Source organism: Providencia sp. PROV_01 (assembly GCF_053098325.1).
The window spans coordinates 213,279-312,449 of sequence record NZ_JBRFKD010000002.1 but is presented as its reverse complement, the minus strand read 5'-3'; the positions used below and the strand labels follow the sequence as shown (position 1 = coordinate 312,449).

Sequence of the window (99,171 nt, the reverse complement as noted above, 5' to 3'; positions counted from 1 at the left end):
GGGGTGAGTAAGCCTTGGCATAAATGGGCGAACTATCCTTCTTCTCAGCCTTTTTATAAAGCATTAGCACAATCACCTTGGACAAAGGATGATTTAAAGTGTGCCACTAAATTTGCTGAAAGGAAAAAAGAGTACAAGCACTTATTAAAGCAAGGCTCTTATTTATCAGGTATTTTGTCAGGCATATATTACTTGTTTGAAAAACATACAAAAAAAAGAAAATAATATGATGATTAATAAGATTGTCTTAACAGTTTCACCTATATTTTCTATACCTCCTAAAAGTGCGGCTGCAATTGAATCGTGGATGTACAATGTCGCTAAACGATTAGACATTGAAAACCGAATCGTTTGTATACGAAATGATGGATATAGCGCTCATTCTGTTGTTAATGAGTATTGTGAAATTGAGCGTATTAAGTTTGGAAAAGTGTATACAAGACTATTTAAGAAATGGACAAGGTTAGACCCATATTCTTATGCAGATAGAATTGTCAAAATTAAACATCAATTTTCGCCAAACCCGAATAAAAGTGTTATTTTTGTTCACAATCATATTAAATCCTTCAAAAAAATAATTAAGAAAGAAGGACATAATAATGTTGTGTTACACATGCATAATTTGTACGAGCCTAAAGATGTCCCTGAAGACATAAAAATCATTGTGCCAAGCCATTTTATGAAAAATTGGTACAGAGAACGTTTACCAAATGCGCTTATTGAAGTTGTTCGTAATGGGTTTGATGGTGAAATTTATGCTCAGCCACCTGAGGTCAAGCGTGAGGATTTTGGGCTAACAGCAGAAGATAAAATAGTTTTATTCGCTGGCCGGATCGCTAGAGATAAAGGATTACTTGAATTAATGCAGGCGTGCGAGACTTTCTTTAAAGAAGACCCTCGTTATAAGCTCGTCATTGTAGGTGACCCAAATGCTGCATTAAAAGGTGAACTAGCGCAATATCAAGACGAAGTAAAAGATTATGCAAAAAATTTGGGTGAGCAGTGTATTTTCTTAGGTGGTGTTCATCCTGAAAAAATTCGGCACTATTATTCTCTTGCGGATGTGATTGCTGTACCTTCCATCGCTCCAGAGCCATTTTGTATGGTTGCATTAGAGGCGATGGCTTCGGGTCGGCCTGTGATAGCGAGCCAGCGAGGAGCAATGGTAGAGTTTATTTCCCATAATAAAACTGGGTTTATTTTCAGGGAGCCACTTTCGCCTTTGAGTATGGCGGAGGATATTACTAGCGCGTTAAATCACCCAAATAGTCAAGAAATAGCTTACCATGCTAAAAAACATGCTTATGATAATTTCACTTGGGAAATTGTCAAAGATGAGCTCATGGGGGTAATTGCGAAATGGTATCCCTAAGCGAAAAATGCGAGTTTATATATGCCAGAACTACCAGAAGTTGAGACCAGTCGTCGTGGAATAGAGCCACATTTAGTCGGTAATACAATCTCTTACGCCATTGTACGTAACGGTCGTTTACGTTGGCCAGTTAGTGAACAAATTAAAAGTTTATCAGATGAAGCGGTTTTGAGTGTTCAACGTCGCGCTAAGTATTTGCTGATTGAGTTGCAAAAAGGCTGGATTATTGTTCACTTGGGAATGTCTGGTAGTGTGCGTATTCTGACCGAAGAATTGCCTGAAGAAAAACATGACCACGTGGATTTAGTTATGCGAGATGGCAAGGTATTACGCTATACGGATCCTCGCCGGTTTGGCGCTTGGCTCTGGTGTGATGATTTAGAAAACAGTTCGGTACTTGCACACTTAGGGCCTGAGCCATTATCAGACGCCTTTAACCCGCAATATCTTTATGAATTAGCGCAAAAGAAAAAAGTGGCAATTAAGCCATGGTTAATGGATAACAAAGTCGTTGTTGGTGTAGGCAATATTTATGCTAACGAAGCATTATTTGCGACAAAAATATCACCTGAAAAAATCACAAATACCTTAACGTTAGCTGAAATTACTGAACTAGTGTTGCAGATCAAAAAGGTGTTACAGCGCTCTATTGAACAAGGCGGTACGACACTGAAAGATTTTTTACAGTCGGATGGTAAACCGGGTTACTTTGCCCAAGAATTGTTTGTCTATGGAAAAAAAGGTGAACCCTGCTCAATGTGTGGTACGCCAATAGAAAACATTAAACAGGGGCAACGTAGTACCTTCTTTTGTCCGCAATGTCAAAAATAGCGAAACCTTGCTATTTTTTATTGAGTTTCTTTAGCATTGCCTCAGCAACCACTGGGGGTAGGAAAGACGAAATATCACCATCGTGAAGTGCAACATCCTTGATTAAAGAAGAGGAAACAAAGGATAAACTCTGCGATGGTAATAAAAATACGGTTTCCAAGTCAGGAACAAAATGGCGGTTCATATTCGCTAATTGCCACTCATATTCGAAATCAGCCACAGAACGAACGCCCCGAATAAGAATATTTGCGCCATTTTTTTGCGCAAAATTAGCCATAAGCTCAGAAAACCCAACAACTTCAACATTATCAAGGTGAGAAGTTACTTCTTTAGCAAGGGCTACGCGCTCATCAAGGGAAAACATCGGGTTTTTTCGTTGGCTATTAGCAATAGCCAACAGGACATGGTCAAACATTGCTGCTGCTCGGGTAACAATATCAACATGTCCTGATGTTACTGGGTCGAACGTACCAGGGTAAATAGCCTTGTGTATCATGATGATAGTATCTCGTTGTTTGTATTATCTATTCGAAAAAATAGCATGAATAAGCGTTAACATTATCGGCTATCTAGTAGGGTTGCAACTGTAGATGAGATTTTACTGCTATTTTTAGGTGCATATTCTACACACTTTTATTTGCGCTTTATGGTAAGATAGCGCCAATTTTGGTAAGTGAATCAGATCGAATGTTATTGCTGCGTCTATATCAGGTACTTCTTTATCTTATCCAACCATTTATATGGGTTCGCTTATTGCTGCGCAGCCGTAAAGCGCCTGCCTATCGTAAACGCTGGGGTGAACGATATGGCTTTTGTGCGGGAAAAGTAAAACCTCAAGGTATTTTATTACATTCAGTTTCTGTCGGGGAAACCCTCGCAGCCGTTCCACTAGTCCGCGCACTTCGCCATCATTATCCGTCTTTACCAATTACAGTAACCACGATGACACCAACGGGTTCAGAGCGTGTTCTTTCTGCATTTGGTGATGATGTCGACCACGTTTATTTACCTTATGACCTTCCTGGCTCAATGCACCGCTTCCTGAAACAAGTCGACCCAAAACTTGTGATCATAATGGAAACTGAGCTATGGCCAAATATGATTAACCAGTTGCATAAACGTAAAATTCCATTGGTTATTGCAAATGCAAGACTTTCTGAGCGCTCTGCTGCAGGGTATCAAAAGCTAGGCAGCTTTGTGAAACGAATGCTTCGTAATGTCACCATGGTCGCAGCACAGCATCAGGAAGATGGTGAACGTTTCGTTCAATTAGGGTTGCGGCGAATGCAATTGAGTGTCACGGGGAGCCTGAAGTTTGATATCTCTGTGACGCCTGAATTAGCTGTCAGAGCAATAACTTTACGCCGCCAATGGGCGGCGCATCGCCCAGTCTGGATAGCGACCAGCACTCACGAGGGTGAAGAAGCGATTGTCTTAGAAACACATCAAAAATTATTATCTGGTTTTCCTGATTTATTGTTAATTTTAGTCCCTCGTCATCCAGAACGCTTTGCCAAAGCAGAAGAACTAACTCAAAAAGCCGGTTTAACCTTTATTCGTCGCAGTGCGAATACGATTCCTTCCGCAGATGTTCAAGTGGTGATTGGTGATACCATGGGTGAACTGATGCTGTTATATGGAATTGCAGACATTGCTTTTGTCGGGGGAAGCTTGGTAGAAACTGGAGGGCATAACCCGCTCGAAGCGGCAGCTCATGCGCTACCTGTGTTAATGGGGCCTCACACATTTAATTTCAAAGATATTTGTGGAAAACTAACTCAAGCAGATGGCTTAATTACGGTGACAGACAGTGAATCAATGGCTCAAGCCGTGACAAGTTTACTTTCTGATGAAGATTACCGGTTATATTATGGGCGCCATGCCGCTGAGGTTCTTCATGAGAACCAAGGCGCTCTTCAACGATTATTAAAACTGTTACAACCCTATTTACCCCCGAGAGAGCAATAAAGCTAAGTAATGTCTTTTTTTGAGTATTAACTTGAACATTACAGCAATGAATTGCGAATATTTTATGGCACATCCTAGTATTGCATTTAAACTATAGTAGACTGCCTCGTTTATTATAGAGTCATTCGATTTGGTTTATTACTATTAGGGTAGTATCCAAATGGAATGTTGGAACTTTTGCTTATCTTTTTAAGACTATATGCCAGCCACTAATCAATCAATTTCAAATAAATATGTTTATTTATGGGTCATAAGCTATGCCATAGTTTGGATCTTAGCGAGTTTTTATTTCGACCCAACCGTACCTTATGACACAGTAGAAGCAGTGAACTGGGGAATGAATGGGGAGTGGGGATCACCTAAAAACCCATGGTTTGTTGGCGTCATGATGTGGCCTGCAATTTACCTTGATATCTCCTACAGCTTTTATTGGTATTTTAGCCATTTTGTCGGTATTGCATTTGGTTTACTTGGGGTGTGGAAGCTAACCTTTCGTTTGACTGGGCGTCGTGATTTCGCTTGGTTTGCAATGCTAATGTTGAATTTATCTGGTGTCATTAATTTCGATATCATTCCTTATAATGATAACTATATTTTAGTGACATTATGGCCTTGGGTTATCTATTTCTTTTTACGTGCTGTTGATGATAACCCTGCATGGTGGTTACCGTTTGCCTTATTTGCGGGTCTTGCAACTATGGGTAAATACTCAACCTTGGCGCTAGTTGGGTCTTTTTTCTTATTGACCCTATTCGTAAAACAAGTTCGTCAAAGTTATCGTCATCCTGTTTTTTACCTTGCGATTGCTTTATGGTTTGCTTTGGTATTGCCAAATTTCTTTTGGTTGATGGCAACGGACTTTTCGGCGTTCAAATGGGTAGATTCACAAATCGACCCTGGGTTTAATCTTCATACCACACAAGCCGCACTTAGCGTGTTTTATCCGTTAGTGATTGCTGCGATTATTGTTTATTGCAGTGGCGGAAAGTTAGGGTGGCCTAAAGCGTTGCCTAACCGCATGGCTAACTTTATCCTTCTTTTTCCACTGGTTGTGATATACGGCTGGTTCTCTTTCCACGATGGTGGTCGAATAACTGAATGGTTGCAGCCATTTATGGCTATTAGTGCGCCTTTATTTGTTGGCTCAATAACCGTGATGCCAAGAAAACCGTTTAAGAAGTCATTGGTTGGTTTTGCCATTTTTGGTGTTTTAGTCGTGGTTGGTTATATCACGGTTCAGGCAGCGAATATCCGTGGAGCAGGGCAAAAATTTATTGGCGTAAAAACCTTGATAGCAGACGGGGAACAGCGTTGGTATCAGCGATATGGCACGCCAGTTAAATATGTTGGTGGAGAAGATAACCAATATCAATGGTTTATTATTTATGGCAAGGATAGACCGCATGTGATCCAACCCTGGTCAATGGAAAAACATATGCCGCCAAATGTGTACAACCGTGATATTACTGAAGCCGAAATTCGTCAACATGGTGCATTATTGCTGGGCAAGAAATATGATGATTGCGCCCATGAAAACTTTGCCAAGGTACGTAAGTTCTGGCCACAATTTACGATAGAAAAAGAAGATGTGATTTATCGTTCTGACCCGGATGCCGCCCCTGAAACCATGTGCTTTGGGTTTATTGCACCAGAGAAATAATTACTAGTTGAGAATAGAGCCTTTTTAAAGGCCTATTCTTACAAGTTAGACTTATTTATCGAATTAATTTTAGTGATATAGCTAAACGCATAAGACGATTGTATTTTGAACCATTATTAAATAGTTTAAATACATTCCGCCATTTCATATACCCTAAGTAATTTAATTGGAAAATATTTGGGTACTTACTTACACAGGTTAAAAATACACCTTGGTCATCATCAATAATACCTGAAGATAAAAACTTCTTTTGTGTCTCAAAGACAATTCTACAAAATTCAGGCCATTTTTCTTTACTAGCGACTAAAACACCGCCGATTATATGTGGGTCATTACTTAATATTGTTTTTAAGATTGACTGTTCATCAGTGAGGTTTGAAGTATCTTGTATAGTAAATAAGTGAATCTTATTTTCACTGAATGGGTGGTACCATTCATTAATTCCATAAATATTTTCATTATTTCGGATATAACCAAAATCAACCCAAGCAGCGAGAGCATTATCAACTAAACCTAGGTCAATGGCCTTTTTGACAAAATAAGGTTTTAGATTATTAATTAAAACATATTCAGGTGACCAATATTCAGGGAATCGTAATAATTTTGGGTCGATTAGTTGTTTAAATGTACCACTGCTTTGAATTCGTTCTATTTTTTTGATAATAAATTTGAATTTTTTATGGAGATCAATCGTAATGATATGAGTTGTTTTACCTTTTCTCATTGAAAGGATTTTTTCTTGTAAATCCGATGTTGTAAAAACAACAATCGTGTTTTCAAGCTTTGCTAATCTACTGAAATACTTATAGTAGGTATTATTTGTGCACTCTAATGAGTTAGATCGGCCATTTTTTCTATTCCAATTTCCTCTACCGATGTCAAAAAATGCCGTTATGATTGTAATTGAATTATTCATTATAATTAATGTCTGGTATTGAGTAGACGAAAAAAGATTGCCTACGTAAATGATGCGGTAAAAGACTAAAAGGCTTGAGTAGCTAAGATACCTTTCTATAGAAAATGTTTCAACTGTTCATAAGTGTAGATAGCACTTATATCCTCAATATGGTTATTCGGAGATTTAATCGTATGCTGCCCTTGCCCATATCCCCCAATCAAGCCGGGGTCGGTGGGGCCAAAGAGGGTAAAATTAGGTTTATCAAGTGCCGCTGTTAAATGGCTAAGCCCAGTATCGACAGAAACCACCGCTTTAGCGTTTGCAATTTGCTGTGCAACTTCAGCTAACGTGAGTTTAGGTAAGACCTCAACAAAATCAAAGCCTTTTGCTAATCGTTCTGCACGTTGCTGCTCATGAGGTGCTCCCCAGGGCAATTTGATTTTGATACCACTTTCAGCCATCAGTCCAATAAGTTCTCGCCAATTTTCTTCAGGCCAATGTTTGTCATCACGGGTAGTTGAATGCAAAAAAATGACATAAGGGCTTTGATGCTCTTCTTCTGACTGCAAAAAGTGTCGAGCAATCGCGTAATCGCCTTGTTGTGTTGGGCAGGTGTAACCAAGACTTTTGGCAAATAACTGGCGAATACGTTCAACGGCATGTTGCTGCTTACTGATAGCATAACGATGGTCATAAAAGAAGCTGGCTAATGGTTCGCGAATACTATGGCGGTCATAGCCATGTTTATCACCATGCGCTAAGCGGGTGACAAGAAAAGCGCTCTTTAATAACCCTTGTGCATCAATGACAGCGTCATAATGTGTTGCTTGTAATTTCTTGCGAAATTCGGCACGTTCGGCTCTGATCGGCGCAGAAAACCAATTTTTTCGCCAGCGGCGAATGGCCACAGGGATCACCTGGTTAACGGCACTGTGCCATGTTGGAATTTGCGCGAAGCCTTCCTCAACGACCCAATCGAATTGAATACCCGATATGGCTTGCTGTGCATCGGTCAGTGCAGGTAATGAGTGTAAAACATCCCCCATTGAAGATGTCTTGACTAATAATACTCGCATCATTCAATACCTATATTTAACCGAGCTAACGCATCGATAACTAATTGAGGCTGGATATCAATCAAACTTTGGTGATAACCACTTTCACCGTCACCTTTACGCACTTTGTGATACCCCGTAATTAGGCGGATCACTTCTGCTTTATCTGATAATGGTGGGGTAAAATCAGGGCTACTTGGGCCATACAAGGCGACAAGAGGTTTACCTAGCGCTGCCGCGACATGCATCAAACCAGAGTCATTACTGACAACTGCATTACAGGCATCGATTAGATTAACGGCTTGTTCTAAAGATGTTTTACCTGAAAAATTATGGCAATGTAATTTCGCATCATCGGTCAGCTCTAGACGAATGGCTTCACCTGCCTCGTGGTCTTTTTGTGAACCAAATAGCAGTACTTGATAGCCTTTTTGGCTAATCAGTGTTTGAGCAAGAGAGGCGTAGTGATAATGGGGCCAACGTTTGGCGGGGCCGAACTCTGCGCCAGGGCAAAAACCAATAATAGGGCGAGAACCATCAACCCCAAAGGTTTGCAGGGTTTCAGTAACTTCTTGCGGCACCGTCACCAGTTTAGGCGGTAAAATGGGTGTCGGAATATCGGAAGCTGATTTAATAGTTTGCTTATCATAAGCAAGAGCAACATATCTTTGCACCATTAAAGGAAAAGCTTCTTTATTTAGTGGACGAATATCATTGAGTAGGCCATAGCGCATTTCTCCACGCCACCCTGTTCTTTTGGGGATGTTTGCAAAGAAAGGCACAAATGCAGACTTTAAGGAATTTGGTAACACAATAGCTTGATCATAGCCATTTGCCCGCAAACTCTTACCTAATCGACGACGTTCCCCAATTTCCAAAGCACCATGTCCGAGAGGCATAGGAATGGCTTCGTTAACCTCGGGCATTTTGGCGAGTAAAGGACGACACCATTGTGGTGCCATCACATCAATCTGTGCATGGGGATGCAACGCCTTGATCGTACGATAAAGGCTTTGTGACATCATCATATCCCCTACCCATGAAGGGCCGATCACCAATATTTTCATAAATAATTTTTCAGAAATAAGCGTTACGCGTCTTTATTGAGCAGGTGCATATATTCGGTGACACCTTCTGCAACCGTTTTAAATGGTGCGGTATAACCGGCGGCACGTAGCTTAGTGAGGTCAGCTTGTGTGAAGCTTTGGTAGCGACCTTTTAATTTTTCAGGAAATTCAATGTATTCGATAGCCACATTTTTATCTTTGTGGAATTCAGTGACTGCATCAGCAACAGCTTGGAAAGATTCCGCACGTCCTGTTCCGCAGTTAAAAATACCTGAAACATTATTTTCCCAGAACCATAAGTTTACCGCAGCCACATCACCCACATAAATAAAGTCACGGCGGAAAGTATCGCTCCCCTCGAACAGTTTTGGACTTTGCCCTTCATTGATTTGTTTATTTAAGTGATAAGCAACGCTTGCCATGCTGCCTTTATGGTCTTCATTCGGCCCATAGACATTGAAATAGCGGAAACCACAGATTTGTGAGTTAGCTTCAGGCAGGATTTCACGCACATATTGGTCAAATTGGAATTTCGAATAACCATAGACATTTAATGGTTTTTCAAATTGGCGTTCTTCAATAAAATTATCGCTACGACCACCATAGGTTGCTGCGGAAGAAGCGTACAAGAATGGGATTTCGCGATCCAAACAATAGTGCAGTAACTCTTTCGAATACTGATAGTTATTGTCCATCATATACTTGCCATCCCACTCCGTGGTTGACGAGCAAGCACCTTCATGGAATACCGCATCGACATCGCCGAAATCATCACCCGCAATGATACTGCCAATAAAATCTTCTTTATCTGCATAATCCGCAATATCAAGGTCAACAAGGTTAGCGAATTTAGTCCCGTCTTTCAGATTATCAACGACTAGGATATCTGTACGGCCGATTGCATTTAGGGCTTTAATAATATTGCTGCCAATAAAACCAGCTCCGCCAGTGACTATGATCATTGGGTATACCTCAAATGGGTTAAGAAAATAGAATCGTAATTGGTGACTATAATAACATCTCTTGGCGCTGACGGTAGCATTGATAGAAGAGAATTGAGCTAACACTTAAATGAGAACAAGGGAAATATCGTGATCTTGGCTACAAACTTGACTTATTTATGCTGTGAATATCGCTACGTGTAGAGACTATTATTAAACTCAATTAATAGTCACTTTACAGGAAGAAATCATGTCAGAAAGATTTTATCAGCAGATTCAAGAGCAATTGGTACAAATTGAAGCCGACGGGTTATTTAAAAACGAACGCATTATTACGACTTCACAAGATGCTGACATTGAAATTGCAGGTGGCCAGCGAGTTATTAATTTCTGTGCTAACAATTATCTTGGTCTTGCAAACCACCCCGAACTCATCGAGGCCGCTAAACAAGGAATGGATAGCCATGGTTTTGGGATGGCGTCTGTGCGCTTTATTTGTGGAACGCAAGACAGCCACAAAATTTTAGAGCACAAATTGGCGGATTTTCTGGGTATGGAAGATGCGATCCTTTACTCATCCTGTTTTGATGCAAATGGTGGGCTGTTTGAAACCTTATTAGGACCGGAAGATGCCATTATTTCAGATGCATTAAATCATGCATCAATTATTGATGGGGTTAGGTTAAGTAAGGCTAAACGCTACCGTTACAGCAATAACAATATGGTGGAATTAAAAGCACGTTTAGAGGAAGCTAAAACAGCAGGGGCTCGCCATATTTTGATTGCCACAGATGGTGTGTTCTCGATGGATGGTGTTATCGCGGATTTAAAATCCATTTGTGACCTTGCCGACGAATACCAAGCATTGGTGATGGTGGATGATTCACATGCTGTTGGTTTTGTTGGGGAAAATGGCCGTGGTAGCCATGAGTATTGCGATGTAATGGGGCGTATCGATATTATCACGGGGACATTAGGTAAAGCCCTCGGTGGTGCATCCGGTGGTTATACGGCAGCGAAAAAAGAGGTCGTTGAATGGCTGCGTCAGCGTTCTCGCCCTTATTTATTTTCGAACTCACTCGCTCCTGCAATTGTAGCCGCATCTATCAAAGTGATCGATATGATGAAAGAAGGTCATTCATTACGTGAGAAGTTATGGCGTAATGCTGTGTTATTTAGGGAAAAAATGACAGCAGCGGGTTTCACCTTGGCTGGAGCAGACCATGCCATCATTCCTGTCATGTTAGGTGAAGCTAAACTTGCCCAAATTTTTGCAGAAGAGTTACTTGATGAAGGTATTTATGTCACGGGCTTTTTCTATCCTGTTGTACCGCAAGGTCTGGCACGTATTCGCACTCAGATGTCTGCAGCGCATAGTGAGGAGGATATTTTACACGCTGTTGATGCATTCACCCGCATTGGTAGAAAATTAAAAATAATCAAATAAAAGGTCTTTTATGAAAGCACTGTCCAAACTGAAAGCTGAACCAGGTATATGGATGACGGATGTTCCGAAACCGGAACTCGGGCACAATGATGTGATGATCAAAATTCGTAAAACTGCGATTTGTGGTACGGATGTACATATCTATAACTGGGATGAATGGTCACAAAAAACTATTCCTGTTCCAATGGTTGTCGGTCATGAGTATATAGGGGAAATTGTTGCAATTGGGCAGGAAGTCAAAGGCTTTAAAATTGGTGACCGAGTGTCAGGGGAAGGGCATATTACTTGTGGCCATTGTCGGAATTGTCGCGGCGGGCGTACCCATCTTTGCCGCAATACGATTGGAGTAGGGGTTAACCGAGAAGGGTGTTTTGCTGAATATTTGGTGATCCCCGCATTTAATGCTTTTAAAATTCCCGATAACATTCCTGATGAAATAGCGGCGATTTTTGACCCATTTGGTAACGCAGTTCATACGGCACTTTCCTTTGATTTAGTGGGGGAAGATGTGCTGGTTTCCGGCGCTGGGCCTATTGGCATCATGGCAGCCGCAGTGTGCCGACATGTGGGAGCACGACATGTTGTTATCACGGATGTGAATGATTATCGACTTGAACTCGCGAAAAAAATGGGGGTTTCCCGCGCCGTGAACGTCAGTCGTGAAAATTTAAAAGACGTGATGAACGAATTGGGAATGAAAGAAGGTTTTGATGTTGCATTAGAAGTTTCTGGTGCTCCAGCCGCTTTTCAGACCATGTTAGACACCATGAACCACGGTGGCAGAATCGCCCTATTAGGGATTCCTCCTGCCTCAATGGCAACGGATTGGAGCCAAGTGATCTTTAAAGGGTTATTTATTAAAGGGATCTACGGCCGAGAAATGTTCGAAACATGGTACAAAATGGCGACACTCATTCAATCTGGTTTAGATTTATCACCAATTATCACTCATCAATTCCCCATTGATGAGTTCCAAAAAGGCTTTGATATCATGCGTTCAGGCCAATCTGGTAAAGTGATTTTAAACTGGGATTAAATTTTTATCATATCCAGTCCCCTTCTTGGCTTTTGCACTAAGAAGGGGGAATACAAATGGCTTACTGCTGTTGCTTGAAAAGCGGGCGTTTTTGCGCTTTATCGCCCGAAACCAGCAGGGGTTGTAAAGCCTTATCGTTATAAATACTCTCAACAACAAACATAATAAAATCAATTCCCTGTCGCTTAGAGGTTGGTAATGTAAACTCACATATACCGAGCTCTTGCGGAATAATCACATTTTCTGGTTGGCTAACGGTCTCAGGTTGCCCAATAACAGCTTCTTCGGTTGGCGCTGTTTTTATTTCATTTTGCATCGATTGTTCGGACTGAGGCTGTGCCTTCTTCGCTTCTTCAGATAACATTCTTAATGATGTTGATTGTTTAGTTTTAGATAGAGGGCTTAGCAGAGCACTAACGGCAACTAATTCAACATCAGCAGGAAGTTGGGCAAGGTATTTTTGCAAGGCTCGAACGGTAGATGGGTGCGGATGGCCAATGGCAACCGCACTGCCGTGTTTACGCGCGTAAGCAACGGCTTTATTCAACTGAGTGCGGGTTTCTTCTTCCGATTGGTGGTTATCAATAAAAATATGGCGACGTAACGTGGGAACGCTGTACTCTTTGGCAGCATTACCTGCTTGAGTATTGCCAATAGTCACGCTATCGAGGAAAAACAAGTTTGACTTTGACAGGCTGTGCATCACATGGCGCATTCCTGCCAAGTTAGACGTCATCTCACTTCCCATATGGTTATTCATACCTTTTGCATAGGGAACCCGGCTTATTGCATTTTTAATAATACGGTCAATTTCCTCTGCACTCATCGATGGGGCCAATGTGTCTTTCTCTAATGGTTGCTTGCTCAATGGTTTCATTGGCATATGGATGAGAATATCACGTCCTTGCTGATGCGCTTTTTCTGCGACTTCACGGCCATGAGGTGAGCTTGGTAAAATGGCAATAGTCACCGCTGGGGATAAGGCTAAAATTTGGTTATCTTCCTTGACGCGATATCCGAAATCGTCAATCACAATCGCTAATTTTGCAGCACTCACCGGTAGACACATCATCAATAATGAGAAGAGAATGAGTGGCCGAAAGGGAAAGTGCTTCAACATAATGTTATCCTAATTAATTGAATTTAAAATTTATCGTCCTAACCATGGACGAGGGTTCACGGTTTTACCTTGTCTGCGAATTTCAAAATAGAGGGCAGGACGTTCTTGGCCGCCACTGCTACCCACTAAGGCGATAGGTTGGCCCGCTCTAACCTCTTGGCCAACATTCACTAAGGCACTTTGGTTATAACCATACAGGCTCATATCCCCTTTACCGTGCTCAACGACGACAACGAGCCCATAGCCTTGCAACCAGTCAGCCAGTAACACACGCCCATCAGCGATGGCTTTGACTTGCGTTCCTTCATTAGCGGCGATAACCATGCCTTTCCAACGTAGTTCGCTGGAAATGACATCACCGTAGTTATGAAGCAATGAGCCGCGAACCGGCCAAATAGCTTGCCCAGCAGGGCGCCCTAAACCGCCAGTACGGGACATCAGTGAACGTTCACTCTCTGACGGTTTATAGGTTGAGCCTTTTTGTTTGGCTTGACGCTCTTTTTCAGCGACTTGTGCGCGAATACGTGCCGCTTCTTTTGCCTCTCGCTCTGCTCTGGCCTTAGCTTCACGTTCGGCGCGAGCAATTTTGTCGCGTAATCTCGCTTCGTTTTGTTTTAGAACAGCAAGATTTTTTTGGTCTTCTTTTAATGTACTTTCAAGGGCATTTAAGGTTTTTTGCCGTGAAGCACGTGCATTATCCAACTTTCGTTTTTCTTGTTGCTGGCGAGCCAGCGTTGTTTTTTGTTCGGCTTGTTTTTTTTGTTCGAGTTGTTTTTGTTCTTGTAGCTCTTTAGTGGTTTCTTCTAATGCGGCAATGTTTTTTTCACGCGCTTGATTTAAATAGCTGTAATAGGCCAAAATACGTTCTTCTCGCTGGCCTTCTTCACCTTTGAACATGAGGGTTAACCCTTGGTGTTTACCTAACCGGAAGGCAGCGTCTAGTTGGTCAGCTAATAATTTTTCTTGTTGTTGTTTTTTGGTTTGTAGCTGCTTGATATTGCTATTTAAGGAAACAATTTCTTTATCTAATTGTTTTAGCTGATTTTGAGTTTCATGCAGGCTACGCCCTGCGGCGGAAATACTTTGCTCTTGTTGTTTAAGTTGTTCAAGCAGTGCTGAGCGCTTGGCTTGTTGTTCTTTTACGCTTTTTTCTTTTTCAGCAATACTTTTGAGTAAATCATGTAATTGCCCTTTATTTTCAGTGATCTGGTTGGCAAACACAGTTTGTGTTGGGGCGAGCGCAAGCAACCCTAACCCAAAGAGAGCGCTAATAGCCTGACGAATAAATGAAATTTTCATTCGATGATGTGTATTGGCCATCGTGATAAATCACCTCAATTAAATGCAATAACTGATTATTTCATCTGCAAGTGATGGTTTCCAGCACTGTCTAACAAATAGTATTGAAAACATTTATAAATTCGGACTTTTGCCCTGAATCAGAACTATATTAAGTCAAATAACACAGTTTTATTATCACTGATTTATTTTGTATAGCCAGTATTCAATACTTTTTTCTTATTCACTGCCTATTTGAAGCACGATTTAGACCTGTTTCGCACGTTTATGATAAAATATTTGCGTACCGCTTCGAAACAGAAAAGCGATTTTTCACTGAACGGTGTTAATTTTGCGTGCCTTAGCGCAAAAAAAATAAGCTAGTTTGCGGGAATTGGCTGTAATTAGCTCAACACAAAGGTATACTCAGAACCCTTTGATATTCGTTTTTAACTAACGGGAGTGATTGCCCCCCATGATCCAAGAAATCATGCAATTTGTAAGCCGGAACATGTTATTGAGTCTGGTTTGGATAGCGCTATTAGTTGCTGTGGTTGTTATGACCTTTAAAGGCCTTTTCTCTAAAACGAAAGTGATTGCTCGTTCACAAGCGATTACACTGATTAATAAAGAAGAGGCGGTTGTTGTCGATTTACGTTCTCGCGATGATTTCCGTAAAGGGCACATTATTGATTCTATTAACTTAACACCGTCTGAAATTAAAGAGAATAATTTAGGTGAATTAGAAAAACACAAACAGAAACCAGTGATTATCGTTTCTGCGAGTGGTATGGAATCAGGTAAACCTGCTGAACAGCTGGCACAACACGGTTTTGAAAAAGTCTTTGTCCTGAAAGAAGGGATCTCTGGCTGGGCAGGTGAAAACCTTCCGCTAGCTCGTGGTAAGAAGTAGTTATCCAGCATGTATTTGCTCCCAAGTTATATTCGCAGTATGTGACTTGGGTAGCGCAATGCAGCGAACACCCCTGTAGCTCAAAGAATGACAGGGAAAATTCATATGGAAGTTAAAGGTACATAAACTATGTCAGAACAAAACAACTCAGAAATGGTTTTTCAAATTCAACGCATTTATGCAAAAGACGTTTCATTTGAAGCACCTAATGCACCACACATCTTTCAACACGAGTGGCAGCCAGAAATTAAATTAGATTTAGATACTTCTTCAACTCAGCTGTCTGAAGGTGTTTATGAAGTTGTTTTACGCGTCACAACGACTGCAACTTTAGGTGAAGAAACCGCTTTCCTGTGTGAAGTCCAGCAAGCGGGTGTTTTCTCTATCGAAGGTATTGAAGGTACTCAAATGGCACATTGCTTAGGTGCATATTGCCCGAACATCCTGTTCCCATACGCACGTGAAGCGATCACTAGCTTAGTGGGCCGTGGTACATTCCCACAATTGAACTTAGCGCCAGTTAACTTTGATGCACTGTTCATGAACTATTTACAGCAGCAACAAGGTGAACAAGCGCAGAACTCAGAAGCTCAACAGGACGCTTAATGAATACTGCTTCAATGACAGTGATCGGTGCCGGCTCGTACGGCACCGCTTTAGCCATTACGCTTGCACGTAATGCACATCAGGTTGTGTTATGGGGCCATGACCCAAAACACATTCATCAATTAGAACAAGATCGCAGTAATCAGGCGTTTTTGCCTGGCGTTTCTTTTCCTGATAGTTTATCTCTCGAAACGGACTTAAAACGCGCCGTTGAGGCGAGCCCCAATATCTTGATTGTGGTACCGAGCCATGTTTTTGGTGATGTACTAAAACAAATCCAGCCATACTTACGCGCAGACTCCCGTATTATTTGGGCGACTAAAGGCTTAGAAAGGGATACTGGCCGTTTGTTGCAAGAAGTGGCACGTGAGGTATTAGGTAATGAAATTCCTCTGGCTGTGTTGTCCGGTCCAACGTTTGCAAAAGAGCTCGCCGCAGGTTTACCAACAGCAATTTCTGTTGCCGCAAGCGATAGCCAATTTGGTGATGACTTACAAAAGTTATTCCATTGCGGCAAGAGCTTTCGCGTCTATAAGAACCCGGATATGGTTGGGGTGCAACTGGGCGGTGCAGTGAAAAACGTGATTGCTATTGGTGCCGGTATTTCTGATGGCATGGGCTTTGGTGCGAATGCACGTACTGCATTGATTACCCGCGGTTTAGCTGAAATGAGTCGTTTAGGTGCAGCTTTGGGAGCAGACCCTGCAACTTTTATGGGTATGGCAGGCTTAGGTGACCTTGTGTTAACGTGTACAGATAACCAATCCCGTAACCGCCGCTTTGGTATGATGCTAGGTGATGGCGTTAGCGTTGAAGATGCAGAAAAAGAGATTGGCCAAGTCGTTGAAGGCTATCGTAATACCAAGGAAGTCCGCGCACTGGCTGAGCGGGCAGGTGTTGAAATGCCAATTACTGAGCAAATTTATCAAATCCTTTACCGCCATAAAAATGTGTTAGAGGCGGCGCAAGCACTACTAGGGCGTGCGACGAAAGATGAAATTGCCGATATGCCAAAGCTGCATGATTAATAAAAATAGATAGGTGAGTGATTATGTCGCGTGAAGAACTGGATAGAATTTGGGGTTTCATTAAAGATGAAGCGAAGTCTCTTGCGGACTGCGAACCACTCCTCGCCAGCTTTTTTAACGCGACATTGTTAAAGCACGACAATTTAGGCAGTGCGCTCAGCTATATGCTAGCCAATAAACTGAGCTCGCCGATTATGCCAGCGCTTGAAGTGCGTGAAATTGTTGAGGAAGCTTATCGCAATGACGAAGGCATGATTTTCTCTGCAGCAATGGACTTAGCCGCGGTTCGCCTACGTGACCCTGCCGTTGATAAATATTCCACTCCATTATTGTATTTGAAAGGTTTCCACGCCTTGCAAGCCTATCGTATCGGTAATTGGCTGTGGAAAGAAGGCCGCCAAGCGCTGGCGGTTTACCTGCAAAATCAAATTTCCGTTTCATTTGGCGTCGACATCCACCCTGCAGCCCGTATTGGTTGTGGCATCATGCTTGACCACGCAACAGGCATCGTGATTGGGGAAACTGCAATTGTGGAAAATGATGTATCAATCCTACAATCCGTCACACTCGGTGGTACCGGGAAAACCTGTGGTGACCGCCACCCGAAAGTGAGGGAAGGGGTGATGATTGGCGCAGGGGCAAAAATACTCGGTAATATTGAAATTGGCCGCGGCGCAAAAATTGGCGCAGGTTCAGTCGTGCTTCATCCTGTTCCACCGCATACCACGGTGGCAGGGGTTCCAGCACGCATTGTCGGTAAACCAACCAGCGATAAACCGTCCTTAGAAATGGATCAAAACTTTAATGGCAGTATTTGGGGTTTTGAAGATGGGGATGGAATTTGAGTTGTGAGGGTTCTAGTTCGATCGTTTTCATTTTTGATTTCCTTCATTTGTATATAAATCGACCAAAAATTTGCTTTAACCTCAATGAAGTTATACAATGTTTATACATTTGGAAACTAATATACTCAAAAATAAGTATGGGGTAAGAGAAATGAGCGTTGCTATAAAAAAATGGGGAAATAGCCAAGGCATTGTTATCCCATCAGCTATCTTAAAACAATTAGGTATTGAGGTTGGTCAACGTCTTGATATTTCTGTTAATAACGGTAATTTGGTTCTTTCTCCCAAAAAGAAGATAAGGATGTTTTCTGAAGCTTATTTGCTTGACAATATGAATGAATATAATAGTCATTCAGATGAACTTGCTCAAATTAATGATATGGAAATTGGTGAATGAGTAAAAGTTACATACCAAGGCGAAATGATATTATTTGGTTAGATTTTGACCCAACGAAAGGAAAAGAAATAGGAAAATATCGGCCTGCACTCGTTTTATCCAGTGTGGAATATAATAAAAAATCAGGCTTGGTAATTTGTTGTCCTATTAGCACAAGCATTAGAGGGCACATAACAGAAGTAGGGATAAATAATCTTGATACTCCGTGTGTTGCTGCGGCAAACCTTATTCAAACACTACCTTGGAAAGATAGAAGTATGAAGTTTGGGGTAGTTGCTGATGAGGGGGTTCTTGATAGTGTGCTCGCAAGGTTGATCCCATTAATTGGTGGAGAGCATTTTTTTATTGATTCAAACTAAAGGAACTCAAACTGAGCTCCTTTTATAATCTAGTCCTTTAGCAGCGCCCCTGTATACCCCAACTGCCTCCATGCTTCAAACACAACCACTGCCACAGAGTTGGATAAATTCATACTGCGGCTGTCTGCCAACATAGGAATACGAATTTTCTGCTCCATTGGCATGTTATCTAGCACATAAGGTGGCAACCCACGGGTTTCAGGGCCAAACATCAAATAGTCATTTTGTTGGTAGCTGACATTGCTGTGACTTGGCTTACCTTTAGTGGTTAAAGCAAACACGCGAGCCCCACTTTCAGATTGGTTATTATCCGGGTTTAGCCCTTCACTTTTTAAAAAAGCAAAATAATCATGGTGGTGCTTGATATCGGCAAATTCGCTATAGTCTAAACCCGCACGGCGTAGGCGTTTATCATCCCATGTAAACCCAAGAGGGTGAATAAGATGCAAATCAAAGCCAGTATTGGCACAAAGACGAATGATATTGCCAGTATTTGGCGGTATTTCCGGTTCGAATAAAACAATGTGTGGCATAACGTTAAGCTGATATTTTTGATAAGAAATGATGGGAAGAGTTTACGCGCAAATGGGTTTGTTTTCATGTGGAACTTTGATTTGTGCCGTAAAAATTATTTGTACCCCTGAAAACAAAAAACGAGCCATAAAGGCTCGTCTCTGAAATAACTCGTTGAGGTTAGCTGTTATAACCATTAGGGTTCATGGACTGCCAACGCCAGCTATCATTCACCATATCTTGAATTGAATACTGTGCCTTCCAGTTTAAATCTTTCAACGCTTTTTCTGGGCTAGACCAGCATTCCGCAATATCACCGGGGCGTCTTGCTACAATCTCATATTTAATTGGTTTACCTGCCGCTTTTTCAAAAGCAGTAATAATTTCCAGCACACTTGTGCCAGTTCCTGTACCAAGATTGTAAACATGTAATCCTGCTTGTTGGCTAACTTTATTCAGTGCGGCAATATGGCCATCTGCTAAATCTATCACGTGAATATAGTCACGCACACCAGTACCATCCGGTGTTGGGTAATCATTACCAAATACCATGACTTGTGGGCGGCGGCCTACAGCGACTTGTGAAACAAACGGTGCCAAATTATTTGGAATACCTTGCGGGTCTTCCCCCATGGTTCCGGATGGGTGTGCGCCAACAGGGTTAAAGTAACGCAGCAATGTCAGTGACCAATCATCTTCCGCAGTATATAAATCCGAAAGGATATGCTCAACCATATACTTACTGGTTCCATATGGGTTGGTGGTTCCACCGACTTTGGAATTTTCTGTTAATGGTACTTCTTCAGGGTCGCCATAAACGGTTGCCGATGAACTAAAAATCAGGCTTTTAACACCGGCTTTTTTCATGCTTTCCACTAATACCAGTGTGCCATTGACGTTAACATCATAGTATTCAATCGGTTTCTGCACTGACTCACCAACGGCTTTTAACCCAGCAAAGTGAATGACGGAATGAATTTGATGATTAGCAAAAATGGACGCTAAAATTTGGCTATCACGCACATCACCTTGGTAAAAGACCGGCTTAACACCTGTGATAGCTTCAATACGGTTAAGCACTTCAAGGTTAGCATTATGCAAGTTATCTAAAATAACCGGCTGCATCCCTTGCTGGATCATCTGTACACAGGTATGGCTACCAATGTAGCCAAGACCACCAGTAACGAGAACGTGTTGATTATTCATCTCAATATTCCTGAGTCTTAATATTCGTAATGGTAGTTATAATCGTCAGATCTTGCATCGATACCATTCAAGATCACACCCGTAATTTCGATATCATTTTGCTTAAAGCGTTTCAGTGATAAATCGACATCTTTCACGGTATTCACCCCGTAGAAAGCAATCAGTAATGAAGTACCGACATATTTACCAATAATCGCCGAGTCAGTAATTGCTAAGATTGGTGCGGTATCGATCACCACAATATCGTATTGGTTTTTAACTTTATCCAGTAACTGCTTAAAGCGCTCACCCATTAATAACTCAGACGAGTGAGTAACATTTTTACCACGGCAAATCACATCGAGGTTTTCAATTACGTTGGCATGAATAGTGGGTGATTCTATGTTTTGCTGTGACAGATATTCAGATAAGCCCGCTTTATTGCTTAAGCCAAAGGCTTTGTGCAAACGGCCTTTACGTAAGTCAGTGTCAATTAATAACACTTTCTTACCTGCGTTAGCCAGTACCACCGCCATATTGGAGGTAACAAAACTTTTCCCCACACCTGGCGATGCACTAGTCACCATCACCAGGTTGTTACCTTGATTCATTACCGAGAAATAAACACTGGTACGTAATGAACGGATAGCTTCAACGGCGGTATCTGCTGGGTTTTCTATCGCTAATGGGCTTTTACTGCCTGCCTCAATCAGTTTTTTCTCATGGGCTGAGAAAGGAATGGTGGCGTAGACGTTGACACCCAATGCATCGATATCTTCTGTACTCTTAATTTTATTATTAAAGAACTCGCGAGCAATCACATACGCGCAGCCGATAATAAAACCAAGGATAGTGGCAAGAGCAACAATCAGTGATTTTTTCGGTGCCACTGGTTTTGGTTGGGACTCCGCAGAATCAATAATACGCACATCGGCAGTAATACCGGAGTTCAGTACGCTGAGCTCTTGCTGTTTTGCCACTAATTGAGCGTAAATTGCTTGTTCCGCTTCTACATCACGGGTTAAACGGACGATTTCTTGTTGGGTATTCGGTAATTTTTGAATGTTTTTGCTGATTTTTTCTTTCTCACGTAACAACTGTTGGCGTTTATCTAATAGAGACTGATAAGCCGGGTGGTTACGGGTATATAACTGTTGAATCTCCACTTCTTTGAAGGTCAATTCATTAAGTTTCTCTTCGACCTGCAAAGCAGTATCTAAAGCGGCTTTGGCTTCTAAAGAGAGGTCAATCGATTCATTCTTTTTGCGAAAGGCATTGAGCTGGTTTTCGTAGTTATCTAATTTCTTTTTAATCGTAGGTAAGTAGCCATCTAAGAACACGAGTGTATTGTTGGTGACTTCTTTTTTACGTTCGGTATTTTGGTCTACATAGTTTTGGATAATACTGTTGAGAATATTAACATTCTCAACTTGATCCGCACCTTTAATGGCTAAACTGATAATACCGGTACCTTTGCCCACTTCCGCGATGGTTAGGGTATTGCGTAAGTCTTCAATGGTAGAGTAACGGGCATTTTTGATTAATGAAAACTCTTCGCCAGTTTCAGCCGCGAAACTGGAAATTAATAAGTTAATTTCACCTTGTTTGAGCACTTCACCGACTTTACCTTGCAAGACTTGGCCATCCACATTGAGGGAATAATTATTATCCCCTAAATAAGTTAGGGTCAATGGCTGGCCAATTAAGTTTTCAGGTAATTGAAATAGGGCAATATGGACGGGAGCCACTTCACCAAGTAACTTACTGACGAAGCCTTCAGGGGCTGCTTGAGTGTCTAAGTTCAAGTCTGCAACGGTTTTGCCCAATACCATGCGGGATTTGATAACTTCAATTTCAGAGTCGACTTGGTTATTGCTGTTACCAAATGGCATGACATCACTCATTTGGTCAAGTAATGAGACCTGACCTAATTTGTCATACTGTAAGGTCGCATTCGCTTGGTATATGGGGGTTGCTAATAAACTGTATGCAATGGCGATAGCCGCAAAAATAACAGTAAAAAACCCAATTTTAATGGTGTTGGATTTCAAAACTTTAAACAGAGCGAGCAGATCGATTTCATCTGAGGCAGGGGAGCTATTTTTTGTTGTGTTCATAATAGGTTAAATGTTAAGTCATCCAATAAATAAAATTAAATTTTGCCTTGCCAAGCAATCGCGGCTTTTTCCATCAACTGGTAAACATGTTCAAACATTTCATCGCTGCGTTTGTGCGGGTCAGGGATTTCAGTTTTATTGATCCATTGCCCAAATAACATCACTTTACCGCGAGTTTCAGGAAACTGCTGGTGGATTTTAGCAATATGATCGTTTTCCATCACTAGGATTAAGTCTGCTTTATGGCATATTTCGCTGGTTAATCGACGTGATTGATGGTTTTCAAGGGAAAGGCTATGTTGCTCGGCAATCCGGATGGCACTGTCATAAGCAGGCATATCATTTTTAGCGATAATACCTGCCGAATGAACCGTTTTTTTGGGAAAATACTGTTGCAATAAACGCTCCCCCGTAGGAGAGCGACAGATATTTCCCATACAAACAACGAGAATATTATTAAACATATCGATTACCAGTCGTGAATACGCTTGGTACCTTCGGTTAACTGATTATATGAAGCAATAGTTGGTAACAGTTGGGTAATCAAACGGTTCCAACGTACCACAGGCGCAGCGGTAACATACACTAAGTCATAAGGTTGTAGTTTAAATTCAGTACCCATAACAAGTGAGGTGGCATCTGATAAGTCTAACTGATACACCGCGGCCATTTTTTTCGGTAATAGCGCTTCGAGTTCTTTGTCTTCTGCTGGTTGGTTTTTAATTGGGCGGATAACAAATACACCCGTTGCATTGGCAGTATTTTGGTCTATCCCGCTCGCTTTGCTTAGGGCTTCAGTAATACTCATACCCGCACGGTCAATGGTTAAGGTCGTTGGTTGACCCACTTCACCCATCACAAACACTTTTTGGCTATCATTACGCGGCACATATAGCACATCACCCGGTAGCATCAGGTAGTTTTGGGTTAAATCGCCGTACTGAACTAAATCTTGTAATGACACTTTGATTTCTTTGCCGTTACGGGTAAGCACCACATTATCCCAATCGGCTTTTTCGGTTAAACCACCGGCATTATTAAAGGCTTCTAAGATAGTCAGTGGCACGTTGGTAATTGGCAAGGTACCTGGTTTCGCCACTTCACCCGAAACATACATTTTTTGTGAACGGAAGGCGGCAATACTCACATCCACTTGTGGGGATTCGATATAGGTGGCTAAACGGTTGCTGATCAGAGTTCGGATTTCAGTAACGGTTTTACCGATCACTTTGACTTTACCAATATACGGGTAGTAGATAGTGCCATCGGAATGTACCCAGTTACCGGAGTCTTGCGCACTACGGTATGAACCCGCAGGGATAGTCAATTCAGGGTGGTCCCAAACCGTAATGGTTAATACATCACCTGCCCCTACGCGGTATTCATAGTGAGTCAGTTGCTTTTCTAACTGTGCATTCGGTTTAGCAATGGTGGGTGCGGTGTACATATCATCCAACAATTTTGGTGAAATTGGGTAGATATCAACCAATTTGGTAATGTCACGGTCACCCGTATCAACCACATTTTTGCCTGAGGTTGATATATAGGCACCGGGGGTGATGGTGCAGCCCGTTAATGCGGTTAGCATGAGTACAGCAACAGAAAGACGCTTCATAAATACACTCTATCCCTATAGCAATATGGTTAAAGGCACTCGCCTATTTTATTTGAATTCGTATTGAACTGTATTAGCGATACCTTTTTCCAGTGTAACTGGTGGTGTAAATGAGGTATCAGCAATGTAGTTTGATTTAAATTGTGTTCTTGCACAGAATTTTTTCACTCTAATACTGCTGACAGGAAATTCTTTACCTGTCACTTTAGAAAGAATGTCGAAGCAGTAACCGCCTAATATTCCGATTGGGTAAGGAACTCGGATATTTGATTTGGGTTTATCTAATGCACCACAAATCACGGTGGTTAGTTCATTCATGGTAAAGTCAGGTTTATCAATATAATTGAAAACATGTTTTCCAGTTGTAAACGTGGTCGCAAAATAAATAAATGCGGCGACATTTTCAACATAAGCCATCGATTTTTGGTTATTCCCTGCTCCAATCATTAAGAAACGGCCTGAAGCAATTTGGCGGAATAAATTATAAACATTACCGCGGTTATTTTCACCAAAAACAACTGTTGGACGTATGGTGACTAAGATATTATCCGCTGACTTGGCTTGCCATGCATCATAGACATATTCGGCTTCAAGTTTTGATTTGCCATAGTCATTAAACGGATGGTATTCACCGTCTTCGCCAGTTTCTTTTTCAACAAAGCCATAAACAGCGACAGAAGAGGTAAATACAATATGTTTAATGCCAAGCTGTTCAGCCACATCACAGACATTTTTAGCACCATCAACATTCACTTCATAGTAAAGGCTAATTGGGTGCACATTATCTTTATGTTGAGCAGACAAATTAATAATAACATCACTGCCTTTTAATGGCTCAATAAGTGTTTCAGGTTTGGTAACATCACCAAATTCCCATTTTTCAGGATGAGCTTCGCTTTTTTGAATATCAACAATTTTGAAATCGATATTTTGGGATTTTAATTGATTAGAGAGACGGGTGCCGATAAAACCGGAACCACCGATGATAGTTAGCATATTGAACCTTTATTTTCTTAATTTTTTATAAACTTTAGATAACATGTAAGTTGGTAATAATCTAGGGAGGCTACGTATGATGAAATTTGAATAGGCTCCGATAGGAGAATCAATATTTTTTTCTATTTTCAATTTTGCAAGTTGTAATTCACTTTTTATATATACTAAGCCTTTTCGTCTTTTCACCATGGAGTCGCCACCACGAACATTAACTAATACCTCATCAATGTTTCCCACTTGGTGACCTGCCGCAATAACTCTTATCCATAAGTTGTAGTCTTCCATATAAAGATGATGTTGATAGCCACCAACAGATTCGATGACATCTTTACGAAAGGCTACGGTCATATGATTAAAAGGATTTCTTCGCTTTGTATATTGTTTGATTTCATTATGACTAGTTGGAACTTTTCTCAAACCTAGTGAATTGGACATGCTGGAGTCAAATTCTTCTGTACAAGAACCGAAAAGTGAAATGTTAGGATTTTTTTGTATATATTCGATTTGTTTCATAAATCTATTAGGAGTACACAAATCATCTGTATCCATTCTAAATACCCAGTTATTTGAGCAGTACTTTAATCCTTCATTGAGGGCATTTCCTAAACCTATATTACTTTCAAGGGGGATATCAATTATTGGTAATATTTTTTTCCATTTTAAAATTACTTTTGTTATTTCTACCGGAATAGCACCATCAATGACAATTATAATTTCCTTTGGTAGGGTTTTTTGTGTGGATAAACTGGAAAGACATTTATCAAAGTAAGTGGGTTTTTCATTTTTATATACAGACATTAAAACAGAAAATAACATAAAAGCCTACTATTAGATGTTATAATAAATAATAAACTACATCAGTTGAGTAAAACGGAAATTGATATCCAAGTTCACTAGATGTCAATCTAAAAAAATTAATAAATAGAGATAAAATAAAAAAAGTAATGAAGAAAATATTGTTTAATTTTAAAGCTAAATAAGCAGTTTGAAAGTAAATGATTATTGTAGATATTGGGTATATTATTCTAAAGAAGTGAGGTATGGATGAAAATGATATTAAAAAAAACACTTCAAATAATAAAATAAAAAAAATCGGATCAGTTCTTTCATTTCTTTGAATGTAGTAAAAAAACAGAACGGGTATAGAGTATAAAATAGTTTTGATTGAATCAGTAAAGTATGGGTAGTCGTTATCATTTATAAAAAATGAGTTACTTGGTAATCCGAAAATATTAACTATATTAACGAGTATAGAACTGCCAATAAATGGCCAAATTATCGCGACTACTAATAATATAAAGTATAAGTAATATTTTGGTTTTTTTTGTGAAAGACAAAATAAAGATATTGGGAAAACAAAGATGCTAGAAATATGAAAACCTATTGAAAGAGCAAACCATACAAGCCTTAATTTATTTTGATATGTGATAGCCAGTATTATGCAAGCAGCTGCTAAGCTTTGCCGCCAAAATAATGTTAGACTTCCTGTTTTTAGGATAAATAATGTAAATATAATAACGAATAAAATGTTTTTTATATTAAATCTAGATGAGTACTTTATTAGTGAAATAGCAACAAATAGAAGGCAAATAAAATTCATTAAAATGGAAAATTGTATTTCTGAAAGAGCACCAAATGTTACACCTATGATAATGTTCAAGATATAATATAAAGGTTCAAATCGACTATAAGTACCTACCCATGCACCACTAACTCCATACCTATTAATATTTTGTAGTATACTTTGATAAAAGTGATAATAAGTTTCAAAATCAGTGGCGCCACCATGAAAGTTCTTAGAGGAAAATAAAATTGCTAATGCTAAGCAAAGGTTAATTATAATTGGAATAATTATTAGTTTAGAATGAGATTTAGGTAATAGTATGCAATATAATACACATATAAAAACAGTTATAATAGGTGCATATGCTAATCCTAATAAACTAATTACGAATAAAAAAAGTGAAACCAGATATCTTTCAGTTTTCATATATATCACTGTAGTGTTGATGGTTGTTTTTATATTAGTTTTTTATTTTTTCTGCTATTATTATTTAGCAATAAAAACCATTTAAAAAGACAATCAAGGAACTTTGAAATCAAAAATATCAATAATACCTTATTTGTAGTTAGTGTAAAAAAATAATGAAAAAATAAAACGATAACAGATGTTATGATGAAGGTAAATGCAGAGGAGTATATTGAGGAACTAAGCATTCCCATTGGATTTAAATATAATTCAGATATTAAAAAAGAGATTATAAATAATATAGCACTAATTGATATTATTAGATATAAGTTATTAAGCTCTTCAAGTTGTCGATGGAAAAAATATAGATCAATATTATTTTTAAATAAAATTGATGATGGAATTAAAATTATAGATATTAATATGACCAAAAAAGAGCAGTATCTAAAATCTAAAGTAGATTCTTTTTTTATAAATTTAGGCAATATTCCAACTACTAATATTTGAACTGGCATTAAAATAACAAGGTAAAGTTTTATTGAGATGTCTATAATTGTAACAGAGCTATACCCAATCCACATTCCTGCTATTATGATGTATAACTTATCGGATAATACTTGAAAAAACTTTAGTCCGAAAAACTTACTTGCATCCTTAAAACAAACTCTAATATTTTTCCAGTCATATACTAGGCGAATGGTAATATTTCTGTGCTTTTTAAGCATTATGTTTTGTATAAGCACGGAAAAAAGGTAGGATAATGTTAAAACTAATGAATAAAGGTTTAGGTCGCTTGGGCTATTAATTAATGTTAATGTTAATGTTGCAAAGAAAGCTAGCCTAAAGATAGAAATTTTTACAAGATATGGAGTCATTTTTTCAACAACAAAATAATGTGAAAAATTAAAGCACTCCGCTAAAGGTAATATCAAAAATAAATAAGGATAAAAATATTTACCGTCAGTTTCGAAAGTAAATAGACAATATATTATATATCCTATTGAAGTTATAAATAATAATATTAATTTAACGCTTATTATTGTTGACAGTATTTCAGATTGACCACGCTTAATATTACTAGTTTTATAGAGTATATAATTATCAAATCCAAATATTATAACTGTTTGGATAATATATATGATAGAAAGGTAATATATCATTTCTCCATAAAATTCGATACTAAAAGTTTTTATAAGATAAGGTGTTATTACTAGTAATACTACAGCATCTAGCCCCCTATTTATTAGTAGTGATAAGGTGGTAACAATGCTATCTTTATGTTTTTTTATTAGAGCTAATGTTATTTGATACATTTAGTAAGCTCTAATATGAATTTAGGAAGTTGATCGCTACTTAGTTCATTAATGAAGCATTTGGTTGCTTGTTCGCTAACCTTATTATATTCAGGAATTAGTTCACTCTTATATGCGATAAGTGCATCTAGTATTGATTCTGGTGTATTGTCGCAAACAATTCCAGAACCATATTGCTTAATATAATTTCCCATATTAGTTTGCTTACTAATTATAACAGGCGTTCCGCATGCTAAAGCTTCAGAAATACTCAAAGGCATAGCTTCGGAGTTGGAAGTAAGAATAAATGCACCAGTTGAACAAAGTGTATTTATTTTCTCTCTATCAATGATTGGACCTAAAAACTTAACATTATTTTGTAGGTTTAGTGATTCAACATCTCTTTTTAATCTAATAATATCTTGTTCAGACGAGCAAATGTTATTTAAATCAATGTTTTTTTTATTCCCAAAACCATATAACTCTAACTTGAAATTATTGTTAGTTTTTATAAATTCAGAGAAGGCAATTAGTAATTGGGATATTCCTTTATAGTAATAATCTATTTTACCAATATAAACAATGCGAAAAAAATCTCGAGTAAGCGTTATAGGTTCTATGTTTGGTATTAAATTTGGAATGTATATTATTCTATTTGTTTTTTTTATAATTGAATTTTCATGTTCGGATTTATTTGAAAATATTAAAAATGATGACATTTTAGTCATTATTTTTATAATTAATAAATATAAAGATTTTTTTAAAAAAGACTTTTTTATGCAATGTTTACTGAGGGAACCATGAGCATGTATGCTGTAGTTAGCGCCTAATAGTTTTATCATCAGCATCATGAATATGTATTTTTTATTATAAATAGAGTGAAATACATAGTGTTTATTCCTTTTTATTCCACGCAAAAAAGAAATAAAACCATTGTATTTGATGTTTGGATATTCTATTTTATCATCTTTATAGCGAGTCTCGGAAAAATAAAGTAATAAACTACTAAGCCCTAATTGGTTTTGGGTTGAAACTATATTTTTGACCATTAAATTAAGGCCACCGGCCTTTTCTGAAGGGTCTATATTGGCTACGTTAATTATTTCTTTCATTTTTATGTTCAACTATTATTCTATTTAGTAATTTATTGCACTGAAAGGAATCTATAGAATGGAATCTATTTTTGAGCTTGTTTTTTCTATCTATATTTTCATATGGAAAAGCAATGGAATTCTTAAAATCATCATAACTAAAGACGATTTTTCCATAAGATAAGTCTTTAATTTTATAGTTGAGACCACGTACTCTTTCATATTCTACTTTATCATATGGTAATAATATTTGATAACCATCGGTTAACATGTAATCAAATATTATGCTTGAATAGTCTGAGATTAAGATGTCAAATTCTTTTAAGTAAAATGTTATTTCAGGTACTAGGTCACTACCAAAATATTCTATTCCATCCCAAGTAATATATTTCTTGTATCCTTGGTCTAAGTGGTGAGGTCTTACATATATAGTGATATCATGTTCTTTTAAGAAGGACTCAAATTCATTTTTTTCCATTTCGGGAAATGGGAAGTAAATGGTTTTTCCATTATCTCTATATGTGGGGGCATACAAAACCTTTTTTTTTCTTCCTTGCTGTAAAAGATTTTTTACAACATCATTTGATACTTTGTCTATTGATTCTCCGAACATTTCACCAGCTAAACTTCCTCCAATGTATATGTTTTTTTCATTCAATGAAAAGCTTTCCTTGAATAGCTTAGATGTTTCAGATGAAGAACAAAGGAATAAATCATAGAAAATATTAGAATAATAATATTTATAAATGATTTTTTTTATTTTATTTTGATTTTTATCTTTAAGTGCAATAGTCTTAAATGGTACTCCATGCCATACGTTTATTTTCATTCTATTGAGCAACGCTAAAGGAAATGAATATATTGGTTTGCAGGAGCTTATCCAATACTTGGAGCTTAATATTTCTATTATGCCTTTAAATGTTTTAGAGTCAATAAAGTAAGGGCCTATAGTTTGATTTAGTCTATCTCTTTCTTCTTTGTTGTTAATTACAAATTTTACAATTAAATTGTTTTTTTCTTTGTTTTTTATTAGGTACTCAAAAAAAACCCGACTATAAAAATTATATTTGTTATTTTTAAATGAATTTATAATAATTTTATTATTTTTTTTCTTTATAGGTAAAAAGATTATACTTAATAATATCATAAGTACTAGAGATAATATATTTTTCATTTTTATAATATCTTAAATTCATTTTTTCTGTAAAAAATAACAGCTCCATTAGAGTATGCATTATTTATAGCATCTAATATAGGGCTGCAACCTTCTTCAAGATTCATTACATTAGGGTTATCAATAGTTAAATTTTTCCTGATTTTTGTATCTATAGCTCCAGGGCAGAGCGTTACAACATTAAAATTGTCTAGCTCAAGAGCTTTTGATATCTTCAAAACTCCAGATTTAGATGCACAATATGAACTCCAATCGTTATATGCATTAAATGCAGCAGTTGAAGAGATATTAATTATTTTACATTTAGGATTATGAATTAATGCCATTCTACAAGTTAAATAAGTCCCAATAAGGTTTACATTTATATCTCTAATCCATAACTTTGGACATGAATCTATTATGTTACTTGAGTATAATGTGCCTGCACAATTTATAAGAATATCAACAGGGGTAGATGCGAAATAGGACTCAACACTCAATTCGCTGGTTACATCCAGCTCTTCTTTAGAAGGGCGATATACCATAAAATTTGAGTTTTCAAGTTTCATAGAGATATATGTTGCAATATCGCTATTTCCTCCAGTTATTATGATATTCATTATTTACTACTCTCTTGGAGAGGGTTGGGTATTGGGTGCTTGTCTGTTTTATCTAAAATTTCTTTATATTGCTCATATATCTGCTTTTTCAAGTTTGTTGAGCTTACTCCCTTTCCGTATGGAAAATAAAATACTTGTACTCCTAACTCTTTTAAATAGTCATATTTGGGATACCAGTCATCTCCGATAACAAAAATATCTATATTTAGTTTTTTGACTGTATCGGTATGATTTAATGTATGCTGCGGAATAACTATATCAGGTGTTTTTAAACCTTCTATTATTGCAATTCTTTCTTCAAATGGGACAGAGGGCTCTTTTTTATATGAGCAAACAAGTTCATCTGTACTAACGCCAACTATTAAAACATCTCCTAAGCCTCTCCCATAGTTTATCATTTTTAAATGATTATTATGGAATAGGTCGAAAGTACCAGAAACATATACAACAATTTTTTTATCCATATTAATTTATTACCTACATAGCTACCGCACTGGGTTGTCGGGTCCCAGAGCACCATTGAATTTGTAAATGCATACTTATCAATTGAAAACATTGCATTTTTTGCTAATTTGCTCAATTGATAAGCAAAGCTTATTGTTTTTTGACCGCCAAAGGGTATGCCTCAGCATTTATTTGGTCAAGTAAAAAGCGATTAATAATACCATTAAAGCTAGTTACTGACTATCACTGCGATAGTGTTAGAGAATAGTCCTAACACAATCACCAATAGAATAAGTTATTTTAAATTATTAGGTTATAATCCTATTCTTACGCTTTGTACGCGATTAAATATTTAAGTTAAGTTATTCCTTGTATATCATTGCTTTTAGTGTGGGTTCAATAAAGGCCAGATCCTAATATTTCTATATTTATCCGAATTCCGCGTAGGAATAGATTAATAAAATACTTAATTGATTATATTAATTAACTTGGTTGTCATGAGGGATTATATGAATGGCGTATTTTTGGCTAGAATAATAATGTTCGAGGGATAAAAAACGGATTATGCTAAAAACATAACCCGTTTTTGATAAAATATGCTTAATATCTGCTAACTACCACTTAAACGGTACGTTTACCGTAACAGCAGCGCCTAAATCATTGCGTGTTTCGTAATCAGTTTTAGATACCCAAACTTTCGCATCAGTGCTGACGTCATTGTCAAAGTTATGCCACCAACCGAAATCAACACCTTTGATGGTTTCTGATTTAGGGAACAACTTGTTGCCATCAAAGTTAGATTTATTCACTTTTGCGTACATCAAGCGAGAACTGACGCGGTTGTCATCATCGAGAGTGTATTCCACTTTGGTGGTGAGCATGCGCCCGTCGCCGCCCATCGCGTGGCCTAGTGATGCACCTTGTTGGTAATAACCATTTTTGTAGATAAAGTGTCGATACATTACGCCGTCTTTGTCCCACTCAGTATGGGTATTCGCGCCTTCAATATACCAATTTAAAGGTTGCCCCCATAGTGTGTGATAACCTTCGATACCGCCCATAAAGGCGTTTTTCGATGGGAATAGCCCAGCTTCATCTTCACCGACCATTTGACCATAGAAACTAACGGGTAGGTCGATTAATGGGTAAAGTTTCAGTTTGAAGTCTAAACCTGCCAGTTGGTTACCCGGGTCATCGTTATAGTCGCCAGTATTATCCCTACCACCCATTGCATTCCAGAAAGAGTTCCAGTTATTAGGGCGGCCATCGCCTCCCCACATGACTACGCGAGAACCACCGAGTTCGAAGAAGTCAGTTGGGTTCATGGTCATGCGTAAACCAATCAGTTTAGTGTTTGGTTGGGAAGAATATTGTTTGATTTGCCCCGCAGTGAGCTGGTATTGCCACGAACCAATCCAAGAAAGCCATGGCGTTTCAAATGGGCTTTGGTCAGCGCGTTGAATTAAAAAGCCAGTAACAGGGCGAGCCGCATCGGTACGAATTAAGCTACCATCGTGGCCCGGTCCCCACCATTGTGGGATTTCACCAAAGGATACCCATTGGTTCCAAATTTTGACACCGCCATATGAGCCATTGAGGTTGTAGTCAGAACCATTTTCAACGCGTAAAGCACGTTCACCATTTGAGGTCAGGTTTAAGTCTACGTCATCAGTGCTGTAGTTACCTGAAACAGTATAGCGAATATCACTATATTCACTCTGGGCAAAGCCTTGTGGCATAGAGTTGTGGCTAGATGCAAGGTGAGTTTCTAGTTGAACGCTGTTTTTCTTACGGTCAAGGTTCTTTTTAATGCGCTGAATAATGGCTTCTTGTTCGCTATTAGTAATATTTGCATTATTTAAAGAACGCGTGATTTCTTCTTGGGAGAGTGGCCAAGTTGATAAGCTAATTTGGATGACGTTACGTTCAGAAAGCCAAGCAAGATCACTGCGTAAGTTGTTATCGGGTAGAACTAATCCCCCCGCAACGCTTTGTGCACTTATGGCGCCGAACACAGCAAGTATGGCTAGCTTAGTGAGCTTGAATTTTTTCATTGATAAATCCATTTGAAGTTGAGTTCGCCTAATATTGAACAGGTTAATAAGGGAAAACCTGTAAATTAAATAAAGTTAAAATATGATTATTATCAGCCCACATTATAAGTATCTTAATTTGCATTGAGTTGGGCTTCTGTGCTTTCTATTAATATCAATTATCACACTTTAACTAAGTAAAACAGAATATCAGATTAATATAGTCGGTGTAGAAGTTAGTAACATATTAAGATATAAAACGATATACTTTTTGTTGGATTACCACATGGTTAATTTTAAGTATTCTTCTCTATTATTCTTTTTTTATGGGTTAAATAGTATAAAAATAGAGTTTTATATTGGTCGGGTATTTAGGAATTGTTGTTTTTAGAGGCAATATAGGACTATTCTCTATTAATAATGGTAGATGTTGATTAAAAAAATAACCCCCTTCTTTAATAAAAAGAAAGGGGGTTATTGGTAATGAATAAAGCTAATTTATCGGCCGTGTTCAGGTAGCCAGATTTGTAACCTTAAACCACCTAATGGGCTGTCATCCGCTTTCACCCAACCTTTATGTTGTGTTATGGCGGTTTCAACAATTGCAAGACCTAAACCAGTACCGCCTGTTTCTCGGTCTCGAGCTTCATCAGTGCGGTAGAATGGGCGGAAAATGTGCTCGCGGTCAGCAGGGCTAACACCGGGGCCATCATCATCGACTGTGATGAGAATACCGTTGTTTTCTTCTTTGAAATCAACGGCAATGTGTGTATGCGAATAACGTAATGCGTTACGCACAATATTTTCAAATGCACTACCGACGGCAGAAGGGTTGCAATATAACGGCCAAGGCCCTGGGTGAGAAGTGACTTCGAGCGTTTTGTTCATTTGCTCAGCTTCAAAGCTAGCATCATCTAGGATATCACCCCAAAGTTCATCGGCTTTGATATTTTCACGCAAAATTTCGTTTTTATGCTGGCTACGGGATAACACCAGTAAATCGTTAATCATGCTATCTAGGCGATGGGTCTCGGTTTCAATGCGTTCGAGCTCTTTACTTTCCCCATGGCGACGGCGCAATAAGGCGGTTGCCAGTTGCAAACGAGTCAGTGGAGTGCGTAATTCATGAGAAATATCAGAGATTAAGCGTTGCTGCGCGCTAACCATACCATCAAGGGCACTGATCATCTGGTTAAAGCTATTTCCCGCAGACAAGAACTCTTGCGGACCGGCTTCTAGTTCTGGGTGTGGGCGTAAATTTCCTTTCGCTACATCGTCCGCGGCCATTTTTAATTTACGAGCAGGGCGGGCGAGACTCCAAGATAACCATAATAATAGTGGAGCACTGATCAGCATGGTGGCAATCAGTAATAAGAAAGGCCTATCAAACAATAAATTAATAAAGTCAGATTGTGGGCTGCTTGCTGGGCGAACTAAATACAGTTGGTAGTGGTCTTCCCCATCACGAATGGAGAAAGGACCGAGGATTTCGGCTCGTCCATATTTTTTCTTTTTCGGGTGATCCGCGTTATCGGACTGCCCAATAAAGTTACGTATTACCTGCATTTCACTTGGCATTGCACCAATCACGCGGCCTTCACTGGTGACGATAATCAACCGTTGGCCGGGAGGTGCCCATTTTTTGATGGCGTTAGAAATACGCCGCCACCAAAGTAGGTCATTCATCGGAGCTTGTGCGAGTTCGGCTTCAATATGCTGCTCAAGCATCTCCCCTTGGCGTTGTTCACTTTCCATCAGGACGGTGATTTGCCGAGAGTCGAGCTTGGGCACCATCAGCACTAGCATTAATACTAGTGCGAGGGTAAACCAGAAGATCGCAAAGATCCTTGCGGTTAAGCTGTTGATCATGTGGCAGAAACCATTAAGTATCCGCGGCCACGTAGAGTTTTAAACCACGGCTGGCCATCAGTGCGTTCTGGAAGTTTGCGGCGTAAGTTTGAAATATGCATATCAATAGCACGGTCAAACGGTGTTAAGCGCTTCCCAAGTACTTCTTGGCTAAGGTGTTCACGAGAAACCACTTGGCCTAGGTGCTGTGCGAGTAGATATAACAACGTAAATTCTGTCCCTGTTAAGTCCAAAATTTCCTCATCAAAGCTGGCTTCTTGGCGACCTGGGTTAAGTTGCAGTTTATCAACTTGTAAAACAGGGGTATTGCTATTGTCGCCTTGAGTTTGCTCGCTCCAGTTAGAACGGCGTAATAAAGCACGAATACGTGCTACCAGTTCACGGTCATTGAACGGTTTAGGTAGATAGTCGTCTGCACCTAGTTCTAGGCCCAGAACCTTATCTAACTCACTACCGCGAGCCGTTAACATGATAACGGGGGTCTGATGGATTTGGCGCAGTTCTTTTAATGTCTCAATACCATTTTTTTTCGGCATCATGACATCAAGTAGTAACAGGTCAATGGATGAGTCAATTTGCTGTAATGCCTGTTCACCATCATAGGCGATGACAACATTGAAACCTTCCATTTCCAGCAGTTCTTTTAACAGCGACGTGAGTTCACGGTCGTCATCAACTAATAGGATTTTATGCATTTTTTAAGTCCTCCAACTGCCAAAATACGATAACAATCTGTACGATTCCATGACTTTACGTTCTTTTACATGCTCTGACGCTAGTTTGCAGCCACAGGTGTATATTTGTTCACATTGAATCACGAGCACAGTTCGGAGACAAGGTGTCAAATGCTGAGAACAACACATAGCAAAGTACATAATACAGTACATAAAACCGCAATGTTAGTTTTAGCTTCTGCGTTTGTGTTCGGACCAGCGGTTGCTTTTGCAGAAGAGCTACAAAGTGCTGCAAATGAAAGTTCAACACCTTTGATGTTACAGATGCAGTCCGAGCCAACAACTAAGCCAACAGGCAATGTGGTTGTGCCCTTTCAACATCATGAGTTATTTAGCAGTGAAGAACGTGCCAGTACCTTTATGTTTAATGGTATCACGTTAAATGAAAAACAGCGTCAGCAATTACGTGATTTAATGGCAACACAGCGCCATTATCATGTTGATAACTCTGCTTTAGTTAAAGAACGTGAAGCACTGCACAAATTAATTATAGCGGATAGCTTTGATGACAAAGCGGTTCGTGAAGAACTTGAAAAACGAATGCAAAAAGAACTGGAACAACGTGTTGAAATGGCTCGAATTCATCACGAATTGTACCAGTTGTTAACGCCAGAACAGAAAACAGAGCTTGAACACATTCACCAACAAGAAATGAATCAGCATAAAATGGCAGAATTTCAAGCGATGCAGTTTCAGTAAGTTTAGTTGTTAGTACCTGTAGTAATGCAAGTTAGTTAATTTTATATCCTGAGTTCCATAGTAAGTAGTGAAGTAGCAATAAGTGAAGTTTTTCCTTGCCATAGACACCATCCCTGTCTTTTATAGCCCCTTTTAGGGGCTTTTTTTTTATTTCTAAACTAGTCTTTTATTCATGTTTGTTAACTATAGTTGACAACTAAACGAAGATTGCTAAGATAAAAACATAAAGACAAGGAGCAGTCTTATGATCACGGTTCTAACAACGGAATGTTTTGATAGTTGGATTAAAAACCTTAGAGATATTCGAGCTAAAACTAAAATTCTAATGAGAATTAGGCGGTTAAAGAATGGGAATTATGGTGATGTGCAACCCATTGGTGATGGCTTTTCGGAACTGAGGGTACATGAAGGACAAGGGTATCGTGTTTATCTAAAGCAGAAAAGCAATGTTATTATAATTTTACTTTGTGGTGGAACAAAGGCAACGCAGCAGAAAGATATCCATAAAGCTAAACTCCTTTTTGGTGAAGTTGAGGGGGAACTATGAATACTAAATTAAAAGAATTTGATATCGCTGAGTATTTAAACAGTGAAGAAGAAATACAAATGTATCTAAACGAAATTCTAGAAGAAGGTGACCCTAGTCTAGTTCTCGCTGCACTTGGTGATATTGCAAAGGCAAGAAATATGAGTCAATTAGCTAAAGAAGTTGGAATGAGTCGTGAAGGTTTATATAAGGCACTATCAGGACAGGGAAATCCAACATTTATGACGATTATAAAAATCGTTAATTCTCTCGGATTAAAGTTACAGTTTAAGAGTATCTAAAAATAGCTTATCTATGATTAGGTTAGCCATTAGATAAGCTAACTATAAAAATAATGTATCCACCAAAGTAGGGTTCACCTTATGACTCAGATATTAACGACGCAAGATTATCGCAATATGCCTTGGAAAAATGGCCAAGGGTCGACACTTGAATTGGCGCGCAGCCATGGTGAAGGTTTAGATGATTTTGATTGGCGAGTGTCAATAGCAGATGTTAAAACGGCGGGCTCGTTTTCCTTTTTCCAAAATCGGCAACGTATTATTGGTGTATTGGAAGGAGAAGGACTTATTTTGCATGTAGATAAGAAACCGGCGGTGACCTTACAGCAAAAAGAATTTTTTGCTTTTAATGGGGAAAGCGAGGTTTATGCGGAACTCGTTCAAGGTGCAATTCGTGATTTTAATGTCATCTATAACCCTGAAAAATATCAAGCTCGCTTACAATGGGTGAATACTGCGTTCATTAATTCTTGGGTGAGTGGGGCTAGTGAGATCTTAATTTTTAATATTACACCTCGTTTGAGTATGAAAATTAATTCAGATTCCTTTTATTTAAAGCCATTTGACACTCTATTAATTAAAGAAAATCGAGAAGCTCTGCAATTTATTGTTGAAAAGAATACAGAAAATGATTTTTGTGTTATTGAGTTATTTATTAAGTAGTTAGAGTGATTTTTTGGCCATTGCCCTAATGGCCATTTGCATGCAATCTGTATGTGTACCTATTATTGGAATAATATTCTGTCTATTTTGCAATTTTAATAAAAACGTTATCAAATTCATATATTGGATAATTATGGCTTTATTCCTATTGTTATTTTTCGCAGAATTTATAGTCTTTAGCGTCATTAAAAAATAATACCTATATATACTAAAGGAAAAATGTTCTATGAAGATGAAAGCGCTTGTGGCAGTTGCTGTTTCTGCTGTCATTTTAACGGGTTGTAAAAATTTAGACCAAGGGATGTTGACTAACTCAGGCATGCAATTATTCCAAGCTGCGACACTGACTGACTCTGATGTTAAACAATTAAGTGACCAATCTTGTAAAGAAATGGATGCGCAAAACAAAATTGCTCCAGCGTCTAGCAAGTATGCGAAACGCTTAGACAAAATTGCAAAAGCACTGGGTAACGAAGTTGATGGTACTCCAGTAAACTATAAAGTTTATCTGACTAGCGATGTCAACGCATGGGCAATGGCAAATGGTTGTGTGCGTGTATATAGCGGCCTGATGGATGTGATGAACGATAACGAAGTTGAAGGCGTTCTGGGTCATGAAATGGGCCACGTTGCATTAGGTCATACACGTAAAGCAATGCAAGTTGCTTATGCGGCAGTTGCTGCACGTACTGCCGCAGCATCAGCGGGTGGCGTTGTAGAACAACTGAGTGCATCACAAGTTGCAGCTCTGGGTGAAAAACTGATTAACTCACAGTTCTCTCAACACCAAGAAAGCGAAGCAGATAACTTCTCTTATGACTTACTAAAAAAACGTGGTGTTAAAACTGACGGTTTAGTCACTGGTTTTGAAAAATTAGCGAAAATGGGTAGCGGCGAGACAAGCATGTTTGACTCTCACCCACCATCAAGCGAACGTGCACAAAACATCCGTGACCGTATTGCCGCTGACAAAAAATAATATTTAATTATTGACGTTAGTTGAGTGTTATTTTGGTGTAGTAATATGATGATATATTGCTACACCAATCACGTATTTCCTGCTATTTATCTCAATATTACTTTTCTTATATTGCAAATCAGAACTTATCCCGTTGTGCTCCTGTAACCGACTCTCTATCTTGTTAATTAAACGATATTCAGGTCTTTTCGTAATTTTGCAAATTTTCGTTTGATAAAACGTTAGCAAGGAAAAAAGATGGAAAAAGTGCAGAGAATTTCTCTTTTAGCTAAGGGAATGGGCATGCTGTTATCGGGAACCTGCCGTTTATTAACAGGTGTTCGCACTCGTTGGGTAGGGTGCCAACCTTCAATGACCACACGTATTTATTATGCCAATCATTCAAGCCATCTTGATGGTTTGGTTATTTGGTCTGGGTTACCGCCGTTAATGCGTCATTTTGTTCACCCGGTTGCCGCTAAAGATTATTGGGTCAAAACACCGTTTCGACGTTATTTAGTTAATAAGGTTTTTCGGGCGGTATTAGTCGATAGAAAAGGTGATAAGCCAGCTCAAAATAATACATTAGCTCCTTTAGAGTCAGTATTAGAGGCAAAGCATTCATTAATATTTTTTCCTGAAGGCACACGTGGTGATGGGGAAACTTTAAGCCAATTTAAAAGTGGGCTTTACCATCTCGCGAAAAAATACCCTGATGTTGAAGTTGTTCCCGTTTATTTGGAAAATTTAAATCGTGTGTTACCGAAGGGGTCAAAGCTTGTTGTGCCGGTGATTTGTTCAGCTATCGTTGGTAAGCCTCTGGAGCCTCTTATGGAAAATGAAAATAAAATCGCCTTTTTGCAGCGAGCAAAAGTAGCGCTTGAGGAGCTAATGCCATGAATATTGGGGACAGGGAATTAGTATTATTGTTGTCAGGTGTTTTTGGGATACTGGTATTTGCTAGTGTTATTGGTGGTATTCTTGCATACCGTTATTCAGGTGAAAAAAGCAACCCAACTATTGATAATTTGAATGCGCGTATTCGTGCATGGTGGGTCATGTGCATTATTTGTGTACTGGCTGTTGTGCTTGGCAATATAGGTGTGGTGATCTTATTTGCGCTGATATCGTTCTTTGCACTCAGAGAGTTTATTACCTTAACGCCAACACGGCGCAGTGACCATGAAGCATTATTTTGGTGCTTTTTTGTTTTTATTCCATTGCAATATGTCTTGGTTGGTATTGAATGGTATGGGTTATTTTCAATTTTTGTACCTGTTTTTGTCTTCCTTTTCTTGCCAACTCGCATTGCTTTAGCGGGAGATACCTTTCATTTTCTTGAGCGAACAGCAAAAATTCAGTGGGGAATGTTGGTGGCGGTTTTCTGTTTGAGCCATGTACCCGCGTTGTTGATGCTGAATATTCAAGGTTATGAAGGCGAAAACGTAAAATTATTACTTTTCTTGATTATTGTGACGCAAATTTCAGACGTGTTGCAGTATGTTTTTGGTAAGTTAATGGGTAAACGGCCTATTGTGCCTAAGTTGAGCCCAAACAAGACCATTGAAGGCTTTATTGGCGGCGTATTATCTTCAGTGCTTATTGGTATTTGCCTTTACTGGGTAACTCCATTTAGCTGGTGGGTTGCGGGACTGATGTCATTAGCGATTACCATTATGGGGTTTGTGGGAGGGTTATGTATGTCAGCCATTAAGCGTGATAGTGGTATTAAAGATTTTGGGGCGATTATTGAAGGACATGGGGGCATGCTGGATCGCATTGACTCATTGTGTTTTGCCGCGCCTATTTTTTTCCATTTAACGCGTTATTACTATACATAGGCCAATTTTATTTTCGTTTTTGTTCGTTAATTAAAAGAGCACCAAATGGTGCTTTTCTTTTGTTTTATAGGTACAGCATCGAAGGAATTTAAGTGTTATCATCAATACTTAATTTTTATTTCAAACTAAGATTCAACTAGGGTAATTCGCTTTAGTTGGTACTCTAGGGCTTTTTTTGCATTGAAAGATTTACCTATTGGGGTGATCGGCTAGAATTATGTAAACTGGATCACAATAAAACATAAAAGCTTGATGGAAAGCAGATGCATAATTCACTCTTTGCCGTATTATGCTGTTAGGTGAATCAATTCAGCACTAGTAAGCCAGCGTAATTAGCGTTAAAAAGATTAGCAGCGTAACGGTTTTATCGATTTGCAATTTTATGTTCATTAATCAGAGGTCATCATGGTCAAGCAGATTAAAAGAATTGGGGTTTTAACGAGTGGTGGTGACGCGCCAGGCATGAATGCAGCGATCCGCGGTGTGGTTCGCGCGGCATTAGGTGAAGGTTTAGAAGTCATGGGTATTTTTGACGGGTACCTTGGCCTATATGAAAACCGCATGAAGCAATTAGACCGGTATAGCGTGTCAGATATGATTAACCGTGGTGGTACCTTCTTAGGCTCAGCTCGTTTTCCACAATTCCGTGATGAAAAAGTGCGTGCTGTCGCATTCGATAATCTGAAGAAAAATCATATTGACGCATTAGTTGTTATTGGTGGTGACGGTTCTTATTTGGGGGCTAAAGCACTGACGGAAGCTGGGTTCCCATGTATTGGTTTACCGGGAACGATTGATAATGACGTTGCTGGCACAGACTATACCATCGGTTATTTCACTGCACTTGAAACAGTTGTTGAGGCTATTGACCGCCTTCGCGATACCTCGACGTCCCATAAACGTATTTCTATTGTTGAAGTAATGGGTCGCTACTGTGGTGATTTAACGCTATCTGCTGCGATTGCTGGGGGCTGTGAGTTCTTAGTGTTACCTGAGCAGGAAATGGCTTTTGACCGCGAAGAACTATTATCAGAAATCAAACGTGGTATTGAAAAAGGCAAACGCCATGCGATTGTTGCTATTACCGAACACGTTTGTGATGTGGGTGAATTAGCGAAATATATTGAGCAGGAAACACACCACGAAACCCGTGCAACGGTTCTTGGTCATATCCAACGTGGTGGTTCTCCGGTTGCTTATGACCGTATTTTAGCATCACGCATGGGGGCTTATTCCATTCAACTTCTGTTGGAAGGCTACGGCGGGCGCTGTGTGGGTATTCAAAATGAAAAATTAGTCCATCATGACATTATTGATGCGGTTATGAATATGAAGCGCGTCTTTAAGAAGGATTGGTTTGATACGGCGAAGAAGCTGTACTAATCCCTCTATAATTGCAAATCTCTCCTGCATAGTGATTTCCCGCTATGCAGGTTTGATCCTGTATTCCAGATAATACTCTGTTCATATATTCCTCATTCTTATAAGTTTTTCTTTTTAATTATTTCCCGTAATTGATGCTATCTGTCAGCCTCTCCTTATCGCAAATTTAATGAGGGAAGGCAAATGACACGTTCATGGCAGGTAAAAAAATCACAATTCACGACAGCATTGCTATTGCTGTTAGCGACAGGGACATGGGCGAAAAACATTCAATTATTGAATGTGTCTTATGATCCGACTCGTGAGTTTTATCAGCAATATAATCAGGAATTTAGTGATTATTGGCAAAAGAAAACGGGGGATACCGTCACTGTTCGCCAGTCTCATGGTGGCTCAGGTAAGCAAGCTATATCAGTGGTGAATGGGTTAGAAGCCGATGTTGTGACGTTAGCTTTAGCCTATGATGTTGATGCTATTGCACAAAGTGGTCGTATAGATAAAAACTGGATAGAAAAACTTCCCGATAACTCAGCTCCTTATACATCGACTATCGTCTTTCTAGTTCGTAAAGATAACCCGAAAAACATCAAAGATTGGGATGATTTAGTCCGCAAAGATGTCTCTGTGGTGACTCCCAACCCGAAAACCTCTGGTGGAGCTCGTTGGAATTATCTAGCAGCATGGGGATATGCATTAGATAAAAACCAGCAAGACTCTGAAAAAGCGAAGCAGTTTGTTAAACAGCTGTATCAAAATGTGGAAGTCCTCGATTCAGGGGCTCGTGGCGCAACCAATAGCTTTGTTGAACGTGGTATTGGCGATGTATTAATTGCTTGGGAAAATGAAGCGTTATTAGCCATCAATGAGTTAGGGGAAAGCGGGCAGTTTGAAATTGTGACGCCAAGTATTTCGATTCTCGCTGAGCCAACCGTCGCTGTTGTCGATAAAACCGTCGATAAACGTGACCGCAGGGCGGTTGCAGAAGCTTATTTAGAGCACCTCTATTCTGCGCAAGGGCAGGAAATTGCAGCTAAAAACTACTATCGCCCACGAAATAGCGAAGTGGCCAAAAAATATCAACAACAGTTTCCTGAACTAAAACTGTTGACGGTTGATGGCAGCTTTGGCGGCTGGCAAGCCGCGCAAGCAACCCATTTTGCGAATGGAGGGGTGTTCGACGAAATCATTCAACGCTAATACTCGTCATATTTCAATTTGTAGGGGTGTTGGCTGCACGCACTCGCCCTAGTCACATACTGGTGTATGCTCCTAGGGCCTCGTTTGTTTGCCGCCTACCTACAATTTGAACTATTTAGAGTATTATCTGAGAGGTATATTAGGGCTAATTTATTGCCACTGGTATTTGACACCTAACTGGCCAAGATAAAATGTTTGACGGTTATTGCCACCAGAGGTGATACCTGCATTTTTTGGGTTTTCCCAAGTACTAGGTTCAACCGCGAAGCCGCCCCATAGCGTTAGTTTTGGTGTTAAGTTATAAAAAACCTGTGTCCCGACACGGTAGCCGTCTTTAACTTTCTGAGTTGTACGTTTGTTGCTATCGTAGTTATGTTCATTTAAATAATAGCGAAAATAAGGCATTACGCTCCAATCCTGGTTTAACGTGATAGGAAAATAACCGCGAATTTGGTTTTGTTCCCATGTCTTATTAAAGTCTTTATCCCATGTCCAATCGGTGTATAGATAGACTTTGGCGGTTGCGAAATCATTGACCTTGTAAACAAGCCCGTGCTCGGATTCCCACTCATAACTGTTGGGGGCGTGGAAATTGTCGTAGTGATAAACTGCATCCCAAAAGTTAAACGCCCACTTATCATTGAAATTGTATGTCCCGCTAGGCATTAACCAAAACATCGTATTCGATGGGCGCGCTTGTGTACCTGGTGCGGAGTCATTGGATTCTTTGCGATAGGTGACATTTAAATTGAACTGGCCAATCTCGCTGGCATACATTTTCCGAGTAGCACCAATTTGTGTACGATTACGAATAAAAGAGTCTTTGGATGTTGAAAAATTATGGTTGTAGCTTCTTAATGATTCCTTATGTTCCAGAAAAAAGCTCCATTTTGATTCAGGATTCACTAAAAATAGCTGCCCAACCATCGTGGTTTTGTCGTAGACCTTACGACCGCTGGTATTATGATGCCCTTCAAATTTTTCGAGTTCCATATAGACGTTGGAAGAAACGCGCCAGTAATCATTATTGACTTGATCGGCTGCGAAAACGGATGTTGCCAATCCTGTGAGCGTAACAAAAAGTAAACCATTCAGTGAAGTTTTCATTTTAACCCTTTAATTTTTATGTGTATTTTATTTTTTTATACCTTTATTCAAGGCGTTAGTATCTGGCCTTTATACCGTGGAGGTATAAAGGCGGAATCATTGGTAATAATTAATAGGCTGTGTAATTAATTGACTGTGGAATAAGTTTCGCCATGACCATAAGGGAACAGGACTTTGTTACCTTGTGGGTTTTTGATATTAACGGGTAGCACCCCTTGAGGTGGGTTTAGCGGCTGGCCATGAGTGTTGGCAAATAATGTCCGTAACCCGCTACGAATATTGGTTTCTAACGAATTGCGGTTATTATTGGTGATATCAAATCCAGTGATACCATAGATGGCAATATTTGCGCTTACATTGTTTAGGTATGCAATGTCATAGGGGTTACGTGAAGAGATAACAACAATCGGGGTTTTAAGCTGGTTTGCAGCATCAATGATACGCTGAGCATTCGTTGGCGTATCCTTTAAATTATAGGTCGTCAGTAATACCAAATCTTGGTTTTGCACCAGTTTTTTTGCTTCATCTTGAGTTAGTGTGTTTTCATTCAATTTAACGACACTTTCGCCTGTAATAATTGCAACTCCCGTTTCTTGTGCGATATCATTTAACTGTTTTTGAATTAAAGTATTGCGTGGTTTTTCATCAGAAATAGTGAAAATTCGATTGAGCGGTTTTAATTGATAAGGCAGTACATTCTCATTCTTAATTAATGTGATAGCCTGCTCAGAAACCATATTTTCAATATCTTTATGACCTTTTGATGCGACGACTTGTTCCGCTTTCACTAAGTCTACAGGTTGTGCCGTAATTTCTTGCTGAAGCTTTTTCAGCACCACACGTTTTGCGGATTCATCAATACGTTTCTTCAGTTCTGGATTTTTTTCTGCTTGTGTTTCTAAATAGCGGTACATGTTATCTAAACGAGAAACCGCTTGGGAGTCCCACATTTTGATTGGCATAAGAATAATATCTGAGCCAGCAAGTAACGAGGTTTCTACCGCCCAATTAATATCGAAATTGTCTGCAATAGCCCCCATATCCATGGCATCTGTCACTATCAAGCCGTCATAGTTGAGCTCATCACGTAAAATATCATGCAAAATAGGTTTGGAAAGCGTCGCTGGGGTGCCAACTTGTTTACCTGCAAGTGTGGTGATTTTATGGTCATCCAGTGCTGGTACAATAATATGTGCGGTCATGACGGCATCAGCACCATGAGATAACGCGTATTTGAATGGGACGAGTTCAGTATCTCGCCATGTTTTTGCGTCAGAATTAACAACGGGTAAATCAACATGAGAGTCAGCAGAAACATTTCCGTGACCAGGGAAATGCTTAAGTGACGTCAATAAATTATATTTATGAATACCTTGAATATAGCTGGTGGCCAGAGTTCCAACTAAATTTTTATCATCTGAGTATGAACGTACCCCTATCACTGGGTTATTTTGATTGTTATTAACATCAACAACTGGGCCAAAATTGATATTAAAACCAAGACTGGATAGCTCATATCCGTGGATCATCCCTGTTAGTTCTGCAAGGGCTGGGTTACGTGTTGCGCCTAGTGCCATATTACCAGGCATTTCGGTACCTACGCGTAAGCGGGTGACATAGCCCCCTTCTTGGTCGGTGCCAATAAATAATGGAAGGTTACTGCGGGAAGATTGAAGTTTATTAATTAACTCCACAGTTTGTGGTGTATCAATCAGATTTTCTCTAAATAGGATCACCGAGCCGAGATGGTACTGATTGATAACCTTAGAAACTTCATCATTCATAACGAGAAAAGGGGCGGGTTCCCCATGGCTGTCTTTATTCCAATATCTGAAATCTAACATGAAGAGCTGACCAATTTTCTCAGCCTCGGACATATTATCCACTATTTCTTGAGCAGACTTTTGTTTGTCTTGCCATAATTCATTCAATTGGGCTTGTGTTATTGGGTTAGCCATTGAAAATGCACTGAAAATACAAGCACTAAGTAAAGTGAATTTCTTCATTTTTATTTTCTCTAGGTTATTTTTCGGAAGATAATAAGTGGCTGAATATATTTATGATGTGAGAGTGCTCACAGTTGGTAGTATTCTCTCTTTTAGAGTAAGAGGAATAGAGTGCAAATAAATGTTGAGATGGTTTTTATTTATCTAATTGATATTAAATAGTAAATTTTTGAGAATAATTAATTTTAACCTAGAATAATTTCAACTTGATATTATTTTGTTATGTGACGTAAGTATAAATTATAATTAAATGGTATTTAAATCGACAATGGAACGTAAAAAGTTAATAATTTCACTAATTATTTACTTTTCGAAATATTTTATTCTTATATTTAAATGATTTTGTAATTTAAAATATATAAGCCATATGAAATTTCATATGGCTTGTTTTTTTATGAGAAATAAGTTGATGGCAAATTAAAGGTTACCATTGGTATTTTACGCCAATTTTACCGAGGTATAGCGTTTGTTTATTATCATACCCTGACGTGATCCCATTCTTTTTTGGTGATTTCCATGTTGAAGGCTCGTAGGCGAGTTCACTCCATAAAGTCAGGGATGGTGTAGCTTTGTATTCCACACGAGAACCAATGCGGAAGCCATTTTTAATTTCCTGTGTTAGATAATTATTTTTATCATAGGTATTTTCTTGTAAGAAATAACGCACATATGGAGTAATTTTCCAGTTCGGCTTAATGGTAATGGGTAAGTAAGCACGAACTTGTGATTGTAAAAAGCGGGTACTGAAATTTTTATCCCATTGGTTGTCAATATAAACAGTGAGTTTTGCTTTTAATGCATCTGAATATTTATAGGTTACGCCATATTCGGTTTCCGCTTCATGGCTACTGTCATTGAAATAATTACTGTAATAAAAATAAGAAAGCCAAAAATTAAAAGACCAATCATCGTTGAAACGGTACTCACCGGCTGGGGTTAGGCCATATAAACGATTCGAAGAACGTGCTTTGGTGTTAGGCTCGACATCGTTTGACTCTTTTCTGTAACGAAAACCAAGTTCTAAGTCTGATTTTGAAGTGTTGAGAATTTGTTTGATAGCATCAATTTGTGTGCGGTTTCGAATGTAAGAATCCCGTGAAGTTGTGAAATTACGGCCATGATTCCTTAAGGATTCACGATGATCTAGGGTAAAACGCCAGTCAGATTTAGGGTTGTATAACTTTAATTGCCCAACTGTACTGATTTTATCGTAGACCTTATTTTTAAATGAATCACGTTGACCTTGGTATTCTTCTATTTCCAAATAGATATTGGTATTAACTCGCCAAGAGTCATTATTTAATTCAGATAAACAAATTGTAGGGAATATAATTATGATGCTATAGATTAAACCAACTATATATTTCATATTTATCCTTCAGGGTAAAAGTTATTAATGTTAATTATCTAGTTGAGCGATTAGCGAGATAAATGTGTATTAACTTTTATAGGTTGTCTACCGTTATTATTTAATAAATGATGGATAGTATATATAAAGCAAAGGGCTAATAATCCATATCTCACTGTTATTATGGTTTTTTTTATTTCTTTGAGAATAAATTTATATTTTTATTAATACTGTTTTTTGAGATTTTTAATCATTTGTTTGTTAATTGATTTTAAATTTAATTAATTGTTTATTATTTTATTAAAAATTAAATTATAATTATTCATATGATTTGGAATCATGGGAGGATAAAATTTTAGATATGAACTTTATTATTAATAGAGGCATTAATTAAAAAAATTAAAACAAAAAACCGCCAATATTTGGCGGTTAATCTCAAGGTATTAAAATAACCTTATTTAGTTTTTTTTGCTTCAGCAGCCGCTTTAACAATAACAGCAAAAGCGTCAGCTTTCAGAGAAGCTCCACCCACTAAGGCACCATCGATATCTGGTTGGGTGAATAACTCAGCTGCGTTGCTAGCATTAACAGAACCGCCGTATTGGATGATAACTTGCTCGGCAATGGCTGCGTCTTTCTTCGCAATATGAGTACGAATAAATTTATGGATTGCCTGTGCTTGTGCTGGTGTTGCTGATTTACCAGTACCGATAGCCCAGATTGGCTCATAGGCGATAACGGCACCTTGGAAAGCTTCTGCGCCTAAAGAATTTAATACGGCATCAATTTGACGAGCGCATACTTCTTCGGTTTTGCCTGCTTCGTTTTCAGCTTCAGTTTCACCAATACACAGTACTGGGATCAGGCCTTGCTCTTTTAATACAGCAAATTTCTTAGCGACAAATTCATCACTTTCGTTGTGATAAGTACGACGTTCTGAGTGGCCGATAATGATGTATTTGGCGCCAACATCTTTTAACATTTCAGCAGAGGTTTCACCTGTAAATGCACCTGATAGGTTAACGTCAACGTTTTGTGCACCTAACGCAATACGGCTACCTGCTAACGCGTGTTTAGCTTGGGTTAAGTAAATTGCAGGTGGTGCAATAGCCACATCACAGCCATCAACGCTGCTTAGTTCATTACGCAAGCCAGCGACGAGGTCATTGACCATCTGTGTGCTGCCGTTCAGTTTCCAGTTACCCATTACCAATGGATGTCGCATGTTATTTCCTCCAACCAGAGAGTTTTAATGATTAATCAATAAGTTATTCATCACACGCTTATGTTACACGCGCAACGTGACAATGTTGTCGCCATTCACCTTTCGCATTATAAGAACAATAGATAATAATAGCTTTGCTTTTCATCATGCTTGTTCTTAGAGCGTGATCACAGTCAGTTTAGGGTGTTTGTTGTTCTAGCTTAATCGGTTCAACAGCAAAAGTAAGCACATTATTGTCACTTTTTACTAAAATATATCTTAAAGTGCCTAACCGAGCTTCTTCAGCATGAGTCGCATTATTATTGGCAATAAATTTATTTAAGGCTTCCGTAAGTTCTGGAGCGTTGTCCAATGAAACTTCCGGGGCAAATATATGGATCATTGCAATAGTATAGTTTTCCATTAACTGCCGATTTTTTTGGGTTTCTTGTGGGTCATCTGATGGCAGTAATGTAATTTGTAAACTTTTAATTTTTTCACTACCACGCTCTAACACTGCCGAGGAGTATATCTGTTGGTTAATACGAGACGCTGCGCGAATATAGGGAGCAGAGATATCCTGGCTAGCAATAACTTTATATTCATGGAGATATAAATCTTTATTAGCCTGATTGAATTGATTGCGTAATTTTGGAATGGTGAGTTCAAAAGAAGGGGCATCTGGGGCTAAGTAGGCGACTTTGAAATCGGTATCAGGCAAAGTGGGTACTTTTTGAGCGATAGCCAGTTGTGGCGCACTAAGTACAAAAATGGTTATGATGGCGTATACAGAACGAAATAAAATTTGGGTCATTTTTGAACCACTCATTTTTAGTTTTCCACATTGTATCAGGATAATAGGTAATGACATTACAACAATGGGCTTTTTCCTTCAAAGGCCGTATCGGTCGCCGGCCATTTTGGGTAGGTATTGCGGTCATTTTTATTTTAATGACGGCGGTTGCCCTGTTACAAAATGTACTGCTATTCTCTGAAACGCTTGCTATATCGTTATTTATTTTACTACTTTACCCTTTGGCCGCTATCTTTGTGAAGCGTTTACATGATCGTGGTAAATCGGGAGGGTGGTTTGCGCTAATTTTATTGGCATTTGCTCTCTTTTCAATCGATGTCAGTCAATTTGAACCTGTGTGGCAATGGGGTATAGGGCGTTTCTTACCCTTATTTATTACGATGATTATGGTGATAGATTGCGGCGCTTTTCTGGGAATGGAGGGTGTTAACCGCTATGGTGAAGAAACAGAAACGGTAGATTATCTATAGCGTCGATACCATATGCGCGAATACCACATAGAGTGAATACTACCCTGAAAATGCTTCAGGGTAGTGCATTGCATTACCAATATTGCTCACTAGATATATGGCCGGGTTTACGGCGCAAATGTTTAACCATTTGATGACTATTTTTTAATGTATCGCGAGTGTCCCTCACCATTTCGGGGTTTCCGCATAACATAACATGGCAGGTCTCGGGTGAAAGCGTTAGGCCAACCGCATCTTCGAGAGTGTGGCTTTCAATTAACGCAGGAACACGGCCATGTAGTGAATTTGCACAATGTTCACGGCTGACAACGGTAACTATTTTCAATTTCCCTTGGTATTGTTGTTCTAATGTTTTCATTAAGGGTAAATAGCTTAAATCTTTCTCATAACGGACAGCGTGGAGTAAAACGATTTTCTCGAAGCGCTCCAGATCTTTACCTTCCTGTAGGATAGACAAAAAAGGCCCAATAGCGGTGCCTGTTGAAAGCATCCATAGGTTTTTACATGATGGGATTTCATCTAAAACAAAGAAACCTGTCGCTTCATCCGTAATTTGCAACGTATCATTAGGTTTAAGTTTAGCGAGTTTTGGGCTAAGTTTGCCCCCTGGCACAATGACAAAATAGAATTCGAGTCGGTCATCGCTTGGCGCATTCACATAAGAGTAAGCTCGTTGAACACGTTCCCCTTCGATCTCTAGCCCAAGTTTTGCATATTGTCCTGCAGTAAAGGGTTTAATCGGGGCCTTGATAACAAGGCTGAATAATGAGTCGGTCCAAAATTTGGCTTCAATCACTGTTCCTGTTACCCAATTAGCCATACATTCCACCTCTTTATATTTCAAATATCCACCGGCTAAAAATAACAAATACATAATTCGAATAACTCAAAGCGCGGCTCACTAGGATTTAATACTAAAACAGTTCACTATTTATGCTTATCGATAACGTGTTCTAGTGATTTATTCTTGAAATGAGTAATTTTTTGATTTCAATGTACAGTTATGTTGACAATGCTGGCGAATATTACTGCCATTGGTGAAAAATATAAAATGTCGCACTACTACGAAAAGTTGGTGGCTTTTGTTATCTTAGTCACACTCAAGCAAAACGCACTATTTGCCATTTATTTTAAATGACACAAAAGCTTATTTAAAATGACATCAAAGCGTGGAGCGATATTTTATATTGATAATTAAGCACCTAAATAATTTTGCGTTATTACACTGAGATAATGCAGCGTTATTTTGTGTCTGAAATAGGGTGTATTTGAATTATTGGATGTATCTGAGAGAAAAATGAGAAAGCTGGAACACTTTAATTTGCTATTAATGCTAATTGCATTGGCAGCGGTCGGTCAAATGACACAAACTATTTATGTTCCTGTCATTGCTGAAATTGCCACTTATTTTAATGAGCCTTCAGGTGCTGTTCAACAAGTAATGGCGGCTTATTTATTTTCTTATGGTTTTTCACAGTTAGTTTATGGGCCATTATCTGACCGAATTGGTCGCAGACTTGTTATTTTAACGGGTTTAACGATTTTCTTATTTTCAACGATTGTGGCGATTTTTGCGCCAACATTAAATATACTCACTATAGCGAGTGGGTTGCAGGGCCTCGGAACGGGTGTTGCTGGTGTGATGGCAAGAACCATGCCTCGTGATCTGTATAAAGGCACTGCGTTACGTTATGCAAATAGTTTATTAAATATGGGTATATTAGTGAGCCCATTATTAGCCCCAATGTTCGGTGGAATATTGGCGCATTTCTGGGGGTGGCATGCTTGTTATATTTTCCTGTTTATCCTAGGTGCTTCTGTATTATTAAGCATGTATCGTTGGTTACCCGAAACGCGTCCTGTTTCACCTGAAAAACATAAAATGATTGCGTCATATCGGGAATTATTATCAAGCGGTTCATTTCTATCTTATTTATCCATGTTAGTCGGCGCGTTAGCTGGGATAGCCGTATTTGAAGCCAGTAGTGGTGTATTAATGGGCGGTGTTTTAGGGCTCAATAGTATTACTGTGAGTATTTTATTTATATTGCCTATTCCTGCTGCTTTCTTTGGTGCTTGGTATGCGGGGCGAGAAGGAAAAACCTTTTATAATTTGATGTGGCACTCCGTTCTTATTTGTCTATTGGCAGGCTTTATGATGTGGATTCCAAGTTGGTTTGGGATTATGAATACCTGGACACTGTTAGTACCTGCAGCGGTATTTTTCTTTGGTGCGGGGATGTTATTTCCCTTAGCAACGACAGGTGCGATGGAGCCCTTCCCTTATTTAGCAGGGGCGGCAGGAGCATTAGTGGGTGGCTTGCAAAATATAGGTTCAGGTGTTGCCACTTGGGTTTCGGCATTATTACCGCAGAACGGGCAGTTTAGCCTTGGGTTACTGATGTTTTTAATGTCAACGCTCATATTATTGTGTTGGTTGCCTTTAGCAAAACGTATGAATCATTCAGAGCGTATGGTTTAATTGTGAGAAAGTCAGGCTGTAAAACACAGCCTGACTTTCAGATTACGCACTTAGCAGTATATCAGCTTGCTTGTGCTGTGGAATTGACATTGTCGGTGAATAAAAGGAACTAGGTTCTTCTTCTGGTATTGATGATATGAGTTCTGGCAAAACACTTCCTGAATTAAATACTACTGGTCGGTTGTAATCTAGAAACTCAATATTTTCTGCTAATTGTCCGGTTGGGTTTTGATTGTTTTGTTGAAGCCAAATCAACTTCGGTGCAACATGGTCTTGCAAGTGCTGGTCAATATGAATGAGTATTCCATCCAGTTTTAACCCAGGAGTGCTGTCTATCGTTCCTTTTATGGTTAATTGATTTTGTTGTACTGAAAAATACCAGCTCTCTACAGGTACTTTTTCTTGGATTTGTTTTTTCTCATTACTTGTCACCAGTGTCACCCAAAAAGAGTGTTGGCCATTAGATAAGTTTAAATCACTAATATCAATCTGCTGCTCAATATTTATATCTGCGATTAATGGTGTTTCTATCATTTGGTGGTGGATCGTATTTTCCGATAAATAGCCAGTTTTGTAGGTATTAAGGTGATTAAGAGCAATAAAGTTCATTGATGTATCAACTTGCCTGTCTTGCCCAAAGGGATCTGATAATGAAAAGTATTGTTGGTGTAGGCGACCATTTTCTACCCATTTGGCGCAGAGTGCGCTTTTTGATGTAATTTTGTCGATATTAATTTTACCTGTAGAGAAATCAACGACACCTTCCTCTGTTGTAGCCCAGAAGATAGGGGCACCTTGCCAATAATTATCGAGAAGTAGATGGGGGGGTAATGTGTATCCATCCCTTTTTGCTAATAGGCGATTAGCTAAAGAATTCGGGTTACTATAGCGGGAAGTCTGCTGTCCAAGCTCTTTTTTGCGGTTCAATTCATGTATGGTGAATTGTACCAATTCACCTTTATCTGCAATATTAAAACTCGTTTCGTGTGGAATTTGTAAGACTTCGGTTAATAAACCATTTGACGTGGCATAAGTTACTGTTAAAGCATAATTATGATAAATGTAAAATTGGCGGCCAGTCCCGGTTTTTAGATTGTGGTAATTCGCAGGTAAGCTCCCCACCGTACGGTCAACGGTGATCGTACTATAAGGGTGAAGGGTATTATCCGCCATTTTAGCCGACTGGAGTTGTATCCAATAAATTGGTACATCGCGTTGATGAGGAAATTGCTCAATTTGTATCCGGTTATAATATTTTGAGTAATTCTGTTGAGTTAGTATGACCCATTGTTTTCTGATTTGATCCCAGCGCTGATAAAAACCATCCCCAGCAAATCCTCCATCTTCAATATCCAGCCCTTTCGTTTTATTACTTTGCCAGCGTACTCTTTTAGTTAAAAATTGGTGAATTTTTTGGTTGTAGGCATCTGCGTGCGGTAAAAACGCATCATAGGCATCACTGCTAAAAGGAACAAAATAAGAGAGCATCGTTGGGATAGCTTGTTTTCGAAAAGTATGGGGAGAGTGATAAGTAACGTAATATTGTCTAGATTGGTTATAAGCTGGTTTTTTACCGTGGTCATAGGGGTGGTAAGGGTATGCTGGCTGATTATTATGATCTTGCGAATTGGTATGCGGCAAGCCAAGGCCATGACCAAAAGCCTCATGGAACATCACGTTAGGTTCATGAACCCCACCTCCATGATTGCGGGACGCTTGCCCTAATAGCAAGTTATTGAAGCTTGAGGAAAAAATTTCAATCGCAGTATATTGATAGTCAGAATTAGCATTGTTAGCAATTTTATATTGTTGGCTATTATTGTAAGCCCAATGAACTTGTGCGTTAGTGTGATTGCCAATTTCTTTAGGGTTATCATAATGAGGATGAATAAACGGAATGGCGTTATTATTGGTGCCAGTCATATATGGCGTTAAGCTAGGGTGACTTACTGTGGCAGGAGAGCTATACAGTGTGAACTGCCCGATCGGTAAGATTGTTGCAGCTTCTTTTCCCCAACTTAGTGGTGATGATGAATAAACACCATGCCCTTGTTGGTATAAACTGTGGCTATCAACATGAACAATTAAGTGGTTATCAAGGGTGACATTGGGTGAAAATACACCATACTGGTTAGTTTCCTCTGTGATAATAGGTTTGCCATTAACAGTGATAATGATGTTGATATCCGGTTGTATCCACTCACCTTTTAGCGGGGCGGTAAAGCGTTGCTGATGCCAATCTTGTGCGGAGACATTGGGCTGGCGGGGAAGTGCTGTCAATATTTTGGGTAAATGGTCTGGCCCTGTAAGTCTTATTCGGCCTAATATTTTTCTTTCTTTATTACTGATAATCGCCTCAATATCGGGGGATTTCGCTGCGCTTATACTTGTTATTTCTAAATTCAATAATGCCCAGCGATTAGCCGTTAAGCTCATATGCTTATCTGTCATATTCTGCAGGTGAGTTTGCGCTAGTTGAATATTATGGATTTGCATATCGCTTGGTGTGGGGTGATAACGCCGTTGAGGTTCATGATAAACTGGGTTTTGAACGGAAAATATACGTTTCCCTGGAATACGATGTTGTGGTGCATTTTCGGTCTGTAGCTGAATTGAAATAGGCTGAGATTCCTGCCCATTAGGCAGTATGGCGATAAAATCAAACTGATCTGACTGGGTTTTAAATTTTGCGTTATTGGCAATATATTGCCACTCATTGGTAATATTATTTAACGTTAATCGACCAAATTTGGGCTGCTCAAGGATTTTGTAACCCTTAATATGAGGGATATTGGGTAGTTTTCCTGTTATAGCGCCTACGACCAGCTGATTTGGCAGCTCATCCGGGTTTTCTGTTACTAAAATAGGTAGGATTTGAGGAATCTGCTTTTGCTCATTATATCGGGAGGTTACTTGTTTTGTTTGTTTCAATTGAAATTGGCGAAAAATGATATTCTCCCCAACAAGTTTTAAGGTATTCTTTTCATAGCTGATTTTAACCGCAGGAAGCTGGTGTTCTACCATCATTCTATTAACATCGGTTTCGATTGAATGGGCAATCTTTTGCCAAGATGATGTTTCTGTAATTGGGATGTCATGTGAGGATAATATATTGTTATTATTGGTGTTTTTTATGGATGCTGAAAAATATTGACTGTTTTTTCGTAATTCATCTGTTAGCTTCAATGAGCTTATTGTGTGGGGTGGTAGGGTAATAATTTGTTGGAAGTTGTGATTTTCTAAGGTATTGCTGGCTAGCTCAATGTGCTCTACTGGGCGAAGTTCATTAATTAATTGTTGAGTAGAAGCTGATATTTTTTTTTGTTTATCTTTTACTATCAATAAACTACCTCCAGTGAGCTCCAACCAATGGCGAATGAGTTCGATTTGTTTATCATTGGCACTTTCGGGCAAGACTACGATACTATAATGGCGATGCCATTCCCCACTTGGCAGCAATAAATCAGCGAGCTGGGCCTGTGCTCTAACTTCTCCGTCGATCCATTCATGGGGTGAATTAAAGCTTTCTACAAATATGCCTTGCTTGGAATGGAACTTGAAACCAGAAAATTGAGATTCTGGTAACGTGCTAGCAATGTAGCTTTTTTTAGTTTCTCCTATAATCCGCGGCTTATTTATAAGCCAGCTAAATAGCTCATGAGCGGCTTTGCCCTCTTTTGAAAACGTAGGGTCAAGGCTTAAGCTTTTTAATAATGGTGAGTTATTATCAATAACTACGACCCTACTTTTATTTGCGTATAAGCCAATTTTTAATGGTTGTTGTTTAATATTGCTATCATATTGGTTTTTAATGGATGAAATGGGTTTATTTTGTTCTTCGTATCGGTTTTCCATAACCGTGTCCTTTATTTATTTCTTAAAATATCAATAGGTAATTTTCCTCTTACTAGATAACTTTAAATAAATATTTATTGTTCTTCTAATTTATTATTAATCTGATTATTGATTTTATATTTATTAGTTAATTAGTTTTATGAAAAAGAAAGGCAGCACTTCAGTGCTGCCTTTGAGCGATTTGTTTTGAATTAAAAATTAACCGCGATCTTCCCATTCTTGAGCACGGGCAACCGCTTTTTTCCACCCTTCGTATTTGAAATTACGTTCTGTTGTTTCAATACCCGGTTTGAATACGCGCTCAATGGTGGCTTTACTTTGTAACTCATCAAGGTTACTCCAAAAACCGACCGCTAAACCTGCAAGGTAGGCAGCACCCAACGCAGTACTTTCTCGCACTTCAGGGCGCTCAACAGGGGTGCCTAAAATATCGGACTGGAATTGCATTAAGAAATTATTAGCGACAGCGCCCCCATCAACGCGCAGTGCTTTTAAGCGTTCGCCTGAGTCTGCTTGCATGGCATCCAGCACATCTCGGGTTTGATAAGCGATAGATTCTAATGTTGCGCGGATAATATGGTTGCGGTTTGCGCCACGGGTTAAGCCAAAGATTGCTCCGCGCGCATACGGGTCCCAATAAGGAGCACCTAAACCTGTAAAGGCAGGAACAACATACACACCATTACTGTCTTTTACCTTAGTGGCAAAGTACTCAGAGTCAGTCGATTCATCAATCAATTTCAATTCATCACGTAGCCATTGAATAGATGCGCCACCTACGAAAACGGCACCTTCAAGGGCATAATTGACTTCACCTTTTGGACCGCACGCGATAGTTGTCAGTAGACCATGATTTGAACGTACTGCAGTTTCGCCCGTGTTCAGAAGTAAGAAACAGCCGGTGCCATAGGTATTTTTTGCCATCCCTGATTTAACACACAGTTGGCCATAAAGTGCGGCTTGTTGGTCTCCTGCCATCCCTGAAATTGGAATACGTGTTCCGCCTTTCCCCCCAATGTTGGTTTGCCCGTAGACTTCGGAAGAAGGGCGTACCTCAGGGAGCATCGCTCGTGGAATATTCAGTGCTTTGAGGATTTTATCATCCCATTCAAGGTTGCGGATATTGAACAACATGGTTCGGGAAGCATTGGTGTAGTCGGTGACATGAACACGCCCTTGTGTCATTTTCCAAACGAGCCAAGTATCGACAGTCCCAAATAGTAATTCTCCTTTCTCGGCACGTTCACGTGCACCTTCAACATGATCTAAAATCCATTTTACTTTGGTACCGGAGAAATAGGGGTCAACAACCAGGCCGGTATTTTGGCGAATGTATTCCTCTAAATCACGGTCATTTTGTTTTAAATGCGTACAAAAATCAGCAGTGCGGCGACATTGCCACACAATCGCATTATAAACGGGCTTACCAGTGGCTTTTTCCCATACGATGGTAGTTTCACGTTGGTTAGTGATCCCAATCCCAGCGACTTCATCGGTACGAATATCTGCTTTAGCGAGAACTTCCACAAGTGTTGAGCTTTGTGATGCCCATATTTCCATTGGGTCGTGTTCTACCCAGCCTGGTTTAGGATAAATTTGGGTGAATTCACGTTGTGAAATACTGACAATATTTGCATCATGGTCGAGTACAACAGCACGTGAGCTGGTTGTGCCTTGGTCGAGTGCAACAATATACTTTTTCGCAATAGTGGTTTCAGTTGTCATAATTTAAGCCTGTTCCGAGGATTTGGTGTTTTTAACGGATAATTTTTCTGTTTTGGTCTCTTCTTCACATACCATGCAAGGTAAGTGGCGACCAATTAGTTTGCGATAGGCGAATGCGCCTAGCAGACCACCAACAATAGGTGCTGTCAATGGGACGAGAAAATAGGGAATATCGCGGCCACCGGTGAGAGCGATATCACCCCAACCAGCGAGATAAGCGACAACCTTTGGACCGAAGTCACGAGCTGGGTTGAGTGCAAATCCTGTGAGTGCGCCAAATGACCCGCCGATGACGGCAATCAAAATACCAATTAATAATGGAGCAAGTGGGCCACGAGGGACACCATTGCCATCATCGGTTAGGGCGAGTATTAAGCAAACAAGAATGGCAGCAATAATGACCTCAATAAAGAATGCATGAGGAACACTAATTTGTGGTGCAGGGTAGGTTGAGAAAACACCAGCAGTGAATAAGCTTTCTTGTGAGCCTCTAATGATATGGTGGACTTGGTCGTAATCGAAAAATACAGGGGAATACATTGAGTAAACTAAGGCGGCAGCAAAGAAGCCTCCTAGCATCTGTGCGATGATATAAGGGACGACTTTGCGTTTATCAAAACACGCAAATAGCCATAATGCGAGAGTAACGGCTGGGTTTAAGTGAGCACCGGAAGTACCCGCTGTTAGGTAAACGGCTAAAGCAACGCCGAAGCCCCAGATAATACTAATTTCCCATAAACCTAGTTGTGCGCCAGCTATTCTAACGGCAGCAACACAGCCTAGACCAAAAAATACCAGTAGCGCAGTCCCTAAAAACTCTGAGATGCACTGACCTGTGAGTGATGTAGTCGTCATTTGGCTCATATGTTTCTATCCTACGAAAATGAAAAATATTGTAATGTTTTTTTAAGTTAAGATTTTCTAATCGAAAATCATTAACTGTGAATTTATCGTTAAAGAACATAAACGAGAAATATCGAAATTGAAAAATGTGTGTTGCATCACTAAAGCGAAACAAAACAATCAAAAATAGTGATGAATTCGACCTTTATGATGTGATCTGACCAGTGTTTTTTTATGAAGGTTATTACGATTCAGAAGGAAGGAACTGGACACAGAGGATCATGCTACTTACAATCGTGTAAAAGCTGATAAGGGAGACCAGAATTATGTCATTTGAAGTATTTGAAAAACTAGAATCCAAAGTCCAACAAGCGATTGATACAATCACACTGTTACAAATGGAAATCGATGAATTAAAAGATAAAAATGGTGCACTAAGCCAAGAGTTGGAAACAGCAAAGTCAGGTACGGATTCACTGGTGCGTGAAAATGAACAATTAAAACAAGAGCAGCAAGCTTGGCAAGAGCGTTTACGGACTCTGCTAGGTAAGATGGAAGAAGTGTAATTTCTCGTCATACTTCGCGTTGTAGGGGTGTTGGCTTCGTCTCTTCGCCCTAGTCACATACTTATGTATGCTCCTAGGGTCTTATCGACTTTGCCGCCTACCTACAACACGAATTATTTAGAGAAATATATCTCACATTGTAGGGCGCGTTTGTTATGCCTCACATTGTAGGGCGCTGGCTTCGTCTCTTCGCCCGAGTCACATACTTGTGTATGCTCCTAGGGTCTTATCGACTTTGCCGCCTACCTACAACACGAATTATTTAGAGAAATCTTTGTTATATCTCACGCTGTAGGGTTTAGAGAAACTTTCGTCATACCTCGCGTAGTAGAGTATAAAAATAAGGGCTGCAAATTATTGCAGCCCTTATTTATAGAATTTTTAACGGATTATGCGTCGATATTGTCATCTTCGATAAAATCGTCGTTCTCAGACGGGATTAATGGCTCTTCAGAAAGAATAATGCCAGTATTATCGGCATAAAGGTAATCACCTGAGAAGAAAGTGACGCCGCCGAAATTAACGCGGGTATCACTTTCACCGATGCCTTCATCTGGGCAACCTGCAGGCATCGCCGCAATAGCTTGAATACCGAGGTCAAGCTCCATTAGTGCATCCACCTGACGGACGGCACCATAAACCACAATGCCTTCCCAGTGGTTATCAACGGCGAGTCTTGCAATTTCAGCATCAATGAGTGCCTTACGGACAGAGCCGCCACCGTCAACCAGTAGAATGCGCCCAGTGCCGTCTTCTTCCAGCAAATCATACAGTAGGCCATTATCTTCAAAGCACTTAACTGTAATGATTTGACCGCCAAATGAAGTACGTCCACCAAAGTTGGAGAAAAGGGGTTCTACCACATTAACGCTTTCTTGGTAAATATCGCAGAGTTCGGATGTATCATATTTCATAGGAGTTAGGTCTTTTTTGCTGCAAGAGGTAGCCAGTATATCCCTTTTCAACAGTACTTGGCAAAGTTAGCCGCCTAAAAATAGGCGGAAAAAGTCAAAAAAACGACAAATAGTGACTGTTATTTGCTCATTACAACGCCAATGGAGAATAAAACGTTGGTCACGAGTGCAGCTTTCACCATATTTTCGAGTAAAGGACGCATGCCTTCTGGGGTAGGGTCACTCAGAACGCGGCGTAAATGGTTCATTAGCATCGGTACGGCTAATAAAAATAACCAACCACTCCACCCGTGCAAGTAAATTAGGTTAAAAAATGCCAAACATAAAATTGCCGCAACAATAATAATGGTGTGATAAATCCGAGCCCCTTGGGGACCTAAACGTACCGCTAAGGTGTTTTTACCTGCTTTAATATCATTTTCGATATCACGCATATTATTGATATTCAGTACTGCGACAGAGAGCAACCCACAGGCAGTTGCGGGCAGGACAGTGATGATATTAAAACTATTAGCTTGTAAATAATAAGTCCCAATAACACTTAGCCAGCCAAAGAAAATTAAGACAGAAATATCCCCTAACCCTAGGTACCCATAGGGTTTTTTGCCAACGGTATAGGTAATTGCAGCAACGATAGCAATAAGGCCTAATGCGACGAAACCAATGGCATCCTCTGGCTTTTCACATGCGACAATAATTAATAGTAAGCCAGAAAGGCTGGCCGCTGTAATATTTAGCTTGAGCGCCTTTTTCATGTCCGCTTGCGTGATAACACCTTTTTGCATACCACGTAATGGACCAATACGTTCTGCTGTATCAGAGCCTTTGACTGCATCACCATAGTCATTCGCAAGGTTAGATAAAATCTGTAATAAACCCGCCGTGATGAGTGCTAATAAAGCGACGGGCCATTTAAAATTATTAGTTAAATAAGCGAGTGCAGAGCCTGTCACAATCGCAATCACCCCTAAAGGTAGGGTTTTAGGGCGGAGACTTTCAATCCAAGCTTGTTTACGACTTATTGTTGTGGATGTCGACTGCATGCAGTTACCTATAATTCAAACTCTTTAGAGATGTGTTCTTAATAATTTAATAGCCCATCATATAGAGAGATACCTGAGTATTTTCAATGTAATGGGCAGAATATTTAATAGAAAAAAGTGCAGCGATAAAAGCTGCACTTTAGTCGATGTATATTAAGGATACATGAAAACCAGATAATTAATAAGATTATAAAATAAATCTACTCAGGTCTTCATCCGCCACCAGCTCATCTAAGTGCTGTCTGACATAGTCTGCATCGATTTGGATAGTTTGCCCGTTACGGTCACTGGCATCGAAAGAAATATCTTCCATTAAACGCTCAAGCACGGTGTGCAAGCGACGAGCACCAATGTTTTCGGTTGACTCATTGACTTGCCATGCGGACTCCGCAATTTTACGAATACCGTCAGTCGTGAATTCAATATTCACGCCTTCTGTTGCCATCAGCGCTTTATACTGTTCAGTTAATGAGGCATTTGGTTCCGTCAAAATACGCACAAAATCTTCAGTTGTCAGCGCTTGTAATTCAACACGAATTGGCAAGCGACCTTGGAGTTCAGGGATCAAGTCTGATGGGCTCGAAACTTGGAACGCACCTGAAGCGATAAACAGAATGTGGTCAGTTTTGACCATGCCGTGCTTAGTCGAAATGGTGCAGCCTTCGATTAATGGCAGTAAATCGCGTTGAACCCCTTCTCGAGAGACATCTGGCCCCGAGCTTTGGCCACCACGTTTACAAATTTTGTCGAACTCATCGATGAAGACAATACCATTTTGTTCAACTGCTTCAATCGCTTGTTCTTTTAGCTCTTCAGGGTTGACTAATTTAGCCGCTTCTTCTTCAACTAGCAGTTTGAATGCCTCTTTGATTTTCATCTTACGTGGCTTCTGCTTTTGGCCTGCTAAGTTTTGGAACATGGATTGTAACTGGTTCGTCATCTCTTCCATGCCAGGAGGCGCCATAATTTCAACACCCATAGGGGATGCAGCGACTTCAATTTCAATTTCTTTATCGTCTAATTGGCCTTCACGTAATTTTTTACGGAATGCTTGGCGAGCAGGGGAATGCTCATCCGTTGGTTCAGACTGCCCCCAGTTATTTTTTGCTGGTGGAATAAGAACGTCTAAAATACGCTCTTCAGCCATTTCTTCGGCACGATAGCGATTCTTTTCAATAGACTGTAAACGCACCATTTTAACGGCGGAGTCAGTTAAATCGCGAATAATCGAGTCAACTTCTTTACCGACATAGCCGACTTCAGTAAATTTAGTCGCTTCGACTTTAATAAATGGCGCATTGGCTAATTTCGCAAGGCGGCGAGCAATTTCAGTTTTACCCACCCCTGTTGGTCCAATCATCAAAATATTTTTTGGGGTGACTTCGTGACGTAACACTTCATTTAACTGCATACGGCGCCAGCGGTTACGCAGAGCAATCGCAACAGAACGTTTGGCTTTATTCTGGCCAATAATATGATTGTCGAGTTCGCTGACAATTTCGCGTGGAGTCATTTCGGACATACTAGCAATCCTTATGATTTTGAAGAAATTTCTTCAAAGTTGACATTATGGTTGGTGTAAATACAGATATCACCTGCAATAGCGAGTGCTTTTTCAGCGATCTCTTTGGCGCTTAAGTCTGTATTTTCTAACAAAGCACGTGCGGCTGATTGCGCATATGGGCCACCGGAGCCAATAGCAATTAAGTCATTTTCCGGTTGAACCACATCACCATTACCCGTAATGATCAGTGAAGTGTGTTCATCGGCGACAGCTAACAAGGCTTCTAACTTGCGAAGCATGCGGTCAGTGCGCCAATCTTTAGCAAGTTCAACGGCTGCTTTCGTTAAATGGCCTTGATGAAGTTCGAGTTTGCGCTCAAACAGTTCAAATAATGTGAATGCGTCTGCGGTGCCACCGGCAAATCCGGCAATGACTTTGTCGTTGTATAAACGGCGAACTTTGCGGACATTGCCTTTCATGACGGTATTACCCATCGTCGCCTGTCCATCACCACCAATTACGACCTGGCCATTACGGCGAACACTTACGATTGTTGTCATGAGTTAGCCCCTGGTTTATTACAAAAAAATGCGGTTGTATGTGATTTTCAAAAGAATAAATTCAAGTGATAGTTGTCTAATTAACTATCACTTGAACTAGGTTGAAGCCACAAAGTACCGCTCATGAGTACATTAAAACAGTACATGGGGGGGAAGGAGGAATTTTTCAACCCCCAGAAGCACGAAGAATACAACCGGAAACACCTGCACCTGCTGCTCGGTCACGCATTTTTTCGGCAGTTGACTTGGAATAAGGCCCTAAAACGATACGGTGCCAACCTCCACCTGCGCTTACACGGCTTTCAATACCTGAGAATGCCAAAGTAGCTTGCACAGACTCGGCTTGTTCTGCTGTACGGAATGAACCACATTGAACAACCATATTTTGCAAGCTGTTTGTCGGTTTAGTGCTTGGTGCCGTTTGTGGCTGAGCTGCGGGCGCGGTTGGTTGAGCCTCAAGTTTTGGAGGGATATTGACCACCGGTTTACGTTGTACTGGCTCGATAGGTTGAGCTGGCTCATTGATGAGCACTTGGGAGCGCGGTACTGGTTTACCGTTTGCAGGGATTTCTTGCAAGTTAGTGACAGGCTGGCGTCTGTCAGAATCAATTTGTTCTAATAGCTGGCGCTGTTCAGGTGTTAAATCTGATGGGCGCACAATATTATTGCCAGTACTCGGTTGTTGAATATTTGGCATATCCACACCACGACGTTCGAGCTCTTTAATATAGCGCCAACGTTCTTCAGGCTTTGGTGGAAGCGTACTTCCCGGTGTTGTTGGTGTGACAACTTGGGGGGGCGGTGTGTCCTTTTTATTTTGAGTGATATAAAACAGGCCGCCAACAAATAGCACGACAATTGCCACAGCAACAACCAATGTTGTCATTGGTAGTCCTTGTGCTTTCTTTGATTTACCTTTGCTTTTTTTACGGGCGGATGAGCGCCCCCGAGCTACATAATCTTTTTGTGCCACGCTATTAATTCACTAGTTATCAATTGTTCGTCATCATTTGGTTTAACATGTTACTTAACCCGAGCAACTTTGACTAGCTTTTAGGCGCTTTTGTGCTCTCTCTGATGATTAAATCAGAATCTAGGAGACGTGAACCCGGGTTTACATTGTGTCCATGGATTTGCTCAAGCAGTAATTGCATCGCATGATGACCAATTTCAGCACGAGGTTGATTAATAGTTGTTAGGGCTGGCAAGGTGTATTTTGATTGCTCTAAGTTATCGAAACCAACAAAAGAAAGGTCATCAGGGAGCTTCAAGCCCATTTTTTTCGCTTGCCACATCGCACCAATCGCCATGATATCACTGTGACAAAAGATAGCAGTAGGTGGTTCGGGAAGTGACATTAATGTTTTCACGGCTTCAGCGCCACCTTCATGGGTAAAATCGCCACGAATAATATAATTTTCACGCAATTTTTCGCCTGTGCGCAACATGGCTTTTTTATAACCTTCTAAACGGTATTGACTTAAAGGCATATGATCAGGGCCTGCAATACAAGCAATCAGTTTATGGCCTTGTTTTTGCAGGTAATGTGTCGCATTAAATGCAGCCGTGAGGTTATCGATATGCACAGTAGGCAGTTTTAGCTCAGGCGCAAATTCATTTGCCATCACTATCGGAGGAAGGTTTTTCTGCTCTTCCGTTGAGATATCGAACGGAATATTGGAACCCAGTAAAACCATACCATCAATTTGTTTAGTAATAATGAGATTAATAAAAGCATTTTCTTGTTTTTCTTGGTGTTTACAGTCTCCAATCAAAACAAAATAGCCTTCTTGAGCAGCGATTTCTTCAATCCCGCAGACGACATCACTAAAGAACGGATCGCGGATATTGGGAACAAGCACAAGAATAGTTTTTGATTCATTGCGCTTATAGCTTCTAGCAAGGTTATGAGGATAATAACCAACATCCATCACCGCTTGTTCCACTTTTTGGCGTGTTTGCAAAGAAACTTTTTCCGGGTTCATGAGTGTTCTTGACACCGTCGCTGTCGAAACGCCCGCGGCACTAGCAACATCTTTCATCGTTGCCGTGTTATTGTGTTTTTTACTTTCCACAACGCCTTCCTTAGATTGATTTAATCGTTTGCTTTTTTTGAATGGCGCAAGTACGTCATTATTAGTAGCTATTCTAATTGGTTTCTCAATAATATCTGTTACCTAGTTTGCATAAAAAGTGTGACTTGCGTCATTTTTTAGAGCTGCTTCGCAAATTTTGAAAATAATTCTAAGGGTAAAAAGATAAATGAAACTCAATGTGTGTAAAAAGCGCTCAATTTAGTTGTTTAGCATTATAGGGTAAATAATTCAAAGTTATCAATATGCTGCAAAGACAATATTGGTTATAGCCTATAAAGTTAAATGGCTAGATAAAATGAATCCTTTAACATTGTTCATGGGTTAACAATCAGTTGGGTCCACATCAATATTCCATTTTACTTTGCGACTTTCTGGGTGTTGAAGAATTTCTGGTAACAGTTTCGCCATAAACTGTTGTAAATAAAGTCGCGAAGGGTGTTGCAATAGCAATTGCCAGCGGAATCGGCCGCCACGTTTAGCTTGAATCGACGGCGAGGGGCCTAAAATCCACATTTTTGCATCACTTTGTGGGTGTTGAGTTATATATTGCCGCACATTTTGCAGAAATTGACGCGAATCTTGGTTATTGTGATCTTCTGAGCGGATCAGTATATGGTTGGTGTAAGGCGGTAGCATGGCGATTCGGCGCTCTTCCATCGCTTCTTGGGTAAATGCGTTGTAACCCTCTTCAAGCAGTGTGAGCAACAGTGGGTGTTCGGGATGGTGGGTCTGTAAGAACACTTCACCTTGTTTACCGGCTCGCCCTGCTCGGCCAGAAACTTGTACGTATAATTGAGCAAACCGTTCGGCTGCACGAAAATCACTCGAGAACAAAGCTCCGTCAACATCTAATAAGGCGACTAAGGTGACATCAGGGAAATGGTGGCCCTTGGCTAACATCTGTGTGCCAATAAGAATGCGAGCTCCTCCTTCATGTACTTGATTTAAATGTTGTTCCAGTTCGCCTTTACGGCTCGTGGTATCACGGTCAATACGCGTAACGGGAGTGTCAGGGAACAGTTCACAAATACCTTCCTCAAGTTGCTCAGTTCCCATTCCAACAGGCACTAAATGCGTTGAACCACATTGTGGGCATTGATGAGGAACTGGGCGCTGGCTGTCACAATGGTGGCAGCGTAATTGATGGAAATTTTGATGCAAGGTGTAATAGTGGTCACAGCGCTGGCACTCAGCAATCCATCCGCATTCATGGCAAATTAATGCTGGGGAATAACCACGGCGATTTAAAAATAAAATCACCTGATTATTTTGTGCAAGGTGTTCTTTAATATGTTGAATTAATAAGTGAGAAAGGCCAAATTTTAGTGGCTGGCCTTTTAAGTCAATAAGATGTTGAGCCGCAGGGCGTGCATTACCGGCACGAATAGTGAGATTTAATTGCCGATATTTATGTTGCTGTACATTTAGTAAGGTTTCTAACGATGGCGTCGCAGTGCCCATCACAATAGGAATATTGTTCTTTTTAGCGCGAAAAACGGCTAAATCACGTGCATGATAACGCCAACCATCCTGTTGTTTGTATGAGCTGTCATGCTCTTCATCAATAATAATAATGCCAAGGTGGGCGAAAGGCGTGAACAGTGCCGAACGTGTACCAATAATAATGGCATTTTGACCTTGCTTGGTGCGTAGCCAAACTGCTAAACGTTCGCTATCGTTCAGCCCTGAGTGTAAAACATCAACAGGCGCATTGAAGCGCTCACGAAAGCGGCTGATAGTTTGTGGGGTCAAGCCAATTTCAGGCACCAAAACTAAAGCTTGTTTACCTTGAGCAAGAACATTTTCCAATACGCTCAGATACACTTCTGTTTTACCGGACCCCGTTATCCCTGCGAGCAGCCATGGCGAAAATTGGTTATCTTCAGCGCGTATAGCACCGACAGCGGTGGCTTGCTCACTATTAAGCCGCAACCGTTCACCGCAAACTGTAAAGTTTGGTTGCCATTTTTCGCTCGTCGGTTGAACGGGATGTAACTCAATGTAATCTTTTTTTTTCAGTGCTTGTAGAGCACTTTCACTGATTTCAAGCTCATTCACTTGATGGCGATAAACGGGTCTACGACGTAAAAGTGCGAGGGCCTGCTGTTGTTTTGGGGAGCGTTTTAGCTCATTAAGGTCAACGGCTAAGCCTTCATCTGTCACTTGCCATTGCCAAATAGGGGTAAATTCTGCAGGTTTACCTTGGCGCAATAGAGTGGGTAATGCGTGGAATAGTACTTCGCCAATTGGGTAGTGATAGTATTGGGAAGACCACAATAATAGTTGCCAAATATCATCTGGGAAGAGCGTTTGATGGTCGAGAACCAGTTCGATAGCTTTTAATTTATCTTCAGCAAACTCGCTTTTATCGCTGTGTTTTACCACAATACCTAAGGCTTGACGCTTGCCAAACGGCACCATAACACGGCTGCCAATCACTGGCAGTGGCATGTTATCAGGAAGGCGATAATCAAATGTGCGGTTTAATGGGACAGGTAAAGCCACCTGAACGACGATCATATCTGGGTTTCCGTCTATTTTTTATGCGATAATGCGAGCGATTGTTGACTAGAGTACCACAAAATTTACTCAGTTTTCATTGCGTGATAAACAGAATTTCTGTATGATCCGCCGCCTTTGGTATTTATTTTTACCAATATATTAAATTCAATCAACACGACGTGTGGTGTCCGGCGTTAGGGCTGGAATGGCGACACGGCCTTAATAGAGGTTCTCCCATGAAAAAAGGTATTCACCCTAAATACGAAGAAGTTACTGCAACTTGTTCTTGCGGTAATGTAATGAAAATTAATTCAACTGCTGGTCACTCGCTGAACCTGGACGTTTGTGGTAACTGCCACCCGTTCTATACTGGTAAACAGCGTGATGTTGCGACTGGTGGTCGTGTTGATCGCTTCAACCAACGTTTCAGCATCCCAGGTTCTAAAAAATAATCGAACTTGTGAAATGCGAAAAAAAGGGAAACTGAGTTTCCCTTTTTTAATGCCCAAAATAAGCGTTTTTATGTCTAAATGAAGAAATTAGAAGTGATAAACGACACCGAGCATGATGTCATTACTGCGTACTTTGACTTTAGACTTGAGCGTATCGCCATTATAGTTATAGCTATCTTGAATAAAACATAAGGAAAGGCACTACGTCGCAAGGTTTGCGACGTAGTTAAAACTTTGAGGCACGTAATGGCGACTAATTAGGATTAATATTCCCACGTTTCAGGGTCGATACCTAATTCGCGCATGATTTCTTTTGCAGCTTCAGGGATCTCGTCATTACGTTCTTTACGCAAGTCTTCATCATTTGGCAGTGGTTGGCCTGTGAATGCATGCAAAAATGCTTCACACAGTAATTCACTGTTAGTGGCATGACGTAAGTTGTTGATCTGACGGCGAGTACGCTCATCAGTTAAAATTTTTAGTACCTTCAAAGGAATAGATACTGTAATTTTCTTTACTTGCTCACTCTTTTTGCCATGTTCAGCATACGGACTGACATACTCACCATTCCATTCAGCCATGGGTTACCTTGGATATTTTCAGTAATAATTAAAAATAATATACATATTCTTTTTAATAGGAACTTATTCTAAGCTCTAAATCGAGAATATCTGCATATATGTTCGATGAGGATTCACTTATTTTAATACAGAATAATGTTTAAAATTAACAAGTTAAATCCACTTATGCGATTGACTATCAATTTACACATAATTATTAAGGCTGATTATTCCATTACTTGATATAAACGTAAAGAGGTTTAGACGTCTAGATATGTTGACGTCTAAACATCCGATGGGTATGATTTGGCCTATCACTGTTCAGGAGAAGCGTTTATGACTTACAAGCCGTCAACCATCGCAATTCATAATGGATTAAATGATGACCAACAATTTGGTTGTGTTGTGCCTCCCATTTATTTGTCTAGCACCTATAACTTCACTGATTTTAATGAGCCTCGCGCACATGACTACTCACGCCGTGGAAATCCAGGTCGCGATATTGTGCAAAAAACATTGGCACAGCTTGAGGGGGGGAGCGGCGCAGTAATGACCAACAGTGGGATGTCAGCGCTTCATTTACTCTGTACTGTTTTTTTACAGCCCGGTGATCTATTAGTTGCACCTCATGATTGTTATGGTGGAAGTTATCGGTTATTTAATAGCCAAAGTCAGCGTGGGGCTTACCAAGTGCAATTTGTCGATCAAAGTGATGAATCTGCATTACGAGCTGCGCTCGCTAAAAAACCTAAATTAGTCTTAATTGAAACACCCAGTAACCCATTATTAAGAATTTTTGATATACAGCATATTGCGCAATTAGCGCATGATGTTGGCGCGTTAGTGGTTGTCGACAATACATTTTTAAGCCCTATCCTCCAGCAACCACTGTCATTAGGGGCTGACTTTGTTGTGCATTCATGTACAAAATACCTTAATGGTCATTCAGATATTGTGGCTGGTGTAGTGATTGCCAAAGAGGAAAAATGGGCAATAGAATTAGCGTGGTGGGCGAATAATATTGGTGTCACTGGGGGCGCTTTTGATAGCTACTTATTATTAAGAGGCATCCGAACTCTATCCCCTCGTGTGTTACAGCAACAGCAAAACGCACAAGAGATCGTAAAATATCTTAAATCGCAGCCTTTAGTGAAAAAATTGTATTATCCTGCATTGGAAGATCATCCTGGGCACGAAATAGCGCTGAAACAACAAAAAGGTTTTGGCGCCATGTTGAGTTTTGAATTTGCAGGTGATGAGTCACAACTTCGCCATTTTCTTCGCTCACTTAGCCTGTTTACATTGGCGGAGTCATTGGGTGGGGTGGAAACATTGATTTCCCATACTGCGACAATGACGCATGCAGGTATGTCAGCAGAAGCTCGTGCGCAAGCGGGGATTACAGATAGCTTGCTAAGAATTTCAGTGGGGATTGAAGATCCTCAGGATTTAATCACAGACTTAGATCACGCATTTCAGGTTGCGGGACAACGTTAGCGGAGTTTTTGATGAGTGTACTAACAGCGGTTGAGGTGGCTCCTTGTCACCGTCAGTTACATAAGTTTGGGGGCAGTAGTTTAGCCGATGCGAAGTGCTATCAACGCGTTGCAGCAATTATGGCGAACTATAGTCAACCTGGTGATTTAATGGTGGTTTCTGCCGCGGGTAGTACAACTAATCAGTTGATCAATTGGTTAAAATTAAGCCAAAGTGATCGTATTTCGGCTCATCAAGCTCAACAGTCGTTACGCCGCTATCAACTTGATTTAATTGAATCTCTTTTACCGGAACAAAAAGCCGTAGAATTAAGCCAATTATTTATTCACGATTTAGAGCGTTTAAGTGCGTTGTTGGATAAACCGACTAATGATGCGACTTATGCAGAAGTGGTAGGGCACGGTGAAATTTGGTCTGCGCGCCTTATGGCTGAGGTGCTTGCACAGGCCGGCATGACGAGTGCTTGGTTAGATGCGCGTTTATTTTTACGCGCTGAGCGTGCGGCACAACCGCAGGTCGATGAAACACAATCGCGTTATTTATTGCAACAACAGTTAACTCAGTTACCGAACCGACGTATTGTCGTGACAGGTTTTATTTCGCGTAATCAGCAAGGTGAGACGGTACTGCTTGGGCGTAATGGGAGTGACTATTCCGCAACACAAGTCGGTGCACTGGCAGATGTGGGAAAAGTAACGATTTGGAGTGATGTCGCTGGAGTATATAGCGCTGACCCTCGTAAAGTGAAAGATGCCTGTTTATTGCCCTTATTGCGCCTAGATGAAGCCAGTGAATTGGCGCGCTTAGCGGCTCCTGTTTTACATACACGCACTTTACAACCCGTTTCCGTGAGCAATATTGATTTGCAATTAAGGTGTAGCTATCAACCGGAGCAGGGCTCAACAAAAATTGAACGGGTACTTGCGTCAGGAGCAGGGGCAAAAATCGTGACTAGCCATGATGATGTGTGCTTAATTGAATTGCGCATCGCTGCTGGCCGTGATTTTAAACAAATCTGCAAAGATGTGGATTTATTACTTAAGCGTGCTCAATTGCGTCCTTTGGCGCGTGGTATTCATCATGACCGCTCTTTGCTGCAATTATGTTATACCTCTGAAATTGTCGAAAGTGCCTTAAATACCCTTGAAGAAGCCGGGTTGCCGGGGTCATTATCATTACGTGAAGGTTTTTCTTTGGTTGCGCTAGTCGGTGCAGGTGTGTGTAAAAAGCCATTACATAGCCACCGTTTTTATGAGGAATTAAAAGGGCAGCCTGTTGAATTTATTTGGCATTCAGAGGATGCCATCAGCTTAGTCGCTGTTTTGCGTTCTAACCAAACAGAGCACTTAATTCAAGGGATGCACCAGAGCTTATTCCGTGCAGAAAAACGCATTGGTTTAGTGTTATTTGGTAAAGGGAATATTGGCGCGCGTTGGTTAGAACTTTTTGCTGCGGAGCAATACAAGATTTCGGCACGTAGCGACTTTGATTTTGTCTTAGCTGGTGTAGTAGACAGCCGCCGTAGTTTGCTGAATTACCAAGGGATTGACCCCAGCCGTGCGCTGGCTTTCTTTGATGACGAAGCTGTAGAGCATGAGGACGATAGCCTATTTTTATGGATGCGTTCCCATCCTTATGATGATTTAGTGGTATTAGATGTCACCGCAAGTGAGACACTGGCAGATAACTATGTGGATTTTGCGAGTTATGGTTTTCATGTGATCAGTGCAAATAAAATTGCAGGGGCAGCGCAAACGGCACAATATCGTCAAATACGCGATGCGTTTTCGAAAACAGGTCGTCACTGGCTATACAACGCAACAGTAGGTGCAGGGTTACCGATTAACTATACGGTACGGGACTTAAAAGAAAGTGGTGATTCGATCCTGGCTATCAGTGGTATTTTTTCTGGAACGCTATCATGGCTATTTTTACAGTTTGACGGTTCTATCCCATTTAGCGAGCTAGTAGAGCAAGCTTGGCAGCAAGGGTTAACTGAACCAGATCCACGCATTGATTTATCAGGGCAAGATGTCATGCGAAAATTAATTATTTTAGCCCGTGAAGCAGGTTATGACATCGAACCCGATGATGTGAGAGTGGAATCTTTAGTACCGAAACAGGCTCAGACGGGTTCACTCGATGAGTTCTTTGAAAATAGCGCCATTATTAATGAGCAGATGCAGCAACGTTTAGAAGCGGCGCAAGAACTAGGGTTAGTGCTACGCTATGTGGCACGGTTTGATGCAGTAAAAGGCAAAGCGAAAGTCGGTGTGGAAGCCGTGAAACCGGAACATCCGCTGGCCTCATTATTACCGGGTGACAATGTGTTTGCTATCGAGAGCCGTTGGTATCGAGACAACCCATTGGTGATCCGTGGGCCAGGAGCCGGGCGCGATGTGACCGCTGGCGCTATTCAGTCGGATCTCAACCGGCTCTCTCAACTTTTATAATCATTTTTCAGGTGTATTGGTGTTCTTGGTGGTATTGAGGGCACCGATGCATTATGAATATTTTTAATTTACCCCTTCATTTTCTGTTTTTTATTCTGATGATTTAATTCTTAAACATTATTCATGTCTTAAAAGTGCTGAATCGACGATATATTGCGCTGAAACAATACTTAAATAAGAAAAATTAATAAAAATAAGGCTGTAATTAAATTTCAGAAAAATCCCCCAAAGTCATTTTTTTCTGATATGAATATACACTGAAGGGTAAATTTAGCGGCCTGCATCACAAAACGACAACTCTAACGCAGCCGACTGAAATTTTGTTACAGGAAACTGGGTGCAGTCTGTTAACCGTGAACCGTGCGGGAATGCATTCTGCCAGAAGCACAAGGTCAGGAGTCTCATGAATCAGCAATATTCCGCAATGCGCAGTAATGTCAGTATGCTGGGTAAGCTACTCGGCGATACCATCAAGGAAGCCTTAGGTGAGGACATACTCGACAAAGTTGAGTCCATTCGTAAGCTTTCCAAATCTTCCCGTGCAGGTAATGAAGTTCAGCGCCAAAAACTGCTGATGACATTACAAAATCTTTCTAATGATGAATTGCTACCCGTTGCAAGGGCATTTAACCAATTCTTAAACCTGACAAACGTTGCTGAGCAATATCACAGCATTTCGCCTCACGGTGAAGCGGCAAGTAATCCAGTGGCATTGAAAAATCTGTTTAGCCGATTAAAAGGCAAAAACTTCACGGATGGCGATATTCAAAAAGCGGTTGAACAGCTTTCAATTGAGCTAGTTTTAACGGCTCACCCAACGGAAATTGCCCGCCGTACGTTGATCCATAAACTGGTTGAGGTAAACAACTGCTTATCACAACTCGACCATGATGATATTGCAGATTATGAACGTAATAATATCATGCGCCGCTTACGCCAATTAGTGGCACAATCATGGCATACCGATGAAATTCGTAAAATTCGCCCAACGCCCATTGATGAAGCAAAATGGGGATTTGCCGTTGTTGAAAATTCATTGTGGGAAGGGGTGCCCGCTTTCTTACGTGAATTTAATGAACAGTTGGAAGATTCAATCGGCGCGGTATTACCCGTTGAAGCGAATCCAATCCGCTTTACCTCATGGATGGGAGGCGACCGTGATGGCAACCCGAACGTGACTGCGGATGTGACTCGTCAGGTGCTATTACTGAGCCGCTGGAAAGCGGCGGACTTATTCCTCAAAGATATTCAAGTGTTGGTTTCAGAGCTTTCAATGACAGAAGCAACCCCAGAGCTGCGTGCGCTAGCAGGGGGAGATGACGTTGATGAGCCTTATCGCCAAATTGCGAAAAATTTACGTAGTCAATTATTCTCGACATTAGAGTATTTAGAGCGCCGTGTTAAAGGCGAGCAAGTTTTACCACCAGCAGACTTATTGGTAGACAACGCCCAGTTATGGGACCCGTTATATGCATGTTATCAATCATTAATTGCCTGCAATATGAAAATCATTGCGAATGGTCAGTTGTTGGATACTCTGCGCCGTATTCGTAGCTTTGGTTTGCAACTGGTACGTATTGATGTCCGCCAAGAAAGCACTCGTCACACTGAAGCCATTGCAGAGCTAACTCAGTATTTAGGGTTGGGTGATTACTCACAGTGGTCAGAAGAGGAAAAACAACAATTCTTGCTGGCAGAGCTACAATCGTTACGCCCACTGATCCCTCAAGACTGGCAACCGAGCGCAGAAACACAGGAAGTATTTGAAACTTGCCGTGTGATTGCGAAAGCCAAAAATGATTCTATCGCAGCTTATGTTATTTCAATGGCGAAAGTTCCGTCAGACGTGTTGGCGGTAAAATTGTTGCTGAAAGAGAATGGAGCATCAGTCCGTTTGCCAGTAGCGCCACTATTTGAAACACTGGAAGATTTAAACAACGCTGAAAGCGTGATGACCAAGCTTTTAAGCATTGAGTGGTATCGCGACCTTATTGATGACCGCCAAATGGTGATGATTGGTTACTCCGATTCGGCTAAAGATGCAGGGGTAATGGCGGCGTCATGGGCGCAATATCGTGCACAAGATGCACTCATTAAGCTGTGTGAGAAAGAAGGTGTCACACTGACATTATTCCATGGGCGTGGCGGTACAATTGGCCGCGGCGGTGCACCTGCACATTCAGCATTACTTTCTCAACCACCAGGTAGTTTAAAAGGTGGGCTGCGGGTAACAGAACAAGGCGAAATGATCCGTTTTAAATTCGGCTTGCCACAAGTCACGATTAGCAGCCTTGCCTTATACGCGAGTGCAATATTAGAAGCGAATCTTTTACCACCACCAGAGCCAAAAGATGAGTGGAAGTCCGTGATGGATTCACTATCTGATGTGTCTTGCGCGATGTACCGTGATTATGTGCGTGAACAACCGGATTTTGTCCCTTATTTCCGCGCTGCGACGCCTGAACTAGAGTTAGGTAAATTACCGCTTGGGTCACGTCCTGCAAAACGTAGACCAACGGGTGGCGTGGAAACGTTGCGTGCTATTCCATGGATCTTTGCATGGACGCAGAACCGTTTAATGCTTCCCGCATGGCTAGGCGCTGGTGCAGCACTGAAACATGTCATTGAGAAAGAAGGCAAACAAGCTGTTCTTGATGAAATGTGGCAGCAGTGGCCATTCTTTAATACACGTATTGCGATGTTAGAAATGGTTTATGCAAAAGCAGACTTATGGCTGGCAGAATATTATGACCACCGCTTAGTGGAAGAGCGCTTATGGCCATTAGGGCAAAAACTACGTGACCAGTTGTCTGAGGATATTAAAAGCGTATTGGCGGTTTCGAAAGACGAAGCGCTAATGGCGGATTTACCTTGGATAGCAGAATCTATCGCGTTACGTAATGTCTATACCGACCCATTAAACGTCTTACAAGCAGAGCTTTTACATCGTTCTCGCCAACAAGAGCACCCAGACCCACGTGTCGAGCAAGCCTTGATGGTAACGATTGCAGGGGTTGCTGCAGGTATGCGTAATACGGGTTAGTTTGTTGATTTTTAAAATACTTGAATAATATGAGGGCTACCAAATGGTAGCCCTCATTATTTTTACAGGGTATTACGAATTGGATGAGCCATTATCTGGTTTATCATGATGAATCAAGTGATATGTAGAGCGAGCTCGAGGGTGAATAAAGAAATGGTTAGCTGGCGCATTGTGCGTTTTGATATGCACCATCGCGACATTCGTTTTTTTACCTTGTTTGTTATGGAAAGCATAAATCACAAAGGGAAGTAAGAAAATAATCACAAAGCTAACCGTAAGTAATGTCACATAGGTATTATCACTCGCCCCCTCAGGTAAAGAGCTCGGTGGGAAGAATGAAACAATAAAGGCTAAGATAGAAATAATGAAGCCAACTAATGCGACGAGAACTTTAACGCCTTTTCCTCCGGGAATATTAAATGCACGTTTTTTCTCTGGTTGCTTGCACACTAAATGCATGTAACCGAGAAATAGCATGAAATAGCTACATAAATAGATAACTACGGTTAAGGCGAGCGCAATAAGGAATGACATATTGCCACCGCCCCCAGTATTGGTGAGGACAATAATTGCCACTGTTGTGATCAGTAATTGGGAAATCACCAGTGTTACCGGCACGCCATTTTTATTCACCTTGGCAAAGCTTTGCGGCAGAATGCCTTTCTGTGCCGCGACATACATACCGCGGGATGGCCCCACAATCCAAGAAGCAATCTCAGCCAGCACACCAAGTAATAATAATGCAGCAATAATTCTTACGGCCCATTCAAGGGAGGAATTAAAGTGTGTGACAAGCACATTGAATGTCTGTACTACACCAGCAGATAAATTAATTTCACTGTTTGGGATCACGGCTGCCACCGATAACCCACCAATTGAGCTTAAACAAATTGCCGCTATCATCAGTAAAAACATCGCTGCGGGGTAATCTCGGCCGGGGTTTTTCATCTCATTGACGTGGGTTGCGGATGCTTCAACACCCATATAACTCAAAATAAAGGCAACAAATACCACTAGTGTGCCAATTTTGGTGAAATCAGGAATAAAAGTTTCAGTACTAATTTCAATAGCTAATGGTGAGCCGCTAACTAAATAGCTGATCGCTAAAAAGACTAAAATTAGAGCTGGGAGCAAAATACCTGCGAAGAAACCGATTTTTGCAATGGTTGCCGTGTATTTGGTTCCACCAAATTGAGTGAAAGCCAATACCCAGAGAATAACAAGCGCCCCTATTGTTTTAGTGATAGGGTCTGTATTAAGTTCTGGCCAATTTAAAATATAAGACAGTGCCCCTAAGACGAAATACAGCATAGGAATAAAGCCAATTGCTATTTGTAAATAACCAAATGAAATGGCGGCAAATCCCCAGCGTTCGCCTAATGTGTTAGAAACCCATGCAAATACACCACCTTCCTCCCAACCTTCCACGGTTGCCATTTCTGCGGCACACAAGGCGACAGGAATAAACCACAATAATCCTCCCAATAGCAGGAAAAATACGAGGCTAAAGCCAGATGTCGCAAATGTTGGATATTCATAAACGGCCATCACCATCGATGCGGTAATGGCAAAAAAGCCGAGTAATGTGAGCTGTTTTGCGGCTGGAGCTGTCGTTGTTGCCATACGAGTTCTCCTCAAATCGATAAACAATCAGCCTTTGCTGGGCGGATCTCAGTAGGAGCCAAAGAACCTAAAGCTCTTTGGCTCGTTAACAACACAATCATGAATAAAAGAATTAACTATGATTAAAGCCGCCGCCTTCTTCTTCCGTTAGCGGTTGATTGACGGGGTGCTTATCGAAATATTCTAAAGTACGTTTGAAGTCATCAATCAGTAATGCCGCTAAATCTAAACTAACACCATGACGTACTAGAATACGTTGAATAACAAGGTCTTCACGGTTTGCTGGCATGGAATAGGCGGGAACTTGCCAGCCGCGACTACGCAGTTTGTCTGCGATGTCATAGAGGGAATATTTGCTGGTGGTTGTGCCTTCTTTTAGTTTCCAGGCTAATGCCGGGATACCAGTTTGGCTATCACCATCAAAAATCATTTCAAATGGCCCTAATTTTTCAATTTCACGGCTGAGATATTGTGCGGTTGCGTAGCAAGCGTTGTGGATTTTTGCATAGCCTTCGCGACCTAGTCTCAAGAAATTATAATATTGAGCAATGATTTGGCCACCAGGACGAGAGAAATTGAGTGCGAATGTTGGCATGTTGCCACCTAAATAATTCACATTAAAAATCAATTCTTCTGGGAGATCTTTGGCTTCACGCCAAATTACCCAGCCAGCGCCTAATGGGGCTAAACCAAATTTATGGCCGGATGCATTAATGGATTTTACGCGTGGTAAGCGGAAATCCCATTCTAAGTCTGGCGCACAGAATGGGGCTAAGAACCCGCCACTCGCACCATCCACATGGATAGGGATATCCAATCCAGTCTCTTTTTGCAGTTTATCGAGCGCATCATGTACGGCTTTGACGGGCTCATATTGGCAGGTAAATGTCACCCCAAGCGTTGGGACCACACCAATGGTATTTTCATCGACGCGTTTGAGCACCTCTTCCGGTGTCATGATAAGGCGGTCGCCTTCAAGTGGAATCTCTCTGAGTTCAACATCGAAATAACGGGCAAATTTGTGCCAACAGATTTGAACTGGGCCACAAATTAAGTTGGGTTTATCAGTCGGTTTCCCTTTAGCGGCTTGTTTTTTGCGCCATTGCCATTTTAACGCGAGCCCACCAAGCATTGCAGCTTCTGAGGACCCGATGGTTGAACAACCAAGGGTATTTTCTGCATCTGGTGAATTCCATAAATCTGCTAACATATGTACACAGCGGTTTTCAATTTCAGCCGTTTGTGGATATTCATCTTTGTCTATCATGTTTTTGTCGATAGACAAATCCATCAAATCACGAATTTCATCATCTACCCATGTCTGGCAGAATGTCGCTAAGTTTTGGCGTGAATTCCCATCTAACATTAATTCATCGCGTACTGCACTAAATACATTACGTGGTGCTTGTTCTTTCAATGGAAATTTGGTTTTTGGTAATGATTTGGATAATTCTAATGATGCGTAGACATCATCCATTCCATTGTGTTTTGAATTTAATGCATTATTACTCATTTCTTAATTCCTCAATAACCATGTGGTAATTAAATAGTATTAATTTTGAGCTCAATATTAAATATACGCTGACTTTTGAAAAATTCAAAAGCGTTCAAATAAAAAAGATAATTTAATGAAAAATGTCATAATTAGAAAGTAATAGTGGAGTGAATGATGGTTTGCGATTGTTTTTTTGATAGATAATTTTATCAAAGGGTGATTTGTGTTTATAAGATGATACTAAAAACTGCATAATTTAACTGAATTATTACATTTTTATGGTTTTTATTTCTATGAATTTAGCTTTTTAGCTATTTTTATTTGATTTTGCATGGGGCGATAATTGTAGGAGAAATACATGATTATTTGTGGGGATTTAATATTTCAGTAATGTTAAATTCTGTGGTTGATATTTAAGCTATAATTTTCATTATATTAAAAATTAATTTATACCATTAACCGTTAAATATATTTATTGCGGTAAGATAAACTTGAATATAGAAGATAATAACACTGGTTTTATTATGGATATGTGGGTCGGAAAACTAATCAGTTTCGATATCACGTCAATGTATTTTTGTAAAAAACAGAAACTCTTTTGTAAACAATAAATATAAATAGCCAGTTCCGGATAATTGATGATCTTTATTTTTAAGCTAACTAAAGTAGTGCTAGCTAACCAATAGCATATCACGAGCGACAAATCACATATGCTTTCTGAGCGGCTTGTAGGCACAATGAACGAAACAGATTCATGTATTGGATTTATTTCAATATAGATAGGAACCGCCATATACGGAGCCGTACATACATTGGTGTGAAAGGATGGCGGAGTGATCCCGCCTTCTGCTCGATTAGTGACTTGCTTTCTACTGATCCCATCTTTTCCATTCTTTTTTTGGCGTGATGAACTCACGAATTTTACCATTGGCTTTTAAGCTAGCAATTTTCTTATTAGTTGCCTCTTCTTGAGCTAATTGTTCTGGAGTCGGTGGAATATACTGGGTTGCATTTAAATAGAAAGCCCTAGTGCCGCCATTAAGTTTGTAACCACTGATTTTAGAAACCATAGTATCTTTGGTTCCATGTTGTTCTGCATACTTGATTAAGCCATCAGCAACTCCCTCTTTCCATGGTTGCATGTCGTAGTAAGGCACGGCGTTTTTTAAGGATAAATACTCACTAAGTGACTGATCACCGCTCATCATGCCGGAATCAGCCAAGCACATGAAATCCTCAAAAATATTTTTGGGGAGGGATTCAGTTACAACAATATTAATTTGTCGGTTTCCAGTACCTTTAAGCTCAAAAAGTTTTTCTAATTTCCCTTGTTCTGTATCTGCAAGATATAATTGTGCTTTTGAAAATAACATTGGCGAACCAAATTTCCCTGCTTCTTTTTTTGTCAGTATTTCTTGTATGGCTGAGGAAACAGTTTCTTTACCGTCAAAGTAGTGTTTTGTATGCCTAACAAATTCTTCTATATTGAAATTATCACGATAGCAATTGGCTAGCTGGCGTATCACAATAATAAAATTTGTATCTTTATTATCATGCTGTGTCTCTATAAGTTTATTAGTTATGAACAATTGTGCACTGTGCATGGGGAGCTTGGCTTGCCGGTACACAGGTTCAGCACTGAGATAGGCTAAATAGTGGTGGGTATCTTTTGCTAACGATAAATTATAACTATCCATTAAGTTGGATAACTCATATCTGAAACGGTGTTTAATATTATCTATCTGTTTCTGTTCTGTTGCTAAATAACCTATCCCATTATTTAACCCTAAGTTATAAGCGTGGATATTTTTAAACCCATTATGATATAGGTGCTTTATACATTCTCGTAGTTTACTGTCTTGAGGAAGGACATCCATTTCATCAAGGATCATTACTTTTTGTTTGTTAAAATCAAGATATTGACATAGCCGCGTGATGCAAAACTCAATTTGTTGAGATTCCAGTGTGCTAATTGGAGTAATAATAAGTAATGGATTTCTCAATTGGTCAATTGAATTAAAAGTGGGGTCATTTAACGACAAATTACGATAGTCCATTTTTGCAATATCGTCAGCATTCATTGAAATTATGGATACTCTGCAGCCATCATTTAATGCAATGTTTGCGACTTTATTACCCAGTGCTTTATCGCCACCTCCATTCATATAGGGATTAATAATCACGACATCCCGTTGTTCAAATGATCCAGTAGGGAATGCGGCTGTTTTAATCGAGGTGGATGGTGAAGTATTCACCGAAGAGATATTGGACTCAACTTTCATATTTAATACTCATTGTTGGAATTTTTCGGTTTCAATGAGTTTAACTAAGTGGAATTAGGAAACTTTCATAAAGCAATGTCGTGATGTACTTTTAAAAATATATCACGACATTGAGGGGCTAAGGCCTAACGCCTAAAGTATGGCAGATAGCATAGGTGAGCTCAGAACGGTTCAATGTGTAAAAGTGGAAATCTTTTACGCCTTCACGGCTAAGAATTTTAACCATGTCCATGGCAATGGATGCACCGACAAGATTACGGCTTTCTGGGTCATCGTCTAATCCTTCATACATTTTGCTCATCCACGCAGGAATGCGTACGTTAGTCAGTTTAGCAAAGCGCTCAAGTTGGCGAAAGTTAGAGACCGGTAAGATCCCCGGTACAATTTCCACATCAATGCCAGTTGCGACACAGCGGTCACGAAAACGTAAATAGCTTTCAACATCAAAGAAAAATTGAGTAATTGCACGGTTAGCACCCGCATCAATTTTCTTTTTTAAACTAATTAAATCGGCTTGAGCACTTTTGGCTTCTGGGTGGACTTCAGGGTAGGCAGCGACAGAAATATCAAAATCCGCCTCACCTTTTAGCAACTCAACCAAATCAACGGCATACATATCTGGTTTACGGCTGTTGTCAGGTAAATCACCACGCAGAGCAACAATATGACGAATACCATTATTCCAATAGTCACGAGCAATGGCTTTCAGTTCATCAGGGCTTGCATCAATACAAGTTAGGTGAGGGGCGGCAATTAAACCGGTTTTATCTTTAATATCTTTGATGATGCTGTGCGTTCTATCACGTTCACCGGAATTCGCACCATAAGTCACGGAGACAAATTTAGGTTTCAGGTTTTTGAGCCGATCGATGGATTTCCATAGTGTCTGCTCCATCTCTTCACTGCGAGGTGGGAAAAATTCAAATGAAACATTAATTTGGCCATCTAACTCAGCTAAATTTTGATTTAGCGCTTCGCGCTGATTTGCGTGAAAAAAGCTCATACCCTGTAACCTCGCAATTTGCAGACTAACTATTTTTTGTACGTTATTATATCCATTTGTGCGTCTATACGTTTAGACGTCTAAAAGAAATTACCAGATCGGTATCAATAGTCAATACTTAAATTAAATTATGACGCTGAGGTTTTTTCAAAGGCAACAGGAAAATAATTCATGATAAAAAAACGCGACTCTTTTCAGTGTCGCGCTTGAATCTATGATTAGTCAGATTTACTCAGTGAAACAGAAGTGCTCAATCATTTGGCTAATTAATTGGCGAGTAGGCTCAATAAAGCGCATATCGATAAATTCATCAGGTTGATGTGCTTGTTCAATAGAACCAGGGCCAAGAACCAACGTTGGACACAGTTCTTGGATAAACGGTGCTTCAGTACAGTAATTCACGGTATCTGCTTTTTGCCCTAACAATTGCTCAATCACTGCGACCATTTTGTGGTCCGTTGGGCATTCATAGCCAGGGATCGGCGGATGCATGGATTCAACCGTCAAGCGACCTGGCCAACGGGCACTAACCGGCTCAAGAGCTTCATTAAGTAGTTCATCTAAATCTTGCAAAGTTAACCCAGGTAGCGGACGAATATCCATATGTAATTCACAACAACCACAAATTCGGTTGGCTGCGTCACCACCATGAATATGACCAAAGTTCATCGTCGGGTAGGGAATGACAAATGCAGGGTTGTTAAATCGTTCTTTTAACGTATTTCGTAAGTCCATTAGGTGGGAAATAGACTCATGCATCAATTCAATTGCATTGACGCCACGTTCTGGGTCACTAGAGTGCCCCGATTGCCCAGTAATGCGGATAGCATTTGATAAATGCCCTTTGTGCGCGCGAATCGGTTGTAACGATGTTGGCTCGCCAATAATTGCAAAATCTGGTCTTAATGTTGTACTGGCTGCAAAATAACGCGCACCAGCCATCGATGTTTCTTCATCTGCTGTGGCTAATATATGCAGTGGGCGTTTGAGTTGTTTTAAATCCATATCGCGTAACGCATCAATAATAAAAGCAAAAAAGCCTTTCATATCTGCGGTTCCGAGCCCATATAACTTGCCGTCATGCTCTGTCAGCTCAAACGGGTTTTTGCTCCAACGCCCATCATCAAAGGGCACGGTATCGGTATGACCGCATAGCATCAACCCACCATTTCCTTCGCCAATGGATGCAAGCAAATTATATTTATCACGCGTTTCCGGTACAGGTTGAATGTTGACCGAAAAACCTAACGTCTCCAGCCATCCACCGAGAAGTTCCACCAGAGCTTTATTGCTCTGATCCAAATGAGAATCAGTCGCACTAATCGACGGAATGGCAATTAATTGACGATAAATCTCAATAAATGCAGGTAATTTAATATTCACTGTTGACAGCCTTTATCCATAATAGTATCAATATTCATGCACTTTATTTGAATAAAAATACACATTAAACTGTTTGGGTCACGAGTACAAGGTAGAAAGCATATGTTGAACACACTCATTATCGGGGCCAGTGGCTATACTGGAGCAGAATTAGCCGCTTATTTGCAACGCCATCCGGAAGTTAATCTTCAAGGATTGATGGTATCGAAGCAAAGTGCGGATGCAAATAAACGTTTTTCTGATTTACACCCTCAGTATAAAGGCATCATCGACCTTCCCGTTCTGCCATTAACCGATGTCGCGGAAGCAGCGAAAGGTATTGATGTTGTTTTCCTTGCCACGGCACATGAAGTGAGCCATGACATTGCACCTCAGTTTCTTGAAGCGGGCTGCGTAGTGTTCGACTTATCCGGTGCTTATCGTGTTCAAGATCCTGCGTTTTATACGCAATACTATGGCTTTGAACATACAAATACTGAATGGCTAATGCAAGCAGTTTACGGTTTAGCAGAATGGCAGGCTGATAAAATTCATCAAGCACAATTGATTGCAGTACCAGGGTGTTACCCAACGGTTTCCCAATTAGCACTTAAGCCATTGATTGAAGCAGATTTACTGGATGAAGCTATGTGGCCAGTCATTAATGCCACTAGCGGTGTTTCCGGTGCAGGCCGTAAAGCCTCAATGACCAACAGCTTTTGTGAGGTGAGTTTGCAACCTTATGGCCTCTTTACGCATCGTCACCAGCCAGAAATCGCGACTCATTTAGGGAGAGAGGTTATTTTTACACCGCATTTGGGTAATTTCTCTCGAGGCATTCTGGCAACGATTACTTGCAAAGTAAAAACGGGTGTGACGGCAGAAAAAATCACACAAACGTTTAAAGATGCCTATCAAAATAAACCATTAGTGCGGTTATATGAAAAAGGTGTTCCTGCATTGAAATCGGTAGTCGGTACGCCGTTTTGTGATATTGGCTATGTATTGAAAGGTGAACACCTGATTTTAGTGGGTACAGAAGATAACCTACTTAAAGGTGCAGCAGCACAAGCCGTTCAGTGCATGAATATTCGTTTTGGTTTTGCTGAAACTCAGTCTTTACTTTAAGAAGGATTAACCCCATGCAACCCTTAGTGATTAAATTGGGCGGAGTGTTACTTGATAGCATCGAAGCGCTTGAAAAATTATTTACAGCTATCCAAACCTATCGGCAAGCTCATCAACGCGAATTGGTGATTGTGCATGGTGGTGGTTGTTTAGTTGATGAATTGATGCAAAAACTGCAATTACCCGTGGTTAAAAAGCAAGGGTTGCGAGTCACGCCAGCAGACCAAATCGATATTATTACGGGGGCATTAGCAGGCACTGCGAATAAAACATTATTGGCATGGGCAACGAAGTATCAACTTTCGGCAGTAGGTCTTTCTCTCGGTGATGGCCAAAGTGCCACGGTGACGCAACTAAACGAAGAATTAGGCCATGTCGGTAATGCTAAACCTGGTGATGCAAAATTATTGAAATTATTGTTGGGGGCGGGTTATTTACCCATTATCAGCTCTATTGGTATCACACCAAAAGGTGAGTTGATGAACGTGAATGCGGACCAAGCCGCAACCGCTATCGCCCAAGCATTAAACGCAGATCTGGTCTTATTGTCCGATGTGAGCGGTATTTTGGATGGTAAAGGCCAAAAAATTGATGAAATGACGACGCAAAAAGCGCAAAAGTTAATTGAACAGGGAATTATTACTGACGGAATGATTGTGAAGGTCAATGCAGCATTAGACGCTGCGGCAGCCTTGCAACGTTCTGTGGATATCGCAAGCTGGCGTCATGCAGAACAACTTCCCGAACTGTTTAATGGAACAGCAATCGGAACACGGATCTTGGCATCATAAATGAGCCATGGAATAACAATATTAATTGAGCGGATAGGTATGTTATGAAAAAGGGCATTAAAAAGATTGTATTAGCATATTCAGGTGGTCTGGATACATCAGCAATTATTCCATGGCTAAAAGAAAACTATGATGATTGCGAAGTCGTGGCCTTCGTTGCGGATGTGGGGCAAGACCGTGAAGATTTAGTGGGCGTTGAGAAAAAAGCCCTGCAATCAGGTGCATCTGAATGCTACGTAGTGGATTTACGCGAAGAGTTCATCAAAGAGTATATTTACCCTGTATTAAAAACAGGTGCATTATATGAAGGTAGCTATTTATTAGGTACGTCAATGGCTCGCCCAATTATAGCTAAAGCGCAAGTCGAAATTGCCTTAAAAGTAGGGGCAGATGCTGTTGCCCATGGCGCAACAGGTAAAGGTAATGACCAAGTGCGTTTCGAAAGCACCTATACGGCATTAGCACCACAGTTACAAGTCGTTGCACCATGGCGTGAGTGGGACTTACGTTCCCGTGAAGCACTGCTCGATTACCTGAAAGAACGTAATATTCCAACAACAGCCAGCTTAGAAAAAATCTATAGTCGTGATGAAAACGCATGGCACATTTCTACTGAAGGTGGCGTATTAGAAAGCACATGGAATGCGGCAAACCAAGATTGTTGGGTATGGACTGTCGACCCGCAAGATGCACCGGATGAAGCTGAACTGGTTACCGTTGGTGTTAAACATGGCGAAGTCGTTTCGGTGAATGGGCAAGCATTGTCCCCACTTGGTTGTTTAGAAACATTAAATACTTTAGGTGCAAAACACGGAGTGGGTCGTATCGACATCGTTGAAAACCGTTTAGTCGGTATGAAATCTCGTGGTTGTTATGAAACCCCGGGAGGCACCATTATGATGGCTGCTCTACGTGGTATTGAACAACTGGTTCTTGACCGTGACAGCTACAAATGGCGTGAGCAACTCGGTTTAGAAATGTCATATGTGGTTTATGACGGGCGCTGGTTTGCACCATTACGTCATTCATTACAAGCTGCTGCGGAGTCATTAGCACAAGATGTGACAGGTGAAGTTGTTCTGAAATTATATAAAGGGCAAGTGACTGCGATTCAGAAAAAAGCAGATAAGAGCTTGTATTCAGAAGAGTTTGCCACATTCGGTGAAGATGAAGTTTATGACCACAGTCATGCAGGTGGGTTTATTCGTCTTTACTCGCTATCTTCACGTATCCGTGCGCTGAAAGAACAAAACAAAGCGAAATAAATCAAATAGTAGTCCCCCGGCAGCCAAGACCGCTGTCGGGGTTAAAAACTTATTTTATCAATCAGGTAGGGATTAGTTATGGCACTTTGGGGTGGACGTTTTAGTCAGCAAGCAGATCAACGGTTTAAACAGTTTAATGATTCACTGCGTTTCGATTATCGCTTGGCGCAACAAGATATTATCGGCTCAGTCGCATGGTCAAAATCACTGGTAACAGTTGGTGTATTGTCTGATAGCGAACAACAAACTTTAGAACAAGCACTAAATGCCTTACTTAAAGAAGTACAAGATAACCCTGAAATTATCCTGCAAAGTGACGCAGAAGATATTCATAGCTGGGTTGAGGGTCAACTGATTGATAAAGTCGGTGATTTAGGTAAAAAATTGCATACAGGCCGTAGCCGTAACGACCAAGTCGCAACAGATTTAAAACTGTGGTGTAAAGACCAAGTTGCATTGCTACTTGAAGCGGTAACAGAGCTACAAAAAGCGCTAGTGCTGACTGCGGAAAATAATCAAGATGCCGTGATGCCAGGTTATACGCATTTACAACGTGCCCAGCCTGTCACTTTTGCACATTGGTGCTTAGCTTACAGTGAAATGTTAGCGCGTGATGAAAGCCGTTTAAAAGATACACTAAAACGCTTAGATGTCAGCCCATTAGGATGCGGGGCATTAGCAGGCACGGCTTATGATATCGACCGTGAGCAGCTGGCATCATGGTTAGGTTTTGCTTCGGCAACGCGTAATAGCTTAGATACCGTTTCAGATAGAGACCACGTGCTTGAACTATTATCCAACGCAAGTATTGGTATGGTTCATTTATCCCGCTTTGCTGAAGATTTAATTTTCTTTAATAGTGGTGAAGCTGGTTTTGTCGAGTTATCAGACAAAGTGACATCAGGTTCATCATTAATGCCACAAAAGAAAAACCCAGATGCATTGGAATTAATCCGCGGAAAATGTGGGCGTGTCCAAGGGGCGCTAACAGGTATGATGATGACCCTTAAAGGATTGCCTCTTGCGTATAACAAAGATATGCAAGAAGACAAAGAAGGGTTATTCGACGCATTAGATACTTGGTTAGATTGCATGCATATGGCTGCGTTGGTGCTTGATGGTATTCAAATTCGCCGTAGTCGTTGTGAAGATGCGGCGAAGCAAGGTTATGCCAATGCAACTGAGCTTGCTGATTACCTCGTTGCTAAAGGTGTTCCATTCCGCGAAGCGCATCATATCGTGGGTGAAGCGGTTGTTGCAGCAATTGGGCAAGGTAAAGCTTTAGAAGAAATGGCTCTCAGTGATTTGCAAAAATTCAGTGACACTATTCAGTTGGATGTCTATGAAATTTTATCGCTACAATCTTGTTTAGATAAGCGGTTAGCAAAAGGTGGGGTATCTCAGAAGCAAGTGGCAAGTGCTATTGTGGAAGCAAAAAAACGATTAGAACTGTGATTAGTTGTAGAAGAAAAAATGGGGGGTAGTATGACTACCCCGATTCCCATAACGCGTTTGTTTTTAAATATATTTAATGGTTAGCATTCCGAGTTGTTTTTCTTCATTCACCCAGTTATATGAATACTCTCCTCTACCTTCATTGATTACCTTCCAACCTTGAGTATTTGCAACATCATTCAAGTTTATTTTGCTGGCAACCATATCAGATTGGTTATTTAAGCAATTCAGTGTGACATGATTGTCGGTCACTTCATTAAAGCAAGACGGAAATACGACTGCCCCAGAGAAATGAATAACCCCATTTTGTTGGTCATTACTTGCATAAGCATGAATAGATGCGGTTGTAGCGAGTAACAATACACAGAGTGAACGAAGGCCAAATTTTTGAGTTTTTGTTAATAAATTTTTCATAATAGTATCCCGTCATTGATTTTTGATTAATCAACTTGCTGTATGTTTAAATTAGATTTGTGTGCGATTAAATAAGAATAATAATAATGAACTGATATTCCTTGGTGTTTTTGATGTGGGAATTATAAATTTAAAAACACTATTTAGGTGTAAAATTAAAAAAGGAAATGTTTAAAAATATAAAGAAAACAAAATTACTCTCATTGTAATTTAAAGTTATCCATTTGTATTTTGGTGGTTAATAAGACTGTGCATTAAGAAATTTGCAGTGTTTTGTTTTATTATTTGTGTTTTCTGTTAGTTTTTATAGTTGGATTCTCTAGTGATTTTCTGTTGTTATCAATCTGTAATAGTGATTAAAATAAAATTTAACAAAATTAAGCTGCAATTTACATTTACTTTTATATAAAAACTTACAAACTTTAATAGAGAGTGAAAGGAAAGATAACAAAATGTTTCTTTTGTTTGAGATGAATATAATAAATATTTGTATGTTTTAATTAATTCAAAACTGATGAAGTGTGACTAAATACATATTAAATTCTAATAATTTGGTTATTTTAGTGATATTCACTAAATGTTAAAATAAAGTTGATTTTATCTATTATGTGAATTAATGACACAAATAGTCTATATTTTTTGAGGAGAATGTTGGGATTTTACTTGGCAACGTTAGGATGTAATTTATTGAAATTTTATTCTAAAAAAACACGGTTAATGCTTTTATTAGGAATGTTATATTGAAATGCTAATGGTAAATGAATTTAATCATTAATTAACTATTCTCTCTGTTGAAGAGTCAGGAATGAGATACATTTTATTTCTAAATATTACACTTTGTTTCATTATATTGCGTGTATCCTTCAAAAAATGAGGTTTTCCCCCTATTTTTCAATTTATCAATAGATAAAACAAAACAATATCGATATAGTGATTGGTATTATCTATCTTTGGTTTGACAGAGAATTCACGAAAGGAAAAGAAATATGAATATTCGAGATTTAGAGTACCTCGTCGCACTCGCCGAACATAAACACTTTAGACGTGCCGCGGATTCTTGTCATGTTAGCCAACCTACTCTTAGTGGCCAAATTCGTAAATTAGAAGAAGAACTTGGCGTGATGTTGCTAGAAAGAACTAGCCGTAAAGTTCTTTTTACTCAACAAGGTTTGTTATTGGTTGAGCAAGCCCGTACTATTTTGCGTGAAATTAAAGTATTACAAGAAATGGCAGCCCTCCAAGGGGAAAGCATGTCAGGGCCATTACATATTGGTTTAATTCCAACGGTTGCGCCGTATCTATTACCTCATATTATTCCGCAATTGCACCAAGCTCACCCTAAATTAGAAATCTATTTGCATGAAGCGCAAACTCAGCAATTATTAGCTCAGTTAGACAGTGGTAAATTAGATTGTGCCATTCTTGCGGAAGTAAAAGAAACAGACCCTTTCATTGTTGTACCGTTATTTGAAGAACCCATGAAATTGGCTATCTATGAGAGTCACCCATGGCATGATCGTGATACGATTGAAATGAGTGAATTGTCAGGTGAAAAACTATTAATGTTAGAAGATGGCCACTGTTTACGTGACCAAGCAATGGGCTTTTGCTTCCAAGCGGGTGCTAAAGAAGATACACACTTCAGGGCAACGAGCTTAGAAACGTTAAGAAATATGGTGGCAGCAGGAAGTGGAATTACACTTTTACCTGATTTATCGGTGCCAAATGAAGTTTGTCGTGATGGGGTATGTTATTTAAATTGCATTGAACCTGAACCGAAACGAACTATCGTATTAGTTTATCGCCCGGGTTCACCGTTACGTGGGCGCTATGAACAATTAGCGGAGACCATCTATAACTCAATGGATAACTATTATAAAAATAGGGTTTAGGGTTAAGCTACCAATATTATTTTTTAGTTGATGATGGTTGCCAGATTATTGGCAACCATTAATCACTCAATAATTAAAAGAGTCGATTTAAACCATTTAAAGCTGCAACACGGAAAGCTTCCGCCATCGTCGGGTAATTGAACGTCGTATTGACGAAATATTCGATAGTATTACCTTCACCTTTTTGTTCCATGATAGCTTGGCCGATATGGATAATTTCAGCCGCTCTCTCACCGAAACAGTGAATGCCTAATATCTGTAATGTTTCTCTATGGAATAATATTTTCAAACTACCGACATTCATACCTGCGATTTGTGCACGTGCTAAATGTTTAAACTGTGCCCGGCCAACTTCATAAGGCACTTTCATTGCGGTCAGTTCTTGTTCTGTTTTACCAACTGAACTAATTTCAGGAATGGTATAAATCCCTGTTGGAATATCTTCCACTAAATGTGCATTACCTAAACTACCCCCAATGGCTCGGGCTGCAATTCGGCCTTGGTCATAAGCTGCAGAGGCCAAACTTGGGTAGCCAATGACATCACCAACAGCATAAATATGTTCATTAGTGGTGCGATACGCTTTATTGACTTTAACTAAACCGCGGCCATCTGCTTCGATCCCGACATTAGCCAGGCCTAAGCTATCAGTGTTACCGGTTCTTCCGTTCGCATACAGTAAACAGTCCGCCTTGACTTTTTTACCTGACTTCAGGTGAACAATAACGCCGTCTTCAACCCCTTCGATTTTTTCATATTCTTCATTATGGCGAATAACAACACCACTATTCCAAAAATGATACGACAAGGCATCTGACATTTCTTGGTCAAGAAAGGCCAAGAGATGATCACGGGTGTTGATTAAGTCAACTTTAACCCCTAACCCACGAAAAATAGATGCATATTCACAGCCGATAACACCTGCACCATAAATAATCACATGGCGAGGTTCATGGGTTAGGTTGAGAATAGTATCACTGTTGTAGATTCGAGAATGGTTGAAATCAACGTCAGAAGGGCAGTATGGACGAGAGCCAGTGGCAATGACGATTTTATCTGCACTTAAAACATCACAACTTCCATCCGCGTAGCGGACACTGATATGTTGTTCATCGATAAAGGTGGCTTCACCCGAAAACATTTGGCAACCATTACGTTCGTAAAATCCTTGGCGCATGCGTGTTTGTTGGCTAATTACCGTTTCAGCATGTCGTAGAATTTCGGAGAAAGAGGAGCTTAAGCTACGGGAGTTATCACTATAAAGCGGGTTTTGGTTGAATTCGATAATACGACTAACAGCATGACGGAGGGCTTTTGAGGGAATGGTTCCCCAGTGGGTACAGCCTCCGCCGACATTATTATAACGTTCTATAACAGCAACGTTTTTTCCTTGTTTCACTAGCCCCATGGCGGCGCCTTCACCACCAGGACCGGAACCAATGACTATTGCATCAAAATGGGTAAGTTGCATGAGGTAAGACCTGCTCTAAAACAAAATGACAACAAGATGTTATCATTAGTTGGTTATTTCACCTAATTTCCTCGCTGTCTTTCAAATCGATACAACGTTGGCGACATTCGCTTACTCTAGTCACATACTTATATATACTTTCAGGAGTTCGCTTGTTTTGTCGCCTTATCTCAATTTGAAATTCTTAGGAGAAAATATTTTAGTTCAAGAGCCTCAGAAAAATACCTAAATATAATTCATGGGTTCATAAAGTAGGGGTTTGCTGAAGTATTGTTTAGTGAAAGGTTGGTAGTATATCAGCGTTAAAAAACTAATTGAAAAAAGGCTAAGTTAAATTCTGAAAATGAGTAAATTGCAGCGATAGTCGCTTTTTCTCCAAAACAGTTTAATTATTTTCAGGTATGCTAGGCGAAGAGTAATACTTATTACATTGACCTTCCATGATAAGAAATTAGGATCACCGTGAGCAACACAATTGGCATTAGAGCAAAACAAAAAGAAAAAACTCGGCGTTCACTCGTCGAAGCCGCATTTAGCCAATTAAGCGCTGAACGGAGCTTTACTAGCCTCAGTTTACGGGAAGTTGCACGTGAAGCTGGGATTGCACCGACTTCATTTTACCGTCATTTCAAGGACGTTGATGAACTTGGGCTGACGATGGTTGACGAAAGTGGCTTGATGTTACGCCAGCTAATGCGCCAAGCAAGACAGCGTATTGCAAAAGGCGGGAGTGTGATCCGTACATCAGTCTCAACTTTTATGGAGTTTATTGGTAATAACCCTAATGCCTTTAGGTTATTATTGCGGGAGCGTTCGGGAACATCTGCGGAGTTTCGTGCAGCGGTCGCTCGGGAAATTCAACATTTTATTGCGGAATTGGCCGATTACCTTGAACTTGAAAGCCGTATGCCTCGCCATTTTACTGAAATGCAAGCCGAGGCCATGGTAACGATTGTCTTTAGCGCAGGAGCGGAAGCGCTAGACATTGATGAAGAAAAACGCAGGAATCTCGAAGAACGGCTGGTATTACAGTTAAGAATGATCGCGAAAGGCGCCTATTACTGGTACCGCCGGGAACAGGAAAAACAAAATCAAACTGACCCAGACCTTACTAAATAATAAGGAGAATCAATGACGGATCAAAAAAGTTATGAAAGAAGCACATTATTGCTAGCCTTTGTGATTGGCCTTGCAACCCATGGGACGTTTTCAACGCTGTTTAACTCGTTGGTCGACTTTTCATTTTTTCCAATTTTAACCCTAATATTGGCTGCGTATTGTTTACACCAGCGCTATTTACATCAAGCCATGCCGATGGGGTTGCCAAAATTTGTTGCTGGTAGTTTTTTTATTGGCCTATTTGGTTATGCCGCGATTTTACGCGTTCAAAACCCTGAAATAGGCTCTAACTTTATCCCAGCAACCTTTATTGTCATTATCGCATTGTGGATGTACTCAAGCTGGAAAGCACGTAAGAAAGAAAAAGCGGAGCTGGCACTTGAGCAAGAAGTCGAAAACTAAGTTTAGACGACTTTTCTATTAATAAGGCGCCGCAGTAAAATGCGGCGTTTTTGCTTTTAATAACCGAGTTTTCAGCCAACTAATAGCGGCTCAGTAATACCCCACTTTCCATATGATGGGTATACGGAAATTGGTCGAATAAGGCTAATTTCTCTATTTTATGCGTTTTAGTCAGCTCAACTAAGTTATCGCATAGCGTTTCTGGGTTACATGAAATATATAGGATATGGTCATAACCCTGAACTAGCTTCACTGTTTCTGCATCTAAACCACTGCGAGGCGGGTCAACGAAAATGGTATTGCACTGGTAGTCTGCTAAAGAAATACCCTCTAGGCGCCTAAATTCACGAGCACCTTGCATGGCTTGGGTAAAATCCTCTGCAGACATACGAATAATTTGTACATTTTCAATATTATTGGCTTCGATATTATATTGAGCCGCAGCCACGGAAGGTTTTGCAATTTCAGTGGCTAATACGCGTTCGAAGTTTTGCGCTAATGCCAATGAAAAGTTTCCATTTCCGCAGTAAAGTTCTAATAAATCCCCCGTCGAATTCTGTGTTGCCCCAATTGCCCATTCCAACATTTTGATATTGACCTGTGCATTAGGCTGCGTAAAGCTATTTTCGACTTGGCGATACACCATATTTTTACCCATTACCGGTAATATTTCATCAACATAATCATTGTCTAACATGATTTTTGTTTTTGACGCTCGGCCGATTAATTGCACATCAAAGCCTTGTTCAACTAAAACGGCTTTTAAGGCTTTTGCCTCAGCAACCCACTCTTCACTGAGTTTTTTATGGTAAAGCAGCGAAACAATCAGCTTATTACTTAGCGTTGATAAATAATCAATTTGAAATAATTTATGACGCAGTAATTCATTTTGCTTAATTAACGGCAATAACGCTGCCATCATGTCATTAATTAACTGACTTGCGACAGGGAACTGGTCAACACGGACCCTTTCTTTAGTTTCCTTATCAAACATAATATGAAATAAATCGTCATTATCGTGCCAGACGCGAAATTCAGCGCGCATCCGGTAATGCGACTTTGGTGATGAAAAAATTTCAGGTTCAGGTGCGTTAAAAGGAGCCATCATCGCCTTTAAGCGATCCGTTTTTTCTACGAGCTGTTGTTCGTAGTCGTCAGTGTGCAAGGTGTTTGGCATGTTTGGCTCCATAAAACAGTAATAAATTCGTATCAGGAGCGAAATTGTAGGGAATGCGGCGAAGATGTCCAGTTTTCATTATCCATCCGTAGACACTCATAACTATTCAACTTACGATAATGGCTGTGGTTTAGGGAACTTGGTGTAAGTCCAAGACTGACGCGCAACGGTAATTAAGGTATCCCCGTCATTCTTCAAGCTACATGGGTGTTGGCATCGCTCAGCTACCCTAGTCACATACTTCAGTATGCTCCTAGGGATATCTTCGCTTGCCGCCTACATGTCACTTGAATTATTTAGGGGATATAACAGGTCGAATTTTCATTTTATATATCGTTTTTATTTCATATATAGAAACCCAACTTGTTACTTTATAAGTCCGATACCTGCCACGCTACCAATCGCTTTGTTGAATATCTGCGCGAATCTATATTCAACCTCGCGGAACATTAATTGAATTGATTTTCCGAGTGTAATCATAATGAATAATAAAAAGTCGCTGCCGTTATCGGCCGCTGCGCTGGCTGTATTGTGCGCTACTTCTTCTTTGGCAAGTGCAAATAATAAAACTGATCAAGTGGTTGTGTCCGCGAACCGCTTTGAACAACCCATCTCTTCTATATTAGCGCCAGTGACGGTGGTCACTCGTGAAGATATCGATCATTGGCAATCCAATACCGTGATAGATGTATTAAGGCGCCTGCCGGGAGTGGATATTGCGCAAAACGGGGGAATGGGTCAACAAAGCTCTCTATTTATACGAGGCACAGAATCACGTCACGTTTTAGTGCTGATTGATGGTGTTCGTTTGAATCAAGCGGGTATTTCTGGCTCTTCTGATATGAGCCAAATTCCTATCTCACTGGTACAACGTATCGAATATATTCGCGGCGCCCGCTCTGCGGTTTATGGTTCAGATGCGGTAGGTGGTGTGGTGAATATTATCACTCGCCGTGATAACGATGGCACAACATTGAATGCGGGTATTGGTTCGCATAGTTATCAAAACTATAACGGTTCGACTCAGCAAAAGATTGGTGAAAATACAACGGTAACTGCCGCTGCGGCTTATACGCATACCAAAGGTTTTGATTTAGCACCAAAAGAAGTTAGCCCAAGACAATATGATAAAGATGGCTTTTTGAGCAAGTCATTGTGGTTAGGTGTTGAACATCAATTTTCTTCAGAAATCTTAGCGTATGCAAGGGCGTACGGTTATGACAATCGAACGAGTTATGACGTATCAGAATATGCGGGAGTTAGTGTTGATACGCGTAAGCTTTATAGCCGTACTTATGAAACAGGTTTGAAATATCATCAAGGAAAATATTCATCATCATTGATGGGAAGCTATGGTTATTCAAAAGATTACAATTTTGATCCTAGAAAAGGGCAATATAGTGAATCTGCAAATCTTGATGAGTCTAAGCAGTACAATATTCAATGGGGTAATAGTTACCTATTAGATAAAGGTAATATTAGTGCGGGGATTGATTATCAACGCCAAAGTATTGAGCCTAGCAGCTACGCGATGATCAATGAAAAACAAACGTTAAATAACACTGGGATATACCTCACAGGGCAATATGCAATTATTGATTCAGTAACTGCAGAGGCCGCTATACGTTCTGACCATCACTCTGAATTTAATTGGCATACAACATGGCAATCAGGCCTTAGTTGGGAGTTTCATGAAGGTTACAAACTTGTTGGTTCATATGCAACTGCTTATAAAGCACCTAATCTAACTCAATTATATGCGTATTCTTCATCGGCATATGGAACAACGCTAGGTAATCCGAACTTGAAACCCGAGGAAAGTAAGCAGTGGGAGATTGGTGTTGAAGGAACAACGGGACCACTTTTTTGGCAGGTCAATGCATACCATAATGATATTGATAACCTGATTGCATATAAATCAGGTTATCCGACTAGCACTTATGAGAACATTGGCGAAGCTGAAATTAAAGGTGTTGAATGGGTTGGTGAGTTCGAAACAGGTATCCTTCATCACCAAGTTACCTATCAATATGTTGACCCTCGTAACAAAAAGACGGATAAGGTTCTTGAGCGACGGGCTAAGCAGCAAGTTAAATACCAGCTAGATTGGGCTATTGATAAAGTAGATATGGGGCTAACCTACCAATATATAGGCTCTCGCTATGATAATGACTATAGCCAATTTCCTTCTAGACGTGTAAAACAAGGCGGTGTTAGCCTTTGGGATCTCACAGCTGCGTATCCAATCACTTCACATCTCACAATTCGTGGTAAAATAGCTAATATGTTCGATAAAGACTATGAGACCGCGTATGGTTATCGCACCGCTGGAAGAGAATATTTCCTCACTGGAAGCTACAACTTCTGATAACACCCTATCTGTTCACCCGACCATTCTAGTGTTTGACTCTGGAGTGGGCGGGTTATCTGTCTATCGTGAAGTCAAAAAAATGATCCCGAATGCCCACTATATCTATGCATTCGACAATGAAGCCTTCCCTTATGGTGAAAAAAGTGAAGAGTTTATTATTGATAGGGTCTATCAAATCGTAAATGCAATTGCTGCAAAGCATCCTTTAACTATTGTGATTATTGCGTGTAATACCGCAAGTACGGTCAGCCTCCCTAATTTGAGAGCACATTTTACGTTCCCAGTTGTTGGGGTTGTTCCAGCCATTAAACCCGCAACTAAGTTAACGCGTAATGGCGTGGTGGGTTTATTGGCGACGAAAGGCACTGTAAACCGTGAATACACCAAAGAGCTGATCGAACGGTTTGCTACAGACTGTAAAGTGATTTCCCTCGGTTCTGCGGAATTAGTTCAACTCGCAGAAAGAAAGTTACATGGGGAAACCTTACCACTCGATGAAGTCGCTCAAACTGTTAGGCCATGGATTCGAATGCCAGAGCCGCCTGATACCGTTATTTTGGGTTGCACGCATTTTCCTTTATTAATAGAAGAACTCGAAAAAGTGCTACCAGATGGAACTCGATTCATTGATTCAGGTTCTGCAATCGCCAGAAGAACTATTTGGCTCATTAATAATCAAGCTGAAATCATCAATTCAGATGAGGAAAACTTCGCATATTGCTTATTAATGGATGACAACGTAAAAGGGTTACAACCAGTTCTCGAAGCCGAAGGGTTCAAAACGCTGCAAAAACTAGCTATTTAAGTTAAATTTGATGGAAAGCTGAGCGAACGAAAAAAAATATGAAAAAAAGGG

The 99,171-nt window shown here is 40.1% G+C and carries 88 protein-coding genes; 39 read left to right on the top strand and 49 right to left on the bottom strand.

The window, feature by feature from the left end; genetic code table 11:
- The 3 genes from ACU696_RS02220 to mutM all read left to right on the top strand — a co-directional run.
- Window positions 1-225 (top strand): glycosyltransferase family 8 C-terminal domain-containing protein (locus tag ACU696_RS02220; protein WP_447343026.1); only part of this gene is annotated, 225 nt, incomplete at its 5' end.
- A complete protein-coding gene (locus ACU696_RS02215) occupies window positions 197-1,372 on the top strand; it encodes a glycosyltransferase (protein ID WP_245211149.1) in 1,176 nt (391 codons plus the stop codon). The genes ACU696_RS02220 and ACU696_RS02215, both read left to right, overlap by 29 nt.
- A 21-nt stretch (window positions 1,373-1,393) precedes the next feature.
- A complete protein-coding gene (gene mutM / locus ACU696_RS02210) occupies window positions 1,394-2,203 on the top strand; it encodes a bifunctional DNA-formamidopyrimidine glycosylase/DNA-(apurinic or apyrimidinic site) lyase (protein WP_115168206.1) in 810 nt (269 codons plus the stop codon).
- 10 nt (window positions 2,204-2,213) lie between these two features.
- Here mutM and coaD read toward each other — a convergent pair whose 3' ends face one another.
- Window positions 2,214-2,699, bottom strand: a complete 486-nt coding sequence (gene coaD, locus ACU696_RS02205) for a pantetheine-phosphate adenylyltransferase (protein ID WP_004906920.1) — start codon at window positions 2,697-2,699, stop codon at window positions 2,214-2,216.
- A 191-nt stretch (window positions 2,700-2,890) separates the two neighbouring features.
- On the opposite strand from coaD, the gene waaA reads away from it, so the two are divergent.
- Window positions 2,891-4,171 (top strand): lipid IV(A) 3-deoxy-D-manno-octulosonic acid transferase, encoded by a 1,281-nt coding sequence (gene waaA / locus ACU696_RS02200; protein ID WP_115168205.1) that lies wholly within the window; start codon window positions 2,891-2,893, stop codon window positions 4,169-4,171.
- Between the two features lie 199 nt (window positions 4,172-4,370).
- Window positions 4,371-5,831, top strand: a complete 1,461-nt coding sequence (locus ACU696_RS02195; protein ID WP_447343025.1) for a glycosyltransferase family 39 protein — start codon at window positions 4,371-4,373, stop codon at window positions 5,829-5,831.
- Between the two features lie 55 nt (window positions 5,832-5,886).
- Here the strand turns inward: ACU696_RS02195 and ACU696_RS02190 are convergent, their stop codons facing one another.
- The 4 genes from ACU696_RS02190 to rfaD form a co-directional block, all read right to left on the bottom strand.
- Entirely contained in the window at window positions 5,887-6,747 is an 861-nt protein-coding gene (locus ACU696_RS02190; RefSeq protein ID WP_115168204.1) for a WlaTC/HtrL family glycosyltransferase, read from the bottom strand.
- Between the two features lie 95 nt (window positions 6,748-6,842).
- On the bottom strand, window positions 6,843-7,805 hold the full coding sequence (rfaC, locus tag ACU696_RS02185; RefSeq protein ID WP_115168203.1) for a lipopolysaccharide heptosyltransferase RfaC: 963 nt from the start codon (window positions 7,803-7,805) through the stop codon (window positions 6,843-6,845).
- Window positions 7,805-8,851 carry an ADP-heptose--LPS heptosyltransferase RfaF gene (gene rfaF / locus ACU696_RS02180; RefSeq protein ID WP_110731535.1) on the bottom strand — a complete coding sequence of 349 codons (1,047 nt, stop codon included), beginning with the start codon at window positions 8,849-8,851 and terminating at the stop codon, window positions 7,805-7,807. The genes rfaC and rfaF overlap by 1 nt, the downstream gene beginning before the upstream one ends.
- A 23-nt stretch (window positions 8,852-8,874) precedes the next feature.
- Window positions 8,875-9,813 (bottom strand): ADP-glyceromanno-heptose 6-epimerase, encoded by a 939-nt coding sequence (gene rfaD, locus ACU696_RS02175; protein WP_004906933.1) that lies wholly within the window; start codon window positions 9,811-9,813, stop codon window positions 8,875-8,877.
- A gap of 229 nt (window positions 9,814-10,042) precedes the next feature.
- Here rfaD and ACU696_RS02170 point away from each other — a divergent pair, with 229 nt between their 5' ends.
- Together ACU696_RS02170 and tdh are read left to right on the top strand one after the other, a co-directional pair.
- Window positions 10,043-11,239 carry a glycine C-acetyltransferase gene (locus ACU696_RS02170; RefSeq protein ID WP_196719878.1) on the top strand — a complete coding sequence of 399 codons (1,197 nt, stop codon included), beginning with the start codon at window positions 10,043-10,045 and terminating at the stop codon, window positions 11,237-11,239.
- Between the two features lie 10 nt (window positions 11,240-11,249).
- Entirely contained in the window at window positions 11,250-12,275 is a 1,026-nt protein-coding gene (tdh, locus tag ACU696_RS02165) for an L-threonine 3-dehydrogenase (protein ID WP_004906937.1), read from the top strand.
- A gap of 61 nt (window positions 12,276-12,336) precedes the next feature.
- Here the strand turns inward: tdh and ACU696_RS02160 are convergent, their stop codons facing one another.
- Window positions 12,337-13,395 carry a divergent polysaccharide deacetylase family protein gene (locus ACU696_RS02160; RefSeq protein WP_447343024.1) on the bottom strand — a complete coding sequence of 353 codons (1,059 nt, stop codon included), beginning with the start codon at window positions 13,393-13,395 and terminating at the stop codon, window positions 12,337-12,339.
- A 30-nt stretch (window positions 13,396-13,425) separates the two neighbouring features.
- A complete protein-coding gene (gene envC, locus ACU696_RS02155) occupies window positions 13,426-14,715 on the bottom strand; it encodes a murein hydrolase activator EnvC (RefSeq protein WP_115168198.1) in 1,290 nt (429 codons plus the stop codon).
- 433 nt (window positions 14,716-15,148) lie between these two features.
- On the opposite strand from envC, the gene ACU696_RS02150 reads away from it, so the two are divergent.
- The 6 genes from ACU696_RS02150 (at window position 15,149) to ACU696_RS02125 (ending at window position 18,821) form a co-directional block, all read left to right on the top strand.
- On the top strand, window positions 15,149-15,586 hold the full coding sequence (locus tag ACU696_RS02150; RefSeq protein WP_004265159.1) for a rhodanese-like domain-containing protein: 438 nt from the start codon (window positions 15,149-15,151) through the stop codon (window positions 15,584-15,586).
- A 129-nt stretch (window positions 15,587-15,715) separates the two neighbouring features.
- Window positions 15,716-16,192, top strand: coding sequence for a protein-export chaperone SecB (gene secB, locus ACU696_RS02145; protein WP_004906947.1), 477 nt, complete (start codon window positions 15,716-15,718; stop codon window positions 16,190-16,192).
- The gene (gpsA, locus tag ACU696_RS02140; RefSeq protein ID WP_004265161.1) at window positions 16,192-17,220 is read left to right on the top strand and encodes an NAD(P)H-dependent glycerol-3-phosphate dehydrogenase; all 1,029 of its coding nucleotides are present in this window, start codon (window positions 16,192-16,194) and stop codon (window positions 17,218-17,220) included. The genes secB and gpsA overlap by 1 nt, the downstream gene beginning before the upstream one ends.
- 23 nt (window positions 17,221-17,243) lie before the next feature.
- Window positions 17,244-18,065: a serine O-acetyltransferase gene (gene cysE / locus ACU696_RS02135; RefSeq protein ID WP_004906950.1), complete on the top strand. Its 822-nt coding sequence runs from the start codon at window positions 17,244-17,246 to the stop codon at window positions 18,063-18,065.
- Window positions 18,066-18,216: 151 nt separating this feature from the next.
- Window positions 18,217-18,462, top strand: a complete 246-nt coding sequence (locus ACU696_RS02130; protein ID WP_004906951.1) for an AbrB/MazE/SpoVT family DNA-binding domain-containing protein — start codon at window positions 18,217-18,219, stop codon at window positions 18,460-18,462.
- A complete protein-coding gene (locus ACU696_RS02125; RefSeq protein ID WP_109912519.1) occupies window positions 18,459-18,821 on the top strand; it encodes a type II toxin-antitoxin system PemK/MazF family toxin in 363 nt (120 codons plus the stop codon). The genes ACU696_RS02130 and ACU696_RS02125 overlap by 4 nt, the downstream gene beginning before the upstream one ends.
- A gap of 29 nt (window positions 18,822-18,850) precedes the next feature.
- Here ACU696_RS02125 and trmL read toward each other — a convergent pair whose 3' ends face one another.
- The 16 genes from trmL to cpxR form a co-directional block, all read right to left on the bottom strand.
- Window positions 18,851-19,354 carry a tRNA (uridine(34)/cytosine(34)/5-carboxymethylaminomethyluridine(34)-2'-O)-methyltransferase TrmL gene (trmL, locus tag ACU696_RS02120; protein WP_115168197.1) on the bottom strand — a complete coding sequence of 168 codons (504 nt, stop codon included), beginning with the start codon at window positions 19,352-19,354 and terminating at the stop codon, window positions 18,851-18,853.
- 160 nt (window positions 19,355-19,514) lie between these two features.
- Entirely contained in the window at window positions 19,515-20,540 is a 1,026-nt protein-coding gene (galE, locus tag ACU696_RS02115) for a UDP-glucose 4-epimerase GalE (RefSeq protein ID WP_209102534.1), read from the bottom strand.
- A 17-nt stretch (window positions 20,541-20,557) separates the two neighbouring features.
- The gene (locus ACU696_RS02110; protein WP_209102536.1) at window positions 20,558-22,636 is read right to left on the bottom strand and encodes a polysaccharide biosynthesis tyrosine autokinase; all 2,079 of its coding nucleotides are present in this window, start codon (window positions 22,634-22,636) and stop codon (window positions 20,558-20,560) included.
- A 35-nt stretch (window positions 22,637-22,671) separates the two neighbouring features.
- Window positions 22,672-23,100 (bottom strand): arsenate reductase/protein-tyrosine-phosphatase family protein, encoded by a 429-nt coding sequence (locus ACU696_RS02105; RefSeq protein WP_196718915.1) that lies wholly within the window; start codon window positions 23,098-23,100, stop codon window positions 22,672-22,674.
- A gap of 5 nt (window positions 23,101-23,105) precedes the next feature.
- Entirely contained in the window at window positions 23,106-24,251 is a 1,146-nt protein-coding gene (locus ACU696_RS02100; protein ID WP_209102538.1) for a polysaccharide export protein, read from the bottom strand.
- A 48-nt stretch (window positions 24,252-24,299) separates the two neighbouring features.
- Window positions 24,300-25,247, bottom strand: coding sequence for an NAD-dependent epimerase/dehydratase family protein (locus tag ACU696_RS02095; RefSeq protein WP_109912514.1), 948 nt, complete (start codon window positions 25,245-25,247; stop codon window positions 24,300-24,302).
- A 9-nt stretch (window positions 25,248-25,256) separates the two neighbouring features.
- Window positions 25,257-26,063: a glycosyltransferase gene (locus tag ACU696_RS02090; protein WP_209102540.1), complete on the bottom strand. Its 807-nt coding sequence runs from the start codon at window positions 26,061-26,063 to the stop codon at window positions 25,257-25,259.
- A gap of 19 nt (window positions 26,064-26,082) precedes the next feature.
- Window positions 26,083-27,237, bottom strand: a complete 1,155-nt coding sequence (locus tag ACU696_RS02085) for an EpsG family protein (protein ID WP_209102542.1) — start codon at window positions 27,235-27,237, stop codon at window positions 26,083-26,085.
- Window positions 27,238-27,266: 29 nt separating this feature from the next.
- Window positions 27,267-28,529: a hypothetical protein gene (locus tag ACU696_RS02080; protein WP_209102551.1), complete on the bottom strand. Its 1,263-nt coding sequence runs from the start codon at window positions 28,527-28,529 to the stop codon at window positions 27,267-27,269.
- Window positions 28,517-29,620: a glycosyltransferase gene (locus ACU696_RS02075; protein WP_209102554.1), complete on the bottom strand. Its 1,104-nt coding sequence runs from the start codon at window positions 29,618-29,620 to the stop codon at window positions 28,517-28,519. The genes ACU696_RS02080 and ACU696_RS02075 overlap by 13 nt, the downstream gene beginning before the upstream one ends.
- A complete protein-coding gene (locus ACU696_RS02070; protein WP_209102556.1) occupies window positions 29,604-30,773 on the bottom strand; it encodes a CDP-glycerol glycerophosphotransferase family protein in 1,170 nt (389 codons plus the stop codon). Before ACU696_RS02070 ends, ACU696_RS02075 begins: the two co-directional genes overlap by 17 nt.
- A gap of 2 nt (window positions 30,774-30,775) precedes the next feature.
- Window positions 30,776-31,372, bottom strand: coding sequence for an SDR family oxidoreductase (locus ACU696_RS02065; RefSeq protein ID WP_209102558.1), 597 nt, complete (start codon window positions 31,370-31,372; stop codon window positions 30,776-30,778).
- On the bottom strand, window positions 31,372-31,836 hold the full coding sequence (locus ACU696_RS02060; protein WP_209102560.1) for an adenylyltransferase/cytidyltransferase family protein: 465 nt from the start codon (window positions 31,834-31,836) through the stop codon (window positions 31,372-31,374). The genes ACU696_RS02065 and ACU696_RS02060 overlap by 1 nt, the downstream gene beginning before the upstream one ends.
- Before the next feature lie 594 nt (window positions 31,837-32,430).
- Window positions 32,431-33,870: a capsule assembly Wzi family protein gene (locus tag ACU696_RS02055; protein WP_447343023.1), complete on the bottom strand. Its 1,440-nt coding sequence runs from the start codon at window positions 33,868-33,870 to the stop codon at window positions 32,431-32,433.
- Between the two features lie 477 nt (window positions 33,871-34,347).
- Window positions 34,348-35,718 (bottom strand): envelope stress sensor histidine kinase CpxA, encoded by a 1,371-nt coding sequence (gene cpxA, locus ACU696_RS02050; protein WP_004906999.1) that lies wholly within the window; start codon window positions 35,716-35,718, stop codon window positions 34,348-34,350.
- Complete coding sequence (gene cpxR, locus ACU696_RS02045; protein WP_004907000.1) at window positions 35,715-36,413, bottom strand: envelope stress response regulator transcription factor CpxR; 699 nt, start codon at window positions 36,411-36,413, stop codon at window positions 35,715-35,717. The genes cpxA and cpxR overlap by 4 nt, the downstream gene beginning before the upstream one ends.
- Before the next feature lie 150 nt (window positions 36,414-36,563).
- Here cpxR and ACU696_RS02040 point away from each other — a divergent pair, with 150 nt between their 5' ends.
- The 9 genes from ACU696_RS02040 (at window position 36,564) to ACU696_RS02000 (ending at window position 44,021) form a co-directional block, all read left to right on the top strand.
- On the top strand, window positions 36,564-37,151 hold the full coding sequence (locus ACU696_RS02040; protein ID WP_209102571.1) for a Spy/CpxP family protein refolding chaperone: 588 nt from the start codon (window positions 36,564-36,566) through the stop codon (window positions 37,149-37,151).
- A gap of 244 nt (window positions 37,152-37,395) precedes the next feature.
- Window positions 37,396-37,698 (top strand): type II toxin-antitoxin system RelE/ParE family toxin, encoded by a 303-nt coding sequence (locus tag ACU696_RS02035; protein ID WP_115168161.1) that lies wholly within the window; start codon window positions 37,396-37,398, stop codon window positions 37,696-37,698.
- Window positions 37,695-37,979, top strand: a complete 285-nt coding sequence (locus tag ACU696_RS02030; RefSeq protein WP_004265229.1) for an addiction module antidote protein — start codon at window positions 37,695-37,697, stop codon at window positions 37,977-37,979. The genes ACU696_RS02035 and ACU696_RS02030 overlap by 4 nt, the downstream gene beginning before the upstream one ends.
- A gap of 81 nt (window positions 37,980-38,060) precedes the next feature.
- A complete protein-coding gene (locus ACU696_RS02025; protein ID WP_004907006.1) occupies window positions 38,061-38,642 on the top strand; it encodes a HutD/Ves family protein in 582 nt (193 codons plus the stop codon).
- A 226-nt stretch (window positions 38,643-38,868) separates the two neighbouring features.
- Entirely contained in the window at window positions 38,869-39,621 is a 753-nt protein-coding gene (gene loiP / locus ACU696_RS02020; protein ID WP_004907010.1) for a metalloprotease LoiP, read from the top strand.
- A 237-nt stretch (window positions 39,622-39,858) separates the two neighbouring features.
- Entirely contained in the window at window positions 39,859-40,500 is a 642-nt protein-coding gene (locus ACU696_RS02015; RefSeq protein ID WP_102140622.1) for a lysophospholipid acyltransferase family protein, read from the top strand.
- The gene (locus ACU696_RS02010) at window positions 40,497-41,441 is read left to right on the top strand and encodes a phosphatidate cytidylyltransferase (RefSeq protein WP_109912960.1); all 945 of its coding nucleotides are present in this window, start codon (window positions 40,497-40,499) and stop codon (window positions 41,439-41,441) included. The genes ACU696_RS02015 and ACU696_RS02010 overlap by 4 nt, the downstream gene beginning before the upstream one ends.
- A 405-nt stretch (window positions 41,442-41,846) precedes the next feature.
- Window positions 41,847-42,824 carry a 6-phosphofructokinase gene (pfkA, locus tag ACU696_RS02005; RefSeq protein ID WP_004265237.1) on the top strand — a complete coding sequence of 326 codons (978 nt, stop codon included), beginning with the start codon at window positions 41,847-41,849 and terminating at the stop codon, window positions 42,822-42,824.
- A gap of 183 nt (window positions 42,825-43,007) precedes the next feature.
- Window positions 43,008-44,021: a sulfate ABC transporter substrate-binding protein gene (locus ACU696_RS02000; RefSeq protein ID WP_115168159.1), complete on the top strand. Its 1,014-nt coding sequence runs from the start codon at window positions 43,008-43,010 to the stop codon at window positions 44,019-44,021.
- 150 nt (window positions 44,022-44,171) lie between these two features.
- Here the strand turns inward: ACU696_RS02000 and ACU696_RS01995 are convergent, their stop codons facing one another.
- The 5 genes from ACU696_RS01995 to ACU696_RS01975 form a co-directional block, all read right to left on the bottom strand.
- The gene (locus tag ACU696_RS01995; RefSeq protein ID WP_196718901.1) at window positions 44,172-45,128 is read right to left on the bottom strand and encodes an OmpG family monomeric porin; all 957 of its coding nucleotides are present in this window, start codon (window positions 45,126-45,128) and stop codon (window positions 44,172-44,174) included.
- A 125-nt stretch (window positions 45,129-45,253) separates the two neighbouring features.
- Window positions 45,254-47,134: a glycoside hydrolase family 3 protein gene (locus ACU696_RS01990; protein ID WP_115168158.1), complete on the bottom strand. Its 1,881-nt coding sequence runs from the start codon at window positions 47,132-47,134 to the stop codon at window positions 45,254-45,256.
- Between the two features lie 424 nt (window positions 47,135-47,558).
- Window positions 47,559-48,503, bottom strand: a complete 945-nt coding sequence (locus ACU696_RS01985; RefSeq protein WP_209102574.1) for an OmpG family monomeric porin — start codon at window positions 48,501-48,503, stop codon at window positions 47,559-47,561.
- Window positions 48,504-48,936: 433 nt separating this feature from the next.
- A complete protein-coding gene (tpiA, locus tag ACU696_RS01980) occupies window positions 48,937-49,707 on the bottom strand; it encodes a triose-phosphate isomerase (RefSeq protein WP_115168156.1) in 771 nt (256 codons plus the stop codon).
- 178 nt (window positions 49,708-49,885) lie between these two features.
- Window positions 49,886-50,515: a DUF1454 family protein gene (locus ACU696_RS01975; RefSeq protein WP_209102576.1), complete on the bottom strand. Its 630-nt coding sequence runs from the start codon at window positions 50,513-50,515 to the stop codon at window positions 49,886-49,888.
- A gap of 35 nt (window positions 50,516-50,550) precedes the next feature.
- Between ACU696_RS01975 and ACU696_RS01970 the strand changes: the two genes are divergently transcribed.
- Window positions 50,551-50,970, top strand: a complete 420-nt coding sequence (locus ACU696_RS01970; RefSeq protein ID WP_004907027.1) for a DUF805 domain-containing protein — start codon at window positions 50,551-50,553, stop codon at window positions 50,968-50,970.
- A 73-nt stretch (window positions 50,971-51,043) separates the two neighbouring features.
- Here the strand turns inward: ACU696_RS01970 and fpr are convergent, their stop codons facing one another.
- A complete protein-coding gene (gene fpr, locus ACU696_RS01965; RefSeq protein ID WP_209102578.1) occupies window positions 51,044-51,790 on the bottom strand; it encodes a ferredoxin--NADP(+) reductase in 747 nt (248 codons plus the stop codon).
- 183 nt (window positions 51,791-51,973) lie between these two features.
- Here fpr and ACU696_RS01960 point away from each other — a divergent pair, with 183 nt between their 5' ends.
- Complete coding sequence (locus ACU696_RS01960; RefSeq protein WP_274901227.1) at window positions 51,974-52,108, top strand: hypothetical protein; 135 nt, start codon at window positions 51,974-51,976, stop codon at window positions 52,106-52,108.
- Window positions 52,109-52,267: 159 nt separating this feature from the next.
- Window positions 52,268-53,452, top strand: coding sequence for a multidrug efflux MFS transporter EmrD (gene emrD, locus ACU696_RS01955; RefSeq protein WP_209102580.1), 1,185 nt, complete (start codon window positions 52,268-52,270; stop codon window positions 53,450-53,452).
- 42 nt (window positions 53,453-53,494) lie between these two features.
- Here the strand turns inward: emrD and ACU696_RS01950 are convergent, their stop codons facing one another.
- From ACU696_RS01950 to ACU696_RS01940, 3 genes are all read right to left on the bottom strand, one after another.
- Complete coding sequence (locus ACU696_RS01950) at window positions 53,495-57,307, bottom strand: hypothetical protein (protein WP_209102582.1); 3,813 nt, start codon at window positions 57,305-57,307, stop codon at window positions 53,495-53,497.
- Between the two features lie 198 nt (window positions 57,308-57,505).
- On the bottom strand, window positions 57,506-59,032 hold the full coding sequence (gene glpK / locus ACU696_RS01945) for a glycerol kinase GlpK (protein WP_004265295.1): 1,527 nt from the start codon (window positions 59,030-59,032) through the stop codon (window positions 57,506-57,508).
- 3 nt (window positions 59,033-59,035) lie between these two features.
- The gene (locus ACU696_RS01940) at window positions 59,036-59,896 is read right to left on the bottom strand and encodes an MIP/aquaporin family protein (protein ID WP_004265297.1); all 861 of its coding nucleotides are present in this window, start codon (window positions 59,894-59,896) and stop codon (window positions 59,036-59,038) included.
- Between the two features lie 305 nt (window positions 59,897-60,201).
- On the opposite strand from ACU696_RS01940, the gene zapB reads away from it, so the two are divergent.
- Window positions 60,202-60,441: a cell division protein ZapB gene (gene zapB, locus ACU696_RS01935; RefSeq protein WP_004265299.1), complete on the top strand. Its 240-nt coding sequence runs from the start codon at window positions 60,202-60,204 to the stop codon at window positions 60,439-60,441.
- Window positions 60,442-60,830: 389 nt separating this feature from the next.
- Here the strand turns inward: zapB and rraA are convergent, their stop codons facing one another.
- The 7 genes from rraA to priA all read right to left on the bottom strand — a co-directional run bounded on the left by rraA (window position 60,831) and on the right by priA (window position 69,078).
- The gene (gene rraA, locus ACU696_RS01930) at window positions 60,831-61,355 is read right to left on the bottom strand and encodes a ribonuclease E activity regulator RraA (protein ID WP_209102592.1); all 525 of its coding nucleotides are present in this window, start codon (window positions 61,353-61,355) and stop codon (window positions 60,831-60,833) included.
- A gap of 119 nt (window positions 61,356-61,474) precedes the next feature.
- Window positions 61,475-62,398, bottom strand: a complete 924-nt coding sequence (locus ACU696_RS01925; RefSeq protein ID WP_209102594.1) for a 1,4-dihydroxy-2-naphthoate polyprenyltransferase — start codon at window positions 62,396-62,398, stop codon at window positions 61,475-61,477.
- Window positions 62,399-62,585: 187 nt separating this feature from the next.
- Entirely contained in the window at window positions 62,586-63,920 is a 1,335-nt protein-coding gene (hslU, locus tag ACU696_RS01920; RefSeq protein ID WP_004265302.1) for an HslU--HslV peptidase ATPase subunit, read from the bottom strand.
- A gap of 11 nt (window positions 63,921-63,931) precedes the next feature.
- Window positions 63,932-64,462 carry an ATP-dependent protease subunit HslV gene (gene hslV / locus ACU696_RS01915; RefSeq protein ID WP_004265304.1) on the bottom strand — a complete coding sequence of 177 codons (531 nt, stop codon included), beginning with the start codon at window positions 64,460-64,462 and terminating at the stop codon, window positions 63,932-63,934.
- 166 nt (window positions 64,463-64,628) lie between these two features.
- Window positions 64,629-65,435: a cell division protein FtsN gene (gene ftsN / locus ACU696_RS01910; RefSeq protein ID WP_004907048.1), complete on the bottom strand. Its 807-nt coding sequence runs from the start codon at window positions 65,433-65,435 to the stop codon at window positions 64,629-64,631.
- 73 nt (window positions 65,436-65,508) lie between these two features.
- On the bottom strand, window positions 65,509-66,537 hold the full coding sequence (gene cytR / locus ACU696_RS01905; protein WP_004907050.1) for a DNA-binding transcriptional regulator CytR: 1,029 nt from the start codon (window positions 66,535-66,537) through the stop codon (window positions 65,509-65,511).
- Between the two features lie 342 nt (window positions 66,538-66,879).
- Window positions 66,880-69,078: a primosomal protein N' gene (gene priA / locus ACU696_RS01900; protein WP_196719856.1), complete on the bottom strand. Its 2,199-nt coding sequence runs from the start codon at window positions 69,076-69,078 to the stop codon at window positions 66,880-66,882.
- Between the two features lie 218 nt (window positions 69,079-69,296).
- On the opposite strand from priA, the gene rpmE reads away from it, so the two are divergent.
- On the top strand, window positions 69,297-69,512 hold the full coding sequence (gene rpmE, locus ACU696_RS01895; RefSeq protein WP_004265313.1) for a 50S ribosomal protein L31: 216 nt from the start codon (window positions 69,297-69,299) through the stop codon (window positions 69,510-69,512).
- Window positions 69,513-69,775: 263 nt separating this feature from the next.
- Here the strand turns inward: rpmE and metJ are convergent, their stop codons facing one another.
- A complete protein-coding gene (metJ, locus tag ACU696_RS01890; RefSeq protein ID WP_004265315.1) occupies window positions 69,776-70,093 on the bottom strand; it encodes a met regulon transcriptional regulator MetJ in 318 nt (105 codons plus the stop codon).
- Between the two features lie 315 nt (window positions 70,094-70,408).
- On the opposite strand from metJ, the gene metB reads away from it, so the two are divergent.
- The 3 genes from metB to ppc all read left to right on the top strand — a co-directional run bounded on the left by metB (window position 70,409) and on the right by ppc (window position 77,065).
- A complete protein-coding gene (gene metB, locus ACU696_RS01885; RefSeq protein ID WP_109912969.1) occupies window positions 70,409-71,569 on the top strand; it encodes a cystathionine gamma-synthase in 1,161 nt (386 codons plus the stop codon).
- Between the two features lie 11 nt (window positions 71,570-71,580).
- Complete coding sequence (locus ACU696_RS01880; protein WP_004907068.1) at window positions 71,581-74,022, top strand: bifunctional aspartate kinase/homoserine dehydrogenase II; 2,442 nt, start codon at window positions 71,581-71,583, stop codon at window positions 74,020-74,022.
- Window positions 74,023-74,425: 403 nt separating this feature from the next.
- Window positions 74,426-77,065, top strand: coding sequence for a phosphoenolpyruvate carboxylase (ppc, locus tag ACU696_RS01875; RefSeq protein WP_109912971.1), 2,640 nt, complete (start codon window positions 74,426-74,428; stop codon window positions 77,063-77,065).
- Between the two features lie 72 nt (window positions 77,066-77,137).
- Here the strand turns inward: ppc and gadC are convergent, their stop codons facing one another.
- The 5 genes from gadC to argE all read right to left on the bottom strand — a co-directional run bounded on the left by gadC (window position 77,138) and on the right by argE (window position 84,851).
- Complete coding sequence (gene gadC / locus ACU696_RS01870; RefSeq protein ID WP_209102603.1) at window positions 77,138-78,688, bottom strand: glutamate:gamma-aminobutyrate antiporter; 1,551 nt, start codon at window positions 78,686-78,688, stop codon at window positions 77,138-77,140.
- A gap of 112 nt (window positions 78,689-78,800) precedes the next feature.
- Window positions 78,801-80,201, bottom strand: a complete 1,401-nt coding sequence (locus ACU696_RS01865) for a glutamate decarboxylase (protein WP_004907076.1) — start codon at window positions 80,199-80,201, stop codon at window positions 78,801-78,803.
- Between the two features lie 851 nt (window positions 80,202-81,052).
- Window positions 81,053-82,465 carry a hypothetical protein gene (locus ACU696_RS01860; protein ID WP_209102605.1) on the bottom strand — a complete coding sequence of 471 codons (1,413 nt, stop codon included), beginning with the start codon at window positions 82,463-82,465 and terminating at the stop codon, window positions 81,053-81,055.
- Between the two features lie 118 nt (window positions 82,466-82,583).
- Window positions 82,584-83,468 carry a methylenetetrahydrofolate reductase gene (gene metF, locus ACU696_RS01855; protein ID WP_004907080.1) on the bottom strand — a complete coding sequence of 295 codons (885 nt, stop codon included), beginning with the start codon at window positions 83,466-83,468 and terminating at the stop codon, window positions 82,584-82,586.
- 228 nt (window positions 83,469-83,696) lie between these two features.
- Window positions 83,697-84,851 carry an acetylornithine deacetylase gene (gene argE, locus ACU696_RS01850; protein WP_004907083.1) on the bottom strand — a complete coding sequence of 385 codons (1,155 nt, stop codon included), beginning with the start codon at window positions 84,849-84,851 and terminating at the stop codon, window positions 83,697-83,699.
- Between the two features lie 102 nt (window positions 84,852-84,953).
- Between argE and argC the strand changes: the two genes are divergently transcribed.
- From argC to argH, 4 genes are all read left to right on the top strand, one after another.
- Window positions 84,954-85,958 (top strand): N-acetyl-gamma-glutamyl-phosphate reductase, encoded by a 1,005-nt coding sequence (argC, locus tag ACU696_RS01845; RefSeq protein WP_004907086.1) that lies wholly within the window; start codon window positions 84,954-84,956, stop codon window positions 85,956-85,958.
- Between the two features lie 14 nt (window positions 85,959-85,972).
- Window positions 85,973-86,749: an acetylglutamate kinase gene (gene argB, locus ACU696_RS01840; RefSeq protein WP_004907091.1), complete on the top strand. Its 777-nt coding sequence runs from the start codon at window positions 85,973-85,975 to the stop codon at window positions 86,747-86,749.
- 44 nt (window positions 86,750-86,793) lie between these two features.
- Window positions 86,794-88,014: an argininosuccinate synthase gene (locus ACU696_RS01835; protein WP_004907093.1), complete on the top strand. Its 1,221-nt coding sequence runs from the start codon at window positions 86,794-86,796 to the stop codon at window positions 88,012-88,014.
- A gap of 78 nt (window positions 88,015-88,092) precedes the next feature.
- Window positions 88,093-89,469 carry an argininosuccinate lyase gene (gene argH, locus ACU696_RS01830; protein WP_004907096.1) on the top strand — a complete coding sequence of 459 codons (1,377 nt, stop codon included), beginning with the start codon at window positions 88,093-88,095 and terminating at the stop codon, window positions 89,467-89,469.
- Window positions 89,470-89,532: 63 nt separating this feature from the next.
- On the opposite strand, the gene ACU696_RS01825 is transcribed toward argH, so the two are convergent.
- The gene (locus tag ACU696_RS01825) at window positions 89,533-89,883 is read right to left on the bottom strand and encodes a hypothetical protein (RefSeq protein ID WP_004907098.1); all 351 of its coding nucleotides are present in this window, start codon (window positions 89,881-89,883) and stop codon (window positions 89,533-89,535) included.
- 986 nt (window positions 89,884-90,869) lie between these two features.
- Here ACU696_RS01825 and oxyR point away from each other — a divergent pair.
- Window positions 90,870-91,775, top strand: a complete 906-nt coding sequence (gene oxyR, locus ACU696_RS01820; RefSeq protein ID WP_004907100.1) for a DNA-binding transcriptional regulator OxyR — start codon at window positions 90,870-90,872, stop codon at window positions 91,773-91,775.
- A gap of 73 nt (window positions 91,776-91,848) precedes the next feature.
- On the opposite strand, the gene sthA is transcribed toward oxyR, so the two are convergent.
- Window positions 91,849-93,246 (bottom strand): Si-specific NAD(P)(+) transhydrogenase, encoded by a 1,398-nt coding sequence (sthA, locus tag ACU696_RS01815; protein WP_004907101.1) that lies wholly within the window; start codon window positions 93,244-93,246, stop codon window positions 91,849-91,851.
- 462 nt (window positions 93,247-93,708) lie between these two features.
- On the opposite strand from sthA, the gene fabR reads away from it, so the two are divergent.
- Window positions 93,709-94,365, top strand: a complete 657-nt coding sequence (fabR, locus tag ACU696_RS01810; RefSeq protein WP_109912974.1) for an HTH-type transcriptional repressor FabR — start codon at window positions 93,709-93,711, stop codon at window positions 94,363-94,365.
- Between the two features lie 12 nt (window positions 94,366-94,377).
- Entirely contained in the window at window positions 94,378-94,767 is a 390-nt protein-coding gene (locus ACU696_RS01805) for a YijD family membrane protein (protein ID WP_004907104.1), read from the top strand.
- Window positions 94,768-94,846: 79 nt separating this feature from the next.
- On the opposite strand, the gene trmA is transcribed toward ACU696_RS01805, so the two are convergent.
- Window positions 94,847-95,944 (bottom strand): tRNA (uridine(54)-C5)-methyltransferase TrmA, encoded by a 1,098-nt coding sequence (gene trmA, locus ACU696_RS01800; RefSeq protein WP_198635185.1) that lies wholly within the window; start codon window positions 95,942-95,944, stop codon window positions 94,847-94,849.
- A 111-nt stretch (window positions 95,945-96,055) separates the two neighbouring features.
- A complete protein-coding gene (locus ACU696_RS01795) occupies window positions 96,056-96,181 on the bottom strand; it encodes a hypothetical protein (RefSeq protein ID WP_421667221.1) in 126 nt (41 codons plus the stop codon).
- Window positions 96,182-96,425: 244 nt separating this feature from the next.
- Here ACU696_RS01795 and btuB point away from each other — a divergent pair, with 244 nt between their 5' ends.
- Window positions 96,426-98,312 (top strand): TonB-dependent vitamin B12 receptor BtuB, encoded by a 1,887-nt coding sequence (gene btuB / locus ACU696_RS01790; protein ID WP_117163007.1) that lies wholly within the window; start codon window positions 96,426-96,428, stop codon window positions 98,310-98,312.
- Window positions 98,257-99,120 carry a glutamate racemase gene (gene murI / locus ACU696_RS01785; RefSeq protein ID WP_198635186.1) on the top strand — a complete coding sequence of 288 codons (864 nt, stop codon included), beginning with the start codon at window positions 98,257-98,259 and terminating at the stop codon, window positions 99,118-99,120. The genes btuB and murI overlap by 56 nt, the downstream gene beginning before the upstream one ends.
- Window positions 99,121-99,171: the final 51 nt, after the last annotated feature.

Coding starts and splice junctions, on each gene's coding strand:
- gadC (WP_209102603.1), bottom strand. CDS start 78,688: ATGGCAACAACGACAGCTCCAGCCGCAAAACAGCTCACATTACTCGGC.
- tdh (WP_004906937.1), top strand. CDS start 11,250: ATGAAAGCACTGTCCAAACTGAAAGCTGAACCAGGTATATGGATGACG.
- ACU696_RS02170 (WP_196719878.1), top strand. CDS start 10,043: ATGTCAGAAAGATTTTATCAGCAGATTCAAGAGCAATTGGTACAAATT.
- metJ (WP_004265315.1), bottom strand. CDS start 70,093: ATGGCTGAATGGAATGGTGAGTATGTCAGTCCGTATGCTGAACATGGC.
- ACU696_RS01805 (WP_004907104.1), top strand. CDS start 94,378: ATGACGGATCAAAAAAGTTATGAAAGAAGCACATTATTGCTAGCCTTT.
- argC (WP_004907086.1), top strand. CDS start 84,954: ATGTTGAACACACTCATTATCGGGGCCAGTGGCTATACTGGAGCAGAA.
- trmA (WP_198635185.1), bottom strand. CDS start 95,944: ATGCCAAACACCTTGCACACTGACGACTACGAACAACAGCTCGTAGAA.
- rfaD (WP_004906933.1), bottom strand. CDS start 9,813: ATGATCATAGTCACTGGCGGAGCTGGTTTTATTGGCAGCAATATTATT.
- glpK (WP_004265295.1), bottom strand. CDS start 59,032: ATGACAACTGAAACCACTATTGCGAAAAAGTATATTGTTGCACTCGAC.
- ACU696_RS02190 (WP_115168204.1), bottom strand. CDS start 6,747: ATGAATAATTCAATTACAATCATAACGGCATTTTTTGACATCGGTAGA.
- ACU696_RS02110 (WP_209102536.1), bottom strand. CDS start 22,636: ATGAACACAACAAAAAATAGCTCCCCTGCCTCAGATGAAATCGATCTG.
- ACU696_RS02105 (WP_196718915.1), bottom strand. CDS start 23,100: ATGTTTAATAATATTCTCGTTGTTTGTATGGGAAATATCTGTCGCTCT.
- argB (WP_004907091.1), top strand. CDS start 85,973: ATGCAACCCTTAGTGATTAAATTGGGCGGAGTGTTACTTGATAGCATC.
- secB (WP_004906947.1), top strand. CDS start 15,716: ATGTCAGAACAAAACAACTCAGAAATGGTTTTTCAAATTCAACGCATT.
- hslU (WP_004265302.1), bottom strand. CDS start 63,920: ATGTCCGAAATGACTCCACGCGAAATTGTCAGCGAACTCGACAATCAT.
- ACU696_RS01835 (WP_004907093.1), top strand. CDS start 86,794: ATGAAAAAGGGCATTAAAAAGATTGTATTAGCATATTCAGGTGGTCTG.
- fpr (WP_209102578.1), bottom strand. CDS start 51,790: ATGGCTAATTGGGTAACAGGAACAGTGATTGAAGCCAAATTTTGGACC.
- ACU696_RS01865 (WP_004907076.1), bottom strand. CDS start 80,201: ATGAGTAATAATGCATTAAATTCAAAACACAATGGAATGGATGATGTC.
- zapB (WP_004265299.1), top strand. CDS start 60,202: ATGTCATTTGAAGTATTTGAAAAACTAGAATCCAAAGTCCAACAAGCG.
- cpxR (WP_004907000.1), bottom strand. CDS start 36,413: ATGCATAAAATCCTATTAGTTGATGACGACCGTGAACTCACGTCGCTG.
- ACU696_RS02030 (WP_004265229.1), top strand. CDS start 37,695: ATGAATACTAAATTAAAAGAATTTGATATCGCTGAGTATTTAAACAGT.
- ACU696_RS02100 (WP_209102538.1), bottom strand. CDS start 24,251: ATGAAGCGTCTTTCTGTTGCTGTACTCATGCTAACCGCATTAACGGGC.
- ACU696_RS02055 (WP_447343023.1), bottom strand. CDS start 33,870: ATGAAAAAATTCAAGCTCACTAAGCTAGCCATACTTGCTGTGTTCGGC.
- ACU696_RS01970 (WP_004907027.1), top strand. CDS start 50,551: ATGACATTACAACAATGGGCTTTTTCCTTCAAAGGCCGTATCGGTCGC.
- ACU696_RS02195 (WP_447343025.1), top strand. CDS start 4,371: ATGCCAGCCACTAATCAATCAATTTCAAATAAATATGTTTATTTATGG.
- ACU696_RS01960 (WP_274901227.1), top strand. CDS start 51,974: ATGTTGACAATGCTGGCGAATATTACTGCCATTGGTGAAAAATATAAA.
- ACU696_RS02130 (WP_004906951.1), top strand. CDS start 18,217: ATGAGCGTTGCTATAAAAAAATGGGGAAATAGCCAAGGCATTGTTATC.
- ACU696_RS01950 (WP_209102582.1), bottom strand. CDS start 57,307: ATGGAAAACCGATACGAAGAACAAAATAAACCCATTTCATCCATTAAA.
- ACU696_RS02075 (WP_209102554.1), bottom strand. CDS start 29,620: ATGAAAGAAATAATTAACGTAGCCAATATAGACCCTTCAGAAAAGGCC.
- rfaF (WP_110731535.1), bottom strand. CDS start 8,851: ATGAAAATATTGGTGATCGGCCCTTCATGGGTAGGGGATATGATGATG.
- ACU696_RS02060 (WP_209102560.1), bottom strand. CDS start 31,836: ATGGATAAAAAAATTGTTGTATATGTTTCTGGTACTTTCGACCTATTC.
- ACU696_RS02085 (WP_209102542.1), bottom strand. CDS start 27,237: ATGAAAACTGAAAGATATCTGGTTTCACTTTTTTTATTCGTAATTAGT.
- metB (WP_109912969.1), top strand. CDS start 70,409: ATGACTTACAAGCCGTCAACCATCGCAATTCATAATGGATTAAATGAT.
- argH (WP_004907096.1), top strand. CDS start 88,093: ATGGCACTTTGGGGTGGACGTTTTAGTCAGCAAGCAGATCAACGGTTT.
- ACU696_RS02035 (WP_115168161.1), top strand. CDS start 37,396: ATGATCACGGTTCTAACAACGGAATGTTTTGATAGTTGGATTAAAAAC.
- cpxA (WP_004906999.1), bottom strand. CDS start 35,718: ATGATCAACAGCTTAACCGCAAGGATCTTTGCGATCTTCTGGTTTACC.
- ACU696_RS02040 (WP_209102571.1), top strand. CDS start 36,564: ATGCTGAGAACAACACATAGCAAAGTACATAATACAGTACATAAAACC.
- emrD (WP_209102580.1), top strand. CDS start 52,268: ATGAGAAAGCTGGAACACTTTAATTTGCTATTAATGCTAATTGCATTG.
- ACU696_RS02080 (WP_209102551.1), bottom strand. CDS start 28,529: ATGTATCAAATAACATTAGCTCTAATAAAAAAACATAAAGATAGCATT.
- ACU696_RS01990 (WP_115168158.1), bottom strand. CDS start 47,134: ATGAAGAAATTCACTTTACTTAGTGCTTGTATTTTCAGTGCATTTTCA.
- ACU696_RS02015 (WP_102140622.1), top strand. CDS start 39,859: ATGGAAAAAGTGCAGAGAATTTCTCTTTTAGCTAAGGGAATGGGCATG.
- envC (WP_115168198.1), bottom strand. CDS start 14,715: ATGGCCAATACACATCATCGAATGAAAATTTCATTTATTCGTCAGGCT.
- ACU696_RS01860 (WP_209102605.1), bottom strand. CDS start 82,465: ATGAAAGTTGAGTCCAATATCTCTTCGGTGAATACTTCACCATCCACC.
- ACU696_RS01925 (WP_209102594.1), bottom strand. CDS start 62,398: ATGCAGTCGACATCCACAACAATAAGTCGTAAACAAGCTTGGATTGAA.
- waaA (WP_115168205.1), top strand. CDS start 2,891: ATGTTATTGCTGCGTCTATATCAGGTACTTCTTTATCTTATCCAACCA.
- ACU696_RS01880 (WP_004907068.1), top strand. CDS start 71,581: ATGAGTGTACTAACAGCGGTTGAGGTGGCTCCTTGTCACCGTCAGTTA.
- cysE (WP_004906950.1), top strand. CDS start 17,244: ATGTCGCGTGAAGAACTGGATAGAATTTGGGGTTTCATTAAAGATGAA.
- pfkA (WP_004265237.1), top strand. CDS start 41,847: ATGGTCAAGCAGATTAAAAGAATTGGGGTTTTAACGAGTGGTGGTGAC.
- ACU696_RS01995 (WP_196718901.1), bottom strand. CDS start 45,128: ATGAAAACTTCACTGAATGGTTTACTTTTTGTTACGCTCACAGGATTG.
- hslV (WP_004265304.1), bottom strand. CDS start 64,462: ATGACAACAATCGTAAGTGTTCGCCGTAATGGCCAGGTCGTAATTGGT.
- ACU696_RS02090 (WP_209102540.1), bottom strand. CDS start 26,063: ATGTTATTTTCTGTTTTAATGTCTGTATATAAAAATGAAAAACCCACT.
- ACU696_RS01940 (WP_004265297.1), bottom strand. CDS start 59,896: ATGAGCCAAATGACGACTACATCACTCACAGGTCAGTGCATCTCAGAG.
- ACU696_RS02160 (WP_447343024.1), bottom strand. CDS start 13,395: ATGTTGAAGCACTTTCCCTTTCGGCCACTCATTCTCTTCTCATTATTG.
- rfaC (WP_115168203.1), bottom strand. CDS start 7,805: ATGCGAGTATTATTAGTCAAGACATCTTCAATGGGGGATGTTTTACAC.
- ACU696_RS02095 (WP_109912514.1), bottom strand. CDS start 25,247: ATGCTAACTATCATCGGTGGTTCCGGTTTTATCGGCACCCGTCTCTCT.
- galE (WP_209102534.1), bottom strand. CDS start 20,540: ATGAATAATCAACACGTTCTCGTTACTGGTGGTCTTGGCTACATTGGT.
- metF (WP_004907080.1), bottom strand. CDS start 83,468: ATGAGCTTTTTTCACGCAAATCAGCGCGAAGCGCTAAATCAAAATTTA.
- btuB (WP_117163007.1), top strand. CDS start 96,426: ATGAATAATAAAAAGTCGCTGCCGTTATCGGCCGCTGCGCTGGCTGTA.
- ACU696_RS02000 (WP_115168159.1), top strand. CDS start 43,008: ATGACACGTTCATGGCAGGTAAAAAAATCACAATTCACGACAGCATTG.
- rraA (WP_209102592.1), bottom strand. CDS start 61,355: ATGAAATATGATACATCCGAACTCTGCGATATTTACCAAGAAAGCGTT.
- ppc (WP_109912971.1), top strand. CDS start 74,426: ATGAATCAGCAATATTCCGCAATGCGCAGTAATGTCAGTATGCTGGGT.
- ACU696_RS02150 (WP_004265159.1), top strand. CDS start 15,149: ATGATCCAAGAAATCATGCAATTTGTAAGCCGGAACATGTTATTGAGT.
- rpmE (WP_004265313.1), top strand. CDS start 69,297: ATGAAAAAAGGTATTCACCCTAAATACGAAGAAGTTACTGCAACTTGT.
- ACU696_RS02065 (WP_209102558.1), bottom strand. CDS start 31,372: ATGAATATCATAATAACTGGAGGAAATAGCGATATTGCAACATATATC.
- gpsA (WP_004265161.1), top strand. CDS start 16,192: ATGAATACTGCTTCAATGACAGTGATCGGTGCCGGCTCGTACGGCACC.
- ACU696_RS01975 (WP_209102576.1), bottom strand. CDS start 50,515: ATGAGTGGTTCAAAAATGACCCAAATTTTATTTCGTTCTGTATACGCC.
- ACU696_RS02010 (WP_109912960.1), top strand. CDS start 40,497: ATGAATATTGGGGACAGGGAATTAGTATTATTGTTGTCAGGTGTTTTT.
- oxyR (WP_004907100.1), top strand. CDS start 90,870: ATGAATATTCGAGATTTAGAGTACCTCGTCGCACTCGCCGAACATAAA.
- trmL (WP_115168197.1), bottom strand. CDS start 19,354: ATGCCACACATTGTTTTATTCGAACCGGAAATACCGCCAAATACTGGC.
- ACU696_RS01985 (WP_209102574.1), bottom strand. CDS start 48,503: ATGAAATATATAGTTGGTTTAATCTATAGCATCATAATTATATTCCCT.
- murI (WP_198635186.1), top strand. CDS start 98,257: ATGGTTATCGCACCGCTGGAAGAGAATATTTCCTCACTGGAAGCTACA.
- coaD (WP_004906920.1), bottom strand. CDS start 2,699: ATGATACACAAGGCTATTTACCCTGGTACGTTCGACCCAGTAACATCA.
- tpiA (WP_115168156.1), bottom strand. CDS start 49,707: ATGCGACATCCATTGGTAATGGGTAACTGGAAACTGAACGGCAGCACA.
- ACU696_RS02025 (WP_004907006.1), top strand. CDS start 38,061: ATGACTCAGATATTAACGACGCAAGATTATCGCAATATGCCTTGGAAA.
- mutM (WP_115168206.1), top strand. CDS start 1,394: ATGCCAGAACTACCAGAAGTTGAGACCAGTCGTCGTGGAATAGAGCCA.
- priA (WP_196719856.1), bottom strand. CDS start 69,078: ATGATCGTCGTTCAGGTGGCTTTACCTGTCCCATTAAACCGCACATTT.
- ACU696_RS02125 (WP_109912519.1), top strand. CDS start 18,459: ATGAGTAAAAGTTACATACCAAGGCGAAATGATATTATTTGGTTAGAT.
- sthA (WP_004907101.1), bottom strand. CDS start 93,246: ATGCAACTTACCCATTTTGATGCAATAGTCATTGGTTCCGGTCCTGGT.
- ACU696_RS01825 (WP_004907098.1), bottom strand. CDS start 89,883: ATGAAAAATTTATTAACAAAAACTCAAAAATTTGGCCTTCGTTCACTC.
- ACU696_RS02070 (WP_209102556.1), bottom strand. CDS start 30,773: ATGAAAAATATATTATCTCTAGTACTTATGATATTATTAAGTATAATC.
- loiP (WP_004907010.1), top strand. CDS start 38,869: ATGAAGATGAAAGCGCTTGTGGCAGTTGCTGTTTCTGCTGTCATTTTA.